This is a genomic window from Chromobacterium indicum, assembly GCF_039708975.1.
In the GTDB taxonomy this organism is placed as follows: domain Bacteria; phylum Pseudomonadota; class Gammaproteobacteria; order Burkholderiales; family Chromobacteriaceae; genus Chromobacterium; species Chromobacterium piscinae.
The window spans coordinates 165451-279267 of sequence record NZ_JAYFSJ010000005.1 but is presented as its reverse complement, the minus strand read 5'-3'; the positions used below and the strand labels follow the sequence as shown (position 1 = coordinate 279267).

At 66.0% G+C, this 113817-nt stretch carries 101 protein-coding genes and 1 pseudogene (2 of these 102 cut by a window edge); 45 read left to right on the top strand and 57 right to left on the bottom strand.

Annotated elements, in window-relative coordinates; translation table 11 throughout:
- Both VA599_RS09325 and VA599_RS09320 read left to right on the top strand, forming a co-directional pair.
- Window positions 1-253: the 3' end of an isopenicillin N synthase family dioxygenase gene (locus tag VA599_RS09325; protein WP_021478887.1), read on the top strand. Its footprint begins 590 nt before the window's first position; the window shows 253 of its 843 coding nt (coding positions 591-843); the start codon falls outside the window, past its left edge; its stop codon occupies window positions 251-253.
- Window positions 254-420: 167 nt separating this feature from the next.
- Window positions 421-1962, top strand: coding sequence for a sensor domain-containing diguanylate cyclase (locus tag VA599_RS09320; RefSeq protein ID WP_346788360.1), 1542 nt, complete (start codon window positions 421-423; stop codon window positions 1960-1962).
- Here the strand turns inward: VA599_RS09320 and VA599_RS09315 are convergent.
- The 7 genes from VA599_RS09315 to hemC all read right to left on the bottom strand — a co-directional run bounded on the left by VA599_RS09315 (window position 1959) and on the right by hemC (window position 9307).
- Entirely contained in the window at window positions 1959-2393 is a 435-nt protein-coding gene (locus tag VA599_RS09315; RefSeq protein WP_346788359.1) for a MarR family winged helix-turn-helix transcriptional regulator, read from the bottom strand. The two genes, VA599_RS09320 and VA599_RS09315, sit on opposite strands and share 4 nt — an antisense overlap.
- Window positions 2386-3966 carry an MDR family MFS transporter gene (locus tag VA599_RS09310; RefSeq protein ID WP_346788358.1) on the bottom strand — a complete coding sequence of 527 codons (1581 nt, stop codon included), beginning with the start codon at window positions 3964-3966 and terminating at the stop codon, window positions 2386-2388. Before VA599_RS09310 ends, VA599_RS09315 begins: the two co-directional genes overlap by 8 nt.
- Window positions 3967-4102: 136 nt before the next feature.
- Complete coding sequence (gene gcvA, locus VA599_RS09305; RefSeq protein ID WP_021478883.1) at window positions 4103-5023, bottom strand: transcriptional regulator GcvA; 921 nt, start codon at window positions 5021-5023, stop codon at window positions 4103-4105.
- Window positions 5024-5392: 369 nt separating this feature from the next.
- Window positions 5393-6601, bottom strand: a complete 1209-nt coding sequence (locus tag VA599_RS09300; protein ID WP_346788357.1) for a heme biosynthesis protein HemY — start codon at window positions 6599-6601, stop codon at window positions 5393-5395.
- 3 nt (window positions 6602-6604) lie between these two features.
- The gene (locus tag VA599_RS09295; RefSeq protein WP_021478881.1) at window positions 6605-7642 is read right to left on the bottom strand and encodes a uroporphyrinogen-III C-methyltransferase; all 1038 of its coding nucleotides are present in this window, start codon (window positions 7640-7642) and stop codon (window positions 6605-6607) included.
- Window positions 7639-8370, bottom strand: coding sequence for a uroporphyrinogen-III synthase (locus VA599_RS09290; RefSeq protein WP_346788356.1), 732 nt, complete (start codon window positions 8368-8370; stop codon window positions 7639-7641). The genes VA599_RS09295 and VA599_RS09290 overlap by 4 nt, the downstream gene beginning before the upstream one ends.
- A gap of 7 nt (window positions 8371-8377) precedes the next feature.
- Entirely contained in the window at window positions 8378-9307 is a 930-nt protein-coding gene (hemC, locus tag VA599_RS09285; RefSeq protein ID WP_346788355.1) for a hydroxymethylbilane synthase, read from the bottom strand.
- Between the two features lie 236 nt (window positions 9308-9543).
- On the opposite strand from hemC, the gene ppc reads away from it, so the two are divergent.
- Entirely contained in the window at window positions 9544-12240 is a 2697-nt protein-coding gene (ppc, locus tag VA599_RS09280) for a phosphoenolpyruvate carboxylase (RefSeq protein WP_346788353.1), read from the top strand.
- Between the two features lie 158 nt (window positions 12241-12398).
- Here ppc and VA599_RS09275 read toward each other — a convergent pair whose 3' ends face one another.
- The 5 genes from VA599_RS09275 to VA599_RS09255 form a co-directional block, all read right to left on the bottom strand.
- On the bottom strand, window positions 12399-13646 hold the full coding sequence (locus VA599_RS09275; RefSeq protein ID WP_346788351.1) for a M28 family metallopeptidase: 1248 nt from the start codon (window positions 13644-13646) through the stop codon (window positions 12399-12401).
- A 91-nt stretch (window positions 13647-13737) separates the two neighbouring features.
- Complete coding sequence (locus VA599_RS09270; protein WP_346788350.1) at window positions 13738-15207, bottom strand: M4 family metallopeptidase; 1470 nt, start codon at window positions 15205-15207, stop codon at window positions 13738-13740.
- A gap of 652 nt (window positions 15208-15859) precedes the next feature.
- A complete protein-coding gene (pdxH, locus tag VA599_RS09265) occupies window positions 15860-16501 on the bottom strand; it encodes a pyridoxamine 5'-phosphate oxidase (protein WP_021478875.1) in 642 nt (213 codons plus the stop codon).
- Window positions 16502-16602: 101 nt separating this feature from the next.
- On the bottom strand, window positions 16603-17427 hold the full coding sequence (locus VA599_RS09260) for a S1/P1 nuclease (RefSeq protein ID WP_021478874.1): 825 nt from the start codon (window positions 17425-17427) through the stop codon (window positions 16603-16605).
- A gap of 145 nt (window positions 17428-17572) precedes the next feature.
- Window positions 17573-18475 (bottom strand): LysR family transcriptional regulator, encoded by a 903-nt coding sequence (locus VA599_RS09255; RefSeq protein ID WP_346788349.1) that lies wholly within the window; start codon window positions 18473-18475, stop codon window positions 17573-17575.
- A gap of 91 nt (window positions 18476-18566) precedes the next feature.
- Between VA599_RS09255 and VA599_RS09250 the strand changes: the two genes are divergently transcribed.
- On the top strand, window positions 18567-19481 hold the full coding sequence (locus VA599_RS09250; protein ID WP_021478872.1) for a DMT family transporter: 915 nt from the start codon (window positions 18567-18569) through the stop codon (window positions 19479-19481).
- 74 nt (window positions 19482-19555) lie between these two features.
- Here VA599_RS09250 and VA599_RS09245 read toward each other — a convergent pair whose 3' ends face one another.
- From VA599_RS09245 to VA599_RS09215, 7 genes are all read right to left on the bottom strand, one after another.
- Complete coding sequence (locus VA599_RS09245) at window positions 19556-20362, bottom strand: DUF2145 domain-containing protein (protein WP_104945900.1); 807 nt, start codon at window positions 20360-20362, stop codon at window positions 19556-19558.
- Window positions 20359-20823: a hypothetical protein gene (locus tag VA599_RS09240; RefSeq protein ID WP_158677473.1), complete on the bottom strand. Its 465-nt coding sequence runs from the start codon at window positions 20821-20823 to the stop codon at window positions 20359-20361. Before VA599_RS09240 ends, VA599_RS09245 begins: the two co-directional genes overlap by 4 nt.
- A 69-nt stretch (window positions 20824-20892) precedes the next feature.
- Window positions 20893-23625: a DEAD/DEAH box helicase gene (locus VA599_RS09235; RefSeq protein WP_346788348.1), complete on the bottom strand. Its 2733-nt coding sequence runs from the start codon at window positions 23623-23625 to the stop codon at window positions 20893-20895.
- Between the two features lie 104 nt (window positions 23626-23729).
- Window positions 23730-25019 (bottom strand): hypothetical protein, encoded by a 1290-nt coding sequence (locus tag VA599_RS09230; protein WP_346788347.1) that lies wholly within the window; start codon window positions 25017-25019, stop codon window positions 23730-23732.
- Between the two features lie 151 nt (window positions 25020-25170).
- Window positions 25171-26448, bottom strand: coding sequence for a glutamate-1-semialdehyde 2,1-aminomutase (gene hemL, locus VA599_RS09225; protein ID WP_021478867.1), 1278 nt, complete (start codon window positions 26446-26448; stop codon window positions 25171-25173).
- 85 nt (window positions 26449-26533) lie between these two features.
- Window positions 26534-28717, bottom strand: coding sequence for a peptidase domain-containing ABC transporter (locus VA599_RS09220; RefSeq protein ID WP_346788346.1), 2184 nt, complete (start codon window positions 28715-28717; stop codon window positions 26534-26536).
- Between the two features lies 1 nt (window position 28718).
- The gene (locus VA599_RS09215) at window positions 28719-29969 is read right to left on the bottom strand and encodes an HlyD family secretion protein (protein ID WP_051238512.1); all 1251 of its coding nucleotides are present in this window, start codon (window positions 29967-29969) and stop codon (window positions 28719-28721) included.
- A gap of 500 nt (window positions 29970-30469) precedes the next feature.
- On the opposite strand from VA599_RS09215, the gene VA599_RS09210 reads away from it, so the two are divergent.
- From VA599_RS09210 to VA599_RS09180, 7 genes are all read left to right on the top strand, one after another.
- On the top strand, window positions 30470-30628 hold the full coding sequence (locus tag VA599_RS09210; protein ID WP_021478864.1) for a hypothetical protein: 159 nt from the start codon (window positions 30470-30472) through the stop codon (window positions 30626-30628).
- A gap of 126 nt (window positions 30629-30754) precedes the next feature.
- Complete coding sequence (locus VA599_RS09205; protein WP_021478863.1) at window positions 30755-32032, top strand: hypothetical protein; 1278 nt, start codon at window positions 30755-30757, stop codon at window positions 32030-32032.
- Between the two features lie 39 nt (window positions 32033-32071).
- Window positions 32072-33373, top strand: a complete 1302-nt coding sequence (locus tag VA599_RS09200) for a hypothetical protein (protein WP_346788345.1) — start codon at window positions 32072-32074, stop codon at window positions 33371-33373.
- A gap of 91 nt (window positions 33374-33464) precedes the next feature.
- Entirely contained in the window at window positions 33465-33638 is a 174-nt protein-coding gene (locus tag VA599_RS09195; protein WP_021478861.1) for a hypothetical protein, read from the top strand.
- A 188-nt stretch (window positions 33639-33826) separates the two neighbouring features.
- Window positions 33827-35209: a radical SAM/SPASM domain-containing protein gene (locus VA599_RS09190; RefSeq protein WP_346788343.1), complete on the top strand. Its 1383-nt coding sequence runs from the start codon at window positions 33827-33829 to the stop codon at window positions 35207-35209.
- A gap of 447 nt (window positions 35210-35656) precedes the next feature.
- Window positions 35657-35815 carry a hypothetical protein gene (locus VA599_RS09185; RefSeq protein ID WP_021478859.1) on the top strand — a complete coding sequence of 53 codons (159 nt, stop codon included), beginning with the start codon at window positions 35657-35659 and terminating at the stop codon, window positions 35813-35815.
- Between the two features lie 65 nt (window positions 35816-35880).
- Window positions 35881-37254, top strand: a complete 1374-nt coding sequence (locus tag VA599_RS09180) for a hypothetical protein (RefSeq protein WP_152526991.1) — start codon at window positions 35881-35883, stop codon at window positions 37252-37254.
- A gap of 93 nt (window positions 37255-37347) precedes the next feature.
- Here the strand turns inward: VA599_RS09180 and VA599_RS09175 are convergent, their stop codons facing one another.
- From VA599_RS09175 to parC, 3 genes are read right to left on the bottom strand one after another with little or no spacing between them, the layout of a single operon-like run.
- Window positions 37348-38664 (bottom strand): sigma-54-dependent transcriptional regulator, encoded by a 1317-nt coding sequence (locus tag VA599_RS09175; RefSeq protein ID WP_346788342.1) that lies wholly within the window; start codon window positions 38662-38664, stop codon window positions 37348-37350.
- Window positions 38657-40213 (bottom strand): two-component system sensor histidine kinase NtrB, encoded by a 1557-nt coding sequence (locus VA599_RS09170; RefSeq protein WP_346788379.1) that lies wholly within the window; start codon window positions 40211-40213, stop codon window positions 38657-38659. Before VA599_RS09170 ends, VA599_RS09175 begins: the two co-directional genes overlap by 8 nt.
- The gene (gene parC / locus VA599_RS09165) at window positions 40213-42564 is read right to left on the bottom strand and encodes a DNA topoisomerase IV subunit A (RefSeq protein ID WP_346788341.1); all 2352 of its coding nucleotides are present in this window, start codon (window positions 42562-42564) and stop codon (window positions 40213-40215) included. The genes VA599_RS09170 and parC overlap by 1 nt, the downstream gene beginning before the upstream one ends.
- 97 nt (window positions 42565-42661) lie before the next feature.
- On the opposite strand from parC, the gene VA599_RS09160 reads away from it, so the two are divergent.
- The gene (locus VA599_RS09160) at window positions 42662-43120 is read left to right on the top strand and encodes a GNAT family N-acetyltransferase (protein ID WP_021478853.1); all 459 of its coding nucleotides are present in this window, start codon (window positions 42662-42664) and stop codon (window positions 43118-43120) included.
- Between the two features lie 71 nt (window positions 43121-43191).
- On the opposite strand, the gene VA599_RS09155 is transcribed toward VA599_RS09160, so the two are convergent.
- A complete protein-coding gene (locus VA599_RS09155) occupies window positions 43192-45750 on the bottom strand; it encodes a TonB-dependent receptor (RefSeq protein WP_346788340.1) in 2559 nt (852 codons plus the stop codon).
- Window positions 45751-46154: 404 nt separating this feature from the next.
- Here VA599_RS09155 and hemA point away from each other — a divergent pair, with 404 nt between their 5' ends.
- Window positions 46155-47408, top strand: a complete 1254-nt coding sequence (gene hemA, locus VA599_RS09150) for a glutamyl-tRNA reductase (protein ID WP_021478851.1) — start codon at window positions 46155-46157, stop codon at window positions 47406-47408.
- Window positions 47408-48484, top strand: coding sequence for a peptide chain release factor 1 (gene prfA / locus VA599_RS09145; protein ID WP_346788338.1), 1077 nt, complete (start codon window positions 47408-47410; stop codon window positions 48482-48484). The genes hemA and prfA overlap by 1 nt, the downstream gene beginning before the upstream one ends.
- A 149-nt stretch (window positions 48485-48633) precedes the next feature.
- On the opposite strand, the gene VA599_RS09140 is transcribed toward prfA, so the two are convergent.
- From VA599_RS09140 to VA599_RS09125, 4 genes are all read right to left on the bottom strand, one after another.
- The gene (locus VA599_RS09140) at window positions 48634-49227 is read right to left on the bottom strand and encodes a c-type cytochrome (protein WP_346788337.1); all 594 of its coding nucleotides are present in this window, start codon (window positions 49225-49227) and stop codon (window positions 48634-48636) included.
- Between the two features lie 77 nt (window positions 49228-49304).
- Window positions 49305-49712 (bottom strand): YeeE/YedE family protein, encoded by a 408-nt coding sequence (locus tag VA599_RS09135; protein ID WP_021478848.1) that lies wholly within the window; start codon window positions 49710-49712, stop codon window positions 49305-49307.
- Window positions 49713-49721: 9 nt separating this feature from the next.
- Window positions 49722-50147 carry a YeeE/YedE family protein gene (locus tag VA599_RS09130; RefSeq protein WP_346788336.1) on the bottom strand — a complete coding sequence of 142 codons (426 nt, stop codon included), beginning with the start codon at window positions 50145-50147 and terminating at the stop codon, window positions 49722-49724.
- A gap of 2 nt (window positions 50148-50149) precedes the next feature.
- Complete coding sequence (locus tag VA599_RS09125) at window positions 50150-50467, bottom strand: ArsR/SmtB family transcription factor (protein WP_104945887.1); 318 nt, start codon at window positions 50465-50467, stop codon at window positions 50150-50152.
- 110 nt (window positions 50468-50577) lie between these two features.
- Between VA599_RS09125 and VA599_RS09120 the strand changes: the two genes are divergently transcribed.
- From VA599_RS09120 to VA599_RS09100, 5 genes are all read left to right on the top strand, one after another.
- Window positions 50578-50934 carry a carboxymuconolactone decarboxylase family protein gene (locus VA599_RS09120; protein WP_011133640.1) on the top strand — a complete coding sequence of 119 codons (357 nt, stop codon included), beginning with the start codon at window positions 50578-50580 and terminating at the stop codon, window positions 50932-50934.
- Between the two features lie 85 nt (window positions 50935-51019).
- Complete coding sequence (locus VA599_RS09115) at window positions 51020-52930, top strand: B12-binding domain-containing radical SAM protein (RefSeq protein WP_346788335.1); 1911 nt, start codon at window positions 51020-51022, stop codon at window positions 52928-52930.
- A gap of 67 nt (window positions 52931-52997) precedes the next feature.
- Complete coding sequence (locus tag VA599_RS09110) at window positions 52998-53648, top strand: MBL fold metallo-hydrolase (protein ID WP_346788334.1); 651 nt, start codon at window positions 52998-53000, stop codon at window positions 53646-53648.
- Entirely contained in the window at window positions 53648-53965 is a 318-nt protein-coding gene (locus VA599_RS09105; RefSeq protein WP_346788333.1) for an MGMT family protein, read from the top strand. Before VA599_RS09110 ends, VA599_RS09105 begins: the two co-directional genes overlap by 1 nt.
- 246 nt (window positions 53966-54211) lie before the next feature.
- Window positions 54212-55003 (top strand): nucleoside-specific channel-forming Tsx family protein, encoded by a 792-nt coding sequence (locus VA599_RS09100; RefSeq protein ID WP_346788332.1) that lies wholly within the window; start codon window positions 54212-54214, stop codon window positions 55001-55003.
- 86 nt (window positions 55004-55089) lie between these two features.
- Here VA599_RS09100 and VA599_RS09095 read toward each other — a convergent pair whose 3' ends face one another.
- Window positions 55090-56685 (bottom strand): GGDEF domain-containing protein, encoded by a 1596-nt coding sequence (locus tag VA599_RS09095; protein ID WP_021478841.1) that lies wholly within the window; start codon window positions 56683-56685, stop codon window positions 55090-55092.
- Window positions 56686-56802: 117 nt separating this feature from the next.
- Here VA599_RS09095 and VA599_RS09090 point away from each other — a divergent pair, with 117 nt between their 5' ends.
- Both VA599_RS09090 and VA599_RS09085 read left to right on the top strand, forming a co-directional pair.
- Window positions 56803-58677, top strand: a complete 1875-nt coding sequence (locus VA599_RS09090; RefSeq protein ID WP_021478840.1) for a ribonuclease catalytic domain-containing protein — start codon at window positions 56803-56805, stop codon at window positions 58675-58677.
- Window positions 58678-58982: 305 nt separating this feature from the next.
- On the top strand, window positions 58983-60644 hold the full coding sequence (locus tag VA599_RS09085; RefSeq protein ID WP_346788331.1) for an AMP-binding protein: 1662 nt from the start codon (window positions 58983-58985) through the stop codon (window positions 60642-60644).
- Between the two features lie 12 nt (window positions 60645-60656).
- Here the strand turns inward: VA599_RS09085 and VA599_RS09080 are convergent, their stop codons facing one another.
- A complete protein-coding gene (locus VA599_RS09080) occupies window positions 60657-61478 on the bottom strand; it encodes an HDOD domain-containing protein (protein WP_021478838.1) in 822 nt (273 codons plus the stop codon).
- A gap of 218 nt (window positions 61479-61696) precedes the next feature.
- Between VA599_RS09080 and VA599_RS09075 the strand changes: the two genes are divergently transcribed.
- On the top strand, window positions 61697-63325 hold the full coding sequence (locus VA599_RS09075; RefSeq protein ID WP_346788330.1) for a methyl-accepting chemotaxis protein: 1629 nt from the start codon (window positions 61697-61699) through the stop codon (window positions 63323-63325).
- A gap of 99 nt (window positions 63326-63424) precedes the next feature.
- Window positions 63425-64165 carry a glycoside hydrolase family 16 protein gene (locus tag VA599_RS09070; RefSeq protein WP_346788329.1) on the top strand — a complete coding sequence of 247 codons (741 nt, stop codon included), beginning with the start codon at window positions 63425-63427 and terminating at the stop codon, window positions 64163-64165.
- A gap of 48 nt (window positions 64166-64213) precedes the next feature.
- Here the strand turns inward: VA599_RS09070 and VA599_RS09065 are convergent, their stop codons facing one another.
- From VA599_RS09065 to VA599_RS09035, 7 genes are all read right to left on the bottom strand, one after another.
- The gene (locus tag VA599_RS09065; RefSeq protein ID WP_346788328.1) at window positions 64214-65035 is read right to left on the bottom strand and encodes a class I SAM-dependent methyltransferase; all 822 of its coding nucleotides are present in this window, start codon (window positions 65033-65035) and stop codon (window positions 64214-64216) included.
- Between the two features lie 126 nt (window positions 65036-65161).
- Window positions 65162-65551, bottom strand: a complete 390-nt coding sequence (locus tag VA599_RS09060) for a ParB N-terminal domain-containing protein (protein ID WP_346788327.1) — start codon at window positions 65549-65551, stop codon at window positions 65162-65164.
- A gap of 18 nt (window positions 65552-65569) precedes the next feature.
- On the bottom strand, window positions 65570-66235 hold the full coding sequence (locus tag VA599_RS09055) for an META and DUF4377 domain-containing protein (RefSeq protein ID WP_346788326.1): 666 nt from the start codon (window positions 66233-66235) through the stop codon (window positions 65570-65572).
- Window positions 66236-66290: 55 nt separating this feature from the next.
- A complete protein-coding gene (locus tag VA599_RS09050) occupies window positions 66291-66947 on the bottom strand; it encodes an META domain-containing protein (protein WP_346788325.1) in 657 nt (218 codons plus the stop codon).
- Between the two features lie 75 nt (window positions 66948-67022).
- Window positions 67023-68396, bottom strand: a complete 1374-nt coding sequence (locus VA599_RS09045; RefSeq protein WP_031296922.1) for an NAD(P)(+) transhydrogenase (Re/Si-specific) subunit beta — start codon at window positions 68394-68396, stop codon at window positions 67023-67025.
- A 2-nt stretch (window positions 68397-68398) separates the two neighbouring features.
- Window positions 68399-68698: a proton-translocating transhydrogenase family protein gene (locus VA599_RS09040; RefSeq protein ID WP_021478831.1), complete on the bottom strand. Its 300-nt coding sequence runs from the start codon at window positions 68696-68698 to the stop codon at window positions 68399-68401.
- A complete protein-coding gene (locus VA599_RS09035; protein ID WP_346788324.1) occupies window positions 68691-69857 on the bottom strand; it encodes a Re/Si-specific NAD(P)(+) transhydrogenase subunit alpha in 1167 nt (388 codons plus the stop codon). Before VA599_RS09035 ends, VA599_RS09040 begins: the two co-directional genes overlap by 8 nt.
- 506 nt (window positions 69858-70363) lie before the next feature.
- On the opposite strand from VA599_RS09035, the gene VA599_RS09030 reads away from it, so the two are divergent.
- The 9 genes from VA599_RS09030 to ybgF all read left to right on the top strand — a co-directional run bounded on the left by VA599_RS09030 (window position 70364) and on the right by ybgF (window position 77104).
- Window positions 70364-71344 (top strand): sensor histidine kinase, encoded by a 981-nt coding sequence (locus VA599_RS09030; RefSeq protein WP_346788323.1) that lies wholly within the window; start codon window positions 70364-70366, stop codon window positions 71342-71344.
- A gap of 67 nt (window positions 71345-71411) precedes the next feature.
- A complete protein-coding gene (locus tag VA599_RS09025; protein ID WP_346788322.1) occupies window positions 71412-72002 on the top strand; it encodes a TMEM175 family protein in 591 nt (196 codons plus the stop codon).
- 64 nt (window positions 72003-72066) lie between these two features.
- A complete protein-coding gene (locus tag VA599_RS09020) occupies window positions 72067-72246 on the top strand; it encodes a DUF3460 family protein (protein WP_046155298.1) in 180 nt (59 codons plus the stop codon).
- Between the two features lie 61 nt (window positions 72247-72307).
- Window positions 72308-72973: a class I SAM-dependent methyltransferase gene (locus VA599_RS09015; RefSeq protein WP_021478826.1), complete on the top strand. Its 666-nt coding sequence runs from the start codon at window positions 72308-72310 to the stop codon at window positions 72971-72973.
- A 117-nt stretch (window positions 72974-73090) separates the two neighbouring features.
- Entirely contained in the window at window positions 73091-73504 is a 414-nt protein-coding gene (locus VA599_RS09010) for a biopolymer transporter ExbD (RefSeq protein WP_021478825.1), read from the top strand.
- Window positions 73501-74394: a cell envelope integrity protein TolA gene (tolA, locus tag VA599_RS09005; protein ID WP_346788321.1), complete on the top strand. Its 894-nt coding sequence runs from the start codon at window positions 73501-73503 to the stop codon at window positions 74392-74394. The genes VA599_RS09010 and tolA overlap by 4 nt, the downstream gene beginning before the upstream one ends.
- Window positions 74395-74422: 28 nt before the next feature.
- Window positions 74423-75709: a Tol-Pal system beta propeller repeat protein TolB gene (gene tolB, locus VA599_RS09000; protein WP_346788320.1), complete on the top strand. Its 1287-nt coding sequence runs from the start codon at window positions 74423-74425 to the stop codon at window positions 75707-75709.
- Between the two features lie 12 nt (window positions 75710-75721).
- Window positions 75722-76240 carry a peptidoglycan-associated lipoprotein Pal gene (gene pal / locus VA599_RS08995; protein ID WP_346788319.1) on the top strand — a complete coding sequence of 173 codons (519 nt, stop codon included), beginning with the start codon at window positions 75722-75724 and terminating at the stop codon, window positions 76238-76240.
- A 123-nt stretch (window positions 76241-76363) separates the two neighbouring features.
- Window positions 76364-77104: a tol-pal system protein YbgF gene (ybgF, locus tag VA599_RS08990; protein ID WP_021478821.1), complete on the top strand. Its 741-nt coding sequence runs from the start codon at window positions 76364-76366 to the stop codon at window positions 77102-77104.
- Window positions 77105-77173: 69 nt separating this feature from the next.
- On the opposite strand, the gene VA599_RS08985 is transcribed toward ybgF, so the two are convergent.
- The 3 genes and pseudogenes from VA599_RS08985 to VA599_RS24150 all read right to left on the bottom strand — a co-directional run.
- On the bottom strand, window positions 77174-77941 hold the full coding sequence (locus VA599_RS08985) for a DeoR/GlpR family DNA-binding transcription regulator (RefSeq protein ID WP_021478820.1): 768 nt from the start codon (window positions 77939-77941) through the stop codon (window positions 77174-77176).
- 143 nt (window positions 77942-78084) lie between these two features.
- A complete protein-coding gene (locus VA599_RS08980; protein WP_429838610.1) occupies window positions 78085-78693 on the bottom strand; it encodes a zinc-dependent alcohol dehydrogenase family protein in 609 nt (202 codons plus the stop codon).
- A pseudogene (locus VA599_RS24150) lies at window positions 78673-78966 on the bottom strand (alcohol dehydrogenase catalytic domain-containing protein); the annotation flags it as partial. The pseudogene VA599_RS24150 and the gene VA599_RS08980, both read right to left, overlap by 21 nt.
- A 29-nt stretch (window positions 78967-78995) precedes the next feature.
- On the opposite strand from VA599_RS24150, the gene VA599_RS08975 reads away from it, so the two are divergent.
- The gene (locus VA599_RS08975; RefSeq protein WP_346788317.1) at window positions 78996-79880 is read left to right on the top strand and encodes an AraC family transcriptional regulator; all 885 of its coding nucleotides are present in this window, start codon (window positions 78996-78998) and stop codon (window positions 79878-79880) included.
- A gap of 6 nt (window positions 79881-79886) precedes the next feature.
- Here the strand turns inward: VA599_RS08975 and VA599_RS08970 are convergent, their stop codons facing one another.
- The 10 genes from VA599_RS08970 to VA599_RS08925 form a co-directional block, all read right to left on the bottom strand.
- Window positions 79887-80582, bottom strand: a complete 696-nt coding sequence (locus VA599_RS08970) for an aspartate/glutamate racemase family protein (protein WP_346788316.1) — start codon at window positions 80580-80582, stop codon at window positions 79887-79889.
- A gap of 81 nt (window positions 80583-80663) precedes the next feature.
- Window positions 80664-82205: an EAL domain-containing protein gene (locus VA599_RS08965; protein ID WP_346788315.1), complete on the bottom strand. Its 1542-nt coding sequence runs from the start codon at window positions 82203-82205 to the stop codon at window positions 80664-80666.
- A gap of 120 nt (window positions 82206-82325) precedes the next feature.
- On the bottom strand, window positions 82326-83705 hold the full coding sequence (argH, locus tag VA599_RS08960) for an argininosuccinate lyase (protein ID WP_021478815.1): 1380 nt from the start codon (window positions 83703-83705) through the stop codon (window positions 82326-82328).
- Window positions 83706-83782: 77 nt separating this feature from the next.
- On the bottom strand, window positions 83783-84523 hold the full coding sequence (locus VA599_RS08955; protein ID WP_346788314.1) for a substrate-binding periplasmic protein: 741 nt from the start codon (window positions 84521-84523) through the stop codon (window positions 83783-83785).
- Window positions 84524-84793: 270 nt separating this feature from the next.
- Window positions 84794-85528 carry an amino acid ABC transporter ATP-binding protein gene (locus VA599_RS08950; protein WP_346788378.1) on the bottom strand — a complete coding sequence of 245 codons (735 nt, stop codon included), beginning with the start codon at window positions 85526-85528 and terminating at the stop codon, window positions 84794-84796.
- A gap of 5 nt (window positions 85529-85533) precedes the next feature.
- On the bottom strand, window positions 85534-86199 hold the full coding sequence (locus tag VA599_RS08945) for an amino acid ABC transporter permease (RefSeq protein ID WP_104948029.1): 666 nt from the start codon (window positions 86197-86199) through the stop codon (window positions 85534-85536).
- Window positions 86199-86939 (bottom strand): amino acid ABC transporter permease, encoded by a 741-nt coding sequence (locus tag VA599_RS08940; protein WP_346788313.1) that lies wholly within the window; start codon window positions 86937-86939, stop codon window positions 86199-86201. Before VA599_RS08940 ends, VA599_RS08945 begins: the two co-directional genes overlap by 1 nt.
- 155 nt (window positions 86940-87094) lie before the next feature.
- A complete protein-coding gene (locus tag VA599_RS08935) occupies window positions 87095-88003 on the bottom strand; it encodes a glutamate/aspartate ABC transporter substrate-binding protein (protein ID WP_346788312.1) in 909 nt (302 codons plus the stop codon).
- Between the two features lie 157 nt (window positions 88004-88160).
- On the bottom strand, window positions 88161-88949 hold the full coding sequence (rsmA, locus tag VA599_RS08930) for a 16S rRNA (adenine(1518)-N(6)/adenine(1519)-N(6))-dimethyltransferase RsmA (RefSeq protein ID WP_104945868.1): 789 nt from the start codon (window positions 88947-88949) through the stop codon (window positions 88161-88163).
- 101 nt (window positions 88950-89050) lie between these two features.
- Complete coding sequence (locus VA599_RS08925) at window positions 89051-90217, bottom strand: multidrug effflux MFS transporter (RefSeq protein ID WP_346788311.1); 1167 nt, start codon at window positions 90215-90217, stop codon at window positions 89051-89053.
- 275 nt (window positions 90218-90492) lie between these two features.
- On the opposite strand from VA599_RS08925, the gene VA599_RS08920 reads away from it, so the two are divergent.
- Entirely contained in the window at window positions 90493-91089 is a 597-nt protein-coding gene (locus VA599_RS08920; RefSeq protein WP_104945866.1) for a Maf family protein, read from the top strand.
- Between the two features lie 14 nt (window positions 91090-91103).
- The gene (gene rng / locus VA599_RS08915) at window positions 91104-92600 is read left to right on the top strand and encodes a ribonuclease G (RefSeq protein WP_046158658.1); all 1497 of its coding nucleotides are present in this window, start codon (window positions 91104-91106) and stop codon (window positions 92598-92600) included.
- 649 nt (window positions 92601-93249) lie between these two features.
- On the opposite strand, the gene VA599_RS08910 is transcribed toward rng, so the two are convergent.
- On the bottom strand, window positions 93250-94488 hold the full coding sequence (locus VA599_RS08910) for a PIN-like domain-containing protein (protein WP_152526841.1): 1239 nt from the start codon (window positions 94486-94488) through the stop codon (window positions 93250-93252).
- A 1279-nt stretch (window positions 94489-95767) separates the two neighbouring features.
- On the opposite strand from VA599_RS08910, the gene VA599_RS08905 reads away from it, so the two are divergent.
- Window positions 95768-96436, top strand: a complete 669-nt coding sequence (locus VA599_RS08905) for a BRO-N domain-containing protein (protein WP_346788310.1) — start codon at window positions 95768-95770, stop codon at window positions 96434-96436.
- A 963-nt stretch (window positions 96437-97399) separates the two neighbouring features.
- On the opposite strand, the gene VA599_RS08900 is transcribed toward VA599_RS08905, so the two are convergent.
- The 3 genes from VA599_RS08900 to VA599_RS08890 form a co-directional block, all read right to left on the bottom strand.
- On the bottom strand, window positions 97400-97897 hold the full coding sequence (locus tag VA599_RS08900) for a DUF2867 domain-containing protein (protein ID WP_346788309.1): 498 nt from the start codon (window positions 97895-97897) through the stop codon (window positions 97400-97402).
- Between the two features lie 180 nt (window positions 97898-98077).
- Window positions 98078-99466 carry an aminopeptidase P family protein gene (locus tag VA599_RS08895; RefSeq protein WP_346788308.1) on the bottom strand — a complete coding sequence of 463 codons (1389 nt, stop codon included), beginning with the start codon at window positions 99464-99466 and terminating at the stop codon, window positions 98078-98080.
- A 97-nt stretch (window positions 99467-99563) separates the two neighbouring features.
- Window positions 99564-100769: a benzoate/H(+) symporter BenE family transporter gene (locus VA599_RS08890; protein WP_346788307.1), complete on the bottom strand. Its 1206-nt coding sequence runs from the start codon at window positions 100767-100769 to the stop codon at window positions 99564-99566.
- A gap of 132 nt (window positions 100770-100901) precedes the next feature.
- Here VA599_RS08890 and VA599_RS08885 point away from each other — a divergent pair, with 132 nt between their 5' ends.
- The 7 genes from VA599_RS08885 to VA599_RS08855 all read left to right on the top strand — a co-directional run bounded on the left by VA599_RS08885 (window position 100902) and on the right by VA599_RS08855 (window position 106673).
- Entirely contained in the window at window positions 100902-101231 is a 330-nt protein-coding gene (locus VA599_RS08885; RefSeq protein ID WP_346788306.1) for a DHCW motif cupin fold protein, read from the top strand.
- 4 nt (window positions 101232-101235) lie between these two features.
- Window positions 101236-102657, top strand: coding sequence for an aminotransferase-like domain-containing protein (locus VA599_RS08880; protein WP_346788305.1), 1422 nt, complete (start codon window positions 101236-101238; stop codon window positions 102655-102657).
- Complete coding sequence (locus VA599_RS08875; protein ID WP_346788304.1) at window positions 102654-103166, top strand: GNAT family N-acetyltransferase; 513 nt, start codon at window positions 102654-102656, stop codon at window positions 103164-103166. Before VA599_RS08880 ends, VA599_RS08875 begins: the two co-directional genes overlap by 4 nt.
- Window positions 103167-103176: 10 nt before the next feature.
- Complete coding sequence (locus VA599_RS08870; RefSeq protein ID WP_346788303.1) at window positions 103177-104271, top strand: NAD(P)/FAD-dependent oxidoreductase; 1095 nt, start codon at window positions 103177-103179, stop codon at window positions 104269-104271.
- Window positions 104272-104343: 72 nt separating this feature from the next.
- Window positions 104344-105108, top strand: coding sequence for a DeoR/GlpR family DNA-binding transcription regulator (locus VA599_RS08865; RefSeq protein ID WP_429838594.1), 765 nt, complete (start codon window positions 104344-104346; stop codon window positions 105106-105108).
- Window positions 105109-105248: 140 nt separating this feature from the next.
- Complete coding sequence (locus VA599_RS08860) at window positions 105249-106028, top strand: EAL domain-containing protein (protein WP_346788302.1); 780 nt, start codon at window positions 105249-105251, stop codon at window positions 106026-106028.
- Window positions 106029-106133: 105 nt separating this feature from the next.
- Window positions 106134-106673, top strand: coding sequence for a hypothetical protein (locus VA599_RS08855; RefSeq protein ID WP_346788301.1), 540 nt, complete (start codon window positions 106134-106136; stop codon window positions 106671-106673).
- Between the two features lie 263 nt (window positions 106674-106936).
- On the opposite strand, the gene VA599_RS08850 is transcribed toward VA599_RS08855, so the two are convergent.
- Window positions 106937-108109: an MFS transporter gene (locus VA599_RS08850; protein WP_346788300.1), complete on the bottom strand. Its 1173-nt coding sequence runs from the start codon at window positions 108107-108109 to the stop codon at window positions 106937-106939.
- The gene (locus VA599_RS08845; protein WP_346788299.1) at window positions 108109-109287 is read right to left on the bottom strand and encodes a serine hydrolase domain-containing protein; all 1179 of its coding nucleotides are present in this window, start codon (window positions 109285-109287) and stop codon (window positions 108109-108111) included. The genes VA599_RS08850 and VA599_RS08845 overlap by 1 nt, the downstream gene beginning before the upstream one ends.
- A gap of 111 nt (window positions 109288-109398) precedes the next feature.
- Between VA599_RS08845 and VA599_RS08840 the strand changes: the two genes are divergently transcribed.
- A complete protein-coding gene (locus VA599_RS08840; protein ID WP_346788298.1) occupies window positions 109399-110280 on the top strand; it encodes a LysR family transcriptional regulator in 882 nt (293 codons plus the stop codon).
- A gap of 129 nt (window positions 110281-110409) precedes the next feature.
- On the opposite strand, the gene VA599_RS08835 is transcribed toward VA599_RS08840, so the two are convergent.
- Both VA599_RS08835 and edd read right to left on the bottom strand, forming a co-directional pair.
- A complete protein-coding gene (locus tag VA599_RS08835) occupies window positions 110410-111036 on the bottom strand; it encodes a bifunctional 4-hydroxy-2-oxoglutarate aldolase/2-dehydro-3-deoxy-phosphogluconate aldolase (protein WP_021478905.1) in 627 nt (208 codons plus the stop codon).
- Window positions 111037-111095: 59 nt separating this feature from the next.
- Window positions 111096-112928, bottom strand: a complete 1833-nt coding sequence (gene edd / locus VA599_RS08830; protein ID WP_346788297.1) for a phosphogluconate dehydratase — start codon at window positions 112926-112928, stop codon at window positions 111096-111098.
- A 258-nt stretch (window positions 112929-113186) separates the two neighbouring features.
- Between edd and zwf the strand changes: the two genes are divergently transcribed.
- Window positions 113187-113817, top strand: the 5' portion of a protein-coding gene (zwf, locus tag VA599_RS08825) for a glucose-6-phosphate dehydrogenase (protein WP_104945804.1). Its footprint extends 848 nt past the window's final position; the window shows 631 of its 1479 coding nt (coding positions 1-631); the start codon lies at window positions 113187-113189; its stop codon lies off the right edge, out of view.

The window sequence follows — 113817 nt, the reverse complement described above, 5'->3', positions numbered from 1 at the left end:
CGAGTGGCTGGACGTGCCCTGCGACTTCGGCACCCTGGTGGTCAACATCGGCGACATGCTGCAGGAAGCGTCGGCCGGCTACTACCCGTCCACCCAGCACCGCGTGGTCAATCCCATCGGCGAAGGCGCGAAGAAAAGCCGCATCTCGCTGCCGCTGTTCCTGCATCCGCGCCCGGACGTGATCCTGTCCGACCGCTACACCGCCGGCGCCTATCTGGACGAGCGCCTGCGCGAGCTCGGCGTGAAAATGTAAGCCGCCCATCCGCCATTCCAGACGGCCGCGGCCCCGCTGCGGCCGTTTTTTTATTCCCTTCTTCCGCCTCGCGGCTGCGCCGCCGCCATTCGCAAACTACGATAAAAATTAAGAAGAGCACGCTGCGGCGGCCACGTCGCTCCGCAGCCATCGGTAGAAGGGAATCTATGCGCGGCACTCTCACGCGCCCTCCGGCTGTCCCGGACTGGCTGCCCAATGTTCTGGTGGCGCTGCTGTATTGCGCGGCGGCGTGGCTGGGCGACCGCTTTTTGATGCTGGAACTCGGCATGGACACCGTGCTGTGGCCGCAGCCCGCGCTGGCGCTGGCCGCCCTGCTGCTGCGAGGCCGGCGGGTATGGCCGGGCGTGCTGCTGGGCGCGCTGCTGGCGGAGGGCTGGCGCTGGTCGGGCCAGACCGCCGGCCTGAACTGGCTGCTGCCGGCGCTGGGCATCGCCGCCGGCGTGCTGGCGCAGACGCTGGCCGGCGCCTGGCTGGTGCGCCGCCATCTCGGCGCCGGCAATCCGCTGGGCAGCTTCGGCCATTGCCTGCTGTTCTGCCTGATCGTGGCGGCGTCCGCGCTGCTGGGCACGCTGATCGCCATCGCCTCCGCCTATCTGGGCCAACTGGTGCCGCAAAAAATGCTGCTGGCGCAAGGCTGCCTGTGGTGGCTGTGCAATGCCAGCGGCACGCTGCTGTTCGGCAGCCTGCTGCTCAATCTCTACTACCACGGCTGGCCCAGGCTGGGCCGCGAAGCCTGGTACGAGATGCTGGCCTACTTCGGCACGGTGGCGCTGCTGACCGCCAGCATCTTCATCTGGTGGCACCCCACCATGGACACCACTTATCCGCTGGACATGCTGGTGCTGCCGCTGGTGGCCTGGGCGGCGTTCCGCTTCAGCCCGCGGGAGGTGGCGCTGGCGCTGCTGCTGATCACCCTGCTGGCGCTATGGGGCACCCGCCACGGCGGCGGCCCCTATCTGGGCTTTTCCGCCTACAGCACCTTGATCATCCTGCAGACCTATATCGGCATCCTGACCGTGGTGGCGCTGTGCGTCGCCGCGCTGATGAGCGAGCAGCGCCATATCAAGCAGGAACTGGGGCGGCAGCAGGAACAGCTGGAGCAGCAGGTGCGCATCCGCACGCTGGCGCTGGAGCAATCGCATGCCGAGGTGCTGGCGCTGTCGCGGGTGGATTCAGTGACCGGCATCGCCAACCGCCGCTGCTTCGAGGAAAGCCTGGACGGCGAATGGCGGCGAGCGCGGCGGCTGGGCGCGCCGCTGGGCATGCTGATGATAGACATCGACTACTTTAAGCTCTACAACGACCACTACGGCCACGTCAGCGGCGATTACTGCCTGCGCGAGGTGGCGCAGGCGATACGCGGCAGCGTGCGCCGCCCGCAGGACCTGGTGGCGCGCTACGGCGGCGAGGAGATCATCTGCCTGTTGCCGGACACCGGCGCCGACGGCGTAGCCGTCGTCGGCGAGGCGGTGCTGGAGGCGGTGCGCGAATTGCAGCTGCCGCACGCCGGCTCGTCGGTGGCCAGCATCGTCACCATCAGCATCGGCGGCGCCACCGTGCATCCGCGCGAGGTGGTGGACAGCCGCCAGCTGATCGAGGCCGCCGACCGCGAGCTCTACCGCGCCAAGCAGCAGGGCCGCAACCGGCTGGTGATCGCTGGACGCGACGAGGCGACGGCCGGCCGCTAGCGCGCGGCGGCGGCCATGCCGCGGAACCGTTCCTCAAGCAAGCGCAGCACCCGCAACGTCGCCGCCAGTTCCTCAGCGTCGATGCCGTTCAAGGCCTGGTCGAAAAACGCCTGCCTCTGCGGGGCCGCCGCGCGCAGCAGCGCCGCGCCGGCCTCGTCCAGCGTCACCAGCGTCTGGCGGTTGTCGGCCGGATCGGTATCCCGCCGCACCAGCTTCTCGGCCTCCATCGGCTTCAACTGCCGCGTCAGCGCGCCGGGGTCCATCTGCAGGTGGCAGGCCAGCCGCTTCTGGCTGGCGGTGCCCAGATCGTCCAGCGCCTTCAGGATGCGCCAGCGCGGCAGCGCCTCGCCGACCCGGCCCTCAAAGGCGCTGTACATCGCGCGGCTGCTGCGGCCCAGCTGCTGCAGCAGATTGGGGGGATGCTCATTCATGCCGCAGCTCCTGTTCCGGGACCGCGCTGTCCAGCCTCACCGCCGGCACCTTGCGCACCAGCCACAGGCCCAGCAGCAACCCTAGCGCCACCAGCCACTGGCTGTAATGGATGGCGTCCACCAGCAATTCGCGGCTGGCGGCCAGCAAGCCGTCGGCGCCGGCCGCCGCGTGGCGGAACTGCTCCAGGCTGTCGGCGTTCAGCAGGGTCTGCGGATCGGCCAGCCAGGACCGCCAGCTCTCGCCGTGGCGCGCGGTCAGCATCGCCTCCACGCTCTGCCGGAAGCTGTGGCTGACCACCGCGCCCATCACCGCCGTGCCCAGCATGCCGCCCACCATCCGCGTCGACTGCAGCATCGCGGTGGACACCCCTAGCTGCTGGCGCGGCGCCAGTTGCTGGACGAAGATGGTCAGGTTAGGCATCAGCAGGCCCAGACCCAGCCCGCCCATCATCATGTTGGCGAAAATCAACGCGTGCGGCGTGGACGGCGAAGTGCGCGCCAACAGCGCAGCAGTGGCCGCGAACATCAATAGCCCCAGGCCCAGCAGCCGCGTCGGATGCTTCATCCGCTGCACGATGCGGCCGTTGAGCATGCTGCCGATGGTGATGAACACCACCAGCGGCGTCACCAGCAGGCCGGCCTGGTTGGGCGACAAGCCGAAGCCGGCCTGGAACATCAAGGGCGCGTAATACATCACCGCGAACATGCCGAAACCCATCAGCAAGGACAGCCCGAACAGCGGCGCCAGGCCCTTGTGCGACAGCATGCTGGGCGGCAGCAGCGGATTGGGGCTGCGCTTTTCCCACCAGACCAGCGCCGCCAGCGCGGCGACGCTCAATCCCGCCAGCGCGGTTAGCAGCAGCGGCGATTTGTGCTGCGGCAGCCACTCCACCGTCAGCTGCAGCGAGCCGAGGAACAGCGCGATCAGCACCGCGCCCTGCCAGTCCAGCCGCGACGGCGGCCGCTCGTCGTGGCGGATCACCGGCAGGAAGCGCCAGACCAGCCACAGGCTGACCACGCCGACCGGCAAATTGACGAAGAACACCCAGCGCCAGCCCAGGTACTCGGTGAGAAAACCGCCCAGCGACGGCCCGATGGCGTTGGCCAGGCCGAAGGACGCCGACAGCATCACCTGCCAGCGCAGCCGCTCGCGGGTATGGGGAAACAGATCCGGCACGCAGGCGAAAGTGGTGGCCACCAGCATGCCGCCGCCGACGCCCTGCAAGGCGCGCGCCAGCACCAGCTGCAGCATGTCCTGGGCCAGCCCGCACAGCATGGAGGCGGCGGTGAACAGCACGATGGCGGTCAGCACGAAAGGCTTGCGGCCATGGTCGTCGCCCAGCTTGCCGAAGACGGGGACGGTGATCACCGACGTCAGCAGATAGGAGGTGCCGACCCAGGCGTACAGCGCGAAACCATGCAGGTCGGCCACCACGGTGGGCATCGCGGTGCCGACCACGGTCTGGTCCAGCGCCACCATGATCAACACGCAGCACAGGCCCAGCATCGCCATCAGCCGCTGGCGGAAGTCCAGACCGGCGGCCAGACCGGCTGGAGAGGAAGGAGCGTTCATGATTGATAAGGCAATAGTTGCTATGTCAATCATTATGCGGAACGCCGGACCGGCGCGCCACGCCCCAGCGGTTAACAAATGTTGGCGGAAAAGGGGAAGGCCGCCGCGGGGAAGCGGCGGCGGACGCCGGCGCCGCTCAATAGCCCTGGCGCGCCAGCCAGCTGGCTTCCTCGCTGTTGGCGACGGTGTGCACCAGCCAGTCGCGGAAGGCCCGCACCTTGGGCAGCTCGGCCAGCTCGTGCGGATAGACCAGGTAGTAAGCCCACTCGGTTTCCAGCACGGTGTCGAACGGGATCACCAGCCGGCCGCTGTCCAGGTCCTGGGTGACCATCGACGCCTGGGCCAGCGTCACGCCCATGCCGGCCACTGCGGCGTGCAGCGCGTATTCCAGCGCGTCGAAGGTGACGCCGCTCTCCGGGTTGACGCCGGACACGCCGGCCAGCGTCAGCCAGCGCTTCCAGGTGTTCTGGTCGCGCCACGGGTGCAGCAGCGTGTGGTGCCTCAGGTCGTCCGGCACGTGCAGCGGGTGCTTGCCGGCCAGCAGGCTGGGCGAGCACACCGGGATCAGCTTTTCGCGGCAGATGCATTCCAGCCGGAGATCGGCCGCCGCCTCCGGGCTGGACAGGCCCACTACCGCCAGATCGTATTCGGCGCGGTTGAACGGCTTGTTGTGTATCAGCTGGGTCAGCAAGTGCAGCGTGTACTCCGGGTGCCGCGCCTGGAAGTCGGCCAGATTGGGCAGCACCCAGCGCATCGCCGGCGTCGGCGGCATCCGCACCCGCAGATCGCTCTGGCGCAGGCGCAGCGCCTCGCTGGCCTCGTTCAACAGCTGGAACGCCTCGCGCGCCGGCTTCACCAGCGCCTCGCCTTCGGCGGTCAGCGCCAAGCCGCGCGCCTGGCGGGTGAAAAGCGTGGCGCCGTAATACTCTTCCAAGGTCTGGACGTGGCGGCTGATCGCGCCCTGGGTGAGGCTGAGCGCGGCGGCGGCGCGGGTGAACGACAGGTGCTCGGCAGCGACGACGAACACGCGCAGGGCATTCAGCGGAGGCAGCTTCATGCTGTTACATGCCTTTTCTTCATAGTTTTCATGAGATTAACTGCTTTGTGCAAACCGCCGCCTCCACGTATGCTGGTGGACATTGTCGCGGACGGTACCATCGCGGCGAAAGCAAGCGCCATGCATAGGTCTGAGGTCAGCCATGCATAATGGTTGATTCTGGCACAGCTTTCGTCGTTCGGCATCCTTATTGTCAGACAGGATACCGCCCGCGCTCTCGTATCGATTGATTGTCTGCCAGTCCACGTTGGCATGCACGGGCCCCTCGGGGTCCGATTTTTTTTGCCCGCCGCCGGCGCGCGGCCAAGAAAAATGCCGCCGGCCGAAATGGCGGGCGGCATCGCGGACGGCGAGCTTGGCCGGCTGCGCTCAGCAGCCCTGGCTCAGCGCCAGCTCCAGGCTCTTCTGGTAATGCAGCTGCGAAGCCTCTTCCTTGCCGGTGGCCTCAAACAGCCGCGCCAGCTCGGCGTGCGCGCACAGCGTGGGCTGGATCGACACGCTGGCCTCCAGATAGCTCTGCGCCTTGCCCCACAGCTGCTGCGCCTGCGCCAGACGGCCCAGCGCCAGCAACAGCCAGTGGTCGCGCGGGCGCAGCTTCAGCCAGTTTTCGGCGTCCTTCAGCAGCGCCAGCCGCTTTTCCACGCTGAGGTGGGCAGCCAGCTGGCCCAGTTCGCGCGCCAGTTCCGGCAGCTCCATTTCGTCGCTGGACAGCGCGCCGGCCAGCAGCGTGGCGGCGTAGTCGTATTCCTGCAAGCGAATCAGGTGGGACACCACCTGCTGCAGCAGTTGCGGATTGCCGCGCTCGGCGTCGGGGATGCGGCGCAGCCAGTCGCGCACTTCGCGCTCGGACAACAGCCCGGACAGCTGCTGCTGGTAGGCGGCCAGCCGGTAGCGGCGCGCCTGCTCCGGCTCCAGCGCGTCGGCCTTCAGCAGTTTTTCGGTCAGCAGCAGGATGGCTTCCGGCTGCTTCTGCAGCAGGCGCACCTTCAGCTCCAGCCGCAGCGCGTTGGTCAGATTGGGCGACAGCGCGCGGGCTCGCTCGATGGCGGCCAGCGCGCCCAGCGCGTCCTTGTCCTCCAGCCTCAGCTCGGCGTCCAGCATGTGGCGCGCCAGTTGCAGCCGCGCCGGCAGCTGGTCCAGCTGGTTCAGGTATTCGTCGCGCTTGCCGCCGTCGCCGGCGGAGCCGGCCGCGCGGGCGGCGATCAGCAGCGCCAGCGCGCGGTTCTCGGCCGAGTATTCGTCGGGCAACGATTTGGACGCCTCGCGCTCGGCCTTCTGGAAACGGCCCTCGAAGAAGGCGATGCCGGCCTCGCGCAGTGCGTGGCGGGCGGCTTTCAGCTTCTTCTGGCGCTGGAAGCGCTGCACCTGGCGCGGCAGATCGGCGGCCAGCGCGATCAGCCGCAGCGCGATGTGGGTGACGACGATCAGCGCCACCACCAGCACGATCATCAGATTGAACGACACTTCCATCCGGTAAGGCGGCAGAAACAGGATGGCGTAGCCGGTATTCAGGGTGGAGGCCAGCCCCACCAGCACGGCCAATGCGAACAGGCCGGTTATCCACAATGCGAATCTCACCGTTTACTCCCCGCTGTTGCCTTGGGCGTCGCGCACAGCCTTCAGGCTAGCGCTCATGTCAGGCAGGCTGATGTCCAGGGGCGCGCCTTCCAGCTCGCCCAGCGTCGCCAGCCACTGCGAGGAGGCGGCCGCGTCGCGGTCGAAATAACGCTGCACGTAGCTGCGCGCGGCGGCGATGTCGGCGGCGTAGGTCTTGCCGTCGCGCTGCATCAGCGCCAGGCGCGCATCCAGCAAGCGCATCTTCAGGTTCTCGCGCAGGAAGAAGGCCTGCTCCGGCGACAGCAGCAGCGCCTCAGGCTTGTCCATGCGGCGGATGTGGATCAGCTCGCCCAGGCTGCCGCTGATCTCGGCGGACAGCCGCTCCCACCACGGGGCATCCGCCGCCGGCTGCGCCGGCTTGCCCGGCTGCGCGCCGCCCAGGCGGTGCGAATCCACCACCAGTGGCAGCGAATCCACGCTCAGCATCAGCCGGTCGATCTTGACGGTCAGGCCGACGGTGTCGAGATAGGGCAGCGCCTTCAGTTTTTCCAGATCGGTGGCCACGGCCTTCTTCACCCCGATCAGCTGCGGGCGGTCGAACTTGGCCAGCCGCGCGTCCACCATCTCCAGCGCGGAGACGGCGGCGCTGACGTTGCCTGCCAGCTGCAACTGCTGGCTGGCGATGGCGAGCGTGTGCTCGATCTCGGACAGCAGCCAGTCGGTGCGGTTCTTGGTCAGTTCCTGGTACATGCCGTTCAGCGTCGCGTACTGGCCGGCGGCCTCGTTGACGCGCGCCTCCACCAGCGCCAGCTTGCCGTCGGTGGCGCGGGCGGCCAGCATCGCCTGCTCGGCGATGGCGCGCTGCTCCTTGCCGGCGCCGCTGCCTTCGGCCAGACGGCGCGCCAGTTCCTGGCGCATCGAATCCAGCTGCTGCTGGGTGGTGTAGAACTGCCAGCCGGCCACCCCCAGGGCGGCGACGGCCAGCCACACGGCGAGGCCGGGGCGTTTGCGGGACGGGGCGGCCTGGGCCGGGATGGCTTCGTTGATCTGGGATTCGCTCATGGGTGACGACGGAACCATTCTTTGAGGCCGGCGACCAGTGCGGCATCGTCGGCTCGGGTTGTCACGATGCGTGTCGCGCCGAAAGCGTCCAGGCGCTCGGCGATACGCGGATGCGGCACGCAGTACAGCAGGCATTGTAGCGTTCCCATCCGGCGCGGGCCAGCCAGTCGGAACAATTGCTCTACCATTTCGCCGGAAGTGATGATGACGGCATCGGGCGGAGCGGCGTCGAACGCGGTCCAGTCCGGCGCGCCGTCGACGCGGCGATAGACCTCGGCGACCTCCACCCCGGCGCCCCGCGCGGCCAGCGTATCCGCCAGCAGCGCGCGGCCGCCCTCGCCGCGGACGATCAGCCAGCGCTGGCCGGACACGTCGGCCAGCTCCGGCAGCGCCAGCAGCGCCTCGCTGTCGCTGCCCGCGGCCGGATGCAACACCGGCAGGCCGGACAGATCGGCCAGCCGCTTCGCGCTGGCCGCGCCGACGCAGGCCAGGCGCTTGCCGGACAGATCCAGGCCCGCCAACGCCGGCCAGGCCGCGTCTATCGCGCTGGGGCTGACCCAGAACAGCGCGTCGGCCTGCGCCGCCTGCCGCGGCAGCGCGGCCAGCGCGGCGGGCAGCGGCTCGATCTCCATCAGCGGCAGATGCTCGGCCTGCCAGCCCTCGGCGCGCAGTTTCCCGAGCAGGCCGGCGCACTGCGCCAGCGGACGGGCGGCGAGTACGCGTGTCATCGCCGGCTCAGCGCGGCTCGGCCAGCACCGCGTCAATCAGCGGACGGGCGCCGGCGTCGATCAGCTTCTTCGCCACCGCGCGGCCCAGCGCTTCGGCATAGTCGGCCGGCGCGCTGGCGCTGGCGGTCAGCACCACCGAGCCGTCCGGATGGGCGACTAAGCCGCCCAGGGTCAGCGCGCCGTCGGCCAGCGTGGCGAACGCGCCCAGTGGCACCTGGCAGCTGCCGCCCAGCTCCTTGGCCAGCGCGCGCTCGGCGGCGGTACAGGCGCGGGTGTCCGGGTGGTTCAGCGGCGCCAGCAGCGCCAGCAGGTCGGCGCGGCCTTCGCGGATCTCGATGCCCAGCGCGCCCTGTCCTGCGGCGGGCAGGCTTTCCGACGGCGCGAGCTCGCCCTTGATGCGCTCGGCCAGGCCCAGGCGCTTCAGGCCGGCGGCGGCCAGGATGATGGCGTCGAACTCGCCGTCGTCCAGCTTCCTCAGCCGGGTCTGCACATTGCCCCGCAAAGGTTTCACCGCCAGTTGCGGGAAGCGGGCGCGCAGCTGGGCCTCGCGGCGCAGGCTGGAGGTGCCGACCACGCTGCCGGCCGGCAGCTCGGACAGGCTCTGGTAGCGGTTGGAGACGAAGGCGTCTCGCGGGTCTTCGCGCTCGCACACCGCGGCCAGCGCGAAGCCGTCCGGCAGCGTCATCGGCACATCCTTCAGCGAATGCACAGCCAGGTCGGCGCGGCCTTCCAGCAGCGCCTGCTCCAGCTCCTTGACGAACAGCCCCTTGCCGCCGATCTTGGACAGCGTCTTGTCCAGAATCTGGTCGCCCTGGGTGGTCATGCCCAGGATTTCCACTGTCAGATGCGGGTACAGCGCTTGCAGCCGGGCCTGGATGTGCTCGGCCTGCCACATGGCCAGCCGGCTTTCGCGGCTGGCGATGACGATCTTGTCCATGAAACCGGATCCCGATAGAGAGGGTGTAATCAGCTCAGGATTCTACCACGCTGCCGTCATGGGCTTGGCCCGGTTGTTGCTGCGACGCAGCAAGATCAAGGCAAGACGCGGAAAAATGCCGTAGCGTGTCCACTACGGCGCGGAAGCTGCTTATGATGAATGTTTGCCCGCGGCCGGTGAGGCATGGCCATGGAAGCCGTGGCCATGCCTGACAAGTCGAACACGGGAACAAGAATATGAGCGATCACGACAAGGACCTGCCCCTGCGGGCCGACCTGGCCTGTCTGGACCGGCTGCTGTCGGAAGTGGTGGGCGAACAGGAGGGCGCGGTGGTGTCCGGCGCGGTGCAGGCGATCGCGTTGCGCCGCGGCGACGAGCGCAGCCATCCGCTGCCGCAGCTGGCGCCGGAGGCGGCAGCCTCGCTGCTGCGCGCCTGCGGCCTGTACGCGCAGCTGTTCAACATCGCCGAGGACCTGCACCACAACCGCCGCCGCCGCGCCCACCAGCTGGCCGGTTCCGCGCCGCAGCAGGGCAGCCTGCCGCGCGCGCTGCAGCGGCTGCGCCAGGACGGCGTCAGCTTCCACGCGCTGCACCAGCTGCTCAGCCACGCCAGGGTAGGCGCCATCCTCACCGCCCACCCGACCGAAGTGCAGCGCCAAAGCGTGCTGGACGGCCACCGCGCGGTGCGCCGCTTCCTGTCGCAGCTGAACGCGCCGGACCTGACGCCGGAAGAACGCGAGGAGCTGGAGGCCAAGCTGAAGCGGGCCATCCTCGCCCTATGGCAAACCTCCGAGATCCGCCACTTCAAGATGACTGTGCGCGACGAAATCACCAACGGCGTCGCCTACCACCCGCTGGCCTTCTTCGAGGCGCTGCCGGCGCTGTACCGCCGGCTGGAGCGCGAGATCGGCCAGCTGTGGGGCGAGGAAGCGCGGCTGCCGTCGTTCATCCGCGTCGGCAGCTGGATAGGCGGCGACCGCGACGGCAACCCCAATGTCGACGCCGGCCTGCTGCGCCACGCGGTGACGCGCCAGTCGCAGCAGGCGTTCGAACACTATCTGCAGGAATTGAAAAGCCTGTACCGCGAGCTGTCGCTGTCGTCGCGGCTGGTCGACGCCGGCGCCGAGGTGCTGGCGCTGGCCGAGCGCTCGCCGGACCAGGCGGTCAGCCGCGGCGAAGAACCGTACCGCCGCGCGCTGGCGACGATGCAGGGCAAGCTGCGCGCCACGGCCCGGCTGCGCGGCGTCGAGCTGGCCTGCCGCTGGGACGAGCGCGCGCCCTACCGCGACCACCGCGAGCTGATCCAGGACCTAGCCAGTCTGTCCGCCTCGCTGCGCGCCCACAGCAGCGCGCTGCTGGCCGACGGCCGGCTGTCGCGGCTGATCCGCAGCGTCGATGTGTTCGGCTTCTTCCTGATGCCGCTGGACCTGCGCCAGCACGCGGCGGTGCACGAAGGCGTGGTGGCCGAGCTGTTCAGCGCCGCCGGCCTGGAGGAATACCGCGCGCTGGACGAGGCGGCGCGGGTGCGGGTGCTGACCCGCGAACTGGCGACGCCGCGGCTGCTGTTCTCGCCCTACCTGCGCTACGGCGAGCAAACCGAGAAAGAGCTGGCCATCTTCCGTGAGGCGGCGGCGATCCAGCGCGAGTTCGGCGTCGAGGCCATCGGCCAATGCATCATCTCCAACTGCGCCAGCGTCAGCGACATCCTGGCGCTGGCGCTGCTGTGCAAGGAAGCCGGCCTGATCCGCCTGGAAGACGACCTGCCGCGCGCCAGCGTCAACCTGGTGCCGCTGTTCGAAACCATCGCCGACCTGGAAAACAGCGAAACGGTGATGCGCGCGCTGTTCGCGCTGCCCTGGTACAAGCAGCTCTTGGACAGCCGCGAGCGGGTGCAGGAAGTGATGCTGGGCTATTCCGACAGCAACAAGGACGGCGGCTACCTGACCAGCCAATGGCAGCTGTGGCAAGCGGAAACGCGGCTGGTGCGGGTGTTCGCCGACGCCGGCGCGCGGCTGCAGCTGTTCCACGGCCGCGGCGGCTCGGTCGGCCGTGGCGGCGGCCCGTCGTACGAGGCCATCGTCGCCCAGCCGGCCGGCAGCGTGGCCGGCCGCATCCGCATCACCGAGCAAGGCGAGGTGATCACCGCCAAGTATTCCGATCCGGCCATCGCCGGCCGCAATCTGGAGGCGCTGGTGGCGGCGACGCTGGAGGCCAGCCTGGGCAACATTCCGGGCGGCGAGGTCGACACCGCGCTGTTCGACGAGCTGTCGGCCAGCGCCTTCTCCGCCTACCGCGCGCTAGTGGAAACGCCGGGCTTCATGCAGTACTTCCTGGAAGCGACGCCGGTGACCGCGATCGCCCGGCTCAACATCGGCAGCCGGCCGGCCTCGCGCAAGAGCCTGTCCTCCATCGGCGACCTGCGGGCGATTCCGTGGGTGTTCTCGTGGTCGCAGTCGCGGCTGATGCTGCCGGGCTGGTTCGGCGTCGGCTCGGCGGTGGCCGCCTACGTGCAGAAGCACGGCGATGCCGGCCTGGCCAAGCTGCAGCATCTGTACCGTCATTCGCCGTTCTTCCAGGTGGTGCTGTCCAATATGGAGCAGGTGCTGGCCAAGGCCGACCTGGGCATCGCCCGCCGCTTCTCCGAGCTGGTGGACGACCGCGAGCTGGCGGCGCGGCTGTTCGGCGCGATCGAGGCCGAATGGCGCAAGACCCACGACGCCTTCTTCGCCATCACCGGCCAGGCCGAGCTGTTGGAAAGCAACCCGACGCTGCGCCGCAGCCTGGAAACGCGGCTGCCCTTCCTCGACGCGCTGGGCCTGCTGCAAGCCGACTTGCTGGCCAGGCTGCGCGCCGAGCCGGACAACGAGGACACGCTGTACGCGATCCACCTGACCATCAACGGCACCTCGGCCGGCCTGCGCAACACCGGCTGAGCGTCCGCCAAGCGCGGCATCAAGCTTCCTGGCGATTCGTCTGGAGGCCCGCCGCGAACCGGCGGGTGGTTGCCGACAAAAAGAACGCGGGGCCGGCAAAACCGGCTCCGCGTCGCGGCAACCGCCGCGGCAGGAGCGCCGCCGCGGCGAAAACAGACTCAGCGCAGCTTGGCCGCCGGGCCGTCGCTGCCCAGCTCAACCGCGTAGGCCAGCGCCAGCTGCGAGAATTTCAGCGCATGCTTGGCCTGGTTGCCCGAGCTCGCCAGCGTATCGTTGCGGCTATGGATGTAGGGATTGGAGTTGTTGAAGCTGGACTCGAACGGGAACGATGCCGCATAGCCCTGCGCGTTCCACGAAGCGTGGTCGGAGCAAGCGTAGCCGCACTGGCTGTAGCCGACCTTCAAGCTGGGCAGGTAGACCTTGGCCAGATTGGCCAGGAAGGTGTTCTGCGCGGCGTTGGTGTAGTCGGTGAACAGGAAGATGTCCTGCGCATCGCCCTGATAGTTGGTCATGTCCAGCTGCAGCGCGCCCACCACCTTGGCCTGCTGCTGCTTGAAGCGCTTGGCGATGTCGGCCGAGCCGCGCAGGCCCACTTCTTCCGCCGAGTACGCCATGAACTTGATGGTGCGGCGCGGCTGATAGTTGCCGGCCAGCAACACGCGGATCACCTCGGTCAGGCTGGCCACGCCGGAAGCGTCGTCGTCGGCGCCCGGCGCGCGGCTGCTCTCGCCGGTGCCGCTACCGACGGTGGAGTCCAGATGGCCACCCAGCACGATGGTCTCAGCCGAGTTATCGGTACCCTTGATGGTCAGAATCACCGATTTCTGCGGCCAGCTGGCGTGGGCGAACTGCTCGACGGTGACGTCGCCGCGGTTTCCGGCGAGCTGCTTCCATTGGGCGGCGATCCAGTTGGACGCGTTGACGCCGTGGCTGGTGGTGTAGAAGCGGTTCTGATAGTTGGACAGCGACTGGATGGTGCCGAGGATGTTGCTGTCCTGCAGTTGCGGCAGCAGCTGGTTGACCGCGGCCTGATTGTCTATCGCGTAGCTGGGCGCGACGAGGCCGGCCAGCGGCGCGGCCGAGCCTTTCAACGCGGCCTGGGCCTCCTTCAGGTCGCGATGGACGATGAAGCCGCCGCAATGGCGCAGGTTTTCATGGATGGAGTCGGACAGCTTGGGCAGCAAGGCCTCGTCCACCTGAACCAGATGCACGGTTTCTCCGGCGGCTCCTTTGGCGAGACGGCCGTCCGCCGCCAGCTGGCGGCTTTCCCGGCTCTTGGCGCCGGCATCCAGCTTGCGCAGCAGCTGGTAGCCCTGATCGCCTACCGAAATCCAGACCGGCTGGGCCTGGGCGGCGCCGGCCAGGCCCAACAGGACCAGCAAGGCGCTTTGACGCAGTTTCAACATATGAGGGACTCCCGAGCGAAGGCCGGCGCCTCACGGCGCCGGCCGGGCAGTCAGATGCGGCCCCGGACGGGGCCGCGTTGGCGACGATGGCTTATTGGCAAGTCACGCCGACCGCGGTGAAGGCCTTGGTGACATCGGCGCTGTTGTAGCCGCGGGCATCGGCCGCCTTGACCACGCCGCAAGCGGCGCTGTTGTAGGTGGCGTTGGCGGTCCAGTACAGGCGGTTGGCGTCGACGAACACTTCAAAAGCCTTGCGGGTGTTCCAGTTCGGGCTGGTGGCGATCAGGTAGAACGCCTTGTTGTACACGCCGCTGGAGTAGTGCACGTCCAGACCGTTGTAGTAGTCCTTGGCGTTGCCGATCGACTGGCCGTCCTTGGTCGGATCGGCGAAGTAGCGCAGCGCGCCGGTCTTCTTGAAGATTTCCGCGCCGACCAGGAAGTCGTTCTTGCCCTTCATGTAGTACTCGGCGGCTTCGCCGGCCATGTCGGAGAACGCCTCGTTGATGCCGCCGGACTGGCCGCTGTAGACCAGGCCGGAGTTCTGCTCGGTGAAGCCGTGGCTGACTTCATGCGCGGACACGTCCAGCGACACCAGCGGATAGAAGGTGCTGGCGCCGTCGCCGAAGGTCATCGCGGTGCCGTCCCAGAACGCGTTCTCGTAGTTGCGGCTGTAGTGCACCTTCATCAGCAGCTTCTGGGTGATCGGCTTCAGGTTGAACCAGTCCTTGTACAGGTTGAACACCACGTTGCCGAAATAATGCGCGTCGTTCAGCGGCGAATAGGCGCCGTTGATGGCCTTGTAGGTATTGGTCGGGCAAGCGAACTTGTACGGAGTGGTGCCGCTGGTGCCGCCGTTGAGGTTGACGGTGGCGACGTTGCCGCTGTCCATCTTGCAGTCGCTGGTGACCACCAGCGGACCATAATCGGTGCCATACAGGTATTTGCCAGTCTTGGTGTTGCCGCCGGGGCCATTGGCTTCGGCGTGGTTCAGGCCTTCCCATTGCTTGAGCACCTGGCCGCTGTTGGCGTCGATGATCAGGTGCGGGCGGCTAGGCTCCTTGCCGTCGACCACGAAGGACACCAGGTAGACCAGCTGGGCGACACTGCGCTCGTTCAGGCGCACCACCAGCTCGGCCTTGTCGTTGTAGGTGGGGTTGCCGTTGGCCTTCAGCGACTTGGCCTGGCTCAGCACCTGTGCGCCGCTCAGCGTCGGCTTGGCCGAAGCCAGATCTGACTGAATGCCGGCGATGTAGCTGCCGGACAGCTTGCCTTGAACCGCCTTCAGTGCGGCGGCCGGCTTCTCTTCCACCACGGCTTCGCCCCAGACCGGGACGCCCTGGTAGTACTGCTGATAGCGGGTCACCACCTTGCCGGAGGCGAATTGGGTGCTGCGCAGCGGCTTCAGATCCGACTGGTTGACGCCGGCGAACGCCGTAGCGCTGCTGGCCTGGGCCTTGCCCAGCTTTTCCAGGTCGATACGCTCGGCAGCGATCGCCGAGGCGCTGAAGACAGCCAAAGCGGACAGGACCAAACCACGCAGCATCAGTTGCTGTTTTCTCATCACGGAACTCCAAATGTAGACGGAGCGGGACGGGATGCGTCCCGCGCAACACCGCCAGCTCATGGCCGGCGGTACCGGGAGCCGCGATCTGGCCGGGTCGGGCGGGTCGCCCCGCGGCGGAAACGCCGTCGGAGAAGGCGGATGGCCGCGACGGACGATGGTGGCCGCCGGCGCCATTCTGTGCGGGCCGTGCGCATCGTCTGCCGCCGCCGGCCGCCGCCCGGTACTGCTGCCGGACAGGCCTGCGACTAGCCTTGGGACGAGCTGGAAGCGTCTGCCACGCCTCCGGACTTAACCCGGATTATCCCGGCCCGTTAAATCCCAAATGCATAAATTATGTATTGGATTTTTCTTGCTGAGATTCATCTGTACTTTTGAGCAGTTGCTGGGAGCCTTGTAGAAAAAGACTGAGCTGAATCAATTGCCAATCAATGCATTACGTGATGATCTTGGAGTTCTGATTCAAACTGGAAAACAATAAATATTCACACACTGGTTTTTCTGTACCGGTCCTATTTGCAAAAATATGACACTTGCAGATACGCCACGCGATAGCGAGAACCGCCGAGACCCAGAAATGGCAAAGGCCCGGCTGACCGGGCCTTTTCAATGGCAGGGGGGAGAAAAGCGGACCGCGAACACGATCCGGAAGTCAGGGCGCGAGGCGGGAGCGGCGCCAGATGCCGTCAGGCTGCAGCGTGTACAGCACCCGGTCGTGCAGGCGGCTGGGGCGGCCCTGCCAGAACTCGACCCGCTCCGGCGCCACCGCGTAGCCGCCCCAATGCGGCGGGCGCGGCACATTGATGGGGTGCCGGGCGCCGAACATCGCGGCCCGCGTCACCAGCACGGCCTTGGACGCGATCTCGCTGCTCTGCTCGCTGGCCCATGCCCCCAGGCGGCTGGTATACGGCCGGCTGGCGAAGTAGGCGTCGGACACCTCCGGCGCCACGCGCGCGGCCTTGCCCTCCACCCTCACCTGGCGCTCCAGTTCCGGCCAGAAGAAATTCAGGGCGACGTAGGGATTGGCTTCCAGCGCCTGCCCCTTGCGGCTGTGGTAGTTGGTGTAGAACAGCAGCTGGCCATCCTCCACGCCCTTGAGCAAGACGATGCGGGACGACGGCCGGCCATCGGCTCCGACCGCGGCGAGGTTCATCGCCGTCGGCTCCGGCACCTGCGCGGCGATCGCCTCGTTCAGCCAGACTTCGAACTGCGCCGCCGCGTCGGGCAGGCAGTCTTCCGGCGACAATTCTTTCTTCGAGTATTCCAGACGGATATCGGCAAGGTTCAGCGACATGTTTCCTCCTTGGCCGTCCATCTTAGTCGAACGCGGCCGCGCCGGAAATGCGCGCGATCAGGTTCCGCCCGCTACAGGTGGAACCTGAACCGGCGCGGCGCTTAGTTCAGCGCCTGGTTGATCACCGCCGCGATGCGGGCGCCGGCCTTGGCCAGCTGTTGGTCCACCAGCAAGCCGCCGGCGCGCAGATAGGTATTGTCCAGATAAACCGGCGTGGACGGCGACGCGCCGCAGCTGAAGCCGGCCAGCGGGCCGTAGACGTCGGCGCGCGCGTACTGGTTGGACTCATGCACCCAGTCCATCACGCTGCCGCTTTGCCAGCCGGCGACGTTGCGCTGGTACTGCTGCAGATCACTGGCGGCCCAGGTCTTCTCGTTGGCGCCGTTCAGCTCCTGCTGCACCAGCGCGGTATCCCACACCGAGTGCAGATTGCTGACCTTCTTGCTGCCCGGCAGCTGCACCTTGAAGTCGTTGCCGCCGCGGTCCAGGTTGTCGGCCGCGTGCAGCGGCTGATGGATGTCGCCCACCATGTGGATCAGGAAGGTCAGCGCCTGCGCGCGGTCGGCCTTGCTGGCGGCGCGGTCGGCCAGCACCTTGCGGTAATGGTCGATCTGGTTGGACGCGCAGTTGCCGTCCGGGCACTCGTCCTCGGTCACGCCGCTGCAGACCGGCTCGTCGTTGTAATGCCACTGGTCGGAGCCCGGCAGGGTCTGCTTCAGATCCTGCTTGTGCTGGTCCATGTACAGCGCCAGCTGGGCGAAATCGGCGTTGGGAACCAGCTTGGCCACTTCGGCCTTGGCCTTGGCGCTCAGCAATTGCTGGGCGATGTAACCGGTGATGCGGTGGCCTTCCTGGCCCCAGGCCAGCGCCTGGGCGCTGCTGGCGGCGAAAGCGGCGGACAACAGCAGTGCGAGTGCCTTCTTCATGTTCTCTCCCGGATGATTGCTTTTGTTTTGATGGCTGGCGAAATGCCAGCGCGGCGCATCATACGGGACAAATATGAAAATTGGATAAATATTTTCACATCGAACTAGTTCTACAATTTATTTTCCATTCGGGAAATATTTTAAATCAATTATTTGCGTAAGCTCCCAGGCGGCCTCCCCCTTTCCACGCGCGCTCCAGCAGCATCGTTTCCAACGCTTGCAAGGCCGGCTGGCGCGCCTGCCGGCGGCGGATCAGCAGGGTCGGCGCGCGGGACAGGTCGTCCGGCAGCGCGTGCGTCGACACCTGGGCCGCCATCTGCGGCATGCTGTCCAGCAAAGCCTGGGGCAGCAAGGCCAGGCCCATGCCGCAAGCCACGCAGCTGAGCATCGCATGGTAGGAGCCCAGTTCGACGATGCGCCGCGGCTGCACGCCCTGGCGCCGCAGCCACGCCTCCAGCCGCTGGCGGTACGAGCAGCCGCTGCCAAAGGTCAGCAGCGTGGAATCGGCCAGTTCTTCCAGCGACGGCGCGCCCCGCGCGGCGGCGGCCACCAGCACGATATCCTCCACCGCCACCACGGTCTGCTCCAGCCTGTCGTCGTCAAGCGGCCCGCTGACCAGCGCCGCGTCCAGCCGCCCGTCCAGCACCGCGACGGTCAGGGTCCGCGACTCCCCGGTCTGCAATTCCAGTTGCACCGCCGGATAGCGCGCGTGGTAATCGGCCAGCACCGGTGCCAACCTGGCCGCCGCCGTGCTCTCCATCGCGCCCAGCCGCAGCCGTCCGCTGGGCGCGGCGTCCGCCATCGCCAGCCTGGCCTCCTCGGCCAGGTCCAGCAGCCGCTGGGCGTAATCGTTGAGCCGCCAGGCGACGGCGGTGGGCACCAGCCGCTTGCCCTCGCGCAGAAACAGCGCCACGCCCAGCTTGTCCTCCAGCTGGCGCAGCCGGGTGGTGACATTGGACTGCACCCGGTGCAGCCGCTGCGCGGCGCGGGTGATGCCGCCCTCCTGCAGCACCGCCTGGAAGATTCTCAGCTCGTCCAGTTCCATCATTCTTTTCCAGAGATTATTTCAATCACAATAATTCATTTTTTAAGAATAATGAAGCGGTCTAGGATGCGGGAAACCCATCTGGAGAATCATCATGACCTCACCAAGCATCAGGCAGGGCTATCTGGCGGCGGCGGGCGCCGTCGCCATCTGGACCGGCTTCAACATCGTGTCGCGGCTGGCCGGCAAAAGCGCGCTGGCCGGCACCGACATCCTGGCGCTGCGCGTCGGCACCGCCGCGCTGATCCTGCTGGCCTGCGGCGGCCTACCGCGCGGCGCGCTGCGCGACGCCAGGCTGTGGCTGCTGACCTTGCTCGGCGGGCTTGGCGTCAGCATCTTCGCCTATTGCGCGTTCAAATTCGCGCCGGCGGCGCACGGCGGCCTGCTGTTGCCCGGCATGCAGCCCTTCCTGGTGGCATTGGCCGCCTGGCCGTTGCTGGGTGAAAAACCGCAACGGCGCAAGCTGCCCGGCTATGCGCTGATCGCGCTGGGCCTGCTGCTGAGCGCGCTGCCGCAGTTGGGCGGACACGATGCCGGCCAGGCCTGGATAGGCGATCTGATGTTGCTCGCGGCTTCGGTCAGCTGGGCGGTGTTCGGCGTACTGGCCCGGCGCTGGGGCTTCGCGGCCTGGCCGCTGACGCGCGCGATCACCATCATGGCCGCGCTGCTCTATCTGCCCATTTATCTGTTGTGGCTGCCCAAGCATCTGGCGGAGGCGTCGTGGGGCATGCTGGCCTTCCAGGCGCTGTACCAGGGCGTGGGCGCGGCGATCCTGGCGATGCTGTTCTACCTGCGGGCGGCGGCCGTGCTGGGCGCGGTGAAGATGGGCGTGCTGTTCGCGCTGATTCCGATTCTGGCCGGCCTACTGGCCGCGCCACTGCTGGGCGAGCCGCTGACCGCCAGCCTGGCGGCGGGCCTCGTCAGCGTCAGCCTGGGTGCCTGGCTGGCGGCGCGGGAACAAAAAGCAGCGTCTCAGCCATTTCCCGCTCCCGCCGCGAGCAAGGCCTAAACACCACGCTCATGATGCGGCCAAACGCAAAAACGGCCCCGCGGGGCCGTTCAGCTCTGGTAGCCAGGAAAGTCTCAGTAGCGGCGCGGCTGCGCCCCGGCGATCTCCTCCACCTTCCAGCCTTCTTCGCGCGCGTCGAGAAACTGGATGATGGAATCGACCGACACCGTCTGGATGCGATCGGCGAAACGCAGTTCGTTGGGGTGGTCGTCGAAGGCGACGTTAGCCTTGAACATGCGGCCGCCCAGCCGGGTCATCGGCCCCAGCTTCAGCTCGGTGGGCTGGTAACCGTTCAGCTTCAGCCACATCTGCGCCTGCTCGCGGCTGCGTATCGCCGTCTCGTGGCTTTCCGCCGCCACCAGCTGCTCCAGCACCCAGACGTTGGAATTCTCGTAACGGGTGGAGAACGGATAGGCCAGCAGGTTGTACTTCGCGGTGTGCAGCTCGCGCAGCTTGGCCGGCTGGTTCAGCCGCGCCAGCAAGCGCGATGCCACCTGGGGCGGCGGCACCAGCGCCACCGAGTCGAAACGGAACATGTCGTCGAGGAAGAAATTGCCCAGCCCCTCGTACCACAGCTCGGAGCGGTCGGTGCCGCAATCGTTCAGCAAATGCGCCACCCGCCAACGGCGGTCCGGCTCGGCGCGATAGACGATGCCGGCATGGGTGTAGCGCAGATTGTACTGGCTGAGGTCCTGGCCCATGCGGCCCAGCACCACCACGTCGCTGCCCAGCTGATCCAGCCGCTGCTGCACTTTCTGCGCGGTCTGCATCGCCATGCGGAAAGTCTCCGGCGTCAGCGGCTTCTCCTCGCAACTCTGGCCGGCGACGGCCAAAGCCGGCAGCGTCAGCGCGAGCGCGGCAAGCAAGCGCGCCGGCTTCATCCCGGAATCCTCGAGTGCTCCAGCAGCGCCTCGCCCACCTTGTTGGGGATGAAGGCCAGCACCTTGCCCGAGGCCACCAGCAGCGTGCCGCTGGCGGTGGCGGTCACCTGCACCGAAGCGCCGACCGCCGCGCCGGACGCCTTCACCGCGGAGCCGGAAACCTTGACCAGCAGCTTGGCGCCGCCCTGCACCGAGTCCAGCGTCAGCTCGGCCACATCGCCCACGCCCTGGACGATGCCGGCGATCACATAGGCGCTGCCGGTCACCGCCAACACTGGGCCCAATGCCGATTCGCCATGGCCCTGCGACGCGCCGCCCACGCTCACCACAGGCGCGGCCAGGATGGACAAGGCCCCCATACCTATGGTTTGCGAGCCGTTATTGCCGATGGAGGGATCCGCCAACGCGGGCCAGGAAGCGGCCAGCAGCACAGCGCCGGCCAACAGGGAGTAACGCGACATGATGCAACCTTGGTGTCATGAAGATGGCTGCCATCATGCCAATTCAATTGTAAACAGGCAATTGTCCCATTACCGGACATCGCCGCGCAGCAAGGCCAGCAACGCCTCGCCGTCCAGCCTGGCGCTGGCGTCGCCGCCGGCCAGCAGGCTGTCGGCCAATGCCCGCTTGTCGCGGTGCAGCTCGACAATCTTTTCTTCGATAGTGCCGGCCGCCACCAGCCGGTACACCGTCACCGGCCGCTGCTGGCCCATGCGGTAGGCGCGATCGGATGCCTGGTCTTCCACCGCCGGGTTCCACCACGGGTCCAGATGGATCACGTAGTCGGCGGCGGTGAGGTTGAGGCCGGTGCCGCCGGCCTTCAAGCTGATCAGGAACATGTCGCCGTCGCCGGCCTGGAAGGCGTCCATGCTGGCCTTGCGCTGCTTGGTCGGCGTGCCGCCGTCCAGATAATGGAAGCGGATGCCTTGCTGCTTCAGGTGCTCGGCCGCCAGCGCCAGGTGGTCGACGAACTGGCTGAACACCAGCGCCTTGTGGCCGTTGTCCAGCAGTTCCTCGCAAATCTCGGCGAAAGCCGCCAGCTTGCTGGCCGGCAGCGCGCTGTCGGGCTGGGTGAGCCTGGGATGGCAGCAAAAGCGCCGCAGCCGGGTCAGTTCGGCCAGCGCCTGCATGCTCTGGCCGCCGGCGGCCGGATCGGCCTCGGCCACGCGGGCCAGGGCTTCCTGCCGCATCGCCTCGTAGACGTGGCGCTCCTGTTCGGACAATTCGATCAAGCGCGTAGTCTCGGTCTTGGGCGGCAGCTCGGTCAGCACCTCCCGCTTGGTCCGGCGCAGCAGATAGGGCTGGATCAACGCCTTCAATTGCGCGCGCGCGGTTTCGTCGCCGTCGGCGATCGGCTGGGCGTAGCGCTGCTCGAACTGCGCCAGATTGCCGAGCAGCCCGGGCGCGATGAAGCGGAACAGGCTCCACAGCTCGCCCAGATGGTTTTCCACCGGCGTGCCGCTGGCGGCCAGGCGAAAATCGGCGCGCAGGCTTTGTGCCACCAGGGCGCGCTGGCTTTGCGGGTTCTTGATCGCCTGCGCCTCGTCCAGCACCACCGACGCCCAATGCACGTCGCCGAACGCCTCGGCCTCCCGCTGCAGCAGGCCGTAGCTGACGATCACCAGATCGCCCGGCCCAACATCGTCCAAGCGCCGCTGCTGATGGTAGGCGCGCAAGCGCAGGCTGGGCGCGAAGCGGGCGGCCTCGGCCAGCCAGTTCAGCGCCACCGAAGTCGGCGCCACCGCCAGCTGCGGACCCAGATGGGCGCGGGTCAGCAACAAGGACAGCGTCTGCACCGTCTTGCCCAGGCCCATGTCGTCGGCGAGGCACGCCCCCATGCCCCAGTGCGCCAGCCGCGCCATCCAGGCAAAGCCTTGCAGTTGGTAAGGCCGCAGCGTGGCGTTCAGCGTCGCCGGGACCTCGGGATCGAAAACAGCCGCCTCGCGCCAGCGCGCCGCCTGTCGCTGCCAGCCGTCGTCGCCATCGAATTGCCCGGCGTCCTCGCCCAGCGCCTGCAGGCGCGGGCCGGCCAGCGGACTGATCGCCAATCCGTCCGGGCCGGCGTGGTCCACCAGGCGGGCCAGCTCGCCCAGGCGCTCGCCCAGGCTGCCGGACAGCATCAGCCAGTCGCCGTCGGACAGTTGCAGATACTTGCCCTTCTGGCTGGCCAGCGCCGCCAGCAGATGGCGCAAGGTCAGGATGCGGCCGTCGTCCAGCTCCAGCTCGCCGTCGGCCTGCAGCCAGCCGCCGCGCCGCTTCACTTTCAGCTTCAGCTGCGGCATGCCGTCGGCGGCGGCCAGGCGGATCTTGTCGCCATGCGGCCACAGGCAGACGACGCGCGCCTCGCCGGCCGCCTGCAATTGCGCCAGCAGCGACAAGGCCGAATGCTGGTCTGCGAACAGCCAGCCGTCGCCGTCGCGCTGGCCGCGTCCGATCGCCGGGCAGGCCTCGCGCAGCGCGCGCAGGCGGGAGGCTTCACCGGCCAGGTCGCGGACGAATTGGCGGTACTCGCCGTCGATGTCCAGCACCAGCCCTGCCGCGCCGCGGCCCGGCGCGCTCCAGCCGGCAGCCGGATGCGGCTTGACCTTGAGCTGTAGCCGCAGGCCTTCCGGCTGGCGGGTCAGCAGCGCGTACAAGGCCGGATCGGCCGCTTCGCTGGGCAGTTCCGGATCGAAAGCCGGACTGGCGTCCACCAGCGGCAGGCCGGGCGCGACATCGCGTATCGCCTCCAGCACCCGCTGCCGCGCCTGCCACGGCACGGCCAGGCCGTGGCCGACCAGATCGGCCAGCGCTTTCAGCTCGTCGGTCAGCTGGTAGACCAGCAGCCGCTCCGGCTGCGGCCGCCGCCAAAGCGCGCCGCCGCAATTGGCCAGGCCTTCCGGCAGCAGCTTCAGCCGCAACTCCGCGCCAACCCGCTCCATCTGCAGCGCCGCTTGGCCGGCCTCGACGCGGATGCGCCGCGCCGGCGCGTCGGCGTCGAACAGCAGCGGATGGTCGACCAGCGCCGGCAGCAACGGCGCGGCGTCTATCAGGCCGGCGTCGCCGTCGTGCCTCTCCAGCAGGGCCAGCAGCTGGCGCAACAACGGCAGGTCGTGCGGCCGCACCGCCTCGGCCTGGTCTTGCAGCAGGCCGGACAGCGAACAGGCGCGGCCGCGGCTCCAGCCCTCGGGGCCGGCGGTTTGCAGCAAGGGCTGCAGCTGGGCGCCGGAGTCGGCCAGGCGCAAGCGCCAGATCAGGCGGGAAGAGGATTGCGGTTCGGTCATTGCGCATCGAGAAACGGAAGGTGGGCCGATGTTGCCGGATTCGGCCCGCGCTGCAAAGCGCCATGAGAAACGGCAGCCTGGGCTGCCGTCATCTCACTGAACCGCTACGCGCTGCCGCCGTCGCAGCCGCCTGTCTGGGTGGGAATGTTCAACAGATGAACGAAGGCCTTGCCGTTCCAGCGCCACAAGCGGTCGCAAAAACCCGCCGAGCCGGCGCGCAGATCATGCACGCCCGCCGACACGTCCCGCGTGCGGCGCACCTGGGCGGCCGGCATGCCCAGATTGGCGCGCAGGCGGCCCCCGCCGTCGCGGACGAAGACCCAGACGGAAGCGCCGGCCGCGCCCGAGGTGCAGCCATTTCCGCCGCGCACCCATAACTGCTCTTGTCCGCCGTCGCGTTCGAAATGGCCATTCAATGGATAGGGATCGTCGCAACCGTTCGGGCCGACGAATCCCGCCTCGCCGTCCTGCGAGACGTAGCGCATATCGAGCTGCGCCAGTACATCTTGCAGATCGACATCCGACAGCTTGCGCCCCTTGCCGAACAAGGCCTCGTTGGCATCGGCCGCCGGCGTGTCCGGCCCCTGGGCCTGCGCCTCGCGCTCCGGCCGCGTCGGCAGGCCGGCGCGCACCCGGCAGTCGACATCGGCGCAGACATATTCCCAACGGCGGCGGTCGAAGCGGAAATCGAAGCTGGCCAGCTGCTTGCCTTTGCCGTCGCGGACGATCGCCGACAAGGGGTAGGCCGCGGCCTCGCCCCGGGCGCTGTCGAGCTGGTAAACGAACTTCATCCCGGCGATGGTATCGGCGTCGCGGCCGAACACGTCGCCGCCGATTGCCACCACCTTGTCGTCTTTGGGCGCGTAAAACTGCGGGAAATCCTCGGATGCGTCGCTTCCGGCCGCGAACCAGCCCATATAGCCGTCGCGGGACAGGCGCAGCAGCTGCGCCTGCTCGGGGCCGGCGGCGCGATGGTTGAGGAAATCCAGCTCCCGGCTGCCGGCGATCGGCGCCAGGGTGTCGGCGTCGACAACGAAAGCGCCGACCAGGCCGCTCAGGTCTTCGTCGCGCGCGGCATCCTTGGCACCGCTGGCCAACAGATACAGCCGGCGTTCGCCGCCGGACGCGACGCGGTCCAGCGTCAATGGCCGCAGGCAGTAATCGCCGCCGTCCTCGCGCAGATAATGCCAGCAGTTCCGTTGAGGATCATGCTGCTCGCCGCCGTAAGCGCGGTTCATGATGCCGGCCGCCAGCCTCCGCGCGGACGCGTCCGCCAGCGCCAATCTCTCCACTTTGACCTGATCGCCGCCTCGCAGCAGCAAGCCTCCGGCCAGGATCGCGACCGCCAGCGCGACGCCGCCGGCGGCCAGGCGCAGCCTGGTCTTCCTTTCCATCCACATCCCCTTCACTGCCGCAATGTCCCGTGGACCCATCGGGTCCGAATATTTTTTTCATTCGGGGCAATATTACCAACTCGCCCCGTTTTTTCCAGCGCCATGAAAAAAGGGAGCCGAAGCTCCCTGGTTCTTTTCTGCCGCGAATCGCTCAGATGCGGGCGAAAGCCCTGCCGGCAGCGGCGAGGGTTTGCTCGATCATGTCGTCGCTGTGCGCGGCGGAGACGAAGCCGGCCTCGTAGGCCGACGGCGCGAAGTAGATGCCCTCGTCCAGCATCGCGTGGAAGAAGCGCTTGAAGCGCTCGATGTCGCAACCGGTGGCCTCGGCGTAGGACTTGGGCGCCTTGTCGCTGAAATAGAAGCCGAACATGCCGCCGACGCTGTCGGTGGACAGCGTGACGCCGGCTTTCCGCGCTTCTTCGGCCAGGCCCTGGGCCAGTCGGGCGGTGCGGCTGCCCAGCGTTTCATAGAATCCAGGCTGCTGGATCAGCTTCAGCGTGGCCATGCCGGCGGCGACGGACAGCGGGTTTCCGGACAGGGTGCCGGCCTGGTAGACGGTGCCCAGCGGCGCGATCTTGCCCATGATGTCGGCACGGCCGCCAAAGGCCGCCAGCGGCATGCCGCCGCCCACCACCTTGCCCAAGGTGGTCAGATCCGGCGTGACGCCATGCAGGCCCTGGGCGCAGCCTTTCGCCACGCGGAAGCCGGTCATCACTTCGTCGTAGATCAGCACCGCGCCATGTTGCTCGGTCAGGCTGCGCAGCGCCTGCACGAACTCGGCCGACGGCTGGATCAGATTCATGTTCCCGGCGATCGGCTCCAGGATCACGCAGGCGATCTTGTCGCCGATTTCGGCGAAGGTGCGCGCCAGTTGCTCCACGTCGTTGTACTGCAGCACCAGCGTGTGCTTGGTGAAGTCGGCCGGCACGCCGCCGGAGGACGGATTGCCGAAAGTCAGCAGGCCGGAGCCGGCCTTGACCAGCAGGCTGTCGGAATGGCCGTGGTAGCAGCCCTCGAACTTGACGATCAGGTCGCGGCCGGTGAAGCCGCGCGCCAGGCGGATCGCGGTCATGGTCGCCTCGGTGCCGGACGACACCAGGCGCACCTGCTCGACCGACGGCAGCAGCTTGCAGATTTCCTCGGCGATCACCACTTCGCCCTCGGTCGGCGCGCCGAACGACAGGCCACCGACGGCGGCGTCCTGCACCGCCTTCACCACCTCGGGATGAGCGTGGCCGACGATGGCAGGCCCCCAGGAGCCGACATAATCCAGATACTGTTTGCCGTCGGCGTCCCAGAAATAGGCGCCCTCGGCGCGGGCGACGAAACGCGGCGTGCCGCCGACTTGGCCAAAGGCGCGCACCGGCGAATTGACGCCGCCGGGGATCACTTGCTTGCCACGTTCGAACAGTTCCAGATTGCGGGACATGAGGTTTTCCTTGTCTGGCGGCGCGGGCCGCGCCGCGGAATATGGGGATGCGCGGCGGAGCGTCTGCGGGTGCCGCCGGGCCCGGTCATTCTACATGATCGCCGGCCCGCCCGGGACCGCCGCCGGCCCTCGCCCTCCGCTGTTCCGCCGCAGCCGCCGCCGGAGAATCCTGCACGATACGCCCCTGTTCCAGCACCACCACCCGCTCGGCCATCGCGATGGTTTCCGGCCGGTGGGCGACCAGGATGCGCGTCATGTCGATATCCCGCACCGCGGCGTTGACCAGTTGCTCGTTCCATACGTCCAGATGGCTGGTGGCCTCGTCCAGCACCAACAGCCGCGGCTGCTTGTACAGCGCCCGCGCCAGCAGCACGCGCTGCTTCTGGCCGCCGGACAGGCCGGAGCCGATGTCGCCGACCAGGGTGTTGTAGTTCATCGGCATTTCCATGATTTCGTCGTGGATGGCGGCGAAACCGGCGCAACGGCGGATGCGCTCCTGATCAGGTTGCGGATCGAAAAAACAGATGTTGTCGGCGATGGAGCCGGAGAACAGCAGATCGTCCTGCATCACCGTGCCCAGCATTTGGCGATAATTGCCCAGGCCCAGCTGCCTGAGCGGCACGCCGCCAATCAGCACCTCACCCTCGGTCGGCTCCATCAGGCCCAGGATCAGCTTCAGCAACGTAGTCTTGCCGCAGCCGGAGGCGCCGGTGACGGCCAGGCACTGGCCGGCCGGAATCGCCAGGCTCAGCTCGCGCAGCACATAGGGTTCGCTGTCGGAGTAGCGAAAGGACACGTTGCGCAGCTCGATCGCCGCCTGGACATGGGCCGGATCGATCTCGACGTCGTTCAGTTCCGGCTCCGGCTCGGTCAGCAGGATGTCGGCGACGCGTTCGCCGTGCAGCCGCAGCATGCGCAGCTCGAACAGCTTGTCTATCAGCGCGGCGATGCGCTGGCTGAACTGGTCCTTGTAGCTGAGGAAGGCGAACAGCATGCCCGCCGAGAAGCGGCCATCCATCACCGCCAGCGCCGCCAGCCACACCACGATCACCCGCTCGGCGTTGAACAGCAGCGCATTGGCGGTCTGGAACGACAGGCTGAGCCGGGCGATGCGCAAATCGGCGTTGAACTGCTCGGCCAGCGCGTTCATCCAGCCGATGCGCCGCTCCTCCTGGCGGCCGAACAGCCGCACGCTCTGCGCGCCGCGCGCCGATTCGATGAAATGGGTGCTCTGCCGCGACGCGTGGATGATCTGCTCGGCGGTGGCCTCGCGCAGCGCGCGGAAGATGCTCCAGCGCAGCAGCGCGTACAAGGCCACCGCGATCAGGCTCACCATGGCCAGCGGCGCGCTGTACAGCAGCATCACGATCAGCGTGGCGATCACCAGCAAACCATCGATCACCCCTTCCACGAACTGGGTGGTCAGGCTTTTCTGGATGGTCTGGATCGAGCCGAAGCGCGAAGTGATGTCGCCCAGATGGCGCTTCTCGAACCACGGCAGCGGCAAGCGCATCAGGTGGGCGAAGGCGTTGCCCAGCCACTGGAAATTGAGGCTGGTGGCCAGCGCCGTGGTCGCCCAGGAACGCACCGCGCCGATCGCGGTCTGCAACAGCACCAGCAGCAGGAAACCGATGCCCAGCACGGTGATCAGGTCGCGGTCGGCGGCCACCAGCGCCTCGTCCACCACCCACTGCAAATAGAACGGCGCGGCCAGCGCGCATACCTGCAGCGCCAGGCCCAGCAACAGCAACTGGAGCAAGCCACCGCCCAGGCCGTCCACCCGGCCCATCAGCGACAGCAAGCTGAACTGCAGCTTCTCCTCGGTCTTGCGGAACGAGGTGTCCGGCGTCAGTTCCAGCGCCACGCCGGTGAAATGCTTGGACGCCTCGTCCAGGCTCAGCTTGCGCTCGCCCACTCCCGGATCGTGGATGACGATGTGTCGCGCCGACACCTGTTTCAACACCACGAAATGGTTCATGTCCCAATGCAGCACGCAGGGCAGCTTCAACTGCGGCAGGTGCTGCAGGTCCAGCTTCAGCGGCCGCGACGCCAAGCCCAGCCCCTGGGCCATCGCGATCAGGCTCTTCAGCGTGCTGCCCTTCAGCGATACCGAGAAACGGCGGCGCATATTGGCCAGATCGATGCGGTGCCCCCAATAGCCGGCCACCATCGCCAGGCTGGCCAGGCCGCATTCGGCGGCCTCGGTCTGCAACAGCAGCGGCAGCCGGCGGCGGCCCCAGAATCGCAAGGTCGGTTGCTGATGGCTCATCTCACACCTTTCCGCTGATGCTGTAGAGCGGCTCCAGCACCCATTCGTACAGCTTGCGCCGCTCCAGCAGCACGCTGGCGTCCAGCGCCATGCCGGCCTTCAAGGACTGGTTCTGGCCGTAGGTGATGACGCTCTGGCGCTCCAGCCTCACCCGCACCCGGTACAGCTGCTCGCCGGAGCCGCCCTGGCCGCCGGGCAGGTACAGCTCCTCCGGCCGCAGCGCGCTGCGCGACACTTCGCGCACCGTGCCCTTGAACTGGCCGAACTTCTGGTAGGGATAAGCCTGGTAGCGGATCAGCACCGCCATGCCCGGCTTGACGAAGCCGGCGGCGCGCGACGGCGCGTACAGCTCCGCCTCCAGCGGCGAGCCGGCCGGCGACAGATTCGCCAGCGTCTGTCCGGACGCCACAGTCTGGCCGGCCTGGGCGGCGATGCCGCTGACCATGCCGGCCTGCGGCGCCCGCACCAGCAATTTGCGCTTGGCTTCGTTCTCGGTCAGGTCCTGCTCCAGCTCCGCCATGCCGCGCTGCGCCGCCGCCTCGTCGCGTTTGGCTTGCAGCTGCAGGTCGCCCAGATCGGACAAGGCCGCGTCGTGCTCGCTCTGCAGGGCGGCGCGGCTGCGCTGCAGATCGGCCAGCTTGGTCTGCTGGTCTATCACCTCCGCTTGCTTGTCCTGCAGCGCGGCGGCGGAGATGAACTGCGACGCCAGCAGCTTGCGGTTGCGCTGCAGCGTGTCCTCGGCCAGCGCCACCCGCCGCCGCTGCAGGCCGATCTGTTCGTCCATCCGCTGCAGCTCGCGCGCCAGGTCGTCCGCCTTGCGCCGCAGCGTCTCCTGTTTTTGCCTGGCCTGCATGCGCAGCATCGCCTGGTCGCCGGCCAGGCTGTCGCGCCGCGATTGCAGCAGCGCGGTGATCTCGCGCCCGGCGTCGCCGCGGGTGGCGCTCTCGCGCTCGTTGCCGAGCACGAACAGCACATCGCCGGCCCGCACTTGCTGGCCCTCGCGCACCCTCACCTCGGCCACCACGCCGGACTGCGCCGGCTGCAGCCGGATCAGGCCCAGGCTGGGCAGCAGTACGCCCGGCACCTGTGCCTTGCGGGTGTAACTAGCCAATACGAAGAACAGGACGATGGCGATGGCGATCAGCGCAAACACGCCGGTCAGCCAGGCGAAGCTGGCGGGACGCAGCAGCACGATGCGGCCATAACGCCGGTCGGAGGCGTGGCTGAGAGCGGCGGAACGAAAAAGTGGCACGGATAGGACGCCTTTGGTAGGCATGCCGCGCTGCGGCATGCGGAGATTCGACACTCTACCATTAATTCCATTGGCATTTTAAGCAACAAGAGACGCGCACCGGCACCCCCGCTCCATAATGTTTGGACGGCCGCCGCGGCAACTTGGTCTCCTTCTTTAAATTCTCATCACGGACTACATGCGCGCCACACTGTCCATTAGGACTGGCCGATAACCGTCATTTCGAACAAGCTCCGCCTCCTCCATCGGCAATAACCATGCTGGGCAAGGATTACTGATCTGTTGCGCGATGCAGACAAGGCGGCGCAGTTTCACCGCTGCCGCGTATCCGTAATCGCCCGGGTTGTTTCCCCATCGGCCCCGTCCAATAGTTCACTGTCATCAATGGAATTGATCCATGCCGCACCCACCGCTCGGCCACAACTAGGCTTCGGGATCCATTCGGTGACGCGTTCGGGCCGGCCTTTGTCGACCCCCACACACGCATTAGGAGAAACACCATGCAAACCGACAAGCAAGTGGAGCAGACCGAACTGGACCAGGACCAGGAAATCGCCGACATCCTCGGCATCACCGTTCTGTCCCCGCTGGAGGAAGCCGCTGTTTCCGGCGGCGAGGTACAGCACGAGGATCACGATCACGTCCACAAGGCGCAATGATCCATGCCAGGCCGGCTCACCCATCATTGAGCCCGCCTTGAGGAACACCGTTCCGATGCCCGCCCCCTCGCGGGGCCGGGCGCTCCGCCCCCTGCTCAGCCGACCGCCATTCGAGGAATGCATGCGATGGACAGACACGCTCCAAGCTTCAGCGACGCATGGTGGGAAGACTTTCTGCAAGAGTCCAGGCAACTGAGCAGCCCCATCGTGTTCAAGGCCGCTCTCGGCCCGAGCCATGTCGTGGCATTTCGGCAGGCCGTGCTGGACATCCTCGCCACCCTGGCGAATCTGCGCACCAATCGTTATGGCCTCCGCATATACGCGGCGGGCCGGCTGCTGGGCCGCGATGAAATGGAGCGCATCTACGACAATCCTCCACAGCCGGGCGAAAGCCTGGAGGACTGGAGCGGCCGGGTATTTCCCGACACGCCCTTCGGCATCATTCTCAACGCCGGAGAGAAATTCCACCACGAGCTATCGCGCGACATCGCGCGGATGCTGGCGCCGCTGTTCGAGAAAATCGGCCTGCCGCGGGACGGCGTCCAATTCAGCATCTTCATTGGCAATTACGACAAAACCCCGCTCGGCATCCATCAGGACCGGCGCGGCGAAAACGTCATCCATTTCCATGTCGGCCCCGGCGCCAAAACCATGTACCTGTGGGACCCGGAACAGTACCGCGGGCTGACCGAAGCAGCAGGCATGAACAAACGCGACTTTTCCGCATTGCGCCCCCACGCCAGGACCTTCCACTTCGAAACCGGCGACCTGTTCTTCATGCCGGAAGGCACTTTCCACATCGGCGCGCAGAGCGAATTGTCGATAGGCATCACCGTCTGGCAATACACCCATACCAACCAGGCCCTGGCCGAGAGTCTGCACGCCTTCCTGCTCAAGCAGATAGCCGGACCGCCGGACGAAGCCATCGTCCATGACCCCTCGCCGCCGAATCAGGCCGGCGGTCTGGACGCCGTCCTCGCTGCGCGCCACCTGCCGGAAGAGTACCGCGCATCGAATTACGAACAGCTGCTGCGCAAGGCCTATCTGGACTGGCGCCATTGCCTGGCCAGCAACGCCGGCTATCGCAATTCGCCCTTTCCCCTGGAGCCGGCAGCCCTGCTGACCCGATCCGACCTGGTGCAGGCGGAAACTCCGTACCGCATCCTGACGCGGGATACGATGCCAGGCCGGATGGCCGTCTACGTACGCGGCAACAAGCTGGAAATGAACCGCCATCCCGGCCTGATCTCATTGCTGGACAGGCTGAACCAGGGCGAAGCCTGCGTCGTGGCAGACCTGCTGGGCCTGTTAGACCCGCGCTGGCCAGACAAGATAGGCCTGCACCTCCTGGCCGAGCTGCTCCGCTGGCGCGGCATCCGCCGGCTAGACCCGCCATCGGACTGATCGCCTTCCCCCACTCGCACCCGCGCCAGGGAGCCAAGCATGTATCACCCCCGCGAGAATGAAACGATAGACGACAGCCTCACTCCGGACCGCTTGCGGCAACAATTCGATGCCGACTGGTGGACCGGCTTCCTTGCCCGCACCGAACAGATGAGCCGGCCCTGCGTCTTCACCGACGCGCTGGACGCGCGGCAGGCGCGCATCATGCGCCGCCAGGTGCTGGACATCCTGGCCGAGGTCGGCCAGGTGCACCAGGCGAAATACGGCTACCGCCTGTGGCTGGACGGCCGGCAGGTGGACGATATTGACGAACACTTCTCCCTGCATCCGCAGCCCCATGAAGACATCGAGGACTGGGTGCGCCGCGCCTTCGGCGAGCGCAAGTTCGGCATCATCCTGAACCGGGGCGAAAAGTTCAGCCCCGGCCTGTCCCAGGCGATCGCGCACATCCTGGAGCCGGCGCTGAAAATGATAGGCATGCCGACCGAAGGCATTCTGTTCACGGTATTCCTCGGCAACTACGACATGACGCCGCTGGGCATACACAAGGACTCGCCCGGCAAGAGCGTGATCCATTTCCACCTCGGCCCCGGTCCCAAAACCATGTACACCTGGGGCGACGACGACTATGTCACCGCGCCCGGCGAGAAGCGCCTCAACAATATGAACATCGCGCCGCACCTGCCCAGCGCAGTCCGCCACACCTTCGGCGAGGGCCAGCTCTACTTCATGCCGGAGAACATGTTCCATCTGGGCATGCAGGACCAGCTGTCCATCGGCATCGCCTGCTGGTTCTACAACCGCTCCGATCACGACTTCGCCTGCGAACTGCTGCACCGCGTCCGGGAAGCCCATCTGCGGCCATCCGGGATCATGCTGAAGGCCGACCGGCGGCCGATAGACGATATCGGCGCCGTCGAATCCGCGCTGTCGCTGCTGGCGCTGCCGAGCGACGGCGATCTGCGCGCGCTGATGCGCGATGTCTATCGCGACCTGCGCTACTCGCTGTTCAGCAATGGCGGCTACCGCAACAGCCCGGTGCCGCGCGAGGACAAACCCACGATGCATGCCGACAGCCGCATCGCCATCGAACCGCCGTACCGGATGCTGTGCCGCCCGGCGCCCGAAGCCGGCCGGCTGGAGCTCTATGTCCGCGGCACCAAGATCTCACTCGGCAACTTCCCGGGGCTGGAGGGCATCGTCGACAGGTTGAACGGCGGCGGCAAACTCGCCGTCGCAGACATCGTCGCGATGGTCGACGACCCGCTGGCCGAAAAGAAAGTCCACTACCTGCTCGGCCTGCTGCACCGTTATCGCGGCATCGCCGTCACGCCGGGCTGATCGCGGGCCGATGCCGGAACATCCTTTGCCATGCGACCGATCCGGGCTTGATGTCGCAAAACTAGCAGCCTGAGCCACTTAGGAGACGCATATGAAGAATCAGAGCTTGCAAACCATGCTGGACGAGCTGGGCGAAGAATCGTCGTCGACCATGCACGAAATCGCCGACCAGGACCTAGAATTCGTTTCCGGCGGCGAAATGGAAGAGGATCCGACGCAATGCGACTCGGGTTATGTCAGGTGTGACAAGGGCTTCTCCGGCTAAGGCAGGCCCAGCCGGCTGACCGCGGCAGGCAGGATTCGGCGCGCCGCGCGAAGCGGGAAAATACGCGATGCGCCCTTCAGCCCGCCGCTCCGAAACGACAAAGGCGGCCCGCCCCAGGCCATGGCAGTGGCCGGGCCGCCTGCGTCGCCCGCATGGCCTTGCCGTTCCGATGACCTGGGAGAGCCAGCATGCATGGCGAATACGTTCTGTCCCGATACCTGATCGCCTCGGACATCGTCAGTCCGGCCCACCATTCCGATCCTTCCCGCCTGCTGTTCGCCAGCCGGACCGGCAAGTCGCTGCTGGTCAAGGAAAGGATCTATCGCAACCTGCTCGCCGGCGAGTTCGACCGCATCGATCAGGCGACGCTGCAGCAATTGCGGGCCGACGAGGTGCTGGTCCCGCCCACCAGCGACGAATTCCTGGACCTGCTGGAAAAGAACCAGCGCGGCATACGCGAAACCCATACCCTCAGCCTGACATTGCAGCCTACCGCCAATTGCCAGCTGGGCTGCGGGTACTGCGGCCAGCAGCACGTCAAGAAGAACCTGGATGACGACACCTCCGCCCGCATCGTCGCCCGCATCATGGACACGCTGCGGCGCAAGTCCTACACCAGGCTGGCGATCAACTGGTATGGCGGCGAGCCCATTCTGGCGCTGAAGCAGATAGAGGACATCAGCGGCCAGCTGATTGAACAATGCGGGCCGGCCGGCGTCCATTTCTTCGCCTCCATGGTCACCAACGGGCTCAGCTTCAAACCCGACGTGTATCTGCGCCTGCAGCGACAACGCGTCAACAGCTTCCAGATCACGCTGGACGGCATCGGCCACACCCACGACCTGATGCGGCCGGTCAAGGCCGGCGGCGGCAGTTTCGACATCATCCTGCAAAATCTGGTCGACGTGACCGGCATGCCCGAATTCAGCGCCAATCGCAGCGGCGTCACGATCCGCATCAATATCAACCGCCACAACCAGGACAAGGTTGCCGATCTGATAGACCTGCTGGCCGGTCGGGGACTGGCGGCGCGCAATGTGGGGCTGGATTTTCGCCCGGTGGTGGATTGGGGCGGCAACCAGGCCGACCGCGACAGCCTGGCGGCGGCGGACTTCGCCGCTCGGGAAATAGACTGGACGGCGCATGCGATCCGGCGGGGTTTTGAATTCGACCGCATCCTGCCGGCCCGCTCCATCGCGCCCTGCATGGTGGTGATGCCCGACGCCGAGGTCTACGACGCCTACGGCAATATCTACCCCTGCTACGAGTTTCCGTATACGCCCAAATACGATGCGCCCAAATACAAGATCGGCCACATCCGCAATATCGACCAAGTCCGCAACGACAAAGCGGTCACCAGAGAGTGGTACACCGATATCCGGACCGGCCTGTCGCCCTGTCCCCGCTGCCCGCTGTTTCCCGTCTGCGGCGGCGGCTGCGCCAAGCTGTGGTACAACGGCGAAACCGGCTGCCCGTCATTCAAGCTGAACCTGCCGGAACGACTGGTGCTGGACTACTGGATGCGCCGACGCAAGCGCAGCGCGCAAGCGGAGCCGGCCACTGCCGGCTAGCCTCCAGCGCCATGCCGCCCCTTCACCCCATGCGCGCCGGCAAGCCGACTGCGGAAGCGGATCGTCGCGTGGCATCGCCGCACGGTCTTATTCCGCATGCCCATAGCCTCCTCCAGCAGAGTGGAGGCTCGGCCAGCTGCTTGTTGTGATGTTGAGACACCCCGCCGCAACAAGCCCATCGTCATATTCGTGCGCATTGACAAAGTCGATCGCAACTTGCAAAAGTAATGACAATGACATCATGAAAACATAATCCTCGAATTAATCAGACTCCGTCACATTCATTGACATGATTCTGGCATCCCTGCCTTTTAGCTAAAGCGGCCTTCTATTTTGACAGGCTGGCAGCGCGATTCAAAATTTGCCCAGGCGCGATTCGCCTGGGTAGATGTGGCAGTAACGGAAAAGTTGTCCGTCATAACAACTTACATCACTAGAGGAAAAACCATGTCGAATCAAAAGCAAGTTGCCGACTTCACCAAAGAAGAAGACATCAAGGACTTTCTGGGTATCCAGGTCCTGACTCCCGCGGAAGAAATCTCTGTTTCCGGCGGCCGCCTTAACCAGGTGGAACAGCAAGAGCAACAACAACAGCAACAAGACTAATGCCGCAAAGTGAGGAATCGCCTGGGCAACCCAGCTGATTCCAACACTTGAAAGCAAGCTGCGATATGAAGTTCCATATCGCGCTTGCTTTCGACCAGCCTGTCCCTCACCGCAGTATCGAACCACGCGCCTCTGGAAAGACTACAGTGACTGAATCCGAGAAAAAAACTCACAATACAGAATTCAGCAACACCTGGTGGGATAAATTCATTACTCAAACTGACAGCCTCAACCAACCGGCTGTAATAAAAAACGCCATCAGCCAGGACAGGGTGGAATCATACAAACAGAGCGTGATGGGCATACTTTCCCAGCTTGGAAAACTAAAAACCACCCAGTTCGGGTATCGGGTTTACGTTGAAGGCCGGCAATTGGATTTCGAAGAGATGGAGGATTTCTTCGAACGTGCTCCCCACGATGCGGAAACATTGGAACAGTGGACGGATCGCGTTTTTGGCGGCAAGAAATTCGGCATCATTCTTAACTCCGGCGAAAAATTCGATCTGAAATTGACAAGCGAGATAGCCATTTGCTTGTCCCCATTTTTTGAGAAAATAGGGTATCCGCGCGGCGGAGCCCAGTTCACCATCTTCGTCGGCAACTACGACAAGACCCCGCTTGGCATACATCAGGATAAAAGAGGTGAGAGCGTCATGCACTTCCATCTTGGTCCCGCCGGCAAGACCATGTATGTCTGGGACCCCAAACAGTATCGCGACCTTCTGGCGACGCATGGCTTGACCAAGAAAAATTTCAATGAGCTGCGGCCGTACGCGAAAGAGTATCAATTTGAAAGCGGCGACATCTATTACATGCCGGAAGGCACTTACCATATCGGCCAGCAGGATGACCTATCCATCGGCATCACTATCTGGCGCTACAACCATACCGATGACCATCTGGCAAAACATCTGCATCAGCGCATCATCAAGCAGATTCCCGTTGAAGCCACCGACGATTTTCAATACGACACCACCCCGCTCGACGACACCAGCGGGATTGACCACATCGTCGAAAAATACCAGGTTGCCGATGAGTACAAGCAGCTGAGCTACAGCGAGCTGCTCAGGAAAACCTATCAGGACTGGCGTTACTGCGTGCATAGCAACGCCGGCTACAGGAACGCGCCCTTCCCGCGGGAAGACCGCGTCAATCTTGCGCTGCAGGACTGGATTCAGATTGAAAAACCGTACAATATCCTGCTGCGCGAATCCATCGCCACCGAGAAGATGTATATCTATGTCCGAGGCCACAAAATCGAATTCAGGTACTTCTCCTGCCTGATTCCATTCATCGCGAAGATCAATGACGGCGAGATCCTTCGCGTGGACGCCTTGCTGAATTTGCTGGACGCGAGTTGGAGTCCCAATATCGGGATCTATATCCTGAGCGAGCTGCACCGTTGCCACGGCATCAGGATCGTCGACGCGGCGGCGTAGGTTGCTCCGCCCGGCGCGCCGGAAGGGCGACTCGGCATTCGCCCCCGGCCCGATAGCCGCATCCGATGCGGCGGGCTGCGGCGCAACCGCAGCCTACTTCACCCCCAGCCGCTCCATCCGGTAGCGCAATGAGCGGAAGGTGACGCCCAGTTTTTTCGCGGCCTGGGTACGGTTGTAGCGGGTGCCTTCCAGCGCCTTGACGATGGCTTCTCGCTCGACTCGATCCAGATAATCCTGCAGCGGCTCGCCGCTGCCAGGCTCCGGGCTGTGGTCGGCGCAGGGCGTCAGTTGCAGGTCATCGCGCGACAGCGAAGGGCCCGCTGCCAATGCCACCGCCCGTTCCAGAATGTTTTCCAGCTCGCGGAAGTTGCCGGGATAGGCATAGTCCTGCAAAGCCCGCCGCGCGTCGGCGGACAGCTGCGGCGCCGACGCGCCGCCGAAACGCTGCAGCAGCCGCTCGGCGAACAAGGGGATATCGTCGCGCAGCTCGCGCAGCGGCGGCATCTTCAGCGGCAGCACATTGAGGCGATAGTACAAGTCCTGGCGGAACTGCCCGGCCTCCACCCTCGCCGCTAGGTCGCGGTGGGTGGCGCAGATGATGCGGACATCCGCCGCCTCCTCCTGGCTGGCGCCCAGCTTGCGCACCGTCTTTTCCTGAATCGCGCGCAGCAGCTTCACCTGCATCGCCAGCGGCAGCTCCGCCACCTCGTCCAAGAACAGCGTGCCGCCTTGGGCCTGCTGGAAGAAGCCGTCGCGGTCGGCGTCGGCGCCGGTGAACGCGCCTTTGCGACAGCCGAAGAATTCGCTCTCCATCAAGGTTTCCGGAATCGCGCCGCAGTTGACGGCGACGAAGGGCTTGTCCGCGCGCGGGCCCAGCTCGTGGATCAGCCGCGCCGCCTGTTCCTTGCCGGTGCCGGACTCGCCGCCGATATACACCGCCGCCTGGCTGCGCGACAACTTGTCCGCCAGCCGCAGCGCCTCCTGGATCGCCGGCGACTCGCCGAGCAGCCTTTGCTGCGCTACCGCCTTGGCGACCGGCGTTTCCACCTTCAACGCGGTCTTCACCAGACTGCGCAGCTGCGCTAGGCTGACCGGCTTCTGCAAATAGTCGAACGCGCCGGCCTTCATCGCCCGCACCGCGTTGTCGGCGCTGCCGTAAGCGGTGATCACGGCGATGGGCACGTCCAGTCCAGCCTCGCCGATGTGGTTGACCACGTCCAGGCCCTCGCCGTCAGGCAGGCGCATATCGGTCAGCGCCAGATCGAAGCCGCCGGCGTCCAGCGCGGCGCGCGCTTCGGCCACGCTGCCGGCGCATGCCGGCGCGAGGCCCATTTTCAGCAAGGTCAGCTCCAGCAGCTCCCGGATGTCCGGTTCGTCGTCGACGATCAATACGCGCAGTGTCTTAGTCATGGGCCAGTTGACAGATCAGCCGGAAAACGCCGCCGGGCGGGCTGTAGTCCAGCCGCGCGCCGTTGGCTTCGGCCAGCTCGCGGGCGATGTACAGCCCCAGGCCGCTGCCGGCGCTTTCCGTGGTGAAAAAGGGTTCGAACAGCCGCGCCTGGTCGGCTTCGGCCACGCCGGAGCCGTCGTCGATCACGCGCAGGATCAGGTGGTTTTCGGCGATGCCGGCCTGCAGCCGCACCGAGCCGGGCCGGCGGCTGCCGTGGCGCCAGGCGTTGGCCAGCAGATTGCCCAGTATCTGGGCCAGATGGCCGCGATCGAAGCTCAGCCGGCAATCGTCGGCCAGCTCGCAGCGCACGGCGCCGGCGGCGTCGGGCTGCGACATCGAAAAATGCTCAAGCTGCTGGGCGACGAAGGGGGCGAGTTCTATCGGTTCGCGGCGGACGCGATCGCGCCGGCCCAGCGTCAGCACATCCTCCACCATGCCGTTGATGCGGCGGGCGTTGTCCTGAACGATGCGCAGCAGGCGCTGCCGCGCCGGGTCGGTCTCATCCTCGGCCAGCAGGTCGCCGGCATGGCTGATGGCGGACAGCGGATTGCGGATCTCATGCGCGATGTTGGCGGTGAGGCGGCCCAGCGCCGCCAGCTTCACCCGCTTGGCTTCCTCGGCCATGTCGGCCATGTCGCGCATGAACAACACCACGCCGCGCATCTGGCCTTCGGGCACCGGCACCGGCACCAGCCGCCCCACCAGCTGTCGGCCGCGCGCGCTGTGCTCGACGAAGGTGGACAGAGCCGGCGAGCCGTCGTCGCGCCAGCGGCTTACCAGCGGCAGCAGCTCGGGCAACAGCTGGCCGCGCTGCAGCCGGTTGAAATAGCGCTCGGCCTGCAGGTTGAACTGGCGCAGGTGGCCATCCTCGTCCAGCACCACCACCGCGTCGCGCTGGCTTTGCAGGATCAGTTCGTTCAGGTGGTGGAGGTTGGCGATTTCGCCGCCGCGCTGCGCCGCCAGCGCCTCCGACGCCCGCGCCATCCTGCCCAGCCGCCAGGTGGCGATGGCGGTGACGAAGCAGGCGGAAGCCAGCAGCGCGCTGTAGGACAGGTCAAACTGGCGGGCCAAGCCCAGCCAGTGCTCAAAACCGGAATAGCTGAACAGCGCCAGCGTGGCGATGGCGGCGTAGAACAGCGCGTAGCGGCCAGTGGACAACAGGCCGGCGGCGGCGAGGTAGGGCAGCAGCAGCAGGCCGAAGCCGCCGTGGATGCCGTCGTTCATCGCCATCAGCCATACCATCATCGCGATGTCGGCGGCGATGGCCAGCGTCAGCTGCAGCGTATGGCCCAGCTTGCCTTCGCGCAACAGATACCAGACGCCGATCAGCAACAGGTAGATGCCGGACCAGGCATAGAACTGCCGGCCGCCCTCGATCAGCGACTGGCCGTCGCTGCCGGGCAGCAGCGACAGCGTGAATAGCACCAGCAGCAGCAACGCGCGGAAGCCGTTGACGAACAACAAGGCGGCGCGGGGACTGAGCGTTTGCGGCTGGGCTGTCCTGAACATCACATCGGCAGCTCCCGAATCCTGCTCACCCGCCACTTCTTCGGCATCAGCTTGCCTTTCTTGGCGCGCTTGCCGACGAACTCCTCCAACGCCAGCTTCTCTTCAGCCTCCTTGCCGCGCACCGAGGTGGTGGACAGCAGCGCCTTGTCGCCGGCCACCAGGCCGATCGCGGTCAAGGCCGCGCCATCGTCCAGCGCCATCAGCATCAGGCCGCGGCCCTTGGCCAGCTCCTTCAGCTCGGCTGCCGGGAAAGCCAGCAGGCGGTCGCTGTCGCTGGCGGCCACCAGTTGCAGCTGCTCCAGCGGCGCGGCAGGCAGTTTCACCGGCGCCAGCACCATCTCGCCGGCGTCCAGCGCGATGAAGGCCTTGCCGGCCTTCACCCGTCCGGCCATGTCGCCGATCTTGGCGATGAAGCCGTAGCCGCCGCTGCCGGCCACCACGAATCGATCCTCGTCGCGGCCGGAGATCAGCTGCGCCGGCTTGGCGCCGTCCTGCAGGTCCACCAGGGACGCCACCGGCACGCCGTCGCCGCGGCCGGTCGGCACCGTGGCCGGATCGATGGTATAGGCGCGGCCATTGTGGTCGAGCACGATGGCGTTCCACACCGTGCGCGTCTCCACCACCGCGGCCAGCGCGTCGCCATCCTTGAAGCTCAGCGTTTCCAGATCGACATTGTGGCCGACGCGGGCGCGGATCCAGCCCTTTTGCGACAGGATCAGCGTCACCGGCTCGTCGGCGGTGGTCTGGGTCAGCACCGCGCGCTCGGCGGCCTTGATCTCGCTGCGGCGCTTGTCGCCGTACTTGGCGGCGTCGGCCTGGATCTCGTCGCGGATCAGGCGGGTGAGCGCGTCCGGGGTGTCCAGAATGTGGCGCAGGCCCTCACGCTCCTCGCGCAGATCGGACAGCTCCTTTTCCAGCTTGAAGCCTTCCAGCCGCGCCAGCTGGCGCAGGCGGATTTCCAGGATGTCCTCGGCCTGGATTTCGGTCAGGCCGAAGGCCTTGATCAGGTCAGGCTTGGGCTCGTCCGACTCGCGGATCACCCGGATCACTTCATCAATATGGATGAAGGCGACCATCCGGCCTTCCAGGATGTGGATGCGCTTGTCCACCTGGGCCAAGCGGTGCGCCAGCCGGCGGGTGACCGTGGTGCGGCGGAAGTCTATCCACTCGGTGAGAATCGGCTTCAGGCCCTTCTGTCCCGGGCGGCCGTCCAAGCCTATCATCACCAGGTTCAGCGAGGCGTTGCCTTCCAGGCTGGTCTGCGCCAGCAGGATGTTCATGAACTCGTCCGGGTCCTGGCGGCTGGACTTGGGCTCGAACACCAGCCGCACCGGGCTTTCGCTGTCGGACTCGTCGCGGACGCGGTCCAGCAGGTCCAGCATCAGCTTCTTCAGGTTTTGCTGATCCTGCGACAGCTGCTTCTTGCCGGCCTTCAGCTTGGGATTGGTCGCTTCCTCGATCTCCGCCAGCACCTTCTGCGCCGACGAGCCGGGCGGCAATTCGGTGACGATGGCGCGCCACTGGCCGCGCGCCAGCTTGTCGATTTCCCACTTGGCGCGCACCCGCACGCTGCCCCTGCCGGTTTCGTAGGCGGCCAGGATGTCGGCGGCCGGGGTGATGATCTGGCCGCCGCCGGGGAAGTCCGGGCCGGGCACGTATCGCATCAACGCCGCGGTATCGAGCGTCGGATCGTCCAGCAACGCCACGCAGGCGGCGGCCACCTCGGTCAGATTGTGCGGCGGGATTTCCGTCGCCATGCCGACGGCGATGCCGGAGGCGCCGTTGAGCAGCACCATCGGCAGCCGGGCCGGCAGCAGCGAGGGCTCTTCGAAGGCGCCGTCGTAATTGGGGACGAAATCCACCGTGCCCATGTCGATCTCTGACAGCAGCAGTTCGGCGATCGGCGTCAGCCGCGCCTCGGTGTAACGCATCGCCGCCGCGCCGTCGCCGTCGCGGGAGCCGAAGTTGCCCTGGCCGTCGATCAGCGGATAACGCAGCGTGAAGTCCTGCGCCATCCGCACCAGCGCCTCGTAGGCCGAGCTGTCGCCGTGCGGGTGGTATTTACCCAGGATTTCGCCCACCACGCGGGCCGACTTCACCGGCTTGGCGCCGTGAACCAGGCCCATGTCGCGCATCGCGTACAGGATGCGGCGCTGCACCGGCTTCTGGCCGTCGGCCACCTCCGGCAGCGCGCGGCCCTTGACCACGCTCATCGCGTATTCCAGATAGGCGCGCTCGGCGTAGAGGTCGAGCGGAATCCAGTCGCCGCCGACGGCATCCGGCGCGGCGGGCGGCGGCGGCAGGTTATCGCCGGCAGCGTCCGGCTGGGCGAAGAGATCGTGGTCGTTCATATTCTTGATGTTGGTGTCTTGATCTGGATAAGGGCACATGGCCGCGCCGGATGGCATAACATCGGGGCGACCGTTACCGGAATGAGGGGATTCTACTATGGCAAACAAGATAGCGTGGCACTGCCACGGTTTCGACGGCTTCACGCCTCTCGCGCTGTACCAGGCGCTGCAACTGCGAGACCAGGTATTCGTGGTGGAGCAGCAGTCGATCTACGGCGACGTGGACGGCGTGGACACCCGCTGCCTGCACCTGTCCGGCCGCGACGACGCCGGCCGGCTGCTCGCCTACGCGCGCTTGATCGCCCCGGGCGAGAAATACCCGGACGCGGCGGCCATCGGCCGGGTGGTGGTGGCGCCGGAAGCGCGTGGCCGGGGTCTGGGCAAAACGCTGATGGAGCAGGCTGTAGCACAGTGCCAGGCCCACTTCCCGGACGCGCCCGTCATGCTGTCGGCCCAGGTGGACGCCAGCGCGCTGTACGCGTCATTCGGTTTCCAGCCGGTGTCGGAGCCATACGACGACGGCGGGATTCTGCATGTGGACATGCGGCGGGAGTAAGCGCCGCCAGCCATAAAAAACGGACAACCCTCAGGTTGTCCGTTTCGTCTTTCAGCGAAAGAGAAGCAAGCTTACATCTTGTACGCGCCCTTCAGGAAGAAGCTGCGGCCCGTCGGATCGGCCAGACGCGGGTCATAGTTCATCTGGGTCGAGCGGGTCTGTTGATTGGAAAATGGCGGCTCCTGATCGAACAGATTCTTGACGCCCGCAGTCAGCGTGAACTGTTTGCTCCAGGCATACGAAGCCGACAAATTCCAAGTGGAGTAAGGCTTAACCAGATGATTCTCCTTCTTCGGATTTTCATCTGTATAACCAGACTTGTAGTTTTGCGACAGGATAGCGCTCCAAGGACCGTACAGCCAGTTCAAAGTCAGATTGTGCTGCCAGCGGAAAGTTGGGCTGCCATCCTTGAAGGTGCCCAGATTGCTGTAATAAGCGCCGTTCTTCTCGTACTGGTATTCATATTTGGCCAGATAAGTGCCATCGAGACCTGCAGTGAATACGCCAAACGACGTCTTCGGCAGGGTCCAACTCAAGCGCAAATCGACGCCAGACGCACTCAGATTTCCCTGATTCGAATAGTCATCGATCAGATAGGACAAATTGCCATTCGTGTCGCGCACATAACGGTCCGCATATAGAGACGGATTGTTGATGATCAGCGACTCGTCCAGAATGCTGATCTGATCTTTGATCATCGTCCACCACAAGTCGGCGCTTGCGGTGAAGTCCTTGGTCGGTTCGATCACCATGCCGAACGACAACGACGAAGATTTTTCCGGCTGCAGGTTCTTGTTGCCGGCTATGCGCTTGTTTCGCTGCATTTCGGTACAAGCATCGCCGTTGGTGCCCGGCAAAGGCACGCCGTTGACGCAGGCCCCCGGGTCCTTGAAGGACTTGCCGGTGAGCTGAAGCTGATTCGGACGATAGATGTTGTACAAAGACGGGGCGCGGAAGCCGGTGCTCGCCGAGCCACGGAACATTACCTTGGGATCTGGCTGGAATTTGAAGGCCACCTTGGGGTTCAGCGAGCTCTCGGTGTCGCTGTAGTGGTCATAACGCGCAGCCAATTGCACATCCAGGGTTTTCAATACCGGGATGTCGGCTTCGCCGTAAAGGGCATAGGCGGAGCGACTGCCCGCGGAGTCTTCCGTTTTATCCTGGCCGGTGCTGAGCGCATCGCGGGTCACGGCCTTGTTATACACGGTGCTCAGGCTCTCGCGGCGGACCTCGGCTCCAAGCGCCACGCCGAGCTTGCCGGCCGGCAGATCGAACAGCTCCTTGCTGATCTTGGCGTCGGCCATGTCTATGGTCGACTTGGCCTCCTTGATTTGCCCCGTCATACTGACCGAACGCCAAGCTGCTAGGTTATTGCCGCTAAGGTCAAACGGATCAAGCGTGCCGCTGTCGATCGCCGATTGCATTTTGCTCTTGCTGATATAGCCGGAGTTCAGATTCTCTTTGATCAAGTTTTCAGAACGTCCGATGCCCGCACGGTAATCCCAGCCAGCGATCAAACCCTCTAGGTTCAGCATCAGCCGCTGCGTCACCGAGTTGGCCTCGGTCTCGCGATTACCCAACGGCACCGCGCGGACATACAGTGGATCGCGGAGGCTCGGGTTGGTCAGATTGGCGCGGGTAACATCGCCCGCCGTCGGCAGGGGCGCATTTTGCGCGGTGGTGATGGTTTCGGTCCGAGTGTATTGCAACGATAGCTCATGATCATCGCCAACCCGCTTAGTCGCCTTGAAAACACCTGAAACTTGCTCGACCTCAGGCACGATGCTTGGGTAAAGCGAGAAGTATTCGCGGCATCGGCCATTGATGAACTGGGAATACGGCGGACGACAGTTGGGAGCAGACGGCTGGACATATTGCTTCTGCACCTGATCGTAATAGCTGCCCGGCCAGGCATTCACGCTCGGCACGATATCGGTCTGCGGCGTGACTGTGCTGGCAAAACCACGCTGGCTCGCCATGATCATGTCGTGTTTCAGGTAATCGACAGCGCCATAGACATTGAATCCATCCTTGGCCAAATCGCCGATGCCATAGGACGCGTTGACGCGTTTCTCAGCTCCGCCGCCGTGCTGGGTATCGGTGAAGCTACCGCCTATGCTGAAGCCCTTCATGCTCTTCTTGGTGATGAAGTTCATCACGCCGCCGATGGCGTCGGTACCATAGATCGCGGACGCACCGTCCAGCAGCACTTCCACTCGATCGATCACCGACAACGGGATGGCGTTCAGGTCGGCCGAAGTGCCGTCAATGGCCTGGTTGGCCATGCGGCGGCCATCCAGCAACACCAGCGTGTACTGGTTACCCAGACCGCGTAGGCTTGCGAAAGATCCGCCACCGGTGGATGCTCCCACCGCATACGAGGAGCCTTGCGTGGATTGATTGGCTGCGATGCTGTTGACCACTTGCTCAACCGTGGTCAGGCCTTGCTTGGCAAGGTCTTCCGTTTTGAGGATGGTGACCGGCAGCGCTTTTTCCTGCTTGATGCTGCGCTTGATGTTGGAGCCGGTGATCGTCACCCGTTCCAGTTGGTTGTCGTCCGCGGCGTGCGCGAAGCCGCTGCCCAGCAGGCCGATCGCGGCGATCGCCTGGGCAAGAGTCTTGACTCTCATCTCGTTTCCCTTTGTTCATCACGGTGTCTGCGCTGCGTGGGCGCAAATCTATGCCGTCGTTGTCACATGGTTGCAACACTGCGGCAGGGAATGAAAATGGCATCAAAACATGTCAACGGCAAATTGTTTGCCTTTCCGTCTCTCGCCAGAAAGAGCGGAGATGCCGCATCCTATTTGTTAATCCATTGATGAAAAGTGTGTTTTTCCATTAACGCCGCTCGATATTCAGTGCGAAGACTGTGTCAACAAAACAACAACTTGTCATGATCCCCATTCCCCACCCAATCATTCCGGTCAGGCGGCCTCATCGGATCATCCAAACCCATGCCCGCGTCACGCCTCGCGGGACGGCATCGGCGACTTAGGCTAAAATGTCCTGTTTTCGTCCCGCGGCGTTTCCGCCCATGCATCTGCTTGCCTTCGGACTCAACCATCACACCGCACCGCTGTCGATACGGGAAAAGCTGGCTTTCCCGGCCGAAACCCTGCCGCGCGCGCTGGAAAGTCTGCTGGCTTCGCAAGCGGCGCGGGAAGCGGCCATCGTCTCCACCTGCAACCGCACCGAGATCTACTGCAGCAGCCCGGACCCGCACGCCGCGCTGGACTGGCTTTGCCAGTTCCACGGCCTGAACCGGACCGAGCTGGAGCCGTATCTGTACCGGCTGGAAGCATCCCAAGCCGCGCGCCACGCCTTCCGTGTCGCGTCGGGGCTGGACTCGATGGTGCTGGGCGAGACGCAGATCCTGGGCCAGTTGAAGGACGCGGTGCGCAGCGCCGAACACGCCGGCACGCTGGGCACGCTGCTGAACGGATTGTTCCAGCGCACCTTCGCGGTGGCCAAGGAAGTGCGGTCCAACACCGCGGTCGGCTCCAGCTCGGTGTCGATGTCGGCGGCGGCGGTGAAGCTGGCGGAGCAGATCTTTCCGTCCATCGCCGAACTGAACGTGCTGTTCGTCGGCGCCGGCGAGATGATCGAGCTGGTGGCCACCCACTTCGCCGCCCGCAACCCGTCCTGTATCACCGTGGCCAACCGCACGCTGGAGCGCGGGCAACGGCTGGCCGAGCAGTTCGGCGGCAATGCCGTCACGCTGGCCGAGCTGCCGGAAACGCTGGCGCGCTACGACGTGGTGGTGACCTCCACCGCCAGCCAGCTGCCCATCATCGGCAAGGGCATGGTGGAGCGGGCGATCAAGGCGCGCCGCCATCGGCCGATGTTCATGCTGGATCTCGCCGTGCCGCGCGACGTCGAACTGGAGGTAGGCAAGCTGGACGACGTGTTCCTGTACAGCGTCGACGACATCGCCGGCATCGTAGAAGTAGGCAAGGAGGCGCGGCAGAGCGCCGCCGAAGAGGCCGAAACCATCATCCAGACGCGGGTGGCGGAGTTCACCGACTGGCTGAAGAAACGAGAAACCGTGCCCCTGATCCGCGCCTTGCGCGACGAGGCCGACCGCGCCCGTCGCCACGCGCTGGAAGGCGCGATGAAGCAACTGGCGCGCGGCGACGCGCCGGAAAAAGTGCTGGAGGCCCTGTCCGTCCAGCTGACCAACAAACTGATGCACCCGCCGACCCAGGCCCTGTCCTCGGGCAGCGGCGCGGAGCATGACGCGCAGGTGCAGACCATCGCGCGGCTTTACCGTTTACACCCGGAGTCGTAATGAAAGCGTCTATCGCGGCCAGGCTCGCCCAGCTGGCCGACCGTCTGGAAGAGGTGACCCACCTGCTTGCCAGCGAAACGGCCACCCAGGACATGGAGGCCTTCCGCAAACTTACCCGCGAACACGCCGAGCTGACGCCGGTGGTGGAAACCTTCGCCGCCTACCGGCAGTGCGAGGGCGACATCGCCGCCGCCGAGGACATGCTGGCCGATCCGGAAATGAAGGAATTCGCCCAGGCGGAAATCGCCGAGGGCAAGGACAGGCTGGAAGCGCTGGACATCGAGCTGCAGAAACTGCTGCTGCCCAAGGATCCCAACGACGACAAGAACATATTCCTCGAAATCCGCGCCGGCACCGGCGGCGACGAGGCGGCGCTGTTCGCGGCCGACCTGCTGCGCATGTACACCCGCTACGCCGAGCGCAACCGCTGGCAGGTGGAGATCGTCTCCGCCAGCGAGTCCGACCTGGGCGGCTACAAGGAAGCCATCGTCCGCCTGGTCGGCCAGGGCGCGTACTCGCGGCTGAAGTTCGAATCCGGCGGCCACCGCGTGCAGCGCGTGCCGGCCACCGAAACCCAGGGCCGCATCCACACCAGCGCCTGCACGGTGGCGGTGATGGCCGAGGCCGACGAGATCGCCGAGGTGGTGCTGAACCCGGCCGACCTGCGCATCGATACGTTCAGAGCCAGCGGCGCCGGGGGCCAGCACATCAACAAGACCGACTCCGCGGTGCGCATCACCCATATTCCGACGGGGATTGTGGCAGAGTGCCAGGACGGCCGTTCGCAACACGCCAACAAGGCCAGCGCGATGCAGGTGCTGGCGGCGCGCATCTACGACATCCAGCTGCGCGAGAAGAACCAGAAGGAGGCCGCCGAGCGCAAGAGCCTGATCGGCTCCGGCGACCGTTCCGAGCGCATCCGCACCTACAACTACCCGCAAGGCCGCATCACCGACCATCGCATCAACCTGACGCTGTACAAACTGGATCAGGTGATGGACGGCGACCTGGTCGAACTGACCAGCGCGCTGATTGCCGAACAGCAGGCGGAGCTGCTGGCCGCGCTGGGCGACTGAAACGATTGCCGCGCGCCATCGTCGACGTTAGAATCATTGCCTGAAAAAGACGGGCCGCTCGCGGCCCGTGTCCATCCGGACTGCCGTGCCGGACGGACTTTTTTCTCCGAAACTTGAGGCCACCTTGCGTGGCCTTTTCTTTTGTCCGGCTACAGCGTGGCCAGATAGGCCAGCAGCGCCTTGATGTCGTCGGCGCTCATCGTCTTCAGGATTTCCTGCATCTCCATCGCCGAATCCGGCTGCGGCGCGTCCGACACCCGCATGCGCCGGGCCAGGTAGGCCGCATGCTGGCCCGCCAGCCGGGGCGCGGCGCTGCCGCCCTCGCCACGGTCGCCGTGACAGGAAAAGCACGGCGGCGTGCCCACCGCCAGATTGCCCTCCGCATACAGCTTGCGTCCGGCGGCCAGCAAGGCCGGATCGCCGCCGGCGGGCCGCGCCGGAGCCGGCGGCTGCGCGGCGAAATAAGCGGCGAGCGCCTTGATGTCGCCATCGCCCTTCATGGCAGCCAACGCCGCGCTGTGCGCGCCGCCGTCGGCGCGCTGATGCAGACGGAACGCCTGCCATTGCTGCTCGATATAGCCAGCCTGCTGGCCGGCCAGCCGCGGCGCAGGTCCCGGGCCGTTGCCATCCGCGCCGTGACAACTGTCGCACAATTGCCGGGCCAGCTGCGCCGGCTCGGCCCGCGCCAACGCGCCCGCCAGCACCCCCATTCCCATCAGCGCGATGCCTATCCAGAACTTCATGGCCATCTCCATCCAAATGACATGGAAAGGAATATAGATCGCCGCGCCCGTCGCTGCCCATGCCTTTGCGGCAGCATTCACCTCGCGCTGGCGCGATGGACCCACATTCCGGCCAGCATCGCCGCCAGGAACAACAGGCCGGACGGCAAGCCGCTGCCCGCCAACACCAGCGCCGGCCCCGGGCAGACGCCGGCCAGCCCCCAGCCCGAGCCGAAGACCAGGCTGCCCAGCAGCAGGCGACGATCCACGCTCCGCGTGGCCGGCAATTGCATTTCATCGCCCAGCAGCGCGCGGCTGCGCCGCTTCGCCACGGCGAACGCCGGCAGCGCCACAACGACGGCGCCTGCCATCACCAGCGCCAGCGATGGGTCCCAGCTCCCGGCGATATCCAGGAACCCCAACACCTTGGCCGGGTTGGCCATGCCGGCAACGATCAAGCCGACGCCGAACACCAGCCCGGCCAAAAAAGCGCTGACAAGCTTCATCTTGTCCTCCTATCCGATCCAGTGCCGCATCAGCCACACCGCGGCGAAGCCTGCGGCCATGAAGGCCAGCGTCGCCGCCAGCGAACGCGGCGACAGCCGCGCCAAGCCGCACACGCCATGGCCGCTGGTGCAGCCCAAACCCAGCCGGCTGCCGTAGCCGACCAGCAGGCCGGCGGCGATCAACAGCCACCATCGGTCGTCCAGCTGGATGTCCGGCGGCGCGGCGAACAGCCGGTACAACCACGGCGACAACACCAGGCCGGCGACAAAGGCCAGTCGCCAGCCCTTGTCGCCGCCCGGCGCCAGCAGATTGCCGACGATGCCGCTGATGCCGGCCACGCGGCCGTTCAGCAAAATCAGCCAGGCGGCGGCAAGGCCGATCAGCGCGCCGCCGGCCAGGGCGCTCTCCGGCGTGAAGTGGCTCCAATCCATCATCGTCATGCCTCCCCGGGACAGAAACGTTGATACAGCGTGGCCAGCACCGCCAGCGCGTCGGCGTCGGCCACCGAATAATGGATGCGCTTGCCGTCGCGGCGGGTGGCCACCAGGCCCTCCTTGCGCAGCACGCCCAGTTGCTGCGACAAGGTCGGCTGGCGAATGCCCACCGTCTCCTCCAGCTCGCTCACCGACCGCTCCCCCTGGCTGAGCTGGCACAGCAGCAGCAGGCGGTCTTCATTGGCCAGCGCGCGCAGCAGGCCGCAAGCCTGGCCGGCGGCGGCGCGCATGTCGGCGAGATTGGGAGAAGCTTGATTCATGACGGACTCTCTTGCGTAACGGCTTGACTTCACTATATCAATTGATATTATATAAATCAATATATCGATATGCGGTTCGCCGCCCATCTTCACAACAGGGAGTCCTGAGCATGAGCAATGAAGTCAACTACCCGGAACTGACCCACGCCATTTCCAAGCACCTGGCCACGCTGCGCGCCGACGTGCCCGAAGTGATGCAGGGCTTCAACGACATGGCCCGCGCCGCCACCCGCGACGGCGCGCTGGACAAGAAGACCAAGGAGCTGATCGCGCTGGCGCTGGGCGTGGCCGCGCGCTGCGACGGCTGCCTGGGCTTCCACGCCCAGGCATTGGTCAAGCTGGGCGCCAGCAAGACGGAAGTGGAAGAGGCGCTGGCGATGGCCGTCTACATGGGCGGCGGCCCGTCATTGATGTATTCCGCCCACGCTTTGGCCGCCTTCGAGCAGTTCAGCGCCAAGACCGCCTAGTCTCGCATCGTCCGCTGTGGGACAATCGCACGCAGCCGGGCCTACGCCCGGCTATGCTTTTTGAACCACCCGCCGGATTTTTCGCATGTCTGCCAGCTCCCTGCGCGTGCTGTCGCTCATCCCGCCGATGACGCAGCTGAACACGCCCTACCCATCCACCGCCTACCTCACCGGCTTCCTGCGCTCGCGCGGCGTGGCGGCGTTCCAGGAAGACCTGGCGCTGGCGCTGGTGCTGCGGCTGTTCTCCCGCCAAGGCCTGGCCACGCTGCGCGAACACGTGCACCGCATCCCGATGCGCCAGCGCAGCGATTGCATGATGCAGTTCGACATCTCCTACGATCGCTACGCCGCGACCGTGGACGCGACGATAGGCTTCCTGCAGGGCCGCGACGCCACGCTGTCCTACCGCATCGCCGGCCGCAACTACCTGCCGGAAGGCCCGCGCTTCGCCTCGCTGGACGTGTACGTGGACCCGGACGATCCGGACGGCGGCGATCCGCTGGCCTGGGCCTTCGGCGCGCTGGGCACCCAAGACCGCGCCCGCCACCTGGCCACGCTGTACCTGAACGACATCGCCGACGTGCTGCGCGAGGCGGTGGACCCGCGCTTCGAATTCGTCCGCTACGCCGAATCGCTGGCCCTGTCGCAACCCAGCTTCGAGCCGCTCGCCCGCGCGCTGGCGGCGGCGCCGAACTGGGTGGACGACACGCTGGACGCGCTGACCCGCGAGGCGATCGACCGGCACCAGCCGCAACTGGTGCTGATCTCGGTGCCTTTCCCCGGCGCGGTGTACGCGGCCTTCCGCATCGCCCAAACCATCAAGCGCCACTGGCCGGACATCAAGGTCTGCCTCGGCGGCGGCTACGCCAACACCGAGCTGCGCGAGCTGGCCGAGCCGCGGGTGTTCGATTACTTCGACTACGTGACGCTGGACGACGGCGAGAAACCGCTGCTGGCGCTGATGGAACACATCGAAGGCAAGCGCGGCGCGAGCCGGCTGGTGCGCACCTTCCTGCGCCAGGACGGCGCGGTGCGCTATGTGAACATGCAGGAAGCCGACGTGCCGTTCTCCGAAGTGGGCACCCCCACCTGGGACGGCCTGCCGATAGACCGCTACCTGTCGCTCTTGGACATGCTGAACCCGATGCACCGGCTGTGGAGCGACGGCCGCTGGAACAAGCTGACCATCGCCCACGGCTGTTACTGGAAAAAGTGCAGCTTCTGCGACGTGACGCTGGACTACATCTCGCGTTACGAGACCGCGTCGGCCGAGCTGCTGGTGGACCGCATCGAAGCCATCATCGCCGAAACCGGCCAGACCGGCTTCCACTTCGTCGACGAAGCCGCTCCGCCCAAGATGCTGAAGGCGCTGGCCGAGGAGCTGCTGCGGCGCAAGGTGTCCATCTCCTGGTGGGGCAATATCCGCTTCGAAAAATCGTTCACGCCGGAACTGGCCCAGCTGTTGGCGGAATCCGGCTGCATCGCCATCTCCGGCGGCCTGGAGGTGGCCTCGGACCGCTTGCTCAAGCTGATGAAGAAGGGCGTGTCGGTGGAGCAGGTGGCGCGCGTCACCCACGGCTTCGCCGAGGCCGGCGTGCTGGTGCACGCCTACCTGATGTACGGCTTTCCCACCCAGACCGAGCAGGACACAGTGGACGCGCTGGAATACGTGCGCCAGCTGTTCGACAACGGCTGCATCCAGTCCGGCTTCTTCCACCGCTTCGCCTGCACCGTGCATTCGCCGGTGGGGCAGAATCCGGAGGAATACGGCGTCAAGCTGGTGCCGCTGCCGAAAGGCGACTTCGCCAAGAACGACGTCGGCTTCATCGACCCCACCGGCACCGACCACGAGCTGATGGGAAAGGCGCTGAACAAGGCGCTGTACAACTTCATGCACGGCATCGGCCTGGATGGCGACGTGCGCGGCTGGTTCGACGCGCGGGTGCCCAAGCCCAAGGTGCCGCGCCACTTCATCGAACGCGCGCTGTACCAGTAAGCGGCGCTCCCCAAGCGCCGCCGGCCGTGACAAAATGGCGGATTGAGATTCCGCCGCGAGCAATGCCATGGCCCTGAAATACCACGTGATCCCGGTCACCCCGTTCGCCCAGAACTGCAGCGTGCTGTGGTGCGACGCCAGCCGCAAGGCCGCCATCGTCGACGCCGGCGGCGACATCGACCGCATCCAGGCCTGGGTGGACGGCCAGGGCCTGGCGGTGGAAAAGCTGCTGCTGACCCACGGCCACATCGACCACGCCGGCGGCGCCGCCAAGCTGGCGGAAAAACTGGGCGTGGAGATAGAGGGCCCGCAGCGCGCGGAAAGCTTCTGGCTGGACCAGCTGCCCACCCAGGGCCAGATGTTCGGCTTCCCGCGCAGCGAGCCGCTGACGCCGCAGCGCTGGCTGGAAGAGGGCGACGCCGTTACCGTCGGCGAGGAAACCTTGAACGTGATCCACTGCCCGGGCCACACCCCCGGCCACGTGGTATTCCACAGCCCGGCGGCCAAGGTGCTGGTGGCCGGCGACGTGCTGTTCCAGGGCTCGATCGGCCGCACCGACTTCCCGATGGGCAACCACCAGCAGCTGATAGACGCGATCCAGCAGAAGCTGTTCATCCTGCCCGACGACACCGTGGTCATCCCCGGCCACGGCCCGTTCACCACCATAGGCGCGGAGAAGCGCGGCAATCCCTACGTCGCCGATCCGCGCTACCGCTGATGCCGCCCGAATTCGCCCGCCGCGTGCTGGCGCTGCTGGCCGAAGTGCCGCCGGGCCGCGTCACCACCTATGGCGCGCTGGCCGAGATGGCCGGCTACCCGCGCCACTCGCGCCACGTCGGCCGTCTGCTGGGCAACCTGCCGGAAGGCGTCACCGCGCCGTGGTATAGGGTGCTGGGCGCCGGCGGCAGGCTGTCGCGCCCGGGCAGCCACCACGCCGACTGGCAGCGGCTGCAGCTGGAGGAGGAAGGCGTGGAATTCAATGCCAGCGGCAAGGTGGACCTGAGGATTTTCGGCTGGCCCGACCCGATGGTTTGACCTGAAACAAGCCAGAAACCGGCGCGCGCTCAGATACTTATCTCCACGTAGAGATATTTCCATGTGGCATTATGGCAACAGGATGTAACTCTGATGTCATTTTGCTACAACATCTCAACGTTTCTTTGCAGAAAAGCGACAGACAGATGACAAATTGTTTGCATACGTCCGGTTCTGCGTCTAATCTGCGCGCGCTCGCCGACGCCTTGTCGGATGCTTACTACACGAAAATAGTCTGGTGAAACAATGAATACTCGCAAGTCGCTGCTGGCCCTGTCCTTGTTGGCCGCCTCCGCACTGGCTCACGCCGGTGGTGAATACTCTTTCGCAAACGTCAGCGCCAACTGGCTGGACTGGTCGGATCGCACTACCCAACAGTCCGGCAAACAAGATTTTGGCTATCTGGAAGCCGAAGGCGGCCTGGGCGCCAAGTGGGGCGAGCTGTACGGCTTCTTCGACATCGAAAACCCGGGCAAAGGCAATGGCAACACTCAAGGCCGCGACCGTCGTTTCACCACCAAAGTAGTCGGCCGTTACAACCTGGCTGAAGTCGGCGGCGTGCCGGTACAGCTGTACGGCCACATCTACGACACCCGTGGCAACGGCCCTGCCGACCGCCACTTCTTCACCCAAAACCGCGTACTGGGCCTGGGCACCGACTTGAGCTTCGGCGCATTGAGCATCAAGCCGTTCTTCGGCGTTCACAATCAAATGGATGCCTTGATGCCTGCTGGTTCCGCATCCGGCTACAACGGCTTCATGACCGGCTACGTGATGCTGTATCCGTTCCAGGCTTTCGGCCAGAACCTGATGCTCACCCAATGGCATGAAACCGAGTTCAACCGCCAAGACAAGTTCATCGGCGCATACAAAGCCGGCGACCGTCCGCGTGTAGGCCAGAACGGCGCAGTCGCTTTGTGGTGGACCCCGACCAAGGCGGTCACCACTGGCATCCAGTACCGCTACGCCGACCAGAAGCTGGGCAGCAGCGCGTACCAGAACGCCGTGATCTACTCGATCAAGTACAACATCAAGTAATTGATGGACCTTCCCGTCCCTCCCCGGACGGGCCGGCGGCTTAGTCCGCCGCTTGCACGCCCCCGCCTCGCGGGGGTTTTGTTTTTCTAGCCGCCGTGGCATTCCACCCGGTTGCGGCCGGCCGCCTTGGCGCGGTACAGCGTTTCGTCGGCCTGCTGCACCAGGCTGGTGGCGTCTTCGGCGCTGGCCAGCGAGCTGACGCCGACGCTGAAAGTCTGGCGGAAGGTCCGCTCGCCCACCTGCTGCTCCAGCCGGCAGAAATCCTGCCGCAGCGTTTCCAGCATCCTGCACGCCTTGTCCGCCGGCGTGCCCGCCAGCACGATGGCGAACTCTTCGCCGCCGTAGCGGCCCACCAGATCGGTGCGCCGCAGCCTCTCCTTCAGGAAACGCGCCAGATTGAGCAGCACTTCGTCGCCGACCTGATGGCCGTAGTTGTCGTTCACCTGCTTGAAATAGTCGAGGTCCAGCATCGCCAGCGACAACGGCTGCCCGGCGCGGCGGGCGCGCTCGACGGCGCTGTCCAGCTGGCCGTGCAGATGGGAATGGTTGAGCAGGCCGGTCAGGCTGTCGTTGACGATGTAGGAACGCAGCTTGCGGTAGCGGCGCGCGCGGTTCACCACCGTCACCACCAGTTCCTCCGGCGCCACCGGCTTGGTCAGGAAGCCGTCTATGCCCAGCGTCAGCGCGTCCAGCTGCACCGTCTGGCGCTTTTCCACCGACAGGAAAACGATGGGAATGCCGTCCAGCAGCCGCTGCTGGCGTATCACCTTGGCCAGCTCGATGCCGTTGCACTGCGGCATGTACATGTCCATCAGGATCAGGTCCGGATTGAATTGCTGGATACGCTCCGGCACCCGCTCCGGATTGGTCTCGCTGGCGGCCTCCACGCCGTGCGCCGCCAACACGCGCGAGTACAGCCCCGCCAGCGACGCCATGTCCTCGACGATCAGCACCCGCAGCGGATCGCGCCGCTCGCCGATGTCGCCGAAGCTGAGCAGGTCCACCAGCTGGTTGACCTGCAGCGGCCAGTCGAGAAAGCCGCAGGCCCCCATCCGCACCGCCTCCAGCCGGGCCGGAAAGTCCCGCCGCGGCGAGGTGATCACCAGCGGGCAGCTGCTGCTGATCGCCGACGCCAGCTGGCGGATGGGATCGTTGTCGGTGAAGTCGGCGAACGCCACCACCGCGGCCGGCGCCTGCCGCTGCAACGCCTTGGCCAGCTTGGCCGCCTGCGACATCACCGTCACCTCGAAACCGAAGCAGGCCAGCTGGCGCTGCAGCCTGCCATCGTCCAGGCCGGCCGGCAGCCACATGTACAGCGTGGCATCCTCCGCGCCCGGCTGCAGCAAGCCGTCCAGGTTGCCCAGATTCTGCTGGCGCTCCATCAGCCCCAGCTGGCAAACCACACCCAGATGATGGCGCAGCTGGCCGTAGCGCACCCGCTCCGACGGCGCCGCCTCAGGCTGCTGCAGCCACTGCTCCAGCAGCGCGGCCAACGCGCGCGCCTCCTTGGCCAGCTCGAGCAGGCTGATGGCGCGCACCAGGTTTTCCATCCGCGTCACCAGCGACAGCAGATGCGCGGCCAGCGGCCGCTCCCAGCGCGACACCAGCATATAGCCGATGCGGTCGATTTCCCGCGCCAGATGGATGCGCTGGCCCGGATGGATGGATGCGGCCTGTTTCATCGGGCGATGGTTCCGTTTTCTGTTGGATTCGGCCAGGCGGACGACGAAGTTTGTGGCTCTGCCGCCGGAGCGAACTGCTATAATCCGCCCTTAAATTCAACGGCCTGGCAAGTTTTGATGAACGTTTTTTACGAAGAGAGCGGCAGTTTCAAAGTCGGCAGCATCGTGTCGCGCAGCGACGCCAGCCTGCAGGTGGACACCCAGCACGGCAAACGCGCCAAGATCAAGAGCGCCAACGTCTTTCTGGAGTTTAGTTCCTCGCTGGCGGATTTTCTGCCGTCGGCCGACAACCTGGCCACTGACATCGACCTGGATTTCCTGTGGGAATGCAGCCCCGACGACGAGTTCGGCTACCAGGATCTGGCCGCCGACTATTTCGGCCGCGAACCCTCCGTGATCGAGGCCGCCGCGCTGATCAGCCGGCTGCACGGCGCGCCGATGTACTTCTACAAGAAGGGCAAGGGCCGCTACAAGAAAGCGCCGCAGGACGCGCTGCAAGCCGCGCTGGCCGGCGTCGAGCGCAAGAAGCGCGAGCAGGAGCAGATCGACGGCTGGGTGGGCGAGCTGAAGGCCGGCGCGCTGCCGGAAGCCATCCGCTCGCAGCTGATGCAACTGCTGTGGAAGCCCGACAAGAACACGCTGGAGTTCAAGGCCTTCGATCAGGCCAGCCGCGAACAGAACCTGCCGCCGCTGCGCCTGGCGCACAAGGTGGGCGGCATTCCGTCGGTGCCGGACTACCTGATGGCCGGTTTCCTGATGGAGTACTTCCCCAAGGGCGCCGGCTTCGGCAAATACGCGCCGCCGGCCGAGCAGCCGGAGCTGCCGGTGGCCGCGGTGCGCGCCTTCTCCATCGACGACGCCAACACCACCGAGATCGACGACGCGCTGTCGGTGGAAGACCTGCCCAACGGCAACAAGCGCGTCGGCATCCACATCGCCGCGCCGACGCTGGGCGTGCCGCTGGATTCCGACATCGAGAAGATGGTGCTGTCGCGGCTGTCCACCGCCTACTTCCCCGGCGACAAGATCACCATGCTGCCGGACGACGTGGTGCAGGCGTTCACGCTGCAGGAAGGCCGCGACTGCCCGGCCTTCTCGCTGTACGCCGAGGTGACGCCGGAGTTCGAGCTGGTTGCCTTCGAAAACCGCATCGAGCGGGTGCCGGTGGCAGCCAACCTGCGCCACGGCGAGCTGGAACAGGTGTTCAACGAAGAGACGCTGGCCAACGACCCCGGCGTCGACTACCCGTTCAAGCGCGAACTGGTATGGCTGTGGCAGTTCGCCGAGGCGCTGGAGAAGCGCCGCGGCAAGCACGACCCCAGCCGCCCGGCGCAGCACGACTACAACATCGATGTCGTCGACGGCCAGGTGTCCATCACTATCCGCAAGCGCGGCGCGCCGATGGACAAACTGGTGTCCGAGCTGATGATCCTGGCCAACAGCGAGTGGGGCCGGATGCTGGCCGAGGCCGACATCCCGGCGATGTACCGCGCGCAAAGCATGGGCAAGGTGCGGATGACCACCCGCCCCGAGCCGCACATGGGCCTGGGCGTCGCCCAGTACGCGTGGAGCACCTCGCCGCTGCGCCGCGCCAGCGACTTCATCAACCAGCGTCAGCTGGCATCCATGATCCGCGGCGAGAAGCCGCAGTTCGCCCAGGGCGACGCGATGCTGTTCGCCATCCTGCGCGACTTCGACGCCACTTACGGCGCCTACCTGTCGTTCCAGGACAAGATGGAGCACTACTGGTGCCTGAAGTACCTGCTGCAGGAAAACATCACCGAGCCGACCGCGTCCGTGATCAAGGAAGACCTGGTGCGCATCGACGGCCTGCCGCTGCGCCTGCGCATCCCGGGCCTGCCGGAACTGGCGCGCGGCGACCGCGTGCAGCTGTCGGTGGTGAAGGTGGATCTGCTGACCCAGGACGTGGAGCTGCGCTACACCGGCCGCCTCGACCATGTCGAAGAAGCCGGCGAGGACGAGGAAAGCTGAGCGCTCTTCCCGCCTGATGGAAAGCCGCCGCGCCGCGAGGCCCGGCGGCTTTTTCGCGCTTGCCCGCCCAAGAACCTGCTTAAGGCCGGCTGGCGCGTGCCTGTTGCATCCGCGCGTCAACAAGCGGGCTCTCCCGGTTTCTGCCCCGCATGCGGACGTTTCGCCTGGACCTTCGATTGAAATTGCAATGACATTGGATTAACGTCCCGGGTGCAATCCCGTCTTGCCGCATGTCGCATCACCCGCATCCCACGATAACAAGATTCATCCGCGGCGCGTCTTCCGCCGCACGCACAGGAGGAAACATGCAGGATTTCGCCCGCCACCCGGACACCCCCGACCGGATCGACGCCTTGCCGGCCGCCTCGCTGGGAGAGATGCTGGCGCAGACCGTCGCCCGCTACCCCGACCACACCGCCTTCCACAATATGGGCCGCGACCTCAGCTACCGCGAGCTGGACCGGCAAAGCGCCCAACTGGCCGACTATCTGACCCGCGGCCTGGGCCTGCGCGCCGGCGAGCGGGTGGCGCTGATGATGCCCAATCTGCTGCAATATCCGGTGGCCTTGTACGCGGTGCTGCGCGCCGGCCTAGTGGCGGTCAACGTCAATCCGCTGTACACCGCGCGCGAGCTGCATCACCAGTTGGCCGACTCCCAGGCCCGCGCCATCGTGGTGCTGGAGAACTTCGCCCAAGTGGTGCAAGAAGCCCGCGCCGACACCTCGCTGCAGCATGTGATCGTCACCGCAGTCGGCGATCTGCTGCCGGCGCCCAAGCGCTGGCTGGTCAACGCCGCGGTGCGTTACGTTAAAAAGCTGGTGCCGCCCTACCATCTGCCGGGGGCCGTTCCTTTCCGCCGGGCGCTGGCCGGCGGCGACGCCGGACGCTGGCGCGACGCCAGGCTGGCGCCGGACGCGCTGGCCATCCTGCAATACACCGGCGGCACCACCGGCCTGGCCAAGGGCGCGATGCTCAGCCACCGCAATCTGCTGGCCAACGTCGAACAGGCGAGGCTGGTGCTGGGCGGCGCGCTGCTGGAAGGCCAGACCGTGGTGGCGACGCCGCTGCCGCTGTACCACGTGTTCGCGCTGACGGTGAACTGCCTGCTGATCGCCCGCCTGGGCGGCAACAGCCTGCTGATCACCAATCCGCGCGATCTGGACGGCCTGGTGGCCGAGCTCGCCCGCCATCCGGTCAACGCCTTCACCGGCGTCAACACCCTGTTCAACGCGCTGACGCACCACGCCGGCTTCGCCAAGCTGGATTTCAGCCGCTGGAGGGTGGCGATAGGCGGCGGCGCGGCAGTGCAGCAGGCGGTGGCCGAAGCCTGGCAGCGGACAACTGGCCTGGTGCTGCTGGAAGGCTACGGCCTGACCGAGGCCTCGCCACTGGTATCGGTGAACGCGCTGGCGGTGGAACGTTATACCGGCACCGTCGGCATGCCGGTGCCCGGCACCGAAGTCGAACTGCGCGACGACGCCGGCCGGCCCTCCGCCGACGGCGAGCCGGGCGAAGTCTGCGTGCGCGGGCCGCAGGTGATGGCCGGCTACTGGCAGCGGCCGGAGGAAACGGCCAAGGTGTTCCACGCCGACGGCTTCTTCGCCACCGGCGACATCGGCGTCCGCACCGCCGACGGCCTGCTCAAGCTGGTGGACCGCAAGAAGGACATGGTGCTGGTATCCGGCTTCAACGTGTATCCGAATGAAGTGGAAGACGTGGTGGCCCAGCATCCCGGCGTGCGCGAGGTGGCCTGCATCGGCGTGCCGGACGAGCGCAGCGGCGAGGCGGTGAAGATCGTGGTGGTGCGCAAGGATCCGTCGCTGACGGCCGACGCGCTGCTGCGCCACTGCCGCGACAATATGACCGCCTACAAGGTGCCGCGCCACGTCGAGTTCCGCGACGAGCTGCCCAAGTCCAACGTCGGCAAGATCCTGCGCCGCGAATTGCGCAGCGGCCAGCCCGCCTGAGGCGGGCCGGCGCTAGAACAGGTCGTCGACCAGGGTGCTGGACTGCTGCAGCGGCTCGATCGAGCCGGCGACGCGGTCGCTGTCCAGCCCCAGCCGCTCCAGCACGCCCTCCGGCAGGCTGGACAGCATGTCCTCTGGACTCATGCCGTGGCGGAAGCCGGACACCACGAAGGAGGTCAGGCCGATCAGCAGCGCGTACGGGGAGGCCTCGTCGTTCAAGAGGTCGTGCTGGCGGTAGATCGCCCCCTGGATCTCGTCGGGGAAATTCCAGCGCCGCGCCAGCTCAGCGCCCAGCTCGGTCAAATCCAGGCCCAGCAGCATGCGCTCGGTGGCGATGCGGTCAGCGCCGCCGGCGACGATGCGGTCTATCTGCTGCGCCTGCTCCGGCACCGCGACGTACAACACCAGCTCGCCGATATTGGCCAGCAGGCCGCAGGTATAGCCCAGCTGCGGATCCAGCCCGGCTAGCCTGGCCAGCAGCTTGGCGGTGTTGGCCATCGCGAAGCTGCGCTGCCAGAACGCCTTCATGTCGAAGCCGCTGATGCCCAGCGTGGCGCCGGTGACGCCGGAGGCGATCACCAGCACCCGCAGGTTGTCGAAGCCCAGCAGGATCACCGCGTCGTCCAGCGAGCCGACCCTGCGGCTGCTGCCGAAACGCGCGCTGTTGGCCAGCCGCAGCACCCGCGCGCTGAGCACCTGGTCGTGCATCACCTTGTCGGTGATGTCGCCGATATTGACGTCCGACCGGTGAAAGCTGGCCACCAGCTCCTGCACCACCTTGGGAACCATCGGCAGCTTGCCCGAGGCCTTGTCGAAAATCTCGCCCACCTGCATCGATGCTCTCCCCTTGCCGGTTTAGCAGGTTTGAGCTTAGGCAATCGCGCCGGGAAGGGAAGGGAAACCGCCGCCGTCCATCCGCTAATCGGCCGAACGGCTGGGGGATTTTTTGCTTATCCCTCGGAATCTGGCTATTTTTCATGCATGCGACGCATGTAAGCAGTTGATATACAGACATTTCCCCTCCGCCATGCGCCGCCCAATGGGAGAAACCCATGCTGTCGCAACTCTCCGTCAAACAAAAGCTCCTGACTGGCTACGGCCTGCTGATCGTGATCCTGGCCGCCATCGTGCTGTCCTCGATCTCCAAGCTCAACATCATAGAAGCTCAGATCCAGGACATCACCGAGAACCGCTACCCGAAGGCCGAGCTGGCGAACAAGATCGTGCTGGTCAGCTATGACGTGGCGCGCAAGGTGCGCGACGCCATCATGGCCAGCAGCCCTCAGGAAGTCGACGCCGTCATCGCCAAGATCGAGACGCTGCGCGCGCAGAACACCGATTACCTGAAGGAACTGGACCGGACGCTGGTCTCGCCCAAAGGCCGCGAGATTCTGACCCGGGCGCTGCAGGCGCGGGAAACGCTGTCCGCCCAATACGCGCCCTTGTACGCGCTGACGCGCGCCAACAAGGACGCCGAGGCCCAGGCCTTTCTCAAACAGCATTTCGTGCCCGCCAACGAAGGCTTCATGAAAACGCTGACCGAACTGACCGCCTACCAGAACGATCGGGTGCGGCAAGCGGTGGAAGACAGCAAGAGCGCGTACCGGCAAACCATAGGCATTCTGCTGGGATCGGCCGCCGCGGCGCTGGTGTTGTCGGTGGCGGTGGCGCTGTTCATCTCCAACCTGGTGACCACCCCGCTGAAAAAATCGGTGACGCTGGTGCGCAATATCCAGCAGGGCGACCTGTCCGGCCCCGACGAAGCGCTGCCGGTATCGCGCGACGAGGCGATGGAGATCGCCCGCAACGTCCAGAACATGCGCCAGGGACTGCGCGAAGTGGTGGCCAGCATCCAGGACAACGCCAATCAGGTATCCGACTCCGCGCACCAGCTGTCCAGCATGGCGCAGCAAGTGGCCACCAGCGCGCAGCGGCAATCCGAAGCCACCTCCGAAGCCGCCGCCACCATCGAGCAGCTGACCGTCAGCATCAACCACGTCGCCGACAACTCCGACCAGGCCTCGCGCCAGGCCCGCGACGCCGGCGACCTCGCAGGCCGCGGCGGCCACGCGGTGCAGGCCTCGGTCGGCAAGATCCAGTCGGTCAGCACCGCGGTGGCCGCCACCTCGGAAGAAATGCGCACCCTGACCGGCGAGGTGCAGCGCATCGGCAACATCGTCACCGTGATCCGCGACGTGGCCGACCAGACCAACCTGTTGGCGCTGAACGCGGCGATCGAGGCGGCGCGCGCCGGCGAGATGGGACGCGGCTTCGCCGTGGTGGCCGACGAGGTGCGCAAGCTGGCCGAGCGCACCGCCAGCTCGGCGCAAGAAATCACCCAGATGATCCGCGCGATCCAGCAGGGCGTAGAAAAAGTGGTGGGCAGCATGGAGCAGAGCCTATCCAGCGTAGACGCCGTCTCCGGCAGCGCGCGCGAGGCCAGCGACTCGATGGGGGAGATAGAAGGCAGCACCCGCGACATCGTCGGCACCATAGGCAACATCACCAGCGCCTTGGGCGAGCAGCGCACCGCCAGCCTCAGCCTGGCGCAGAGCATGGAGCAGGTGTCGCAGATGGCCGAATCCAACAGCGCCACCGTAGAGGAACTGGCCACCACCTCCAGCGAGCTGAACGCGCTGTCGCACAATCTGCAGAACGTCACCGCGCGCTTCCGCTTGTAGAAAAAAGTCCACAACCGGACTGTCCAGACGAACTGAAGGGCCGCCCGCCAAGCGCGGCCCGTGGCACCATGGCGGTTTTCCCCCACAGGAACCGCCGTCATGAAAACCGCGTTCGCGCTCGGCTGCGCGCTATCGGCCGCGCTGGCCTTCGCTCAGCCCGCCGCCGCCAAGACCCTCCGCTTCTCCGGCTACGACTGGGAAGTGCGCAACCAGGGCAGCAGCGGCCCGGGCCCCAATGTCTGGGACGAGAACAATGTCTGGCTGGACGCCCAGGGCCGGCTGCACCTGAAAATCGCCAAGCACGGCGGCCAATGGACCGCCGCCGAACTCTACCTGCCGCAACGACTGGGCTTCGGCCGCTACCAGTTCAAGCTGATCGGCCGGCCCGACCAGTTCGACCCCAACATCGTGCTGGGCCTGTTCAACTACCCGACGCCGGACGTCGGCCCCGACGGCAGCAACGAGATCGACATCGAATTCTCGCGCTGGGGCAGCCCGGCCAATCCGATGGGCAACTACACCGTCTACCCGGCGCGGCCGGGCCCGGCCCCCACCTCCTACACCTTCGATTTCGCGCTGGGCGGTGATTACAGCACCCACCGCTTCGACTGGAGCGCGGCCGCGGTCGACTACCAGTCGCTGCACGGTTTCCAGGACGGCGACCTTTATCCCATCGCTCATTGGCGCTTCAACCCGGTCGACGCGGCGCGGCGCGTGCCGCAACAGCCGCTGCCGGTGCATCTGAACCTGTGGTTGTTCCAGGGCAAGCCGCCGGCGGACGGCAAGGAAGTGGAAGTGGTGATACAGGAGTTCAAGTTCGTCCCGGCGGCGGCGCGCTAGGAAGAAAACCAGACGGCGGAACGAACGTCCCGCCGCATCGCGACGCCATCAATAGGCAAAGCGTTCGCGCAGGTCCATCAGGTTCAATTCGTCCAGAATGGCCAGCTGGCGCTCGCGGGCGCTGTTCTTGCCCTTGCCGGTCTTCTTGGCGATGATCAGCTCGTTCTTCATCGAGTGCTCCCAGCCCACCAGCTCGGTGACGGTCAGCTGGTAGCCCCGCGCCTCCAGCTGCAGGCAGCGCAGCACATTGGTCAGCTGGCTGCCGAACTCGCGAGTATGGATGGGATGGCGCCACAGCTCGGACAACGGCGTCTTGCCGAAGGTCTCGTTCTTCTTCTGACGCAGCACCGACGCCACCTCGGCCTGGCAGCACGGCACTAGCACGATGTACTGGGCGTTCTTGGCCAACGCGAAGCGGATGGCGTCGTCGGTGGCGGTGTTGCAGGCATGCAGCGCGGTGATGACGTCCACCTGTTCCGGCAGCTCGGTCGAGGTGATCGACTGCTCCACCGTCAGGTTGAGGAAGCCCATGCGGCCGAAGCCGAGGCGGTCGGCCAGCTCGCGCGACTTGTCCACCAGCTCCTGCCGCGTCTCCACGCCGTAGACATGCCCAGCGGCCTTGTCCTTCAGGAACAGGTCGTACAGGATGAAGCCGAGGTAGGACTTGCCGGCGCCGTGGTCGGCCAGCGTCATCGAGCCCTTCCTTTCCAACACGTCGGCCATCAAGGGTTCGATGAACTGATACAGGTGGTAGACCTGCTTCAGCTTGCGGCGGGTGTCCTGGTTGATCTTGCCGTCGCGGGTGAGGATGTGCAGCTCTTTGAGCAATTCCAGCGATTGCTGCGGTTTGATTTCGGGAATCAGGCTCATGGCGGCCTCCTGCAATTTCAATGCCGCGATTGTAGCAGAGCGGCTATTCAGCGCTCGAGCAGGACCCTTTGCGGGACATGCGAATTTGGTTTGCAAAACATGAAAAATTCATATTTTGACTGGCAGTTAGGGCGTATTGATATCGAAATATGGCCGCACCGAAACTGGCAGCTTGGAGAAACCAAGTGCAATCGAGAGGAAATAACGATGAAAGCCGTCTCGGACAACAAACTTAGTTGCATCAGGTGGCTGGTGAACTTCTAAAGGAGGAAGTTCAAGGCCAGTAACCATCGCTCGTAGCAGCGAGATCGTTCGTTCTTCTCCAAGACCAACAATGCCTTTATTTCGTCGTGGCGCCGTGACGTCTGCAATTGAAACAAGTTGGGTTGGCCATGCAGGTGTGGATGAGGAGGGAAAGGAGGAGGCGGATCTTTTAAAGCGATCCGCCCCGGCCTCGATCCACCAACGGTCAGGGATATCGAATTCGATATTTTCCACGGGATGATGGAAATGCATTGTGCTGTACTTTGTCAGTCAGTGTTTGACCACTTCCTGCTCAACCACCAGATCCAGAATCCAGCGGATGGACGAAGCGTCGGCCGGCGGATTGTCCACCTTCACCTCCTTGATCCGCAGCCGGTAAGCCACGCCAGGCTCGGGCTGGAAGCCCTCAATCTCGCCGTAGTGCAGCTCCCAGGGCTTGGACTTGTCGGCGCGCACCTGCAGACACTGCATCGGCGCCACGCCGGTGCAGGCCTTGCGCTCGGCGGCGACGTAGATGAACTTGACCTCGCCCTGCGGCTGGCGTTCGAAGGTGAGCGCGTCCTTGCCGTCGGACAGCTTCAGACGCTCGCCGTCCAGGCTGACATCCATGCCGGCTTCCAGCTGGCGCGACAGCTTGGCGTCGCGCTGCATCGCCTCCGGCGGGCACATCATCAGCGTCGAGGCCAGGCGCTCGGCGCGCAGCTTGCCGCCGTCGATCGCGGCCGGGCCGAACATGCCGTTGCAGCCGGCCTTGGCGAACAGCCGCTGCTGGTCGATGCGCAGCAGGATGCCCTTGTCGCCGGCGCCGGTCTGCTTCCACTCGCCTTGCAGTTGCTCCATCGTCGGCGCGGGGCCTTGGCGAACCGGAGCGGTGGGGCTGGCGCAGCCGGCCAGCAAGACGGCGCCGAGCGCCAGCAGGGTCAGTCGGTAAGACATCGCGATATCCTGAACAAGAAACAGACTATGACGCCTGAGGAGCTCACAGGTTCCGTCAATCGACAACCGGCGTCACCGTCTCCTGGTAGATCACTTTCACCAATTGCAGCGCGGTGCCGCCGCCGAGTTCCGGCTCGCCTTGCAGTTTCAGGTAGTAGCTGCGGCCGGCTTCGGGCATGAAGCCGGCGATCTCGCCATGGTAGTCGCGCCACGGCTCGCCCTCATTGCCGCGCAACCGCAGGCAGGCGCCGTCCGCGCAATCGCCGCGCGTCGCGTACCAGTATTGCTCGCCCGCCCGCGGCCGCCACGCCGCCTGCGGCGCAACCGGAGCGGCCGCCTGGGCGGCGTCCGCTTTCGCAAAGCGGTAGACGGTCTTGCCGGCCGCCAGCGTCAGATAGCGGCCATCGGAAGACGGCAGCAGGCGGAATGGCGCGCCCAGCAGTTTCAGCAAGGCCTGCTCGCGCGCCATCGCCTCCGGCGCGCACGCCATGCGGGTGGTGGAAACCTGGTGGCGGCCGTCTTCGTCTATGCCCAGCGTGAAGCGGTTGCAGCCGGCGAAGCCGCTGATGCGGCTGTCGGAGATGCTCAGGGTAGGCTGCGGCGCCGGTTGGGCCGGCGACTGGAGCCGCCATTCGGTGTGTTGCAGATCGGGCAAGGCTTGAGTCGGCAGCATCATGCTGCCGCTGATCAACAGGGCGCCGAGAGAAGGCATGCGGGTTTCCTTTTCCATGACTGCGGACGGCAAAACGCCCGCCAATGGCGGGCGTTCGGGACGGCGGACGAGCGCTCAGTGCACAGCGTTCTTGAGCAGGTCTTCCACCACTTTCTTGGCATCGCCGAACACCATCATGGTTTTATCCATGTAAAACAGCTCGTTGTCCAGCCCCGCGTATCCCGCGTTCATGGAACGCTTGACCACGATGACGTTGCGCGCCTTGTGCGCCTCCAGGATGGGCATGCCGTAGATGGGGCTTTGCTTGTCCTTCTGCGCAGCCGGGTTGACCACGTCGTTGGCGCCGATCACCAGCACCACGTCGGTGGTGGAGAAATCGGCGTTGATCTCCTCCATCTCCAGCACCTGCTCGTACGGCACCTCGGCCTCGGCCAGCAGCACGTTCATGTGGCCCGGCATCCGGCCCGCCACCGGGTGGATCGCGTAGCGGACGCCGACGCCCTGCTCGTGCAGCAGTTCGGCGAATTCCTGCAAGGCGTGCTGCGCGCGCGACACCGCCAGGCCGTAGCCGGGCACGATCACCACCTGATCGGCGTTGGCCATCAGGAAGGCGGCGTCCTCGGCACTGCCGGCCTTGTAGGCCTTGGCCGGCCCCGCGTCGCCGGCCGGACCGGCGACGGCCTCGGCGCCGAAGCCGCCCAACAGCACGCTGACGATGGAGCGGTTCATCGCCTTGCACATGATGTAGGACAGGATGGCGCCGGACGAGCCGACGCAGGCGCCGGCGATGATCAGCACCGGGTTGTTCAGCGTGAAGCCGATGCCGGCCGCCGCCCAGCCCGAGTAGCTGTTCAGCATCGACACCACCACCGGCATGTCGGCGCCGCCGATCGGGATGATCAGCGTCACGCCCAGGGCCAGCGCCACCGCCACCATGGCGAGGAAAGCAGCCTGGCTGTCGGTGAAGAAATAGGCCGCGCCGAAGCCGACCATGGCCAGCGCCAGCAGCAGATTGAGCGGATGCTGGCCGGCGAAGCTGATCGCCTTGGCGCCGAAGCGGCCGGACAGCTTGCCGTAGGCGATCACCGAGGCGGTGAAGGTGATCGCGCCGATGAAGGCGCCGATGAACAACTCCACCTTCTGCACCGGCGTGTGCTCGACGCCGCCGTGGAAGATGGCCGCCACCGCGATCAGCACCGCGGACAGGCCCACCAGCGAGTGCATCGCCGCCACCAGCTCCGGCATGCCGGTCATCTCCACCGTGCGCGCCTTCCAGGCGCCGACGACCGCGCCGGCGGCGATGGCGCCGGCGATCAGCGCCAGCACCGGCTTGTCGATGATCAGCAGCGTGGTCAGCACCGCGATCGCCATGCCGACGATGCCGTACAGATTGCCGCGCCGCGCCGAAGCCGGGCTGGACAAGCCCTTCAGCGCCAGGATGAACAGCACCGCGGCGACCAGATAAAGAACAGCCGAAACATTCTGCATCGTCATCCCCTGTTTTTCTTCTTGAACATGTCCAACATGCGCTGGGTGACCAGGAAACCGCCGAAGATATTGATGCTGGCAAGGAAGATGGCGATGGCGCCCAGCACCGAGGTGACGGTGAGCTCCTGGCCGTTGATATCCACGACCTGCAGCATGGCGCCGACGACGATGATGCCGGAGATGGCGTTGGTCACCGCCATCAGCGGCGTGTGCAGCGCCGGCGTGACGTTCCACACCACGTGATAGCCGACGAACACCGCCAGCACGAAAATGGTGAAGCTGGTGATGAAGGGATCAGCCATGGTGCGGCTCCTTGTCGTGATTGGCGGCCTCGGCCGGACGGACGACGGCGCCGAAGCGCTGCTCGCCCTGGTGGGCGACCAGAGTGGCGGCCACCAGATCGTCTTCGAGATCGATTTTCAGTCCCTCCGGCGTCAGCAGCAGGCCGAGGAAGGTCTGGAGGTTGCGCGCGTACAGGCTGGAGGCATCGGCCGCCAGCATCGCGGGCAGATTGGTCAGGCCCACCAGATGCACGCCGTTGTCGGTCAGCCAGGCCTCGCCGGGACGGGTCAGCTCGCAGTTGCCGCCGGCCTCGGCGGCCAGGTCGACGATCACCGAGCCCGGCTTCATCGCCGCCACCGCGTCGGCGGACAGCAGGCGCGGCGCCGGCTTGCCGGGAATCAGCGCGGTGGAGATGACGATGTCGGCGGCGGCGGCGCGCTGCGCGATCAGCGCGTTCTGCCGCGCCTGGAAATCGGCCGACATCTCGCGGGCGTAGACGCCGCCGCTGGCGGCTTTCTCCTCATCCGACATCGGCACCTCGACGAACTTGGCGCCCAGCGATTCCACCTGCTCGCGGGTGGCGGGGCGCACGTCGTAGGCCTCAACCACCGCGCCCAGCCGCTTGGCCGTGGCGATGGCCTGCAAGCCGGCGACGCCGACGCCCAGCACCAGCGTCTTGGCCGCCTTCACCGTGCCGGCGGCGGTCATCAGCATCGGCATGAAGCGGGGGTAGAACTGGCCGGCCAGCAGCACCGCCTTGTAGCCGGCGATGTTGTTCTGGCTGGACAGCACATCCATGCTCTGGGCGCGAGTGGTGCGCGGCAGCAGCTCCAGCGCGAAAGCCGACACCCGCTGCGCCGCCAACTGCGGCAGCAGCGGATTCTGATACGGCGCCAGCATGCCGACCAACACCGCGCCGGGCTTCAGCGCGGCCACGTCGGCGGCCTCGGGCATCCGCACCGCCAGCACGATATCGGCCGCGGCCAGCATCTCCTGCCGCCGCTCGGCGATGGTCGCCCCGGCGGCCACAAAGGCGGCGTCAGGCAGCGCGGCCGCCAGGCCGGCGCCCTGTTCCACGGCGACGGCGTGGCCGGCGCCGACCAGCTTCTTCACCGTGTCCGGCGTCGCCGCCACACGGTGCTCGCCGGCCAGCCGCTCGGCCGGAATGACGATATTCATATAGGATATCTCCTGCAAGTGGATGGTGAAATCAGAAACGGGAACGGTCGTGCGCGGCGGTTGGGAACGATCGCTTGGAAATCATTAAATGCATGCTGCGCCGCATTATGCAAGCCATATATTGGCTACCGTATATCGTCTGACAGGCTTGATTCAACCGGGAAATCGGACATGTCAAAGGCATTGCGCGGCGCAATAAATCCATCCAGCGGAACCGTGCGTCGACCGTTCGACAAGCGGGTCCATCGCTCGCCGTCAGGCAGCGATGCAAATTAGATTTATCTGATATTATTCAAAGCTGACACTAGCGCCGGCGCGGCAGGGTTGTAAAGCAGGGAAAACCGCCGTTCGCGAGCAAGTTTGCGCCAGATCAGCCCCGGCTCATCAAGCCGCTGCGCTGATCCAGGGGCGGAGCGGGCAACGGACTGCCTTCGCTTTTCTTTATATACGGCGGCGGTTTCCATCGCCGGGCGCTATCATCGCAGCATCGCCCCCGGAGACCCGCCATGTCCCGCCCGATTCCGACGCCGCTGCCGGATTTCCGCCAACCCGGCGTGATGCTGCGCATCCTGCAGCTGCCGGCGCTGCTGCTGTGCGCCGACGGCCTGCTCGCGCTGACGGCCGAGCAGCCGCTGTGGCGCTGGCTGCAATCGGCGCTGGCGCTGGTCCCGGGCAGCCTGCTGTCGCTGGCGCTGTTGGCGCTGGCCGCTCCCTGGCTGTCGCGGCGGCGGCGCGGGGCCGCCTGGGTGGCGCTGATCGCCGGCGCCAGTTTCGCCTTGTGCCAATGGCGGCTGCAGGACGACTGGCCGCGAACCTGGACCGCCGCGGCGCTGGCGATGGCGGCGGCCCCGCTGCTGCTGCACTATCTGGCGCTGCGCCAGCGCGCGCTGTCGCCGGCGCTGGCCGAGGCGCGGCTGACCGCGCTGCAGGCGCGCATCCGCCCCCATTTCCTGTTCAACAGCCTGAACGCCGCCATCGCGCTGATCCGCTCGCGGCCGCAGCAGGCGGAAACGGTGCTGGAAAACCTGGCCGAGCTGTTCCGCGCCCAGATGGCCGCGCCGGAGAGGCTGTCCACGCTGGCGCGCGAGATCGAACTGGCCAAGATGTACCTGGCGATAGAGTCCGAACGGCTGGGGCCGCGGCTGACAGTCAGCTGGCGCGTCGACGCGCCGCCGGACGTCGAGCTGCCGCCGCTGCTGCTGCAGCCGCTGGCCGAGAATGCCATCTGCCACGGCGCCGAGCGCGTGGCCGGCGAGGTGGAGATCGTCATCTCCGCTCGCGTCGCCGGCGGCCTGCTGGAGCTGGCGCTGGACAATCCGCTGCCGGCCGACGCCGCGCCGACCGCCGGCAGCGGCATCGCGCTGGAGAACCTGCGCGAGCGGCTGGCGCTGTTGTACGACGCCGAGGCTTCTCTCGCCGCCGAGCGGCGCGGCGACCGCTACCAGGCCCGCGTCCGCCTGCCCTGCCGCGCCGCCAGGCCAGGCTGACGCCGTCCGTTGCCGAAGCCGCCGCGCGGCTCTACATTCCAGTCAGGACCATCCGCACGAGACCCGCATGGAAAAAAACCGCCTGGAAGCATTCAGCGACGGCGTGATCGCCATCATCATCACCATCATGGTGCTGGAGCTGAAGGTGCCGCACGGCACCGATCTGCAGTCGCTGGCGCCGCTGCTGCCAGTGTTCCTCAGCTACCTGCTCAGCTTCGTCTACGTGGGCATCTACTGGAACAACCACCACCACTTCTACCACGCTGCCCGCCGGGTCGACGGCCGGGTGCTATGGGCCAATCTGCACCTGCTGTTCTGGATGTCGCTGATTCCCTTCGTCACCGGCTGGATGGGAGAAAACCACTACGCGCCGCTGCCGGTGGCGCTGTATGGCGCGGTGCTGCTGATGTGCGCGATCGCCTGGTGGATCATGCAGCAGGCGCTGCTGTGCCTGCCCGGCAACCGCACCCGGTTGTCCGAAGCGCTGGGCGGCGACATCAAGGGCAAGATCTCGCCCTTGTGCTACCTGCTGGCGATCGGCCTCGCCTGGTACCAGCCCTGGCTGGCCGGCGCGCTGTACCTGGCGGTGGCGCTGATGTGGCTGGTTCCCGACCGGCGCATCGAGTGCATGCTGTACGGCGAGGGCGAGGGCGACTGAGCTGGCGTGGCGGCATGGCCGCGAATCGATTAAAATTGTCCGATCAGCCACCATGGAGGGTACGATGTACCAGTCCGAATTCACCCAGTTCATCAATGGCTTCCTGGACAAGAACCCGGAAGTGGACAGCGAGCGCCGCGAGCTGCGCCTGACGCTGTGGGACCGCGAGCTCAATCTGGACGACCAGCGCCGCTGGAAGGAATCCAGCGTGCCGCAGAAGGCCTACGTCTACCAGCCGGAATAAAGGCCGCCTGAATCGTTCCCGACGCCCTTCGCGGGCGTTTCGTCATTTTGAAAGCCCGAACATGACCCGCCACACGGTGGCGCTCAGCAGCGCCCTCTCAGCCTACCTGTTCGACATCGCCGTCGCCGAGCATCCGGTGCAGCGCGAACTGCGCGAATTCACCGCCGGCCACCGGCTGGCCAAGATGCAGATCTCGCCGGACCAGGGCCAGTTCATGGGCTGGCTGGCGCGGCTGATCGGTGCGCGCCGCTACCTGGAAATCGGCGTGTTCACCGGCTACAGCGCGCTGACCGTGGCGCTGGCGATGCCGGAAGATGGCCAGGTGGTGGCCTGCGACGTCAGCGAAGCCTTCACCGCCATCGCCCGCGAATACTGGGCCAAGGCCGGCGTCGCCGACCGCATCGACCTGAGGCTGCAGCCAGCGTTGAGCACCTTGCGCGAGCTGCTGACCGACGGCCGGGCCGGCAGCTTCGACCTCGCCTTCATCGACGCCGACAAGCCGTCCTACCGCGACTACTACGAAGCCTGTCTCGAGCTGGTGCGCCCAGGCGGCGTGATCGCCATCGACAACATCTTCCTGTCCGGCCGCGTGGTGGAGCCCAAGCCGGAAGATCCGCCCGGCGTGCACCTGGTGCATGCGTTCAACGCCAGCCTGAAGGCCGACCCGCGCGTCCACATGTGCGTGCTGCCGATAGGCGACGGCCTGACGCTGTGCACCCGCCGCTAGCCGGCGCGCATGAACTTTCGCCATCGCCGGATGGTCTGTAACGTTTTGGCCACAGCGCCGGCCCCCTCGCCGGTGCTATGATGGCCGTTTGTTGACCGAGCTTACCCCGTCACCGTCATGCTGAACCGCCGCCCCCGCCGCCAGATGAACCAGATGAACGTCGTGCCCTATATCGACGTGATGCTGGTGCTGCTGGTGATTTTCATGGTCACCGCCCCGATGTTCACGCCGGGCGTGATCGACGTACCCAGCGTCTCCGAGGCGCCCGCCATCGACGTCCGTCCGCTGGAGGTCACTGTGGACGCCGCCGGCAAGATCGAACTGGTGGACGGCGAGCAGAAAACCCGCGTCGACTCGCTGGACGACCTCGCCAGCCAATTGCAGGCGCTGGCCGGCGCCGGGCAGCGCCCGGTGGCCATCTCCGCCGACGCCAACCTCAAATACGCCGAAGTGGTGAAGATCGCCGACCGCCTGCACCAGGCCGGCATCAAGCGCGTGGCGCTGACCGTCAAGCAAATCAGCAAGCAATGAAGCCGCAATCGTCCGCCTCGCCGCGTCCCTGGACCTTCATCGCCTCGGCGCTGTTCCACGCCGGCGTGATCGGCCTGTTGCTGTGGGGCGGGCTGCAGACCACGCCGCCGCCGAGCCCGGCGCCGCTGGCGCTGGAGCTGTGGACTACCGCGCCTCCCCCTCCGCCGGCCGTGACCGCGCCGGTCGCGCCCGCCCCCGCGCCGCAACCGGCGCCGGAACCCAAACCGGTGGTCGAAGCGCCGCCGGCCGAGGTCAACCTGGGCAAGAAGGACGCGCCCAAGCCCAAACAAGAGACGCCAAAACCGGAACCCAAGCCGGCGGCCGAGCCCGAGCCGAAAAAACCCAAGCACGAGCCCAAACCGGCCGAGCCGGAGAAAAAGGCCCCGGAAAAGGCCAAGCCGGCGGAAAAAGCGCCGGAAAAGAAAGAAGCCAAGACCCACACGCCGCCCGCGGCCAAGCCCGGCCACAAGACCGCCAAGGCCTACAACAACGAGGCCGACGATCTGCTCTCCAGCCTCGACAGCTCGCGCACCAGCGGCAAGCCCAACGCGCGCAGCGACCAGGCCGGCAGCAAGCACGGGGTGGCCGGCGGCGCGGTGAACGGCTCCGGCGTCAACGCCGGCTGGATAGACCTGGTCAAGGCCAAAGTGACGCCGCTGGTGCAGGTTCCGCCCGGAATCGCCGGCAACCCCGCCGCGGTGCTGCGGGTGACGCTGCTGCCGACACTGGAGGTCAAAGCGGTGCAACTGGTGAAAAGCAGCGGCGTTCCGGCCTATGATGATGCCGTGCAACGCGCGGTCTGGGAGGCCAAGACTTTCCCCAAACTGCCGGCGGGAGCCAACTTCAACGACGGCTACCGCACGTTTACCCTGACGTTCCGTCCGCGCTGAGCGGACGCGACAAAGCCCTGAGGAAGCCATGCCGAGTTTGAAAGCCCTGCTGCGGGGCGTGCTGGTGGCGGCGATGCTGGTCGCCGGCTGCGCCCACGCCGAACTGAACATCGAAATCGTAGGCGGCGGCGCCAGCCGCCACGCCATCTCCGTGCTGCCGTTCAAGGACGAGGGCCCGACCCAGGGCAACCTGACGCCGGTGATCCGCAACGATCTGGCGCTATCCGGCGCCTTCCGCCTGATCGACCCGTCCGCCGTCGCCAACGTGCCGTTCGAGCCGGCCGACATCCGCTACCCGCTGTGGCAGGCGGCCGGCGCCCAGTCCATCTCCATCGGCAAGGTGGAAAGCGCCGGCGGCGGCCAGATCAAGATCAGCTTCCGGCTGATGGACGCGTCGCAGCGCAAGCAACTGACCGGCGGCGAATTCACCGTGACGCCGGACCGCAGCCGCCAGGTGGCGCACGCGATCGCCGACATGATCTACGAGGCGATCACCGGCCAGAAGGGCTTCTTCAACACCCGGCTGGCCTACGTGCTGAAATCCGGCCGCAACTTCGCGCTGCAGATTTCCGACGTCGACGGCCAGCGCAGCCAGACCATCCTGCGCTCCACCGAGCCCATCATCTCGCCCAGCTGGAGCCCGGACGGCCGCTACATCGCCTATGTCTCCTTCGCCAGCCAGAAGCCGGTGGTATGGGTGCAGGATCTGGCCACCGGCCAGCGCCGCGCGGTGGCCAACTTCAAGGGCAGCAACTCCGCCCCGGCCTGGAGCCCGGACGGCAGCAAACTGGCCGTGGTGCTGACCACCAGCGGCAACTCGCAGATCTACATCATCAACGCCGCCGGCGGCTCCGCCCGCCGCCTGATGTACAACGGCGGCATCGACACCGAGCCGGCCTTCAGCCCGGACGGCTCCATGGTCTACTTCGTCTCCGACCGCAGCGGCAACCCGCAGATCTACCGGGTGCCGGTGAACGGCGGCGACGCGCAACGCGTCACCTGGGAGGGCAGTTACAATGTTTCGCCCAAATTGTCGCCGGACGGCAAGACCCTGGTCTATATTCGCCGTTCAGCCGGCAATTTCCGTGTGATGTCGCAAGATCTGGCAACTAATGACAGCCGGCAGTTGTCAGACGGTAGTTACAGTGAGCGCCCCAGCTTCGCGCCCAACGGCCGCATGGTGCTGTATTCCAGCGACGCCGGCGGACAGAGCGTGCTGTACGCGGCAACCGCCGACGGCAGCAGCAAGGTGAAACTGGCCGTGCTCAACGGTGATGTTCAGGACCCGGCATGGGGTCCGTTCAATAATCCTTGATGGGAGCCAACAATGAACCTGAAGCAACTCGCACTCGCCACCGCCGTCGCCACTCTGCTCGCCGCCTGCGCCAGCACCAAGCCGGCTGAAACCCCGGCCGCGCCCGCCGCCCAGACGCCGACCACCCAGGCCCCGGTGAGCTCGGGCAGCGAACAAAGCCAGGTCGCGGTCGATCCGCTGAACGATCCGAACAGCCCGCTGGCCAAGCGCAGCGTGTACTTCGGCTTCGATTCCTCCGCCGTCGACGGCGAAGGCAAGAACACCGTCGCCAACCACGCCGATTACCTGAAGGGCCACGACAAGAAAGTGATCATTCAGGGCAACACCGATGCCCGCGGCAGCCGCGAATACAACCTGGCCCTGGGCCAGCGCCGCGCCGAGAGCGTCAAGCACGCGATGGAAGTGCTGGGCGTGAAGGAAAGCCAGCTGGAAGCCGTCAGCTTCGGCAAGGAAAAGCCGAAGGCCACCGGCCACAGCGACGCCGACTACGCGGAAAACCGCCGCGCCGACATCGTCTACCAGGGCCAGTAAGCGCCTGAAGCGGGCGGCTTCCCGGCCACCCGCCGTCCTCGCCCTGCCGGATATCCGCGGGCGGCTGCCAAACGGCGGCCGAACCGTTATGATGTCCGGCAATCTTCATCCATCGGAACGCCCATGAAACGCATCGCCATCAGTAGCGCCCTGCTGTTGATCCTGAACGGCTGCGCCAGCACCAGCGACCTGGAGGAGACCCGCCGCCAGCTGGCGCAGGTGAACCAGCAGGCGTCCACCCGCATCAGCGCGGTGGAAAGCAAGCTGTCCAACGAGAAGCTGCTGGAGATGGTCAGCCAGGTCGACACCCTGAAGGCCGAGGTCGCCAAGCTGCGCGGCGACGTCGAAGTGCTGAACTACAATCTGCAAACCACCCAGAAGCGCCAGAACGATCTGTACAACGACCTGGACGGCCGCCTGTCGCACCTGGAAGGCGCGCCCGGCAAGCGCGACGCCTCGCAGCCCTCCGCCCAGCAAGCCGCCGCCGGCGACAGCCAGGCCAGCCCCGACTACGACAAGGCGCTGAACCTCCTGCGCGCGCGCGACTTCCCCAACGCGATCAACGCGCTGTCGCTGTTCATCCAGCAGAACCCGCAGGCGCCGCAAGCGGCTGAGGCCAACTACTGGCTGGGCGTCGCCCACACCGCGCTGCGCCAGTATGACGCCGCCATCGACATCCACCGCCGCTTCGTCGAGCAATACCCGAACAACCACTTCGCGCCGGACGCGCTGCGCAATATCGGCAACTGCCAGCGCGACCTGGGCCAGGTGGATCAGGCTAAGAACACCTACCGCCGCCTGATCAAGCTGTATCCGAAGACCGACGCCGCGCAAAAGGCCAAGCAGGCGCTGGCCAGGATGTAAGGAAAGCATCCGGCGCGGCCGCGCCGGCAAAGGAAAAGGGCGCCGCGCGGCGCCCTTTTTTCATGGCTGTCAGGCCTCGGACAACACCAGCCTGACGTTGTGCTCTTCCAACAGCTTGGCCACCGGCTCCGGCGGCGTGGCGTCGGTGAACACGGTGTGGAACTCGCTGATGTGCCCCATGCGCACCAGCGCGTTGCGGCCGAACTTGCTGTGGTCGGCGGCCAGGTAGCGGTGGCGGGCGTTGTTCATCATCGCCTGGGCGACGCGTACCTCGCGGTAGTCGAAATCCAGCAGCGAGCCATCGGTCTCGATGCCGGACACGCCGATGATCGCGTAGTCCACCTTGAACTGGTTGATGAAATCCAGCGTCGCCACGCCGGTGATGCCGCCGTCCGACGCGCGCACGGTGCCGGAGGTGATCATCGCGGTGAAGTCCGGGTTGGTGGACATGATGGAGGCGACGTGGATGTTGTTGGTGATGACGCGCAGCCCCTTGTGGGTGGCCGTCAGCGCCTGCGCCACCGCCTCGATGGTGGTGCCTATGCTCATGAACAGCGAGGCGTGATCGGGGATGCTGCGCGCGATCATGTCGGCGATATGGGCCTTTTCGCTCTGAAACTTTCCTTTGCGAGCAAAATAGTCCTCGTTCTCCACGCTGTTACCGAGCGCGGCGCCGCCGTGGTAGCGGCGAAGCAGATTGGCCTCGCACAGCTGGTTGATGTCGCGCCGTATCGTCTGCGGTGTGACATCAAGCAGGCGGGCCAGCTCTTCGATGGGCATGAAGCCGTTTTCGCGAACCAGCTGCAGGATTTTGTCGTGTCGTGGAGAGCGGCTCATAACTATTCGGAATCGAAAATCACGTTACTTTAGTAACATATTTTTCCCTCCGATAGCAAATGCGAACCGCAAATTTCCCGGGCTTTCCGCCTGTTTGCGAAGCCGGCGGCCCCCTGGCCGCCACAACGGCGGCCGCGCCGGGCTCAGTGGACGATGGCCACCTTGCCGAAATGGCGGCGGGCGAGGAAATGCTCCCAGGCCGCGCGCGCGTCGCCGAACGGGAACACCCGGTCCACCACCGGCCGCAACTGATGCCGGGCGATGGCCCGCAACATCGCTTCCATCCCCTCGCGGTGGCCGACCGCGATGCGCCGCAGCGTGGCGCCGCTGAGGAAGTAGCGCATGAAGTCCAGCTCCGCCGCGCCGTCGGCCAGGAAGCCGATCACCGCGATCTCGCCGCCCGGCGCCACCGCCGCCAGCGACTGCTCCAGCGTGCCCTTGCCGCCCACCTCGACCACCAGGTCCACGCCCAGGCCGCTGTTCAGCTCGCGCGCCCGCGCGCCCCACTCCGGCACGGCGAGGTAATCGATCGCCTCGTCCGCGCCCAGCGCCTTCAGCCTGGCCGCCTTGTCCGCGCCGGAGGTGGTGGCGATCACCCGCGCGCCCATCGCCTTGGCCAGTTGCAAGGCGAACAGCGACACGCCGCCCGATCCCTGCACCAGCACCGTGTCGCCGGCCTTGACCGGTTGCGGGCCGGTCAGGGCGGCCCAGTCGAGGTGATCCGGCACGCGCACCAGCGCCTCCTCGCTCACCACCTTGTATTCGCACAGCCAGCCGTCCAGATTGCTGCCGTACTGGCGCGCGCCCTGCTCAATGGGAAACGGCCCACCGAACCATTGCGGGAAGAAGGTGTTGCACACCCGGTCGCCCAGCTGAAAACGGTTGCAGCCCTCGCCCAAGGCGACGATCTCGCCCGCCCCGTCGGACAGGGGAACCAGCCCATCGCGCCAGCTGATCGGGTACTGGCCGCTCAGCAGCGCCAAATCGCGGTAGTTCAACGAACTGGCGCGCACCCGCACCAGCGCTTCGCCACGGCCGGGCGCCGGATTTCACCATGGACCTGCCCGCGATGCGGGTGGAGAGCGCTCTGTACGCGCGGCTGGAAGCGCGCGCGTCGTGGGGCATAGACTTCTCCCACCAGGTGTCGGCGCGCTTCGGCATCGTCGCCCACGGCCGCTGCCTGCTTGACGGCGCGGGCCTGGATCAGCCGCTGCCGCTGGCGGCCGGCGACCTGTTCATCGTCAGCGGCGGCCAGCGCTTCCGCCTGATGGACGAGGCCGGCCGGGAGACGCCGCCATGCGAGACGGTATTCGCCGGCCGCTGCGACGGCGTGATCCGCTTCAGCGGCGACGGCGAGGAGACCGGCATCGTTTCCGGCCGCTTCGTGTTCGACGCCGCCGCCGGCGCGCCCTTGATGGACCTGCTGCCGCCGGTGCTGCACCTTCGGCTGGACGAGGAGCCGGCACGGCTGCTGCGGGCGGCGCTGGAGATGATCGCGCGCGAGAACGCCGCCCCGGCGCTGGGTTCGCGGCTGGTGGTGCAAAAACTGGTGGATGTGTTGCTGCGCATCCACTGCCTGTCCAGCCAAGGCGACGGCTGGCTGGGGGCGCTGGCCGACCGCCGGCTGTCGCCGCTATTGCAGGCCGTCCACTCCGACCTGGCCGCGCCGTGGAGGCTGGAGAGCATGGCGGCGCGCGCCGGCATGTCGCGCTCGGCCTTCGCCCGCCATTTCCGCGCCCGAGTGGGCGATACGCCGCTGAATCATCTGACCGGCTGGCGCATTCAGCGCGCCCGGACGCTGCTGCGGGAAAGCTGGCTTCCGCTGGCGGAAGTCGCGGCGCGGGTCGGCTACGACAGCGACGCCGCCTTCCAGCGCGCGTTCAAGCGGCTGACCGGCCTGCCGCCGGGCGAATACCGCCGCGCGGCAGGCGCGAGCTAAGCGGCGCTACGCGCAGGCGGCCGCCAACGCGGCCTCGGCCAGGACCAGGGTGGTGTCGATCGCCGGCACGCCGCAGTTGGCGTCGTTCAACACCAGCGGCAGCTCGGTGCAGGCAAGCGCCACGCCGTCGCAGCCCAACGCCTTCATCCCTGCCACCACTTCCAGCAGCGCCGCCAGCGTGGCTGCGCTGGCACGGCCGGTGGGCACCAGCTCTTCGAAGATGGCGCGCTGGATCGCCGCCTGCTGCGCCTCATCGGGTATCACCTCCTCGATGCCGCGCGCGGCCAGCGGCGCCTGGTACAGGCGGCGCGCCATGGTCCAGCGGGTGCCGAGTATCGCCACCCGTTTCAGGTCCCGCGCCGCGCAGGCGTCGGCCACCACGTCGAGGATGCTGATCAGCGGAATGGGCGAGCGGGCGCGGATGTCGTCCACCACCAGGTGCACGGTGTTGGCCGGGATCACCGCCAGTTCGGCGCCGGCGCCGGCCAGCCGAGTGAGCGAGCCGACGATGGAATCTGCGACCACATCCCAGCGGTCGTCGTCCTGGGCCTGATGCACCACGCCGAAATCCGGCTGGTCCAGCGCGAAGCGCGGATGATGGTGATGGGGAAAGCGGTCCGCGCACAGGCGGTGGATCTTGGACAGGCAGTCTACGGCGCCGGGCACGGTCACGCCGGCGACGCCTATGGTTTTCGCGTTCATGGTTTCTGCGTGGGAAAGCGCGCCGACAGCCGGCGCGGAGCCGGCCAGTCTACCCATGCGGCATGCTGGCCGCAACGCCGCTCAGCGCTGCCAGGTGCCGCCCTGGCGAACGCGGCGGACAAACTCGTCCAGCGGCATCGGCCGGGCGATGTAGAAGCCTTGCAGCCAGTTCACCCCCAGGCGGCTGAGGTAGTCGAACTGCTCGGCGGTCTCCACGCCCTCGGCCACCGTCGCCAGGCCCAGCTTGGCCGCCAGTTCGGCCACGCTGTCGACGATGTGGCCTGACAGGCCGTCGCTGCCGATGCCGGCGACGAAGCTCTGATCAATCTTCAAGCCGCCCACCGTCAGCTGCTGCAAATACACCAGGCTGGAATGGCCGGTTCCGAAATCATCCAGCACCACCCGAACGCCCAGCGCGTCCAGGCGGCGGAACAGCGCCTCCACCTCGGGCGTGATCGCCACCATTTCGCGCTCGGTCAGCTCCAGCGTCAGCACCGCGCCGCTTTCAGCCAGCAGGCCCGCCCAGCGCTGGCAATCACTGTACAGACCGCCCTCCTGCAAATGAGCGCGGCTGATGTTGACCCCCAGGTGGAAGTCCGGCGCCAGCGGCAGTTTGGCCAGCTTGGCCAGCACGGCGTCCATCATCCGCCGCGTCATCTCGACGATCAGCCCGCTTTCTTCGGCGCGCGGGATGAACAGGTCGGGCCGGATCAGCCCCTCGCGCGGATGCTGCCAGCGCATCAGCACCTCGGCGCCGCGCCAGTCCGGCAGGCCGGGCTTCACGATGGGCTGCAGATAGCCTTCGAACTCGTCGTTGGCCAGCGCCCGCCGCAATTCGTCGGTGAAGGAGGCCGGCCGCCCCAGCAGCCAGTACAGCGTCGCGCCGGCCGACAGGCCCAGCAGCAGCAGGATCACGGTCAGCGGCGCATGATGCGACCAAAGATGCCGGTGCCAGGCCGGCACGTCGTAGCTTGAGCGCACGGTGAACGGATAGCGGCTGGAGTGGCGGATTTCCTCCACCTGCCCGCGCGCGGGCATCGCTCCTTCGCCGTAGCGGCGCGGCCCCAGCCAATGGTCTCCCACCTGCATAAACACCAGGATGCGGTCGCTGACGTCCTGCAGGGCCAGCTGCAGATAGCGTCCGTCCACCGTCGCCACCGCCGCATCGCCGCCGCGATTGAGCCGGTAATACAGCAGCGGCACTTTGGGCGTCACCGCGTTGCCGGACAGCAGCTGCATCCTGCCTTGCACGAAGCCGCGCGCCGGCATCGCCCAGCGGGTGCTGCCGCTCAGCGACGAGCAATAGACGTTGTCGCCGTCCAGCAGCACGGTGCTGCGCACGAAAGGCGCGACCGCCACCTGGCGGCGCAAGGAATAGACGGCCTTGTCGCACGATCCGCCGGCCAAGGGCAGCAGAATGCGCGCGGCCTCGTCGGCCTGGTCGAGGATGCCGTCCACCAGTTCCAGTCCCTGGTCCACCTGCTGCCGCACGGAAGCCTGGAGATCCTGCCGCTCCTGCCACAGCAACGCGGGCACCGTCGCGGCAAACGGCAGGGCCGCCACCAGCAGGGCGAACATCAAATGGGACAGGCGATGGCGACGGCGTGGCTGCAGGGGATTCATCGACTCTCCGCGCGTGCAATTCCGGCTATGCGGAATTGATAATTGGTTTTAAATAATAGTCTTATTTTAAACCAAAAAATAAACCCTCCCGCAGGAGGGTTCGCGCGCGAGCCGGGAGGCTCAGCTCAGACGGCCGCGGTGGCGGGCGATCTGCGCCTTCACCTGGGCCGGCGCGGTGCCGCCGACATGGTCGCGCTGCGCCAGGCTGCCCTCCGGCGTCAGCACGCCGAACACGTCATCCTCGATCAACGCCGAGAACTCGCGCAGCTTGGCCAGCGGCAGGTCGGCGAGATCCACGCCCAGGCCTTCGGCATGGCGCACCGCCAGCGCCACCACCTCGTGGCTGTCGCGGAAGGGCAGGCCCTTCTTGACCAGGTAATCGGCCAGGTCGGTGGCGGTGGCGTAGCCCTGCAGCACCGCCGCGCGCATCGCCTCCGGCTTCACCGTCACGCCGCGCATCATGTCGGCGTAGATGCGCAGCGTGGTCTGCAGCGTGTCCACCGTGTCGAACAGCGGTTCCTTATCCTCCTGATTATCCTTGTTGTAGGCCAAGGGCTGGGCCTTCATCAATGTGATCAGCGCGATCAGGTGGCCGACGACGCGGCCGGACTTGCCGCGCACCAGCTCCGGCACGTCCGGGTTTTTCTTCTGCGGCATGATGGACGAGCCGGTGCAGAAGCGGTCGGCGATGTCGATGAAGCCGACGCGCGGGCTCATCCACAGGATCAGCTCTTCCGACAGCCGCGACAGGTGGATCATCGCCAGCGAGGCCGCGGCGGTGAATTCGATGGCGAAGTCGCGGTCGGACACCGCGTCCAGCGAGTTGTGGCAGACATCGTCGAAGCCCAGCAGCTGGGCGGTGTAATGGCGGTCTATCGGATAGGTGGTGCCAGCCAGCGCCGCCGCGCCCAAGGGCAGCCGGTTGACGCGCTTGCGGCAATCCTGCATCCGCTCGGCGTCGCGCGCCAGCATCTCCACATAGGCCAGCAAGTGGTGGCCGAAGGTGACCGGCTGCGCCACCTGCAGGTGGGTGAAGCCGGGCATCACGGTGTCGGCGTGCTGCTCGGCCAGGTCCAGCAGGCTGGCCTGCAGTTCGCCGAACAGATGGACGGTGGCGTCGATCTCGCCGCGCAGCCACAGCCGGATGTCGGTGGCCACTTGGTCGTTGCGGCTGCGGCCGGTGTGCAGGCGCTTGCCGGCGTCGCCGATGCGGTCGGTCAGCCGGCGCTCGATGTTCATGTGCACGTCTTCGAGGTCCACGCTCCACTCAAGCTTGCCTGCGCGGATCTCGTCGCGGATGTCCGCCATGCCTCGTCGGATCGATTCCAAATCGGCGTCGGACAGCACGCCCGATCGGTTCAGCATCGCGGCGTGGGCCAGCGAGCCTTCGATGTCCACCTCGGCCAGTCGGTAGTCGAAACCGATGGAGGCGGTGTAGTGCTTGACGAGTTCGGAAACCGGCTCGGAAAAACGGCCGGACCAGGCGTGTTGGTCTTGCATGGCGTAGCGTCCTGCGGTGAGGGTGCGAAAACCCTACTATGCCAGCCGCAACCGCGCGCGGCCAGCGCTGATTCGCGCTATCGCCGCGCCGCCGCCAGGATGCGGGTGACCGTGCCGTCGGCCACCATGCCGCGCAAGGCTTGTTCGAGGTCCGCCTTGCGCGGATGGAGCGGCGAGCGCAGCGCCAGCGCCAGCCGGTTGGGATGGCGGTCGTCCAGCGTCAGCGCCGCCCGCTTCACCCGGCCGGCGAACTCCGGCCGCGCCGCCAGCGCCGCGCCCTGGCTCGCGTTGACGATCAAGGCGTCGACGCGGCCGGCCGCCAACTTGCGGAAACCGGACTCCATGCCGGGACTGGCTTCGCGGCGGATGCGGGCGTCGTGGTCGAAGCCCGCCTCGTAGCTCACCCCCTCCGCCACGCCGACCGTCAGCGGCAGCAGATCGTCGTAGCGGGCCAGCGCGCGCGGGTCGCCGCTGCGCTGGTAAAACACCAGATGGTTGCTGGTGGCGAAGGGCGGCATCAGGAAATCCAGATAGCGCGAGCGCTCCGGCGTGGGCCGCACGCCTATCATCAGGTCGGCGCGCCCCTGCTGCATCGCCGCCAGGCAGCGCGACAGCGGGCAATGCAGGAAGCTCAACGGCAGGCCCACCCGCCGCGCCAGCTCGCGCACGATCTCGGTGTACGGCCCGGCCGGTTCCCCGCGCGCGTCCAGTTTCTTCCACGGCTCGAACACGTTATAGGCAAGCACCAGCTCGCGCGCGTCCGCCAGCGCCGGTTCGAACGCCAGACAACACAACAGCAGGACGATCAGTTTCTTCACGGCGATTGCTTGGAAATGTTTTCAGCAATGCTATCCCCTAAGCGCCATGCGCTGCGTATTTGTCGACCGCATCCCCCATCGCTGTTGCGAAAACGCCATCCATCCGGCCAGGCCGCCAAGCGGCAAGCCATTGAACGGAAAACAAGAATCCCTCCAGGCGCGCCCTTTTCCGGCATCCCGCAAAAAATACCATCTACGCCACATGGATATGGTCAGGACGCGAAAAAGGCCCGGCATGCCGGGCCTTCGCCAACCAAACCCCGCTGCGGGTCAGTGCTGCAGGATCTTGGACAGGAACTGGCGCGCGCGCTCGCTGCGCGCGTCCAGGTCGCCGAAGAATTCGTCTTTGGCGCAATCCTCGACGATGCGGCCCTGGTCCATGAAGATCACGCGGTCGGCCACGCGGCGGGCGAAGCCCATCTCGTGGGTCACGCACATCATGGTCATGCCCTCGTGCGCCAGCTCGGTCATCACGTCCAGCACCTCGTTGATCATCTCCGGGTCCAGCGCGCTGGTCGGCTCGTCGAACAGCATCGCGATCGGGTCCATCGCCAGCGCGCGGGCGATGGCCACCCGCTGCTGCTGGCCGCCGGACAGCTGGCCGGGATGCTTGTCGGCGTGGGCGCGCAGGCCGACGCGGTCCAGCAGCTTCAGGCCCTTGGCCATCGCCTCGTCCCGGCTGCGGCCCAGCACCTTGACCTGGGCGATGGCCAGATTCTCGGTGATGGTCAGGTGCGGAAACAGCTCGAAGTGCTGGAACACCATGCCGACGCGCGAACGCAGCTTGGGCAGGTCGGTTTTCGGATCGCCGACCGAAATGCCGTCGACGACGATCTCGCCCTGCTGGAACGGCTCCAGCGCGTTGACGCACTTGATCAGGGTGGATTTGCCGGAGCCGGACGGTCCGCACACCACCACCACCTCGCCCTTGGCGACTTGAGTGGTGCAGTCGGTCAGCACCTGGAAGTTGCCATACCATTTGCTGACCTTGCTCAGCGAAATCATTGCAGTCATACAGCCAACCTTTGTTGCAGGCGCTTCACCAGGCGGGAGGCGCCGAAACTGATCAGGAAGTAGACCATGCCGGCGAATATCAGGAATTCATGCGGCAGGCCGACGATGTCGCCCTTGGAGCGGGCGGTGTTGAGGAAATCCATCAAACCGACAGCGTATACCAGAGAGGTGTCCTGGAACAGGATGATGGACTGCTGCAAGAGCAGCGGCAGCATCTTGCGCAGCGCCTGCGGCAGCACAACCAATCCCATCACCTGGTGGTAGCGCATGCCCAGCGCGTAGGCGGCGCCCGCCTGGCCCTTGGGTATCGCCTGGATGCCGGCGCGGACGATCTCGGCGAAGTAGGCCGCCTCGAACATCACGAAAGCCACCAGGCAGGAGGTGAACGCCCCCACCGGCTCCAGATTGCCGGTGATCCAGTTCAGCAGCATCGGCACCGCCAGGTAGAACCAGGAGATCACCAGCAGCAGCGGAATGGAGCGGAAGTAATAGATGTAGGCGGTGGCGAAGCCCGACAACACCTTGTTGCTGGACAGGCGCGCCAGCGCCAGCAGGATGCCGAGCAGCACGCCGCCGGCCACGCCGCCGGCCAGCATCTTCAGCGTCAGCAGCATGCCTTGGCTCAGGCCCGGCAGCGCCGGAACGATTTGGCTGAAATCCATCATTTGCCTCCCATCATGCCGGGCACCCTGAGTTTCTTCTCCAGCGCGCTCATCATCAGCATCAGGCTCATGTTGAGCGTGAAATAGATGACCGTGGCCAGGGTGAAGGCCTCGAACAGGTTGGCGGAAAACTCGGCGGTCTGCTTGGTCTGCGCCAAGAGCTCGGCCAGGCCGATCAGCGACGCAACCGACGAGTTCTTGATGATGTTCAGGAATTCGCTGGTCAACGGCGGGATGATGATGCGCATCGCCTGCGGCAGCAGCACATGGCGGTAAGTCTGGCCAAGCGAAAAGCCCACCGCCATCGCCGCGTTGCGCTGGCCGCGCGGCAGCGCCTCGATACCGGTGCGCACCTGCTCCGCCACCCGGGCGGCGGTGAACAGGCCCAGGCACACCACCACCGACAGGAACTGCGAGGTGGTCGGCGACAGGTCCTGCTTGAACCAGATCTGCGCGCTCTCCGGCAGCAGGTCCGGCACCAGGAAGTACCAGACGAACAGCTGCACCAAGAGCGGCACATTGCGGAACAGCTCGACGTAGACGGTCGCCAGGCTGGCGATCCAGCGATTGGGCAGCGTGCGCGCCACGCCGACCACGATGCCCAGCAGCAAGGCGATGATCCAGCCGCTGAGCGACACCGCCAGCGTCCAGCCCAGCCCGCTGGCGAACCAGTTCAGATAGATCTCGCTACCGACACCGGTGGGTTTGAAGAAGACTCCCCAGTCCCAGTGATAATTCATTGCAACCACTCCCAGCCGCGCGTCGGAAAGACGGCGCGGCGATCGATGCCCCTGCCGCCGGATTCCGGCCGCGCAGGATCAAGCCGCCGCCCGCGAAAACGGGCGGCTCGCGTCACAAACTTCAGGGCGAGGGCCGCGGACGCGGCCCGTCCGCGTCACTCGGCGGGCTTGTCGGTCGGCTTGGCCAACAACACCTTCAGCTCGTCGGACATCGGGAAGTTGAGGTTCAGGCCCTTGGGCGGCACCGGGCTGGTGAACCACTTGGCGTAGATCTTGTTCACTTCGCCGGACTTGAAGGTTTTCTCCAGCGCGGTGTCCACCACCTTCTTGAACGCCGCGTCATCCTTGCGCAGCATGCAGCCGTAGATCTCGTAGGACTGCGACTTGCCGGTGACGACCCAGTTGGCCGGGTTCTTGGCCTTGGCCATCTCGCCGTACAACAGCGCGTCGTCCATCATGAAGGCGGCGGCGCGGCCGGATTCCAGCATCAAGAACGATTCTCCATGGTCCTTGGCCGAGATCACGTTCATGCCCATGCTCTTGCTGGCGTTCATCGCCTTGATCAGGCGCTCGGACGTGGTGCCGGCGGTGGTGACCACGTTCTTGCCCTTCAGGTCCGGAAAGTCCTTGACGCCGGAGGTCTTGGCGGTCAAGAGACGGGTGCCGATCTCGAAGATGCCGACCGAGAACGCCACCTGCTTGCCGCGCTCGGCGTTATTGGTGGTGGAGCCGCATTCCAGGTCGACGGTGCCGTTCTGCACCAGCGGGATGCGGGTCTGCGAGGTGACCAGGTTGTATTTCACCTGCAGGTTCGGCAGCTTCAGCTCCTTCTTCACCTCGTCCACCACCTTGTTGGCGAGGTCCACCGAGTAGCCGATCGGCTTCTGGTTATTGTCGTAGTACGAGAAGGGGATGGAAGAGTCGCGGTTGCCCAGCACGATCACGCCGGAATCCTTGATCTTCTTCAGGGTGCCGGTCAACTCGGCCGCGCCTGCGGGCAGCGCGGCTAGGGTGGCCATGGCGGCCAGCGTACATCCAGCGACGACGGAGGTGCGAATGCGCATGAGGTTTCTCCTTATAGACTCTCTTTGCGGGGTAAAGCGGCACCGCTATCGCGGCGCCATGATCTTCTTTTTAGTGATTGTCTGACAGTATGCTGTTATTTTTTGTTTGCGTCAGAACTTAATGCAACGGGAAACCGCGGCAGGCCGCGGCACGCGCTCAGCCGCGCGCGCCCTTGTCGGACAAATGGTTCGCCAGACGGACGTAGTCCTCCACCCGCAGGTTCTCCGGACGCAGGCCGGGGTCGATTCCCAGCGCTTCCAGATCGGCCACGTCGGCCAGGCCTTTCAGGTTGTTGCGCAGCGTCTTGCGGCGCTGAGCGAAAGCCTGGATCACCAGCTTCTCCAGCAGCGCCTCGTCGCGGGCGACGCCGCAGCGGCCCGGCGCCGGCATCATCCGCACCACGGCGGAATCCACCTTCGGCGGCGGCCAGAACGCTTCCGGCGGCACGAACAGGATGTTCTCCATGTAGAAGCGGTACTGCAGCATCACCGACAGCCGGCCGTAGTCGGCGGTGGAGGGCTCGGCCACCATCCGCTCGATCACTTCCTTCTGCAGCATGAAGTGCATGTCCAGCACCCGGTTGCCGTAGGTGGCGAGGTGGAACAGCAGCGGCGTGGAGATGTTGTACGGCAGGTTGCCGACGATCTTCAGCGGCGCCTCGCTGACCGAGGCGAAGTCGAAGGCCAGCGCGTCGCCCGCGTGGATGGTCAGCTTGTCGGCCGGATGCTCGGCGCGCAGGCGTTCGATGATGTCGCGGTCGATCTCCACCACATGCAGGTGCTTCAGCCGCGACAGCAGCGGCTTGGTGATGGCGCCCAGGCCGGGGCCGATTTCGATCACGATATCGTCCGGCTGCGGGTTGACCGCGTGGACGATGCCGGCGATGACGCTGGCGTCCTGCAGGAAGTTCTGCCCGAAACGCTTGCGGGGGATGTGCTTGCTCATGAATCTGCCAAATCTTGGGACAGCCGCGATTGTACTCGCGCGGCGGCGAATGTCCCAAGCGATTCAGGCAGTTGGCCGCCGGCGGCGGCCGGAAACACGCCTCAGCCGCGCGCCGGCATGCGCCATTGCAGCGCCAGGCAGAACAGCGACAGCGCGATCACCGCGCCGCCCAGCGCCAGCTCGCCCGCCACAGGCAGCGCGGCCAACAGCGCCGACAAAGCCGACGCGAACAGCATCTGCGCGCAGCCCAGCAGCGCCGCCGCGCGGCCGGCCGACTCCGCGAACGGCGCCATCGCCATGCCCGCCGCCGGGCCCAGCGTGAAGGCGAAGCCCACGCTCAGCACCGCGATCGGCAGCATGTAATGCCAGGCGCCGGGCTGATGCGCCAGCGCCGGCAGCAACGCGCCGGCAGCCAGCATGATGACGAGGCCCGTCTTCAGCACCCGGCGCGGCCCCAGCCGGCCGATCAGCCCCAGGCCGATGAAGCTGGCCGCCATGATCAGCAGCGCGTTGGCGCCGAACAGCAGGCCGAAGGTGGCCGTGGACAGCCCGCCGCGCTCGATCAGCACCGTCGGCGCCAGCGTCACGTAGCTGACGATCAGGCCCAGCGCGGTGCTGCTGCAAGCGCCGTTGCGCAGCAGCGCCGGCTGGCGCAGCACTTGCAGGAAGCCCGGCCCGGCCGCGCTGTCCGTCCGCTCCGGCCGCGTTTCCGGCATCAGCCGCGCCAGCAACGCCAGCGCGGCCAGCGCCGACACCGCCAGGAACAAGAAACAGGACTGCCAGCCGTACAGCTCGGTCAGCACCCCGCCCAGCGCCGGCGCCAGCGCCGGCACGATATTGAGCGCGCCGTTGAGCATGCTATAGCGCTGCGCCGCCGCGTTGCCGGAGAAGCAGTCGCGGATGATGGTGAACGCGCACACCGAGCTGGCGCTGGCGCCCAGGCCCTGCAGCATCCGCGCCAGCATGAAGCTGCCCATCGAATCGCTGAGGCTGGCCAGCGCCGAGCCCAGCGCGTAGGCCAGCAAGCCCCCCAGCGCCACCGGACGGCGGCCGGCGCGGTCCGCCAGCGGGCCGAACAACAGCTGGCCCAATCCCAGGCAGAACACGAACACGCTGATGCTGGCCGACACGTCGGCCTGGAAATGGCGCTGCAGCGCCGGCAGCGCGGACAGATACAAATCCACGCCCAAGGGATTGAACAGGATCAGCAGGATGGCGGCGGCGGTGGCCGGATTCGACTGGCGGACGGCAAGGCTGGAATGCGGCATGACGCGTGCTTCGAAGGGCGAAAGTCGACAGTTTATCAAACCCTGCCCACATCTCCAATTGGCATAAAATTATCATCTTTAAAAATCAATGGCATATCAGTAGATCGGCATGCAGCTAGGGGATTACAATCGTTCACCAAATCCCCGCCGCCGCAAAGCCTTGAATCGAAAGGCCGAATCCGCGCCGGCCGTGGCCCGCCGCGCCGCGGAGATGGTTGGCTCGGAGCCGCTCTGGTAACCTAGGCGGCAGCCCAAGAACAAACGAGCAGCCTGACATGAGCACCAATGACACCCGAATATACCTGGCCTCCGGCAGCCCCCGCCGCCGCGAGATACTGGAACAGCTGGGCCTGCATCTGGAACGCATCCATGCCGACATCGACGAGACGGTGCGGCCGGGCGAAGACGCCGTCGCCTACACCGAGCGGCTGGCACGCGAGAAGGCCGAAGCCGGCTGGCGCGTGGTCTCCTCCTGCGGCCTGCCCGAGCGCCCACTGCTGGCCGCCGACACCACGGTGACCCAGGACGGCGAGATCTTCGGCAAACCGGAGAACGCCGATGACGCCCGCCGCATGCTGCGCGCCTTCTCCGGCCGCAGCCATCAGGCCATCACCAGCGTCGCCGTGCGCGACGGCGGCAGGCTGCTCGTCAAGACCTCGGTCACCGACGTGTTTTTCAAGCCCCTGTCCGACGCCGAAATCGAGCGCTACATCGACAGCGGCGAGCCGTTCGACAAGGCCGGCGCCTACGGCATCCAGGGCAAGGCCGGCGTGTTCATCGAACATATAGAAGGCAGCTACACCGGCGTGATGGGCCTGCCGGTGCACGAAACCGCGTTGCTCCTGGCCGAGTTCGGCTTCGAATTGCCATGAGCCGGGAGGGCGCCATGCTGCATCAATCGATACCCCTGCCGCGCGATCTGCCGCGGCCGCAAGAACAGATCCTGGTCAACATCACCCCGCAGGAAACCCGCGTCGCGGTGCTGGAGGAAGGCATCGTCCAGGAGCTGCACGTGGAACGCGCCGCCAGCCGCGGCATCGTCGGCAACATCTACCTGGGCCAGGTGAAGCGGGTGCTGCCGGGCATGCAGAGCGCCTTCATCGAGATCGGCCTGGAGCGCGCCGCCTTCCTGCACATCGCCGACGTGCTGGAACAGCGCCAGCACCCCACCGAGCCGCAGCGCATCGAGAAGATGCTGTTCGAAGGCCAGACCGTGCTGGTGCAGGTGATCAAGGACCCGATCGGCACCAAGGGCGCGCGGCTGTCGACGCAGATCTCGCTGGCCGGCCGCTTCCTGGTGCACCTGCCGCAGGAAGAGCACATCGGCGTGTCGCAGAAGATTGAAAGCGACGCCGAGCGCCACAGCCTGAAAGCGCGACTGGAAAAGCTGCTGCCCGCCGGCAGCCCCAGGGGCTACATCATCCGCACCAGCGCCGAGACCGCCCGCGACGACGAGCTGGCCGCCGACATCGAATACCTGTCCAAGCTGTGGTCCGACATCAAGCAGAAGTCGCAGACGCTGCCTGCGCAAAGCCTGCTGTACGACGACCTGCCGCTGGCGGTGCGGGTGCTGCGCGACATGGTCAGCGGCTACACCGACAAGGTGCTGGTGGACTCCAACGAGAACTACGGCCGGATGGTGGAGTTCGCCGAGCAATACGTGCAGATCGCCGTCGACAAGATCGAGCGCTACGCCGGCGAGCGGCCGCTGTTCGAGATGCACGGCATCGAGGCCGAGATCGAGAAGGCGCTGGCCCGCCGCGTCAATCTGAAGTTCGGCGGCTACCTGATCGTCGACCAGACAGAGGCGATGACGACGATAGACGTCAACACCGGCGGCTTCGTCGGCAACCGCAACTTCGACGAAACCATCTTCAAGACCAATCTGGAAGCCACCCAGGTGATCGCCCGCCAGCTGCGGCTGCGCAATCTGGGCGGCATCGTCATCGTCGATTTCATCGACATGGACAACGACGAGCACCAGGCCGCGGTGCTGGCCGAGCTGGCCAAGGCGATGGCGCGCGACCGCACCCGGGTGACGCTGAACGGCTTCACCAGCCTGGGCCTGGTGGAAATCACCCGCAAGCGCACCCGCGAAAGCCTGGCCCACATCCTGTGCGAACCCTGCCCCACCTGCCAGGGCCGCGGCGAGATCAAGACCGCGCAAACGGTGTGTTACGAGATCCAGCGCGAGATCGTGCGCGAGGCGCGGCAGTACGACGCCAAGAGCTACCGCATCCTGGCGGCGCAGTCGGTGATCGACATGTTCCTGGACGAGGAGTCGCAGAGCCTGGCGATGCTGGTGGATTTCATCGGCAAGCCGGTGTCGCTATCGGTGGAGTCCAGCTACACGCAGGAGCAGTTCGACGTGGTGTTGTTGTGATGTAGGGCGGAGGCCCGGCATGGCCGGGCGTTCCGCCGGCTCCATCTTCGTGGAGCGGGAAGACAAGAACGGGCAATGGCGATAGGGCTGTTGCCCGTTTTGTTTTGCGCGGTTTTTTGGCCATGCGCGGGCGAGCTGTGGATAAAAATTGATTTGGCGAATGACTGTGGATAAGTCTTGTATGGCTTCGGAGTCGGCTTACGCTGATGGGGGATGGGGCGAGTCGGTTCGGTTTTGTGTTCAAGATGGCCAGGGATTCGTTGGAGTGTAGGTTGGCGCTGAGCGTAGCGAAGCCCAACGTTTACCGCGCACGGTGTGCGGTTTGGTGTCCGCTTCGCGGACGGATAATTTTGGTGCCGGTTCCGCCCGGCAAACGGGCCAGGGGCTGTGCGGCCAGCCCCTTGGCAATCCCAGGCCGCCCCAACAGCGCGGCGAAACCCCGGCTCCAAACCCATTCCCAAGGAGCCGCCGGAACTAGCCGCGCGCTAACGTCGCGCGGCGTCGAACAACCGGCGGCTTAAAACCTTGGGAATGGCTTCGGAGCCGGCTTGCGCTGATGGGGATATGGGGCACATCGGTTCGTGCCTTACCCTTTAGGATGTGGCACCTCAAAAAGACAACTCGCCATTACCCATGCCAAATTTTATTATTACTTTTCATCTCCAGCATTTCTAGTTCTTCTAGAAATCAACTCTTTGATCCCTGACAGGGCCGGATTAAATGGCTGCTGATACCCAACATTCAACTTTAATGCCTTAGCCGGACGCAAATGACCTTCTCCATGGTGATCATAAATCTCCACTATTCCTTCTTCTTCTAACTGACTAATTATATCGAAGCTTACTGCAATATCATACCCCGCATTCCCTAGATAATTAACAACAAAAGACTTAAGCCCCAAAAAACCATCAGCATTCTCTAAAGCCCATTTTTGACTAGATGCCAGCCTTTCAATCATTTCTTCTCGAGATATTGCCTTCAACAAAAACCTTGGCAGCTCTTTTTCTTCATTTATTGCCGCTTTTGTTTCATGACGAACCTCTCTTATCTCCTCAAAGACTTTCTTATTTATTATTGTTTCACTTGTTTCAGCAATTATTTCAATAAATTTATCAACAGTATACATCCAGAAATTTTTTCCTACATCACGAATAAATTCTTCTCTAAGTTCTGTCCTCGGGCCAATTGTTCTACCTGACTGCTCCAACCACCAATCATCTTTTTTGTCATCCGTAATAAATATTACTGGCTTTTTTATTTGCGAAGCATGCATAATTATTTGCTTCCAAACAATCAAATCACCAAATTTTCTACTTGGATCCTCTAAGGAGCCTTTGGGACTATCTCGATATCCTGGAGGAATTTTCTTGCTATAACGCTCCTCACCACATTGGATGATGATACTCAGCTCACCCTCTGATGTCATTTCTCCAACTTTTCCATCAAATATATTCTCAACAAATACAAGTATTTCATCATCAATCAATTTATCCAATAGGCGATTTTTCTGATCTTCTAGAAGTTGAACTAACTCAGCCACTTGCTCTTTAAATCCAGGAAGCCTTGTCTCTGGTAGAAATGGATGCTTCTTTTTATTCGCCAATCTCGCCGCTAAGTTTTGGATCTCTTTAATAGCACTTGTATATTCTTCAGACTGCCCTGCAGTAACATTTAGCCGATTATTAAGAAATTCCTTCGCTGCCTGATGAGGAATAAATAGGCGGTCTTTTACCATAGTTAAAGCACTCTCAAGAGCAGACCTCGTATCTGGCGAATAACGATAAAGATTAAGAAGTACATTTGCATCAATAGCAAATATACATTCATTAAAAAGCTCTCTAAATCCATCATCTGTTGGGGTAAAATGCCCAGGAAATGCAGATCGCATGATAATCTCCTTGTAAACATATACAGACTACTAATTTCCCCACTCAGATCACGGTCCGAAAATTATCACCCGTAAATAACAGGCTAAAAATTAGCCATTAAACTTTATTGATCCTGAATTTCTAAACTGTGTTTTATCAACTTACCTATGTTAATTTCAGGCCATACCAACATATTTTATTTCCTATCAGCTTAGATCCGCCTCAAACCCATTCTCAGATCTTTACTGCCAACCTCATCAGCCTCATAAAATAGATTTGAAGACAAAATTTCATCGCTCGGCTATAGCGTCATAAAGATACTAAAAGACAGACCACCACCTGGCTATCCATAGACTTTTTGCTCACACAATGAATAACATGCGTTACAAACCCAACATCGGGTTAGCACAGCCTTCACACCAATAGCAGCAAATCCCTCACTTAAGCATTCATTCCACTTTGAGTATCTAAAATCGCTCCTGAAGCATAGTTCCCATTAGTTATATTTCCTGAGAAAACCACCTATGTATAAATACTTAACCGCTTCATTTATGCAAACGACAACAAAAACTACGCGCATCTATACGATTAAGTTCGTCACCATCACTCAGCAAAACCAAACCAAAGCGCCACCATCCCCATCAGCGCAAGCCGGCTCCGAAACCATTCCCAATGGTCTTAAGCCGCCATTTGTTTGAGCGGGGCGACGTTAGCGCCCCGCGAGTTGGGCGGCGCCTTGGGAATGGGTTTGGAGACGGGGTTTCGCCGCGCGGTTGGGGCGGCCTGGGGGTGCCGGGGGGCTGGCCGCGCAGCCCCCCGGCCCGCCCTTTGGGCGGAACCAAAACGCTTCAAGACAACAAGTTTTGGCCGCAATGATTAGCAGTCAAATCATTGATTACGCAGCAATACTTAGCGCATTGACATAGGACTGCCGGGGGATTAGCTTGGAGGTTCTCTCAAAGCACAGCTGCACCCGCCCAGTTTGGCGGTATTATTACGCCTTCATTCCGCACGGCGTGTTTCTGTACGCCACTGCGATCAAGGGGGGTGTCGGGTATCCGTAAGGACCCGGACGGTCTGTGCCGTTGAGAGCGCCCCCACCCCGACAAGGTGGACTTTTCATCTCAAAGCACAGGAGGCCACCATGGCCATGATTCGTTTCTCATCTGAAGCGCGTCGCGCTTTCAGACATCCTCTTCCCCCTCCGACACACTCAGCGCGACAGCCAGATCAATGGCATTGCAACTTAGCGCTCCAAGCTGATTACCAAGCGGCCAACTCGCATGAGGAGGCCCAGCCATGAACCATCACCTCGATCTCTCCGTAAACCTTCCCCTCCGCCTCGACTACGCCAAAGGTTTCCCCCTGCGCGTCATCCGCCGCGAGGAGGGTTTCTGGTTTGTCGCCGCGGAAATCGCCGCTTCGATGAAACAGGAAGTGGAAGACCTGCTGGCAACGCTGGAGCAACCGGCTGGCCGCTTGCTGTTGCTGGCCGGCGAGGATGAGCCGGTGCTGTGCTTGTCCGAAGGCGAGCTGGACGAGGTAGTCAGAAGGATCAAGAAACCCGGCGCGCGGCGCTTGCGGCGCTGGTGGCAGGAGGAGACGCGGCCGGCTTTGCTGCATGAAGGCGGGCCGGCCACCACGGCGGAGAGCCTGCATCTGGCGCTGGCCTTGGCCGCCGAGGCGGCGCAGCAGGTGGGGCGGGCGGTGATGGAGGCAGTGCTGCGCGGCCCTGGGCCTTGGCAGCATTCGCGCTGGGTGGTGGCGCTGGATTACGAGCGCCACAACAAGCAGCGCTGGCCGCACGGCAAACTGATCGGCCTCACCAGTTCCGTCGCCACGCTGGAAGGCTTGGCGGAGCTGATCGCCGAGCCGGGCAGGATGCCGGTGAACAATACCGACCTGGTCAAACTGGCTTCCGCCTGCCATTTACGGCTGGCGGAGCGAATGGGACGGATCGCCGGTTGATCCAGCGGGAGCTCGATGCCAAAACGGGTCGCGCTCCACTTCACAGCCCACCATCCACAGCCCATCACTATTACATATGGTCCATCGATAGCCACCCTATCTCCCCATCAGCGCGCGCCGGCTTCAAAACCATCCCCAAGGTTTTAAGACGCCGGTTGTTCGACGCGGGGCGACGTTAGCGCCCCGCTAGTTCCGGCGGCTCCTTGGGAATGGGTTTGGAGACGGGGTTTCGCGCGCTGCTGGGGTCGCCTGGGGTTGCAAGGGGGCTGGCGACACAGCCCCCTTGCCTGCCTGGCGGGCAGCCCCGCCATGAAAACCATCATCCGCGCAGCGGACACAAAACTATCCCATGCGGTGCGTCGCCCCTTTGGGGTGACGCACCCTACCCGCTGCCATTTGCGGCTGGCGGAGCGGATGGGACGGATCGCCGGTTGATCCAGCGGGAGCGCGATGCCAAAACGGGTCGCGCTTTTTTATTGGCTTTATGGCAAACGCTCAACCGATAGCCACCCTGCCCCCCCATCAGCGCGCGCCGGCTTCAAAGCCATTCCCAATGGTTTTAAGACGCCGGTTGTTCGACGCGGGGGGACGTTAGCGCCCTACCGCTGAGCGAATCCAAGATTCGCACGCATGTAGTTCCGGCGGCTCCTTGGGAATGGGTTTGGAGACGGGGTTTCGCCGCGCTGCTGGGGTCGCCTAGGGTTGCAAGGGGGCTGGCGACTCAGCCCCCTTGCCTGCCTGGCGGGCAGCCCCGCCATGAAAACCATCATCCGCGCAGCGGACACAACACCCAAAACGGTGCGTCGCCCCTACGGGGTGACGCACCCTACGGCGACATGCGGCCAAGAACGCAGCCCCCTTTCCCGTCCGACGGGCGGAACCGGCATCAAAATCCATCGTCCGCGCAGCGGACACAACACCCCAAACGGTGCGTCGCCCCTACGGGGTGACACACCCTACACCTCACCCCAACACCCCCGCCATCCTCCTCATGCTCGCAGCCACAATCGCATGATGAAACGGCGTCACTCCCGCCAGATACGTCCTCCCCAACAAATTATGCGTCCGCACCAGCGTGCTCACCTCCAGCCGCTCCGGCCGCCACTGCAACACCACCCGGAAATCCAGATGGCGGTCGTCTTCGCCCAGCACTGCGACGTGCTCTCCCAGATGCAGCACCCGGAACACGCCCAACTGCTGGCCGACATGGAAAGGCTCGACGGAAGAGATGGCGGCGGGCTGGGCGGTTTTCAGGCCCAGCGGCGACACCAGCCGGTCGCGCAGGCTCATCAGCACGCGGGCCCAGGGCGGCATCGCGGTGGAGAAGGCATGCAGCAGACCGGCGGCGTCGGCCGCCGGCGCATCGGGCGGCAAAGCGATGCTGCCGCAGTCTTGCCAGGGATAGCGGCTGGCGGCGTCGGCAAGCAATGGGATGGCGGAAAAGTCGTGTTGAACGGGCATGGAAATCTCCCTGGATGACGATGGCCGCAGCAGACCGGGCAATGGCCGATAGCGAACGGGAAGCGGCACGAAATAGACTGTCGTCATTGTGTCGTCGCCGCGGCGGCCCGGTCAATCTGGGCGCCGGATATGAAAACGCCCCGCGCGGGCGGGGCGTTTCTCGCTATGGAGCCGGATGGCTTAAACCGCCATCACGGCTTCCACTTCGTCCACCGTCTTCGGGATCGGCTCGCCCAGCACGCGGCTGCCGTCCGCGGTCACCAACACGTTGTCCTCGATGCGGATGCCGCCGAAGTCGGCGTATTCGCGGAACTTGGCGAAATTGATGTACTGGCTGTGGCGGCCTTCCTTCTCCCAGGCCTCGATCAGCGCCGGGATGAAGTAGACGCCCGGCTCCACGGTCAGCACCATGCCGGCCTTCAGCGTCTTGCCCAGGCGCAGATAGCCCAGGCCGAACAGCTTGCTGCGCTCGGTGCCGTCGCCATAGCCCACCAGGTCTTCGCCCAGCGCTTCCATATCGTGCACGTCCATGCCGATCTGGTGGCCCAGGCCGTGCGGGAAGGCGATGGCGTAAGCGCCGGATTCCACGATGGCGTCAACGTCGCCGGTGAAGAAGCCCAGCGCGGCCATCCGCTCCACCATCACGGCGGCGGACAACTTGTGGATGTCCTGGTATTTGACGCCCGGCTTGACCGCGGCGATGGCGGCTTCCTGCATCTCCAGCACGATGTCGTACAGCTCGCGCTGGCGGGTGGAGAACTTGCCGCCCACCGGGAAGGTGCGGGTGATGTCGCTGGCGTAGCCGCCGCCGCTGGCGCAGCCGGTGTCGTTCAGCACCAGGTCGCCCTGCTGCAGCACGTGGTCGTGGTGGTGGTTGTGCAGCACTTCGCCGCGCTTGGAGAAGATGGACGGGTAGGCCAGCTGCCAGTCGTGGCGGCGCATGATGCCTTCCATGATGCCCACCACCTGGTATTCCACCACGCCGGGCTTGGCGTTTTGCATCGCGGCGATGTGCATCGCGTGGGTGACGCCCAGCGCGGCTTCCATTTCGGCGATCTCTTCCGCGCCCTTGATCTCGCGCAGCGCCACCACCGCGCGGGTCAGCTGGGGACAGAAGCCTTCCTTCACCTGGGCCGGATGCGTGTCCAGCAGGCGGCCCATCTCGATCAGCGTCTCGCCGCGGTACGGCGCCAGGTAGCGCACCGGACGGCCGGCGGCGCGGGCCTCGGCCACCGCCTGCGCCAGCTCGGCGTACGGACGGCTGCGCGAGAGCGAAACCTTGGCGGCGCGCTCGGCCAGGGACGGCAGCGGGCCGGTCCAGACGATGTCGGCCACGTCCGGATCATTGCCGAACAACGTCGCCTCGCCGCTGTCGGCGTCGATCGCGCCGGCCAGGCCCGGCTCGTTCAGGCCGAAGAAGTAGCGGAAGCTGGAGTCCTGCACGAAGGGCAGGGTGTTGTCGTGGTAATTCATCGGTGAGTCGACGTTGCCGACGAACAGCAGCAGGCCGGACAGGCCGGAAGCTTGCAGGCCGGCGCGGCGCTGGGCGTAAACGGAAGGGGCGAACATGTTTTCTCCTTTTGCCGCATGCCGGCGGGAGGCGCCGCTGCGGGTATATTCAACCGCCTAAGTTATCACGCGCGGCCCCCGCCGGCCAGCCGCCGCCTCAGCGCGCCGGCGCCTCCACGGCCTTTTCCGGCGCGGGTTTGACCGGGCTCAGCAGCCGACACAGCAGGCCGCCGGCCAGCATCGCCCACAAGGGCGCGCCCAGGCCGGCGAAGCTGACGCCAGAGGCCGCCACCACAAAGGTGAGCAACGCCGACTCACGGTGCTCGGCATCGGCCAGCGCCGCGCCCAGCGATGAGGCCAGCGTGCCGAACAGCGCCAGGCCGGCCGCCGTCACCAGCAAGGGCTTGGGCAAGGCCAGCGCCAGCGCCGCCAGCGCGCCGCCCATCACGCCCATGACGATGTAGATCAGCCCGCAGAACACGCCGGCCACATAGCGGCGGCTGCGGTCCGGATGCGCTTCCGGCCCGGTGCAGATGGCGGCGATGATGGCCGCCAGCGTGACGCCGTGGCCGCCGAACGGCGCGGTGAGCATCGATGCCAGGCCCAGCGCGGTCACCGGCGAGCGCGCCGGCACCTGGTAGCCGAAGGCGCGCAGCACCGCCATGCCGGGCAAGAATTGGCTGGTCAGCGCCAGCAGCGCCAGCGGCAGGGCCAGGTTGATGAAAGCGGACCACGACCAGGCCGGCCAGGTGAACAACGGCGCGGCGACGGCATGCAACGACGCGGCCGCCGGCGCATGCAACTCGCCGGCGGACAAGACCGCGCCCGCCGCGATGGCGGCCAGCAGCGCCCAGCGCGGAAACCAGCGGCGGCCGATGAAGAACAGCGCCGCCATCGCCAGCACCAAGCCCAGATGGCCCGTCGCCTCGGCCACCACTTCGCCGACGAAATGAAACAGGATGCCGGCCAGCAAGGCCGCCGCCAGCGCCGGCGGGAACAGCGCCATCAGCCGATCGAACAAGCCGCTGACGCCCACCAACGTGACGATGGCGGCGGCGGCGAGGAAGGCGCCCACCGCCTCCGGATACGGCACGCCAGGCAGGGCGGCCAGCAGCAGCGCCGCGCCCGGCGTGCTCCAGGCGGCGATCACCGGCGTTTTCCAGCGCAGGCTCAGCCACAGGCCGGCCGCGCCGGAGCCGATGGACACCGCCCATACCCAGGACGCCAGCTGCCCCTGCGACAGCCCGGCCGATTGCGCGGCGTGGACGATGATCAAGAACGGGCCGGAAAAGCCGACCAGCAAGGCCAGAACGGCGGCCAGCAGGGTGGAAGGGGCGGCGTCGCGCCGCAAGGTTTGCCACATGGCGACTCTCCTGATGAAAACCAATGTCGCCAGCGTGCCACGGCCTGCGCGCCGCGGACTCCCACAAGCGCGCCAAACAGTTTATGCTGGGCCGCATCTGTTCTATATAACAGCCATTCTCAGGAGCCCCGCATGCAGCTGACCGGCATTCCCTTCGGCGTCACCGACTGGGCGGATATTCCCGCCGCCGAACACCCCGGCGAACAGGGCCGCGCCTACTGGCGCACCCGCCAGTTCGGCGACATCCGGGTGCGGATGGTGGAATACACAGCCGGCTACCTGGCCGACCACTGGTGCGAGAAGGGCCACATCCTGCTGTGCCTGGAGGGCGAGCTGCACACCGAGCTGGACGACGGCCGCGTCTTCATCCTCACGCCCGGCATGAGCTACCAGGTGGCGGACCGGGCCGAAGCCCATCGCTCCCGCGCGCCGCAAGGCGCCAAGCTGTTCATCGTCGACTAAGCCCATGCCGCAATACCAGGACATCGCCCGGCTGCTGCAGGCCCGTCTGGACGCCGGCGAATTCCCGCCCGGCGGCAAGCTGCCCTCGGTGCGGCAGCTGGCCGCCCACCACGGCGTCAACAGCCTGACCGCGCTGGCCGCCTACCGCTGGCTGGAGCAGAAGCAGCGGGTGGTGGCGCGGCCGCGCGCCGGCTTCTACGCCGCGCTGCCGGCCCGCGCCGACGGCCAGCCGCCCGCCCGCGCGCTGCCGTCGCCGGCCACCCTGGTGGACGTGGACAGCCGCATGTCGCAGTTGGTGGCGCTGTCGGCGTCGGACGTGGCGGTGCAGCTGCACATGGCCGAGGCCCACCACAGCCTGTACCCGGCGGCGGATCTGGCGCGGCGGCTGCAGCAGACGCTGCTGCGCCAGCCGGAGCTGATCGGCGCCTACCTGCCGGCCATCCAGCACGAGCGGCTGTGCCTGAAGCTGCAACAGATGGCCGCGTCCTGGCAGCTGGCGGTGAAGCCGGACGAGATCCTGTTCTGCAACGGCATCACCGAAGGCATCAGCCTGGCGCTGCGCCACCTGACCCGCCCCGGCGACACGGTGGCGGTGGAGACGCCGGTGTACTTCGGCCTGCTGCAGACGCTGGCGGCGCTAGGGCTGAAGGCGCTGGAGATTCCGTGCACGCCGGACGCCGGCCTGTCGCTGGAGGCGCTGGAGTTCGCGCTGCGCTACGGCCCGCCGGTGCGCTGCCTGGTGACGGTGACCAACTACCAGAACCCCACCGGCGCGCTGATGCCGGACGACAACAAGAAACGGCTGCTGGCGCTGGCGCGCCGCCACGGCGTATCCATCATCGAGGACGACGTGTTCGGCGAACTGTACTTCGGCAAGCGCCGGCCGACGCCGCTGAAAGCCTGGGACCGCGACGGCGACGTGATCTACTGCGCCTCGTTCACCAAGAGCCTGGCCCCGTCGTTCCGGCTGGGCTGGCTGTCCGGCGGCCGCCACCACGCGGCGCTGGAGCGGCTGCGCGCCAGCAGCAGCCTGGTCAGCCCGGCGCTGCTCTTGGGCACGCTGGCCGACCTGCTGGCCAGCGGCGACTACGCCCGCATCTCGCAGCGGCTGCGCGCGCGGCTGGCCGAGCAGATGGAGCGGGTGGCCGACGCGGTGCTGGCCGCCTTTCCGCGCGGCACCCGGCTGCGGCGGCCGCAGGGCGGCCTGCTGCTGTGGGTGGAGGGGCCGGAGGGCCTGGACAGCGGCCGGTTGCTGGAAGCGGCGCTGAAGGAATCGATCAGCTTCGCGCCGGGCATGCTGTTCTCGGCCGAGCCCCGCTTCCGCCACTGCCTGCGGCTGAATTTCGGCCAGCCCTGGGACGCCGCGCAGCAGGCGGCCATCGCCCGGCTGGGCCGGCTGGCCGCCGAACAACTGAGGACCACATGATAGAAAACGGCTTGCTGATCCGCCCGGCCGAGGCGGCCGAACTGCCGCTGCTGGCGCGGATAGAACGCCGCGCCGCGCGGCTGTTTTCCCCCGCGGACCTGCCTTCCACGCTGTCCGAGCACACGCTGCCGGCAGAGACCCTGAGCGCCGCCCGCGACGCCGGCCTGCTGTGGGTGGCGGACGACGCCGGCCAGCCGGTCGGCTTCGCGCTGGCGGAGATCCTGGACGGCCAGCTGCACCTGGCCGAGATGGACGTGGACCCGGACCACGCCCGCCGCGGCATCGGCTCCGCGCTGCTGCGGCACGCGCTGGCCCAGGCCGGGCCGCGCGGCTGCGCCGCCGTCACGCTCACCACCTTCGCCCACCTGCCGTGGAACGCGCCGTTTTACCGCCGCCACGGCTTTATGGAATTCGAGCCGCCGGCCGGCAGCGCGCTGGCCGACCTGCTGCGCGCCGAGGCGGAGGCCGGGCTGCGCAACCGCGTCGCGATGCGGCGCGCCCAGGCATGAGGACAGACCGATGGACAGGATAGACACGGTAGTCATCGGCGCCGGCGTGGTCGGCCTGGCCGTCGCCAAAACGCTGGCCGAGGCCGGGCGCGAGGTGGTGATCGTCGAGGCCGAGCGGGCGATAGGCCAGCATGCGTCCAGCCGCAACAGCGAAGTGATCCACGCCGGCCTGTACTACCCGGCCGGCAGCCTGAAGGCGAAGCTGTGCGTGGCCGGGCGCGACGCGCTGTACCGCTATTGCGCCGAACGGGCGGTGCCGCATCGGCGGCTGGGCAAGCTGATCGTCGCCAGCCGCCGCGGCCAGCTGGCCAGGCTCGCCGTGCTGGAGAAGCAGGCCCTCGCCAACGGCGTGGACGACATCCGCCGGCTCTCCGCCGCCGAGGCCCGCGCGCTGGAGCCGGCGCTGGATTGCGCGGCGGCGCTGCTGTCGCCGTCCACCGGCATCGTCGACAGCCACGCGCTGATGCTGGCGTTGCTAGGCGACGCCGAAGCCGCCGGCGCGCAGCTGGCGCTGGAATCTCCGGTGGAGGGCGGCGCGGTCACCGCCGACGGCATCGTGCTGCGCGTCGCCGGCATGGAGCTGCTGGCGGACAAAGTGGTCAACGCCGCCGGCCTGTTCGCGCCCGACCTCGCCCGCGCCATCGCCGGCCTGCCCGTCGATGCGGTTCCGAAAGCCCGCTACGCGCGCGGCGTCTATTTCTCGCTGCAGGGCCTGGCGCCGTTCTCGCGGCTGATCTACCCGCTGCCGGAAGCCGGCGGCCTGGGCAGCCACCTGACGCTGGACCTGGGCGGCCAGGCGCGCTTCGGCCCGGACGTGGTATGGGTGGACGGCGTCAACTACCACGTCGACCCGGCGCGCGCGGCCGCTTTCTACCACGCGGTGCGCGCCTGGTGGCCGCAGCTGCCGGACGGCTCGCTGACGCCCGGCTACGCCGGCATCCGCGCCAAGATCGCCGGCCCCGGCGAGCCGGACGCCGACTTCGTCATCCAGGGGCGGGCGGTCCACGGCGCGAAGGGCCTGGTCAACCTGTTCGGCATCGAATCGCCGGGACTGACCAGCTGCCTCGCCATCGCCGAGGAGACCCGCGCGCGGCTGCTGGGCTAGCCCGGCCGGGCGTTGACGGGCGCGGATGCAAATCGCTTACAATCAGCCGCAATACGCGGAGAAACAACAAGAATGCTGATCCTGAATCAACGTCAACAAGAACTGCTGGACCTGGTCAAGCGCGAGAGCTACGTCAGCGTGGAGAAGCTGGCCGACCATTTCGCCGTCACCCGCCAGACCATACGCCGCGACATCGCGCTGCTGTCCGAACACCAGCTGCTGCAGCGCTATCACGGCGGCGCCAGCGTGCTGTCCAGCGTCGAGAACGTCGCCTACCAGGCGCGGCAGGTGCTGTGCATAGAGGAAAAACGCCGCATCGCCGCCTGCGTCGCCCGCCACATCCCGGACAACGCCTCGCTGTTCATCAACCTGGGCACCACCACCGAAGAAGTGGCCAAGGCGCTGCACCGCCACCGCGGCCTGAGGGTGATCACCAACAACCTGCACGTGGCCGAGCAGATGTGCGACTACCCGGACTGCGAGGTGATCGTGCTGGGCGGCTCGCTGCGCAAGCGCGACCGCGGCCTGACCGGCGAGGCGACGGTGCAGATGATCCGCCAGTTCCGCGTCGACTACGGCATCATCGGCGTGTCCAGCATCGAGGCCGACGGCACCTTGCGCGACTACGACTACCGCGAGGTGCGCACCACCGAAGCCATCATCCAGCAGTCGCGCCAGGTGTTTCTGGCCGCCGACCACAGCAAGTTCGACCGCCCGGCGCTGGTGGAGCTGGGCCGGCTGTCGCAGATCGCCGCGCTGTTCACCGACAAGCCGGTGCCGCCGGCCATCGCCCGCGTCATCCAGGAGTCCGGTACCCAGCTGCACCTGGCGGAATGAACGCCTGCCGCTGGCCCCAAGGCCGGAAAGACAACGGCTCCGCGGGCCGGAATACTCTGCAAGATTTTGTTAGCGCGTCTTATTCCGCTACGTGATTTTGCTATGCTGAAGCATCGATTCCTCTCCAAGGCAGGTGCGCCATGCAGCCCACTCTTGGCGCGCAGGCGGGCAGCATGCTGTACCGCGACGCTTCCGGCCGCTACTGCGCCAGCCTGGCCGGCTATCGCCTGCTGAGCGCGTTCCAACCCATCTTCTACAAGGGCGGCAGCCTGTTCGGCCACGAGGCGCTGCTGCGCGTGGTGGACGAGAGCGGCGAATGGCTGGCGCCGGACCGCTTTCTCGCCTCGCTCGCGCCGGACCTGGCGCTGGAGGCCGACCGCCTGGCGCGGCTGATCCACGTGCGCAACTTCGCCCAGAGCGGCCAGGGCGGCTGCCTGTGCCTGAACCTGATGCCCGCGACTGTGCAGGAAGATCAGAGCGGCCGCACCCACCTGCCGCTGCTGACCAGCATGCTGCAAAGCGTGGAGCTGGACAGCGGCGGCGTGATCTTCGAACTGCCGGAATTCGAAGTGGAGCACCATGGCCAGCCGCTGCTGAACGGCATGCGCCACGCGGCGGAAATGGGCTTCGGCCTGGCGGTGGACGATTTCGGCGCGCTGCCCGCCCGCCGCGACAAAATGAACGAGCTGTGCCCGGACATCATCAAGATCGACCGCAGCCTGCTGCTGGACCACATGGCGGGCCAGACGCAAAGGCTGCCGGCGCTGCTGGAGTTCGGCTGGCAGATCGGCAGCCGCATGCTGGTGGAGGGGGTGGAAACCACCGAGCAGCTGGAAGCGATGCGCGCGCTCGGCGTCGAGCTGTACCAGGGCTATCACCTGGGCAGACCGGGCGAGCTGGCGGTGGTGCGCCAGCTGTAGCGCGCGGGAATTATCGGGAATCGCGGGTATGGCCTGCGGCCAAGCCGCGCCATGGGCGGTTGTTTACACTCGACGTTTCGGGTGGTTAATTACAAGTTGGGCGTCATGAAAGTAACCTGCACCAAGTTCGATGCAGCTACTCGGCAACTTGATATTGCTATCGGCTTGCTATTCACTGATGGCGATCCGTTGGCTGTGCGTACGTTAGCTGGTGCTGCCCATGGTATCTTGGGCGACCTTGCAGAAAATCAAAAGCGTGGATCCTCCTGGCGAACACAGATCATTAATGATTCTGGGGTAAGCAAGAAGGAGGCCTTAGACATTCTCAATGCAGCTCAGAACTATTTAAAACACGCAGATAGAGATTCTGAGACAACCTTGTCATTTGACGAGGAAGAGAACGACCATCTGGTGTTCATTGCCTCCATTGAGTGCGGAGGTCTCGGCCACCCACTCACCTTCTCGATGCAGGCGTTCCAAATCTGGTACTTGGCTATGTACCCAGAAACGATTGGTTACGACACAGATCCCGTTAAGACATCGAAGCGCATCTTCCCCGGTCTTGCAACGAAGGAGCGTCCTCAACAACTGGAGCATGGACACCAGTTTTTAGAGAGAGTCTTACAGCAAAATGGCTTGCTGTAAGCGTCTTTGTGACGCCCAATAATGCCGTCGAAAGGGATCTTTCTCAATCTGCACTGGTGGGTTCCCTCTGCGGCTTCGCAGTTACGACGACCCTCACGTCAAACGTTAGGGCCGTAGGGTGCGATACCCGGCCTAAATCTCATCGAGGCGGAGCGTTCAACAGCCGGGCATCGCGCCGGCATGAGTTGGGCGTGGTGCGACGCCCGGCAGATAAGGTTTTGCAAAGAAGAATAATAGGCCGGGTGTCACACCCTACGGCTCCATCAAACCGACACATCCACCGGGCGGGCCTTGGCCTGCCAACTGTCGCCACGCCTATCCAGCCCCAGACTAAGCCAGGCCAGCAAGGCCAATCCCGCGCCCAGCCACAGCGGCGCCCGCAATCCCCAGCCGGCATCCAGGCACAGCCCTCCGGCCCAGGCGCCGAACATCAGCCCCAGGTTCACCACCGCCATGTGCAGGCTGTTCACCATCGGCCCCGCGCCGCCGGCGCGCACCACCCGCGCCACCATCGCCGGATTCATCGGCAAGCCGGCCAGCCCCAGCAAGCACACCCCGGCCACGGCCAGCGCCTGCCATTGCGCGCCCAACGCCAACGCCAGCATCACAGCGAACAGCGTCAGGACGCCGCCCTGCAGCACGCGCCGGGTGTGGCGGTCGGCCAGGCGGCCGGTGACCAGATTGCCCAGCACCGTCGCCGCGCCGTAGACGCCGAACAATAGCGGCACCATCGCCGGGGAAAAACCGCTGACGCGCAGCAACAACGGCGCGAGGTAGGTGAAGGCGGCGAACACCGCGCCGATGATCAGGCCGCTGGACAGATAAGCCGCCCACAAGGCCGGCCGCGCCAGCGCGCGCCATTCCCCGCCGGCCTGCTGGCATGCGGGCGGCTCCCCGGCCGGCACCCTCGCGGCGATGCCCAGCATCGCCAACCCCACCAGCGCCGCCACCAGCCAGAACGCCGGCCGCCAGCCCCAGTATTGATCCAGCAGCGTCGCCATCGGCAGGCCGGCCACCGAGGCCAGCATCAGGCCGTTCAGCACCAGGCCGGCGGCGCGGGCGATGCGGTCCATGCCCACCAGCTCGCCGGCCAGCGCCAGGGCCACGCCGAAAAAGGCCGACTGGGCGACGCCGCAGACGATGCGCGACGCCAGCATCTGCGGATAGCCGTCGGCCGTCGCGCCGATCAGCTGGCCGATCAGGAACACCGCCAACAAGCCCAGCAGCGCCGGCTTGCGCCGGACCGCGCGCAGCCGCCAGGTCAGCAGCGGCCCGCCGACCACCACGCTGGCGGCGAAGGCCGACACCAGATTGCCGACATCGGCCAGCGAGGCGTGGAGCGCCGCCGCTAGCGACGGCATCATGCCGGCCACCATGAATTCCGAAGTGGCCATCGCGAAAATGCACAGGCTGAGCAGGTAAATGGCGGCGGGCATCAGGCGGCCTCCCCGTCGCGATGGCCCAGCCCCGCGTACACCGCGGCGATCAGCTCCGCGCCGAACGCGCCGATCGCGCCTTCGAAAGCGGTATTGCTGCAAGCCACCAGGCTGATGCCGCGCGCGGGGTCCACCAGCCAGCCATGGCCGTAAGCGCCCAGCCAGCGCCAGCTGTTCCGGCTCGCCGGCAAGCCGGCTGCCGCGGGATCGCGCAGCACGGCGAAGCCCAAGCCATGCGACCAGCCCGGCCAGCCTTCCATTTCCAGGCCGCCGGTGTGGCTGCGCGCCAGCTCGGCCACCGCCTCCGGCGGCAGCCAGCCATCGCCGCCGCGGCGCAAGGCCTCCAGCAGCGCCAGGAAATCCGACGCGGTGCCCACCATGCCGGCGCCGCCGGACGGAAAAGCGGACGCGTCCAGCGCCCGGCCCGGCGCGAAATCGATCCCCGCCAGTTCCGGCGCCATCTGCAAAGCATGCCGCTCCGCCATCCTGACCGGGCCATCGGCGTAGGCCGCGCCCAGGCGCGCCGGATCGGCGGCGTGGAAGCCGGTATCGGCCAACCCCAGCGGCACGGCCACTTCGCGCCGCACGATGTCCGCCAACGGCGCGCCGCAAACCGCCTCCAGCACGCCGCCCATCACATCCAGGCCCAGTGAGTAGGTCCACGCCGTACCGGGCGCGTGCCATAACGGCAAGGCCGCCAGCCGGCGCAAATTGTCCTCCAGGCTGATGCCGGCATGGTCCAGGCCGTCGGATACTCCGGCCGCGCGGTACGCGCCTCCCGCCGGCTGCAGGAAGCCGTAACCCAGGCCCGAGGTATGGCTGAGCAGGCTGCGCAAGGTGATGGCCGGAACCGAGCCGTCGGCCAAGCCGGGCGCGAAATACGGCAGGTAATCGCTGACCGCCGCGTCCAGCCGCAATTCGCCGCGGACGGCCAACCGCATCGCCGCGCAGGCGACATACAGCTTGCTCAACGACGCCAGCCGGAACAAACCGTTTTCCGCCAGCGCGGCGCCGGCCTCCCGATCGGACCAGCCGGCCGCGCGCCGGTAGCGCATCCGGCCGTCCACCGCCAACAACACTTCCACGCCGACCAGGCGGCTCGCCGCCAGCGCGGCGTCTATCGTCTCATCCAGTTTGGCGGCCAACGCATGGCTGGCTGCCGGTGCGCAAATTTGCATGTCAGAGCTCCCTCTCGTTTAGACCCCCGATGCTAAAAGCGCGCTCATGACGGATAAATGGGCTAGCATGCCGCTCATAACGGAATTCATTTCCGCAATCATGGAAAAATCATGGACAGAATGAGCGGAATCGAGCTGTTCGCCCAGATCGCGCGCCAAGGCAGCCTGGTGGCGGCCGGCCGCCGGCTGGGCCTGTCGGCGTCGGCGGTGGGCAAGGGCTTGGCGCGGCTGGAACAGCGGCTGGGCGCGCGACTGGTCCACCGCAGCACGCGGCGGCTGGCGCTGACCGCCGAGGGCCAGCAATACCTGGCGCGCTGCCTGCGCATCCTGGAAGAGGCGGAAGCGGCCGAGCGCGAGTTGCAGCAGGGCCTGGCCGCGCCCAGCGGCCGGCTGAAGGTGGGCGTGCCGCACGAGAGCGGGCTGTTGACGCCGCATCTGGCCGACTTCATGCGCCGCTACCCGCAGGTGGCGCTGGACCTGGACTACAGCGACCGGCTGGTGGACGTGATAGGCGAGGGCTTCGACGTGGTGGTGCGCGGCGGCGAGCCCGGCGATTCCCGGCTGGCCGCGCGGCGCTTGGGCAGCTACCACATGCGGCTGCTGGCCTCGCCCGGCTATCTGGCCGAATACGGCGCGCCGCGGACCGCGCGCGATCTGCGACACCACCGCTGCCTGCATTACCGGCTGCCCCACAGCGGCAAGCTGCTGCCGTGGCCGCTGCTGGACGCCGAGGGGGAAGATGCCTCGCCGCCGGTCAGCGCCAGCTGCAACACCGGCGAGGCGCTGATCGAGCTGGCGGTGCGCGGCATGGGCATCGTCTGCCTGCCGGACTTCTCCGTCCGGCGCGAGCTGGCCGCCGGCGCGCTGGTACCCTTGGACGCGCCCGCGGTGGCGCGCAGCGGGAACATGTATCTGCTGTGGCCGGCGACGCCGGCGATGCCGCCGCGGCTGCGCGCCTTCATCGACCACATGGCCGAGCGGGTGTTCGCCTAGACAAACTCTTGGTCCTGCGCCGGCGAGCCTCGGCTCAGGGTCTGCGAGGTTTTCCAACAGCGCCAAGCCCAAGCGCGGCCATGAAAAATGCCGCCCGTGGGCGGCATCGATGCAGCGGCAGCGGGGCGCTTAGCCGGCGCTCAGCTGGCAGGCCTCGCGGGCCAGCGCGGTGATGCGGTCCCAGTCGCGGGCGGCGATGGCATCGTCTGGAGTCAGCCAGCTGCCGCCGACGGCCAGCACATTGGGCAGCGCCAGGTATTCCGGCGCTTTCTTGATGTCGATGCCGCCGGTCGGGCAGAAGCGCAGGTCCGGGAAGGGGCTGGCCAGCGACTTCAACAGCTTGACGCCGCCTACCGCCTCGGCCGGGAACAGCTTCAGCGTGTTGAAGCCTTCGTCCTGCGCCCACATCGCTTCCGACGGGGTGGCGATGCCGGGTATCAGCGTCAGGCTGGACGCGCGCGCGGCCGAGGCCAGCTCGCCGGAGAAGCCCGGGCTGATGCCGAACTGGGCGCCGGCGTCCACCGCCGCCTCCAGCTGGGCGCGGTTGCGCAGCGTGCCGGCGCCGACGATGGCTTCCGGCACTTCGTCGCGCATGCGGCGCATCGCCGCCAGCGCGGCCTTGGTGCGCAGCGTCACTTCCAGCACCTTGATGCCGCCGTTCACCAGCGCGCGGGCCAGGTCCACCGCCACCGCGGCGTCGTTGACGATGATCACCGGAACCACCGGGCCCTGGCGCAGTACAGACAATGCATCCATTTCTCTCTCCTGTTGGCGGGCGCATGCCGCGCCGCCTTGCTGAATTGTGTCGGCCGCGCTCAGTTCCAGGCCGGGTGGCGGAAGCTCATCGCGCCGGCCTCGGCCTCGTCCGCGCCGTGGCGGAACACCGCGAACAGCTCGCGGCCCATGCCGTAATCGTTGTGCGACAGATCGGCTTGGGCCTGTTCGCGCGCCGCCCACTCGGCGGCGTCCACCAGCGCGGACAGCTCGCCGGTGTGCGCGTCGACGCGGATCAGGTCGCCGTCGCGGACCTTGCCGATGGCGCCGCCGGACAGCGCTTCCGGCGACACGTGGATGGCGGCCGGCACCTTGCCGGACGCGCCGGACATGCGGCCGTCGGTCACCAGCGCCACCTTGAAGCCGCGCTCCTGCAGGATGGTCAGCGCCGGGGTCAGCTTGTGCAGCTCCGGCATGCCGTTGGCGCGCGGGCCCTGGAAGCGGATCACCGCGACGAAGTCTTTTTCCAGCTCGCCGCGCTTGAACGCCGCCAGCATGTCGTTCTGGTCGTGGAACACCACCGCCGGCGCTTCCACCACGCGGTGTTCCGGCTTCACCGCCGACACCTTGATCACCGCGCGGCCGATGTTGCCGGCCATCAGCTTCAGGCCGCCGTCGGCGGAGAAGGGATTGGACGCCGGACGCAGCACGCTGTCGTCGCCGCTGACCGCCGGCGCGTCGCGCCATTTCAGCTCGCCGTTGTCCAGCCACGGCTCCTGGGTGAAATGCGACAGGCCGCGGCCCATCACCGTGCCCACGTCCTCGTGCAGCAGGCCGGCCGACAGTAGCTCGCGGATCACGAAGCCCATGCCGCCGGCGGCGTGGAAGTGGTTCACATCGGCCTTGCCGTTCGGATACGCGCGCACCAACAGCGGAATCACGGCGGACAGCTGGTCGAAATCGTCCCAGTTGACGTCGATGCCGGCGGCGCGGGCGATGGCGACGATGTGCATGGTGTGGTTGGTGGAGCCGCCGGTGGCCAGCAGGCCGACGATGGCGTTGACGATGGATTTCTCATCGATCATCTCGCCCACCGGGGTGAACTGCTCGCCCTGGGCGGCGATCTTCTTGCCCTGGACCGCGGCGGCGCGGGTCAGCGCCTCGCGCAGCGCGGTGTTCGGATTGACGAAGGCGGCGCCCGGCAGGTGCAGGCCCATGATCTCCATCAGCATCTGGTTGGAATTGGCGGTGCCGTAGAAGGTACAGGTGCCGGGGCCGTGGTAGGACTGGCACTCGGACTCCAGCAGCGCGTCGCGGCCGACCTTGCCCTCGGCGTACAGCTGGCGCACCTTGGCCTTTTCGTCATTGGCGATGCCTGTGGTCATCGGGCCGGCGGGAACGAACAGCGCCGGCAGATGGCCGAAGGTGAGGGCGCCTATCATCAGGCCCGGCACGATCTTGTCGCACACGCCCAAATACAGCGCGGCGTCGAACATCTGGTGCGACAGCGCGACGGCGGTGCTCATCGCGATCACGTCGCGGCTGAACAGCGACAGCTCCATGCCTGGCTGGCCCTGGGTGACGCCGTCGCACATCGCCGGCACGCCGCCGGCGAACTGGGCGGTGGCGCCGGCAGCCAGCGCGGCCTCCTTCAGCCAGGCCGGGAAGGCCGCCAGCGGCTGGTGGGCCGACAGCATGTCGTTGTAGGAAGATACAATCGCCAGGTTGGCCCGGTGCTCTTCCTTCAGGTGGATCTTGACGGTATCCGGCATCGCCGCGAAGGCGTGGGCCAGGTTGGTGCACGACAGCTGGGCGCGTTCCACCCGGCCCTGCTGGGCGGCGGCGCGCACTCGCGCCAGGTAGGCGTCGCGGCGCGCGCGGCTGCGCGCGACGATGCGGTCGGTGACGGCGGACAGGGTGGGATGCAAGGCCATGATGACATTCCGTAATTGGATTTGAAACTGATGGTAGTTTTACTACACTCAAAATGCAAGGTTCGCTACGCGCCGCCAGCGGCGGCCCAAGACGACTATCCTATTTCTTCTCAAGGATTTCCAGCGGAAATAACCGATTTTTGCGCCAGGGCAAATGGTGTTGCAAAAGCGGCCACATCGTCTGTACCGACGTAGACAGCACGATGGCGAATGGTAATATAACTACATCTAATACACTTAACGAGATGGAAGATCAGGATGGAGACTCGTTCTACCCCTACTCCGGCCTTTGACATGGTGCTGTTCGGCGGCGCCGGCGACCTGGTGATGCGCAAGCTGCTGCCTTCATTGTACCAGGCCCACGCCGCCGGCCTGCTCAACGAGCAGGGCCGCATCCTGGCCCTGGGCCGCAAGGATCTGAGCCGCGACGACTACCTGGCTTCCGTCGAAAAACAATCCCGCATCCACATCAAGGCCCATTTCGACGACGCCGCCTGGCAGAGCTTCTGTAGCCGCATCGACTACCTGCGCGTCGACGCCTCCCAGGCCGCCGACTTCCCGGCCCTGGCCGAGAAAATCGGCGACGACGCCGGCAAGGTGGTGGTGTGCTACCTGGCCACCGCGCCCAATCTGTTCGCCGGCATCTGCGAAAACCTGGCCGCGGTCGGCCTCAACCGTCCCAATGTGCGGGTGGTGCTGGAGAAGCCGCTGGGCACCGACCTCGCCTCGTCCAACGAGATCAACGACGACGTCGCCCGCTTCTTCCAGGAAGAGCAGCTGTACCGGATCGACCACTACCTGGGCAAGGAGTCGGTGCAGAACCTGATGGCGATCCGCTTCGCCAACGCGCTGTTCGAGCCGCTGTGGCGCCGCGAATGGATCCACGACG

What these genes read in the sequence shown, in the direction of transcription:
- VA599_RS09320 (WP_346788360.1), top strand. Translation starts at nt 421, where the DNA reads ATGCGCGGCACTCTCACGCGCCCTCCGGCTGTCCCGGACTGGCTGCCC.
- VA599_RS09315 (WP_346788359.1), bottom strand. Translation starts at nt 2,393, where the DNA reads ATGAATGAGCATCCCCCCAATCTGCTGCAGCAGCTGGGCCGCAGCAGC.
- VA599_RS09310 (WP_346788358.1), bottom strand. Translation starts at nt 3,966, where the DNA reads ATGAACGCTCCTTCCTCTCCAGCCGGTCTGGCCGCCGGTCTGGACTTC.
- gcvA (WP_021478883.1), bottom strand. Translation starts at nt 5,023, where the DNA reads ATGAAGCTGCCTCCGCTGAATGCCCTGCGCGTGTTCGTCGTCGCTGCC.
- VA599_RS09295 (WP_021478881.1), bottom strand. Translation starts at nt 7,642, where the DNA reads ATGAGCGAATCCCAGATCAACGAAGCCATCCCGGCCCAGGCCGCCCCG.
- VA599_RS09290 (WP_346788356.1), bottom strand. Translation starts at nt 8,370, where the DNA reads ATGACACGCGTACTCGCCGCCCGTCCGCTGGCGCAGTGCGCCGGCCTG.
- hemC (WP_346788355.1), bottom strand. Translation starts at nt 9,307, where the DNA reads ATGGACAAGATCGTCATCGCCAGCCGCGAAAGCCGGCTGGCCATGTGG.
- ppc (WP_346788353.1), top strand. Translation starts at nt 9,544, where the DNA reads ATGAGCGATCACGACAAGGACCTGCCCCTGCGGGCCGACCTGGCCTGT.
- VA599_RS09275 (WP_346788351.1), bottom strand. Translation starts at nt 13,646, where the DNA reads ATGTTGAAACTGCGTCAAAGCGCCTTGCTGGTCCTGTTGGGCCTGGCC.
- VA599_RS09270 (WP_346788350.1), bottom strand. Translation starts at nt 15,207, where the DNA reads ATGAGAAAACAGCAACTGATGCTGCGTGGTTTGGTCCTGTCCGCTTTG.
- pdxH (WP_021478875.1), bottom strand. Translation starts at nt 16,501, where the DNA reads ATGTCGCTGAACCTTGCCGATATCCGTCTGGAATACTCGAAGAAAGAA.
- VA599_RS09260 (WP_021478874.1), bottom strand. Translation starts at nt 17,427, where the DNA reads ATGAAGAAGGCACTCGCACTGCTGTTGTCCGCCGCTTTCGCCGCCAGC.
- VA599_RS09255 (WP_346788349.1), bottom strand. Translation starts at nt 18,475, where the DNA reads ATGATGGAACTGGACGAGCTGAGAATCTTCCAGGCGGTGCTGCAGGAG.
- VA599_RS09250 (WP_021478872.1), top strand. Translation starts at nt 18,567, where the DNA reads ATGACCTCACCAAGCATCAGGCAGGGCTATCTGGCGGCGGCGGGCGCC.
- VA599_RS09245 (WP_104945900.1), bottom strand. Translation starts at nt 20,362, where the DNA reads ATGAAGCCGGCGCGCTTGCTTGCCGCGCTCGCGCTGACGCTGCCGGCT.
- VA599_RS09240 (WP_158677473.1), bottom strand. Translation starts at nt 20,823, where the DNA reads ATGTCGCGTTACTCCCTGTTGGCCGGCGCTGTGCTGCTGGCCGCTTCC.
- VA599_RS09235 (WP_346788348.1), bottom strand. Translation starts at nt 23,625, where the DNA reads ATGACCGAACCGCAATCCTCTTCCCGCCTGATCTGGCGCTTGCGCCTG.
- VA599_RS09230 (WP_346788347.1), bottom strand. Translation starts at nt 25,019, where the DNA reads ATGGAAAGGAAGACCAGGCTGCGCCTGGCCGCCGGCGGCGTCGCGCTG.
- hemL (WP_021478867.1), bottom strand. Translation starts at nt 26,448, where the DNA reads ATGTCCCGCAATCTGGAACTGTTCGAACGTGGCAAGCAAGTGATCCCC.
- VA599_RS09220 (WP_346788346.1), bottom strand. Translation starts at nt 28,717, where the DNA reads ATGAGCCATCAGCAACCGACCTTGCGATTCTGGGGCCGCCGCCGGCTG.
- VA599_RS09210 (WP_021478864.1), top strand. Translation starts at nt 30,470, where the DNA reads ATGCAAACCGACAAGCAAGTGGAGCAGACCGAACTGGACCAGGACCAG.
- VA599_RS09205 (WP_021478863.1), top strand. Translation starts at nt 30,755, where the DNA reads ATGGACAGACACGCTCCAAGCTTCAGCGACGCATGGTGGGAAGACTTT.
- VA599_RS09200 (WP_346788345.1), top strand. Translation starts at nt 32,072, where the DNA reads ATGTATCACCCCCGCGAGAATGAAACGATAGACGACAGCCTCACTCCG.
- VA599_RS09195 (WP_021478861.1), top strand. Translation starts at nt 33,465, where the DNA reads ATGAAGAATCAGAGCTTGCAAACCATGCTGGACGAGCTGGGCGAAGAA.
- VA599_RS09190 (WP_346788343.1), top strand. Translation starts at nt 33,827, where the DNA reads ATGCATGGCGAATACGTTCTGTCCCGATACCTGATCGCCTCGGACATC.
- VA599_RS09185 (WP_021478859.1), top strand. Translation starts at nt 35,657, where the DNA reads ATGTCGAATCAAAAGCAAGTTGCCGACTTCACCAAAGAAGAAGACATC.
- VA599_RS09180 (WP_152526991.1), top strand. Translation starts at nt 35,881, where the DNA reads ATGAAGTTCCATATCGCGCTTGCTTTCGACCAGCCTGTCCCTCACCGC.
- VA599_RS09175 (WP_346788342.1), bottom strand. Translation starts at nt 38,664, where the DNA reads ATGACTAAGACACTGCGCGTATTGATCGTCGACGACGAACCGGACATC.
- VA599_RS09170 (WP_346788379.1), bottom strand. Translation starts at nt 40,213, where the DNA reads ATGTTCAGGACAGCCCAGCCGCAAACGCTCAGTCCCCGCGCCGCCTTG.
- parC (WP_346788341.1), bottom strand. Translation starts at nt 42,564, where the DNA reads ATGAACGACCACGATCTCTTCGCCCAGCCGGACGCTGCCGGCGATAAC.
- VA599_RS09160 (WP_021478853.1), top strand. Translation starts at nt 42,662, where the DNA reads ATGGCAAACAAGATAGCGTGGCACTGCCACGGTTTCGACGGCTTCACG.
- VA599_RS09155 (WP_346788340.1), bottom strand. Translation starts at nt 45,750, where the DNA reads ATGAGAGTCAAGACTCTTGCCCAGGCGATCGCCGCGATCGGCCTGCTG.
- hemA (WP_021478851.1), top strand. Translation starts at nt 46,155, where the DNA reads ATGCATCTGCTTGCCTTCGGACTCAACCATCACACCGCACCGCTGTCG.
- prfA (WP_346788338.1), top strand. Translation starts at nt 47,408, where the DNA reads ATGAAAGCGTCTATCGCGGCCAGGCTCGCCCAGCTGGCCGACCGTCTG.
- VA599_RS09140 (WP_346788337.1), bottom strand. Translation starts at nt 49,227, where the DNA reads ATGAAGTTCTGGATAGGCATCGCGCTGATGGGAATGGGGGTGCTGGCG.
- VA599_RS09135 (WP_021478848.1), bottom strand. Translation starts at nt 49,712, where the DNA reads ATGAAGCTTGTCAGCGCTTTTTTGGCCGGGCTGGTGTTCGGCGTCGGC.
- VA599_RS09130 (WP_346788336.1), bottom strand. Translation starts at nt 50,147, where the DNA reads ATGATGGATTGGAGCCACTTCACGCCGGAGAGCGCCCTGGCCGGCGGC.
- VA599_RS09125 (WP_104945887.1), bottom strand. Translation starts at nt 50,467, where the DNA reads ATGAATCAAGCTTCTCCCAATCTCGCCGACATGCGCGCCGCCGCCGGC.
- VA599_RS09120 (WP_011133640.1), top strand. Translation starts at nt 50,578, where the DNA reads ATGAGCAATGAAGTCAACTACCCGGAACTGACCCACGCCATTTCCAAG.
- VA599_RS09115 (WP_346788335.1), top strand. Translation starts at nt 51,020, where the DNA reads ATGTCTGCCAGCTCCCTGCGCGTGCTGTCGCTCATCCCGCCGATGACG.
- VA599_RS09110 (WP_346788334.1), top strand. Translation starts at nt 52,998, where the DNA reads ATGGCCCTGAAATACCACGTGATCCCGGTCACCCCGTTCGCCCAGAAC.
- VA599_RS09105 (WP_346788333.1), top strand. Translation starts at nt 53,648, where the DNA reads ATGCCGCCCGAATTCGCCCGCCGCGTGCTGGCGCTGCTGGCCGAAGTG.
- VA599_RS09100 (WP_346788332.1), top strand. Translation starts at nt 54,212, where the DNA reads ATGAATACTCGCAAGTCGCTGCTGGCCCTGTCCTTGTTGGCCGCCTCC.
- VA599_RS09095 (WP_021478841.1), bottom strand. Translation starts at nt 56,685, where the DNA reads ATGAAACAGGCCGCATCCATCCATCCGGGCCAGCGCATCCATCTGGCG.
- VA599_RS09090 (WP_021478840.1), top strand. Translation starts at nt 56,803, where the DNA reads ATGAACGTTTTTTACGAAGAGAGCGGCAGTTTCAAAGTCGGCAGCATC.
- VA599_RS09085 (WP_346788331.1), top strand. Translation starts at nt 58,983, where the DNA reads ATGCAGGATTTCGCCCGCCACCCGGACACCCCCGACCGGATCGACGCC.
- VA599_RS09080 (WP_021478838.1), bottom strand. Translation starts at nt 61,478, where the DNA reads ATGCAGGTGGGCGAGATTTTCGACAAGGCCTCGGGCAAGCTGCCGATG.
- VA599_RS09075 (WP_346788330.1), top strand. Translation starts at nt 61,697, where the DNA reads ATGCTGTCGCAACTCTCCGTCAAACAAAAGCTCCTGACTGGCTACGGC.
- VA599_RS09070 (WP_346788329.1), top strand. Translation starts at nt 63,425, where the DNA reads ATGAAAACCGCGTTCGCGCTCGGCTGCGCGCTATCGGCCGCGCTGGCC.
- VA599_RS09065 (WP_346788328.1), bottom strand. Translation starts at nt 65,035, where the DNA reads ATGAGCCTGATTCCCGAAATCAAACCGCAGCAATCGCTGGAATTGCTC.
- VA599_RS09060 (WP_346788327.1), bottom strand. Translation starts at nt 65,551, where the DNA reads ATGCATTTCCATCATCCCGTGGAAAATATCGAATTCGATATCCCTGAC.
- VA599_RS09055 (WP_346788326.1), bottom strand. Translation starts at nt 66,235, where the DNA reads ATGTCTTACCGACTGACCCTGCTGGCGCTCGGCGCCGTCTTGCTGGCC.
- VA599_RS09050 (WP_346788325.1), bottom strand. Translation starts at nt 66,947, where the DNA reads ATGCCTTCTCTCGGCGCCCTGTTGATCAGCGGCAGCATGATGCTGCCG.
- VA599_RS09045 (WP_031296922.1), bottom strand. Translation starts at nt 68,396, where the DNA reads ATGCAGAATGTTTCGGCTGTTCTTTATCTGGTCGCCGCGGTGCTGTTC.
- VA599_RS09040 (WP_021478831.1), bottom strand. Translation starts at nt 68,698, where the DNA reads ATGGCTGATCCCTTCATCACCAGCTTCACCATTTTCGTGCTGGCGGTG.
- VA599_RS09035 (WP_346788324.1), bottom strand. Translation starts at nt 69,857, where the DNA reads ATGAATATCGTCATTCCGGCCGAGCGGCTGGCCGGCGAGCACCGTGTG.
- VA599_RS09030 (WP_346788323.1), top strand. Translation starts at nt 70,364, where the DNA reads ATGTCCCGCCCGATTCCGACGCCGCTGCCGGATTTCCGCCAACCCGGC.
- VA599_RS09025 (WP_346788322.1), top strand. Translation starts at nt 71,412, where the DNA reads ATGGAAAAAAACCGCCTGGAAGCATTCAGCGACGGCGTGATCGCCATC.
- VA599_RS09020 (WP_046155298.1), top strand. Translation starts at nt 72,067, where the DNA reads ATGTACCAGTCCGAATTCACCCAGTTCATCAATGGCTTCCTGGACAAG.
- VA599_RS09015 (WP_021478826.1), top strand. Translation starts at nt 72,308, where the DNA reads ATGACCCGCCACACGGTGGCGCTCAGCAGCGCCCTCTCAGCCTACCTG.
- VA599_RS09010 (WP_021478825.1), top strand. Translation starts at nt 73,091, where the DNA reads ATGCTGAACCGCCGCCCCCGCCGCCAGATGAACCAGATGAACGTCGTG.
- tolA (WP_346788321.1), top strand. Translation starts at nt 73,501, where the DNA reads ATGAAGCCGCAATCGTCCGCCTCGCCGCGTCCCTGGACCTTCATCGCC.
- tolB (WP_346788320.1), top strand. Translation starts at nt 74,423, where the DNA reads ATGCCGAGTTTGAAAGCCCTGCTGCGGGGCGTGCTGGTGGCGGCGATG.
- pal (WP_346788319.1), top strand. Translation starts at nt 75,722, where the DNA reads ATGAACCTGAAGCAACTCGCACTCGCCACCGCCGTCGCCACTCTGCTC.
- ybgF (WP_021478821.1), top strand. Translation starts at nt 76,364, where the DNA reads ATGAAACGCATCGCCATCAGTAGCGCCCTGCTGTTGATCCTGAACGGC.
- VA599_RS08985 (WP_021478820.1), bottom strand. Translation starts at nt 77,941, where the DNA reads ATGAGCCGCTCTCCACGACACGACAAAATCCTGCAGCTGGTTCGCGAA.
- VA599_RS08975 (WP_346788317.1), top strand. Translation starts at nt 78,996, where the DNA reads ATGGACCTGCCCGCGATGCGGGTGGAGAGCGCTCTGTACGCGCGGCTG.
- VA599_RS08970 (WP_346788316.1), bottom strand. Translation starts at nt 80,582, where the DNA reads ATGAACGCGAAAACCATAGGCGTCGCCGGCGTGACCGTGCCCGGCGCC.
- VA599_RS08965 (WP_346788315.1), bottom strand. Translation starts at nt 82,205, where the DNA reads ATGAATCCCCTGCAGCCACGCCGTCGCCATCGCCTGTCCCATTTGATG.
- argH (WP_021478815.1), bottom strand. Translation starts at nt 83,705, where the DNA reads ATGCAAGACCAACACGCCTGGTCCGGCCGTTTTTCCGAGCCGGTTTCC.
- VA599_RS08950 (WP_346788378.1), bottom strand. Translation starts at nt 85,528, where the DNA reads ATGATTTCGCTGAGCAAGGTCAGCAAATGGTATGGCAACTTCCAGGTG.
- VA599_RS08945 (WP_104948029.1), bottom strand. Translation starts at nt 86,199, where the DNA reads ATGGATTTCAGCCAAATCGTTCCGGCGCTGCCGGGCCTGAGCCAAGGC.
- VA599_RS08940 (WP_346788313.1), bottom strand. Translation starts at nt 86,939, where the DNA reads ATGAATTATCACTGGGACTGGGGAGTCTTCTTCAAACCCACCGGTGTC.
- VA599_RS08935 (WP_346788312.1), bottom strand. Translation starts at nt 88,003, where the DNA reads ATGCGCATTCGCACCTCCGTCGTCGCTGGATGTACGCTGGCCGCCATG.
- rsmA (WP_104945868.1), bottom strand. Translation starts at nt 88,949, where the DNA reads ATGAGCAAGCACATCCCCCGCAAGCGTTTCGGGCAGAACTTCCTGCAG.
- VA599_RS08925 (WP_346788311.1), bottom strand. Translation starts at nt 90,217, where the DNA reads ATGCCGCATTCCAGCCTTGCCGTCCGCCAGTCGAATCCGGCCACCGCC.
- VA599_RS08920 (WP_104945866.1), top strand. Translation starts at nt 90,493, where the DNA reads ATGAGCACCAATGACACCCGAATATACCTGGCCTCCGGCAGCCCCCGC.
- rng (WP_046158658.1), top strand. Translation starts at nt 91,104, where the DNA reads ATGCTGCATCAATCGATACCCCTGCCGCGCGATCTGCCGCGGCCGCAA.
- VA599_RS08910 (WP_152526841.1), bottom strand. Translation starts at nt 94,488, where the DNA reads ATGCGATCTGCATTTCCTGGGCATTTTACCCCAACAGATGATGGATTT.
- VA599_RS08905 (WP_346788310.1), top strand. Translation starts at nt 95,768, where the DNA reads ATGAACCATCACCTCGATCTCTCCGTAAACCTTCCCCTCCGCCTCGAC.
- VA599_RS08900 (WP_346788309.1), bottom strand. Translation starts at nt 97,897, where the DNA reads ATGCCCGTTCAACACGACTTTTCCGCCATCCCATTGCTTGCCGACGCC.
- VA599_RS08895 (WP_346788308.1), bottom strand. Translation starts at nt 99,466, where the DNA reads ATGTTCGCCCCTTCCGTTTACGCCCAGCGCCGCGCCGGCCTGCAAGCT.
- VA599_RS08890 (WP_346788307.1), bottom strand. Translation starts at nt 100,769, where the DNA reads ATGTGGCAAACCTTGCGGCGCGACGCCGCCCCTTCCACCCTGCTGGCC.
- VA599_RS08885 (WP_346788306.1), top strand. Translation starts at nt 100,902, where the DNA reads ATGCAGCTGACCGGCATTCCCTTCGGCGTCACCGACTGGGCGGATATT.
- VA599_RS08880 (WP_346788305.1), top strand. Translation starts at nt 101,236, where the DNA reads ATGCCGCAATACCAGGACATCGCCCGGCTGCTGCAGGCCCGTCTGGAC.
- VA599_RS08875 (WP_346788304.1), top strand. Translation starts at nt 102,654, where the DNA reads ATGATAGAAAACGGCTTGCTGATCCGCCCGGCCGAGGCGGCCGAACTG.
- VA599_RS08870 (WP_346788303.1), top strand. Translation starts at nt 103,177, where the DNA reads ATGGACAGGATAGACACGGTAGTCATCGGCGCCGGCGTGGTCGGCCTG.
- VA599_RS08865 (WP_429838594.1), top strand. Translation starts at nt 104,344, where the DNA reads ATGCTGATCCTGAATCAACGTCAACAAGAACTGCTGGACCTGGTCAAG.
- VA599_RS08860 (WP_346788302.1), top strand. Translation starts at nt 105,249, where the DNA reads ATGCAGCCCACTCTTGGCGCGCAGGCGGGCAGCATGCTGTACCGCGAC.
- VA599_RS08855 (WP_346788301.1), top strand. Translation starts at nt 106,134, where the DNA reads ATGAAAGTAACCTGCACCAAGTTCGATGCAGCTACTCGGCAACTTGAT.
- VA599_RS08850 (WP_346788300.1), bottom strand. Translation starts at nt 108,109, where the DNA reads ATGCCCGCCGCCATTTACCTGCTCAGCCTGTGCATTTTCGCGATGGCC.
- VA599_RS08845 (WP_346788299.1), bottom strand. Translation starts at nt 109,287, where the DNA reads ATGCAAATTTGCGCACCGGCAGCCAGCCATGCGTTGGCCGCCAAACTG.
- VA599_RS08840 (WP_346788298.1), top strand. Translation starts at nt 109,399, where the DNA reads ATGGACAGAATGAGCGGAATCGAGCTGTTCGCCCAGATCGCGCGCCAA.
- VA599_RS08835 (WP_021478905.1), bottom strand. Translation starts at nt 111,036, where the DNA reads ATGGATGCATTGTCTGTACTGCGCCAGGGCCCGGTGGTTCCGGTGATC.
- edd (WP_346788297.1), bottom strand. Translation starts at nt 112,928, where the DNA reads ATGGCCTTGCATCCCACCCTGTCCGCCGTCACCGACCGCATCGTCGCG.